At 42.1% G+C, this 115,343-nt stretch carries 108 protein-coding genes, 1 rRNA gene and 4 pseudogenes (1 of these 113 running past the window's edge); 57 read left to right on the forward strand and 56 right to left on the reverse strand.

What is annotated here, in order from left to right; all coding sequences use genetic code 11:
• Positions 1-4: 4 nt before the first annotated feature.
• Positions 5-119: ribosomal RNA gene (gene rrf / locus FTT78_RS02600) — 5S ribosomal RNA — on the forward strand.
• Positions 120-258: 139 nt separating this feature from the next.
• Here the strand turns inward: rrf and FTT78_RS02605 are convergent.
• The 5 genes from FTT78_RS02605 to rplM form a co-directional block, all read right to left on the reverse strand.
• Entirely contained in the window at positions 259-909 is a 651-nt protein-coding gene (locus tag FTT78_RS02605) for a hypothetical protein (protein ID WP_004972488.1), read from the reverse strand.
• A 16-nt stretch (positions 910-925) separates the two neighbouring features.
• Positions 926-1,354: a ClpXP protease specificity-enhancing factor gene (locus tag FTT78_RS02610; protein WP_180043543.1), complete on the reverse strand. Its 429-nt coding sequence runs from the start codon at positions 1,352-1,354 to the stop codon at positions 926-928.
• Positions 1,355-1,364: 10 nt separating this feature from the next.
• The gene (locus tag FTT78_RS02615; RefSeq protein ID WP_136144145.1) at positions 1,365-2,018 is read right to left on the reverse strand and encodes a glutathione S-transferase N-terminal domain-containing protein; all 654 of its coding nucleotides are present in this window, start codon (positions 2,016-2,018) and stop codon (positions 1,365-1,367) included.
• Between the two features lie 249 nt (positions 2,019-2,267).
• The gene (gene rpsI / locus FTT78_RS02620) at positions 2,268-2,654 is read right to left on the reverse strand and encodes a 30S ribosomal protein S9 (RefSeq protein WP_004972483.1); all 387 of its coding nucleotides are present in this window, start codon (positions 2,652-2,654) and stop codon (positions 2,268-2,270) included.
• 12 nt (positions 2,655-2,666) lie between these two features.
• On the reverse strand, positions 2,667-3,095 hold the full coding sequence (gene rplM / locus FTT78_RS02625) for a 50S ribosomal protein L13 (RefSeq protein ID WP_004909012.1): 429 nt from the start codon (positions 3,093-3,095) through the stop codon (positions 2,667-2,669).
• Between the two features lie 265 nt (positions 3,096-3,360).
• Between rplM and FTT78_RS02630 the strand changes: the two genes are divergently transcribed.
• The 4 genes from FTT78_RS02630 (at position 3,361) to FTT78_RS02645 (ending at position 6,482) form a co-directional block, all read left to right on the forward strand.
• Positions 3,361-3,771 (forward strand): hypothetical protein, encoded by a 411-nt coding sequence (locus tag FTT78_RS02630; protein ID WP_180043545.1) that lies wholly within the window; start codon positions 3,361-3,363, stop codon positions 3,769-3,771.
• A 62-nt stretch (positions 3,772-3,833) separates the two neighbouring features.
• The gene (pdxA, locus tag FTT78_RS02635) at positions 3,834-4,802 is read left to right on the forward strand and encodes a 4-hydroxythreonine-4-phosphate dehydrogenase PdxA (protein ID WP_096901579.1); all 969 of its coding nucleotides are present in this window, start codon (positions 3,834-3,836) and stop codon (positions 4,800-4,802) included.
• 19 nt (positions 4,803-4,821) lie between these two features.
• The gene (rsmA, locus tag FTT78_RS02640; RefSeq protein ID WP_004972477.1) at positions 4,822-5,634 is read left to right on the forward strand and encodes a 16S rRNA (adenine(1518)-N(6)/adenine(1519)-N(6))-dimethyltransferase RsmA; all 813 of its coding nucleotides are present in this window, start codon (positions 4,822-4,824) and stop codon (positions 5,632-5,634) included.
• Positions 5,634-6,482: a symmetrical bis(5'-nucleosyl)-tetraphosphatase gene (locus FTT78_RS02645; protein WP_096901578.1), complete on the forward strand. Its 849-nt coding sequence runs from the start codon at positions 5,634-5,636 to the stop codon at positions 6,480-6,482. The genes rsmA and FTT78_RS02645 overlap by 1 nt, the downstream gene beginning before the upstream one ends.
• Positions 6,483-6,565: 83 nt before the next feature.
• Here the strand turns inward: FTT78_RS02645 and FTT78_RS02650 are convergent, their stop codons facing one another.
• The 6 genes from FTT78_RS02650 to hflX all read right to left on the reverse strand — a co-directional run bounded on the left by FTT78_RS02650 (position 6,566) and on the right by hflX (position 10,735).
• The gene (locus FTT78_RS02650) at positions 6,566-7,018 is read right to left on the reverse strand and encodes a DUF2147 domain-containing protein (RefSeq protein WP_004972473.1); all 453 of its coding nucleotides are present in this window, start codon (positions 7,016-7,018) and stop codon (positions 6,566-6,568) included.
• A gap of 104 nt (positions 7,019-7,122) precedes the next feature.
• Entirely contained in the window at positions 7,123-7,569 is a 447-nt protein-coding gene (locus tag FTT78_RS02655; RefSeq protein ID WP_004972472.1) for a DUF2147 domain-containing protein, read from the reverse strand.
• Between the two features lie 201 nt (positions 7,570-7,770).
• Positions 7,771-8,217, reverse strand: a complete 447-nt coding sequence (locus FTT78_RS02660) for a DUF2147 domain-containing protein (RefSeq protein WP_104853073.1) — start codon at positions 8,215-8,217, stop codon at positions 7,771-7,773.
• A gap of 86 nt (positions 8,218-8,303) precedes the next feature.
• Positions 8,304-8,978, reverse strand: a complete 675-nt coding sequence (locus FTT78_RS02665; protein ID WP_004972468.1) for an LrgB family protein — start codon at positions 8,976-8,978, stop codon at positions 8,304-8,306.
• Positions 8,979-8,987: 9 nt separating this feature from the next.
• On the reverse strand, positions 8,988-9,359 hold the full coding sequence (locus FTT78_RS02670) for a hypothetical protein (RefSeq protein WP_004972466.1): 372 nt from the start codon (positions 9,357-9,359) through the stop codon (positions 8,988-8,990).
• A 35-nt stretch (positions 9,360-9,394) separates the two neighbouring features.
• Positions 9,395-10,735 carry a ribosome rescue GTPase HflX gene (gene hflX / locus FTT78_RS02675; protein WP_167845795.1) on the reverse strand — a complete coding sequence of 447 codons (1,341 nt, stop codon included), beginning with the start codon at positions 10,733-10,735 and terminating at the stop codon, positions 9,395-9,397.
• 292 nt (positions 10,736-11,027) lie between these two features.
• On the opposite strand from hflX, the gene FTT78_RS02680 reads away from it, so the two are divergent.
• Entirely contained in the window at positions 11,028-11,846 is an 819-nt protein-coding gene (locus FTT78_RS02680) for a 1-acyl-sn-glycerol-3-phosphate acyltransferase (protein ID WP_096901584.1), read from the forward strand.
• A 97-nt stretch (positions 11,847-11,943) separates the two neighbouring features.
• Here FTT78_RS02680 and FTT78_RS02685 read toward each other — a convergent pair whose 3' ends face one another.
• Positions 11,944-13,554, reverse strand: a complete 1,611-nt coding sequence (locus FTT78_RS02685) for a phospholipase D family protein (RefSeq protein ID WP_257221695.1) — start codon at positions 13,552-13,554, stop codon at positions 11,944-11,946.
• A 176-nt stretch (positions 13,555-13,730) separates the two neighbouring features.
• Between FTT78_RS02685 and FTT78_RS02690 the strand changes: the two genes are divergently transcribed.
• Complete coding sequence (locus FTT78_RS02690) at positions 13,731-14,741, forward strand: metallophosphoesterase (protein ID WP_131260738.1); 1,011 nt, start codon at positions 13,731-13,733, stop codon at positions 14,739-14,741.
• 66 nt (positions 14,742-14,807) lie between these two features.
• On the opposite strand, the gene FTT78_RS02695 is transcribed toward FTT78_RS02690, so the two are convergent.
• Together FTT78_RS02695 and FTT78_RS02700 are read right to left on the reverse strand one after the other, a co-directional pair.
• Positions 14,808-16,121: an MFS transporter gene (locus FTT78_RS02695; protein WP_131260737.1), complete on the reverse strand. Its 1,314-nt coding sequence runs from the start codon at positions 16,119-16,121 to the stop codon at positions 14,808-14,810.
• Between the two features lie 185 nt (positions 16,122-16,306).
• Positions 16,307-16,954 carry a hemolysin III family protein gene (locus FTT78_RS02700; protein ID WP_004972459.1) on the reverse strand — a complete coding sequence of 216 codons (648 nt, stop codon included), beginning with the start codon at positions 16,952-16,954 and terminating at the stop codon, positions 16,307-16,309.
• 107 nt (positions 16,955-17,061) lie between these two features.
• On the opposite strand from FTT78_RS02700, the pseudogene FTT78_RS02705 reads away from it, so the two are divergent.
• Both FTT78_RS02705 and FTT78_RS02710 read left to right on the forward strand, forming a co-directional pair.
• Positions 17,062-18,282, forward strand: a pseudogene (locus FTT78_RS02705) (SAM-dependent methyltransferase).
• A 23-nt stretch (positions 18,283-18,305) separates the two neighbouring features.
• Positions 18,306-18,728, forward strand: coding sequence for a GNAT family N-acetyltransferase (locus tag FTT78_RS02710; protein WP_004972455.1), 423 nt, complete (start codon positions 18,306-18,308; stop codon positions 18,726-18,728).
• A 112-nt stretch (positions 18,729-18,840) separates the two neighbouring features.
• On the opposite strand, the gene FTT78_RS02715 is transcribed toward FTT78_RS02710, so the two are convergent.
• The 4 genes from FTT78_RS02715 to FTT78_RS02730 form a co-directional block, all read right to left on the reverse strand.
• Positions 18,841-19,173, reverse strand: a complete 333-nt coding sequence (locus FTT78_RS02715) for a hypothetical protein (protein ID WP_004972453.1) — start codon at positions 19,171-19,173, stop codon at positions 18,841-18,843.
• Positions 19,174-19,344: 171 nt separating this feature from the next.
• Positions 19,345-21,480, reverse strand: a complete 2,136-nt coding sequence (locus FTT78_RS02720) for a 3-hydroxyacyl-CoA dehydrogenase NAD-binding domain-containing protein (protein ID WP_180043547.1) — start codon at positions 21,478-21,480, stop codon at positions 19,345-19,347.
• An 11-nt stretch (positions 21,481-21,491) separates the two neighbouring features.
• On the reverse strand, positions 21,492-22,697 hold the full coding sequence (locus tag FTT78_RS02725; RefSeq protein WP_180043549.1) for an acetyl-CoA C-acetyltransferase: 1,206 nt from the start codon (positions 22,695-22,697) through the stop codon (positions 21,492-21,494).
• 229 nt (positions 22,698-22,926) lie between these two features.
• Entirely contained in the window at positions 22,927-23,937 is a 1,011-nt protein-coding gene (locus FTT78_RS02730) for an AraC family transcriptional regulator (protein ID WP_004972448.1), read from the reverse strand.
• Positions 23,938-24,146: 209 nt separating this feature from the next.
• Here FTT78_RS02730 and FTT78_RS02735 point away from each other — a divergent pair, with 209 nt between their 5' ends.
• From FTT78_RS02735 to FTT78_RS02750, 4 genes are all read left to right on the forward strand, one after another.
• Positions 24,147-25,307, forward strand: coding sequence for a CaiB/BaiF CoA-transferase family protein (locus FTT78_RS02735; protein WP_180043551.1), 1,161 nt, complete (start codon positions 24,147-24,149; stop codon positions 25,305-25,307).
• A gap of 237 nt (positions 25,308-25,544) precedes the next feature.
• Positions 25,545-27,188, forward strand: a complete 1,644-nt coding sequence (locus tag FTT78_RS02740) for a nitrite/sulfite reductase (protein WP_004972445.1) — start codon at positions 25,545-25,547, stop codon at positions 27,186-27,188.
• Positions 27,181-27,666: a DUF934 domain-containing protein gene (locus tag FTT78_RS02745; RefSeq protein ID WP_179989191.1), complete on the forward strand. Its 486-nt coding sequence runs from the start codon at positions 27,181-27,183 to the stop codon at positions 27,664-27,666. The genes FTT78_RS02740 and FTT78_RS02745 overlap by 8 nt, the downstream gene beginning before the upstream one ends.
• Before the next feature lie 307 nt (positions 27,667-27,973).
• Complete coding sequence (locus FTT78_RS02750) at positions 27,974-28,960, forward strand: diaminopimelate dehydrogenase (RefSeq protein ID WP_180043553.1); 987 nt, start codon at positions 27,974-27,976, stop codon at positions 28,958-28,960.
• A gap of 129 nt (positions 28,961-29,089) precedes the next feature.
• Here FTT78_RS02750 and FTT78_RS02755 read toward each other — a convergent pair whose 3' ends face one another.
• Together FTT78_RS02755 and FTT78_RS02760 are read right to left on the reverse strand one after the other, a co-directional pair.
• The gene (locus FTT78_RS02755; protein WP_180043555.1) at positions 29,090-30,265 is read right to left on the reverse strand and encodes a thiolase family protein; all 1,176 of its coding nucleotides are present in this window, start codon (positions 30,263-30,265) and stop codon (positions 29,090-29,092) included.
• Between the two features lie 131 nt (positions 30,266-30,396).
• Complete coding sequence (locus tag FTT78_RS02760) at positions 30,397-30,915, reverse strand: GspH/FimT family pseudopilin (protein WP_180043557.1); 519 nt, start codon at positions 30,913-30,915, stop codon at positions 30,397-30,399.
• Positions 30,916-31,290: 375 nt separating this feature from the next.
• Between FTT78_RS02760 and omp38 the strand changes: the two genes are divergently transcribed.
• Entirely contained in the window at positions 31,291-32,331 is a 1,041-nt protein-coding gene (gene omp38 / locus FTT78_RS02765) for an outer membrane protein Omp38 (RefSeq protein WP_004972434.1), read from the forward strand.
• A 502-nt stretch (positions 32,332-32,833) separates the two neighbouring features.
• On the opposite strand, the gene FTT78_RS02770 is transcribed toward omp38, so the two are convergent.
• From FTT78_RS02770 to FTT78_RS02780, 3 genes are all read right to left on the reverse strand, one after another.
• Complete coding sequence (locus tag FTT78_RS02770; RefSeq protein WP_096901564.1) at positions 32,834-34,297, reverse strand: amino acid permease; 1,464 nt, start codon at positions 34,295-34,297, stop codon at positions 32,834-32,836.
• Positions 34,294-35,331: a methyltransferase gene (locus FTT78_RS02775; protein ID WP_131260729.1), complete on the reverse strand. Its 1,038-nt coding sequence runs from the start codon at positions 35,329-35,331 to the stop codon at positions 34,294-34,296. The genes FTT78_RS02770 and FTT78_RS02775 overlap by 4 nt, the downstream gene beginning before the upstream one ends.
• Positions 35,332-35,396: 65 nt before the next feature.
• Positions 35,397-36,767 (reverse strand): uracil-xanthine permease family protein, encoded by a 1,371-nt coding sequence (locus tag FTT78_RS02780; RefSeq protein ID WP_004972426.1) that lies wholly within the window; start codon positions 36,765-36,767, stop codon positions 35,397-35,399.
• 172 nt (positions 36,768-36,939) lie between these two features.
• Between FTT78_RS02780 and typA the strand changes: the two genes are divergently transcribed.
• Together typA and mscL are read left to right on the forward strand one after the other, a co-directional pair.
• Positions 36,940-38,778: a translational GTPase TypA gene (gene typA / locus FTT78_RS02785; RefSeq protein ID WP_180043559.1), complete on the forward strand. Its 1,839-nt coding sequence runs from the start codon at positions 36,940-36,942 to the stop codon at positions 38,776-38,778.
• Between the two features lie 199 nt (positions 38,779-38,977).
• Positions 38,978-39,412 (forward strand): large conductance mechanosensitive channel protein MscL, encoded by a 435-nt coding sequence (gene mscL, locus FTT78_RS02790; RefSeq protein ID WP_004972423.1) that lies wholly within the window; start codon positions 38,978-38,980, stop codon positions 39,410-39,412.
• Between the two features lie 91 nt (positions 39,413-39,503).
• Here mscL and FTT78_RS02795 read toward each other — a convergent pair whose 3' ends face one another.
• The gene (locus FTT78_RS02795; RefSeq protein ID WP_004972420.1) at positions 39,504-39,782 is read right to left on the reverse strand and encodes a peptidylprolyl isomerase; all 279 of its coding nucleotides are present in this window, start codon (positions 39,780-39,782) and stop codon (positions 39,504-39,506) included.
• The gene (gene mutM, locus FTT78_RS02800) at positions 39,779-40,639 is read right to left on the reverse strand and encodes a bifunctional DNA-formamidopyrimidine glycosylase/DNA-(apurinic or apyrimidinic site) lyase (protein WP_004972419.1); all 861 of its coding nucleotides are present in this window, start codon (positions 40,637-40,639) and stop codon (positions 39,779-39,781) included. The genes FTT78_RS02795 and mutM overlap by 4 nt, the downstream gene beginning before the upstream one ends.
• A 379-nt stretch (positions 40,640-41,018) precedes the next feature.
• On the opposite strand from mutM, the gene FTT78_RS02805 reads away from it, so the two are divergent.
• Positions 41,019-42,155, forward strand: a complete 1,137-nt coding sequence (locus FTT78_RS02805; protein WP_180043561.1) for an NADH:flavin oxidoreductase/NADH oxidase — start codon at positions 41,019-41,021, stop codon at positions 42,153-42,155.
• 124 nt (positions 42,156-42,279) lie between these two features.
• Positions 42,280-43,212, forward strand: a complete 933-nt coding sequence (locus tag FTT78_RS02810) for an AEC family transporter (protein ID WP_180043563.1) — start codon at positions 42,280-42,282, stop codon at positions 43,210-43,212.
• Between the two features lie 103 nt (positions 43,213-43,315).
• Here FTT78_RS02810 and FTT78_RS02815 read toward each other — a convergent pair whose 3' ends face one another.
• Positions 43,316-44,122 carry a tetratricopeptide repeat protein gene (locus tag FTT78_RS02815; protein WP_131260788.1) on the reverse strand — a complete coding sequence of 269 codons (807 nt, stop codon included), beginning with the start codon at positions 44,120-44,122 and terminating at the stop codon, positions 43,316-43,318.
• A gap of 186 nt (positions 44,123-44,308) precedes the next feature.
• Positions 44,309-45,031, reverse strand: coding sequence for a folate-binding protein YgfZ (locus tag FTT78_RS02820; RefSeq protein ID WP_004972410.1), 723 nt, complete (start codon positions 45,029-45,031; stop codon positions 44,309-44,311).
• Positions 45,032-45,287: 256 nt separating this feature from the next.
• On the opposite strand from FTT78_RS02820, the gene acnD reads away from it, so the two are divergent.
• The 14 genes and pseudogenes from acnD (at position 45,288) to FTT78_RS02890 (ending at position 56,744) form a co-directional block, all read left to right on the forward strand.
• Positions 45,288-47,894 (forward strand): Fe/S-dependent 2-methylisocitrate dehydratase AcnD, encoded by a 2,607-nt coding sequence (acnD, locus tag FTT78_RS02825; RefSeq protein WP_096901558.1) that lies wholly within the window; start codon positions 45,288-45,290, stop codon positions 47,892-47,894.
• A gap of 296 nt (positions 47,895-48,190) precedes the next feature.
• Positions 48,191-48,421: an antitoxin gene (locus tag FTT78_RS02830; protein ID WP_004972406.1), complete on the forward strand. Its 231-nt coding sequence runs from the start codon at positions 48,191-48,193 to the stop codon at positions 48,419-48,421.
• On the forward strand, positions 48,421-48,840 hold the full coding sequence (locus FTT78_RS02835; protein ID WP_136144745.1) for a type II toxin-antitoxin system VapC family toxin: 420 nt from the start codon (positions 48,421-48,423) through the stop codon (positions 48,838-48,840). The genes FTT78_RS02830 and FTT78_RS02835 overlap by 1 nt, the downstream gene beginning before the upstream one ends.
• 130 nt (positions 48,841-48,970) lie before the next feature.
• Positions 48,971-49,114, forward strand: coding sequence for a hypothetical protein (locus tag FTT78_RS02840; RefSeq protein WP_096901556.1), 144 nt, complete (start codon positions 48,971-48,973; stop codon positions 49,112-49,114).
• Positions 49,115-49,221: 107 nt separating this feature from the next.
• On the forward strand, positions 49,222-49,794 hold the full coding sequence (locus tag FTT78_RS02845; RefSeq protein WP_136144743.1) for a DUF4126 domain-containing protein: 573 nt from the start codon (positions 49,222-49,224) through the stop codon (positions 49,792-49,794).
• Positions 49,795-50,358: 564 nt separating this feature from the next.
• Positions 50,359-50,606, forward strand: a pseudogene (locus FTT78_RS02850) (DUF6868 family protein).
• A gap of 119 nt (positions 50,607-50,725) precedes the next feature.
• Positions 50,726-51,439 carry an SIMPL domain-containing protein gene (locus tag FTT78_RS02855; protein ID WP_004972399.1) on the forward strand — a complete coding sequence of 238 codons (714 nt, stop codon included), beginning with the start codon at positions 50,726-50,728 and terminating at the stop codon, positions 51,437-51,439.
• Positions 51,440-51,590: 151 nt separating this feature from the next.
• The gene (locus tag FTT78_RS02860; RefSeq protein WP_104853295.1) at positions 51,591-52,256 is read left to right on the forward strand and encodes an RluA family pseudouridine synthase; all 666 of its coding nucleotides are present in this window, start codon (positions 51,591-51,593) and stop codon (positions 52,254-52,256) included.
• Between the two features lie 281 nt (positions 52,257-52,537).
• A complete protein-coding gene (locus FTT78_RS02865) occupies positions 52,538-53,470 on the forward strand; it encodes a DUF5660 family protein (RefSeq protein ID WP_004972395.1) in 933 nt (310 codons plus the stop codon).
• Positions 53,471-53,655: 185 nt separating this feature from the next.
• A complete protein-coding gene (locus FTT78_RS02870) occupies positions 53,656-54,033 on the forward strand; it encodes a ribonuclease E inhibitor RraB (protein WP_004972392.1) in 378 nt (125 codons plus the stop codon).
• A 115-nt stretch (positions 54,034-54,148) separates the two neighbouring features.
• Positions 54,149-54,514, forward strand: coding sequence for a DUF488 domain-containing protein (locus tag FTT78_RS02875; protein WP_004972391.1), 366 nt, complete (start codon positions 54,149-54,151; stop codon positions 54,512-54,514).
• Between the two features lie 93 nt (positions 54,515-54,607).
• A complete protein-coding gene (locus FTT78_RS02880) occupies positions 54,608-54,949 on the forward strand; it encodes a zinc ribbon domain-containing protein YjdM (protein ID WP_004972388.1) in 342 nt (113 codons plus the stop codon).
• A gap of 239 nt (positions 54,950-55,188) precedes the next feature.
• Positions 55,189-55,530: a YegP family protein gene (locus FTT78_RS02885; RefSeq protein ID WP_004972386.1), complete on the forward strand. Its 342-nt coding sequence runs from the start codon at positions 55,189-55,191 to the stop codon at positions 55,528-55,530.
• A 146-nt stretch (positions 55,531-55,676) separates the two neighbouring features.
• Complete coding sequence (locus FTT78_RS02890; protein ID WP_180043565.1) at positions 55,677-56,744, forward strand: DUF1176 domain-containing protein; 1,068 nt, start codon at positions 55,677-55,679, stop codon at positions 56,742-56,744.
• A 121-nt stretch (positions 56,745-56,865) separates the two neighbouring features.
• Here FTT78_RS02890 and FTT78_RS02895 read toward each other — a convergent pair whose 3' ends face one another.
• Complete coding sequence (locus FTT78_RS02895; RefSeq protein WP_179989204.1) at positions 56,866-57,801, reverse strand: tRNA-dihydrouridine synthase; 936 nt, start codon at positions 57,799-57,801, stop codon at positions 56,866-56,868.
• Between the two features lie 316 nt (positions 57,802-58,117).
• A complete protein-coding gene (locus FTT78_RS02900) occupies positions 58,118-58,927 on the reverse strand; it encodes an inner membrane protein YpjD (protein WP_004972376.1) in 810 nt (269 codons plus the stop codon).
• 139 nt (positions 58,928-59,066) lie between these two features.
• Between FTT78_RS02900 and ffh the strand changes: the two genes are divergently transcribed.
• The gene (ffh, locus tag FTT78_RS02905) at positions 59,067-60,476 is read left to right on the forward strand and encodes a signal recognition particle protein (RefSeq protein ID WP_096902093.1); all 1,410 of its coding nucleotides are present in this window, start codon (positions 59,067-59,069) and stop codon (positions 60,474-60,476) included.
• Between the two features lie 136 nt (positions 60,477-60,612).
• Here the strand turns inward: ffh and FTT78_RS02910 are convergent, their stop codons facing one another.
• Positions 60,613-61,353, reverse strand: coding sequence for a type III pantothenate kinase (locus FTT78_RS02910; protein WP_004972372.1), 741 nt, complete (start codon positions 61,351-61,353; stop codon positions 60,613-60,615).
• Positions 61,350-62,117, reverse strand: coding sequence for a biotin--[acetyl-CoA-carboxylase] ligase (locus FTT78_RS02915; protein ID WP_004972369.1), 768 nt, complete (start codon positions 62,115-62,117; stop codon positions 61,350-61,352). Before FTT78_RS02915 ends, FTT78_RS02910 begins: the two co-directional genes overlap by 4 nt.
• A gap of 28 nt (positions 62,118-62,145) precedes the next feature.
• Here FTT78_RS02915 and FTT78_RS02920 point away from each other — a divergent pair, with 28 nt between their 5' ends.
• From FTT78_RS02920 to ligA, 5 genes are all read left to right on the forward strand, one after another.
• Complete coding sequence (locus tag FTT78_RS02920) at positions 62,146-62,955, forward strand: sulfite exporter TauE/SafE family protein (RefSeq protein WP_004972366.1); 810 nt, start codon at positions 62,146-62,148, stop codon at positions 62,953-62,955.
• A gap of 219 nt (positions 62,956-63,174) precedes the next feature.
• Positions 63,175-63,870, forward strand: a complete 696-nt coding sequence (locus FTT78_RS02925) for a GntR family transcriptional regulator (protein ID WP_004972365.1) — start codon at positions 63,175-63,177, stop codon at positions 63,868-63,870.
• A gap of 10 nt (positions 63,871-63,880) precedes the next feature.
• Positions 63,881-67,345, forward strand: a complete 3,465-nt coding sequence (smc, locus tag FTT78_RS02930) for a chromosome segregation protein SMC (protein ID WP_180043567.1) — start codon at positions 63,881-63,883, stop codon at positions 67,343-67,345.
• A 1-nt stretch (position 67,346) separates the two neighbouring features.
• A complete protein-coding gene (locus FTT78_RS02935) occupies positions 67,347-68,396 on the forward strand; it encodes a cell division protein ZipA C-terminal FtsZ-binding domain-containing protein (RefSeq protein ID WP_180043569.1) in 1,050 nt (349 codons plus the stop codon).
• 184 nt (positions 68,397-68,580) lie between these two features.
• Positions 68,581-70,617 carry an NAD-dependent DNA ligase LigA gene (gene ligA, locus FTT78_RS02940; protein WP_004972359.1) on the forward strand — a complete coding sequence of 679 codons (2,037 nt, stop codon included), beginning with the start codon at positions 68,581-68,583 and terminating at the stop codon, positions 70,615-70,617.
• Between the two features lie 86 nt (positions 70,618-70,703).
• Here the strand turns inward: ligA and FTT78_RS02945 are convergent, their stop codons facing one another.
• A complete protein-coding gene (locus FTT78_RS02945) occupies positions 70,704-71,765 on the reverse strand; it encodes an aldehyde reductase (protein ID WP_136144292.1) in 1,062 nt (353 codons plus the stop codon).
• A gap of 324 nt (positions 71,766-72,089) precedes the next feature.
• Between FTT78_RS02945 and bfr the strand changes: the two genes are divergently transcribed.
• From bfr to bioD, 6 genes are all read left to right on the forward strand, one after another.
• On the forward strand, positions 72,090-72,554 hold the full coding sequence (gene bfr, locus FTT78_RS02950; RefSeq protein WP_004972356.1) for a bacterioferritin: 465 nt from the start codon (positions 72,090-72,092) through the stop codon (positions 72,552-72,554).
• Positions 72,555-72,742: 188 nt separating this feature from the next.
• Positions 72,743-73,474, forward strand: coding sequence for a hydrolase (locus FTT78_RS02955; protein WP_179988530.1), 732 nt, complete (start codon positions 72,743-72,745; stop codon positions 73,472-73,474).
• A gap of 99 nt (positions 73,475-73,573) precedes the next feature.
• Complete coding sequence (gene bioA / locus FTT78_RS02960) at positions 73,574-74,857, forward strand: adenosylmethionine--8-amino-7-oxononanoate transaminase (RefSeq protein ID WP_179990564.1); 1,284 nt, start codon at positions 73,574-73,576, stop codon at positions 74,855-74,857.
• Positions 74,854-76,011 (forward strand): 8-amino-7-oxononanoate synthase, encoded by a 1,158-nt coding sequence (locus FTT78_RS02965; protein ID WP_180043571.1) that lies wholly within the window; start codon positions 74,854-74,856, stop codon positions 76,009-76,011. The genes bioA and FTT78_RS02965 overlap by 4 nt, the downstream gene beginning before the upstream one ends.
• A gap of 8 nt (positions 76,012-76,019) precedes the next feature.
• Positions 76,020-76,829 (forward strand): malonyl-ACP O-methyltransferase BioC, encoded by an 810-nt coding sequence (bioC, locus tag FTT78_RS02970; RefSeq protein WP_167845822.1) that lies wholly within the window; start codon positions 76,020-76,022, stop codon positions 76,827-76,829.
• Complete coding sequence (gene bioD, locus FTT78_RS02975; protein ID WP_096902081.1) at positions 76,826-77,476, forward strand: dethiobiotin synthase; 651 nt, start codon at positions 76,826-76,828, stop codon at positions 77,474-77,476. Before bioC ends, bioD begins: the two co-directional genes overlap by 4 nt.
• Positions 77,477-77,880: 404 nt before the next feature.
• Here bioD and rluB read toward each other — a convergent pair.
• From rluB to FTT78_RS03005, 6 genes and pseudogenes are all read right to left on the reverse strand, one after another.
• Positions 77,881-78,801: pseudogene (rluB, locus tag FTT78_RS02980) on the reverse strand (23S rRNA pseudouridine(2605) synthase RluB); the annotation flags it as partial.
• Between the two features lie 41 nt (positions 78,802-78,842).
• The gene (scpB, locus tag FTT78_RS02985) at positions 78,843-79,436 is read right to left on the reverse strand and encodes an SMC-Scp complex subunit ScpB (RefSeq protein ID WP_004972340.1); all 594 of its coding nucleotides are present in this window, start codon (positions 79,434-79,436) and stop codon (positions 78,843-78,845) included.
• On the reverse strand, positions 79,433-80,227 hold the full coding sequence (locus tag FTT78_RS02990) for a ScpA family protein (RefSeq protein ID WP_180043573.1): 795 nt from the start codon (positions 80,225-80,227) through the stop codon (positions 79,433-79,435). Before FTT78_RS02990 ends, scpB begins: the two co-directional genes overlap by 4 nt.
• A gap of 219 nt (positions 80,228-80,446) precedes the next feature.
• A complete protein-coding gene (locus FTT78_RS02995) occupies positions 80,447-80,728 on the reverse strand; it encodes a hypothetical protein (RefSeq protein ID WP_180043575.1) in 282 nt (93 codons plus the stop codon).
• A gap of 68 nt (positions 80,729-80,796) precedes the next feature.
• On the reverse strand, positions 80,797-81,414 hold the full coding sequence (locus tag FTT78_RS03000) for an L-threonylcarbamoyladenylate synthase (RefSeq protein WP_004972336.1): 618 nt from the start codon (positions 81,412-81,414) through the stop codon (positions 80,797-80,799).
• 91 nt (positions 81,415-81,505) lie between these two features.
• Positions 81,506-82,168, reverse strand: coding sequence for an elongation factor P hydroxylase (locus FTT78_RS03005; protein ID WP_096902070.1), 663 nt, complete (start codon positions 82,166-82,168; stop codon positions 81,506-81,508).
• Positions 82,169-82,266: 98 nt separating this feature from the next.
• Here FTT78_RS03005 and FTT78_RS03010 point away from each other — a divergent pair, with 98 nt between their 5' ends.
• From FTT78_RS03010 to lysM, 6 genes are all read left to right on the forward strand, one after another.
• On the forward strand, positions 82,267-82,824 hold the full coding sequence (locus FTT78_RS03010) for a DUF177 domain-containing protein (protein WP_131260705.1): 558 nt from the start codon (positions 82,267-82,269) through the stop codon (positions 82,822-82,824).
• 76 nt (positions 82,825-82,900) lie between these two features.
• Entirely contained in the window at positions 82,901-83,083 is a 183-nt protein-coding gene (gene rpmF, locus FTT78_RS03015) for a 50S ribosomal protein L32 (protein ID WP_004972331.1), read from the forward strand.
• Positions 83,084-83,287: 204 nt separating this feature from the next.
• Positions 83,288-84,274 (forward strand): ACP S-malonyltransferase, encoded by a 987-nt coding sequence (gene fabD / locus FTT78_RS03020; RefSeq protein WP_179988534.1) that lies wholly within the window; start codon positions 83,288-83,290, stop codon positions 84,272-84,274.
• Positions 84,271-85,005, forward strand: a complete 735-nt coding sequence (gene fabG, locus FTT78_RS03025) for a 3-oxoacyl-ACP reductase FabG (RefSeq protein WP_004972328.1) — start codon at positions 84,271-84,273, stop codon at positions 85,003-85,005. Before fabD ends, fabG begins: the two co-directional genes overlap by 4 nt.
• An 83-nt stretch (positions 85,006-85,088) precedes the next feature.
• Positions 85,089-85,325, forward strand: coding sequence for an acyl carrier protein (gene acpP, locus FTT78_RS03030; protein ID WP_001279871.1), 237 nt, complete (start codon positions 85,089-85,091; stop codon positions 85,323-85,325).
• A 251-nt stretch (positions 85,326-85,576) separates the two neighbouring features.
• Positions 85,577-86,050 (forward strand): peptidoglycan-binding protein LysM, encoded by a 474-nt coding sequence (gene lysM / locus FTT78_RS03035; protein WP_004972325.1) that lies wholly within the window; start codon positions 85,577-85,579, stop codon positions 86,048-86,050.
• A gap of 330 nt (positions 86,051-86,380) precedes the next feature.
• Here the strand turns inward: lysM and FTT78_RS13425 are convergent, their stop codons facing one another.
• The 5 genes from FTT78_RS13425 to FTT78_RS03055 all read right to left on the reverse strand — a co-directional run bounded on the left by FTT78_RS13425 (position 86,381) and on the right by FTT78_RS03055 (position 91,960).
• Complete coding sequence (locus FTT78_RS13425; RefSeq protein ID WP_257218278.1) at positions 86,381-86,506, reverse strand: hypothetical protein; 126 nt, start codon at positions 86,504-86,506, stop codon at positions 86,381-86,383.
• 102 nt (positions 86,507-86,608) lie between these two features.
• Positions 86,609-87,100, reverse strand: coding sequence for a pyridoxamine 5'-phosphate oxidase family protein (locus FTT78_RS03045; RefSeq protein ID WP_104853115.1), 492 nt, complete (start codon positions 87,098-87,100; stop codon positions 86,609-86,611).
• 283 nt (positions 87,101-87,383) lie between these two features.
• Positions 87,384-88,667 carry a ribonucleotide-diphosphate reductase subunit beta gene (locus tag FTT78_RS03050; RefSeq protein WP_178319240.1) on the reverse strand — a complete coding sequence of 428 codons (1,284 nt, stop codon included), beginning with the start codon at positions 88,665-88,667 and terminating at the stop codon, positions 87,384-87,386.
• A 139-nt stretch (positions 88,668-88,806) separates the two neighbouring features.
• Positions 88,807-88,941 (reverse strand): hypothetical protein, encoded by a 135-nt coding sequence (locus FTT78_RS13430; protein ID WP_004972322.1) that lies wholly within the window; start codon positions 88,939-88,941, stop codon positions 88,807-88,809.
• Between the two features lie 196 nt (positions 88,942-89,137).
• Positions 89,138-91,960 carry a ribonucleoside-diphosphate reductase subunit alpha gene (locus tag FTT78_RS03055; RefSeq protein WP_180043577.1) on the reverse strand — a complete coding sequence of 941 codons (2,823 nt, stop codon included), beginning with the start codon at positions 91,958-91,960 and terminating at the stop codon, positions 89,138-89,140.
• Positions 91,961-92,551: 591 nt separating this feature from the next.
• On the opposite strand from FTT78_RS03055, the gene bfmR reads away from it, so the two are divergent.
• Both bfmR and bfmS read left to right on the forward strand, forming a co-directional pair.
• Positions 92,552-93,268 carry a response regulator transcription factor BfmR gene (bfmR, locus tag FTT78_RS03060; RefSeq protein ID WP_180043578.1) on the forward strand — a complete coding sequence of 239 codons (717 nt, stop codon included), beginning with the start codon at positions 92,552-92,554 and terminating at the stop codon, positions 93,266-93,268.
• Between the two features lie 63 nt (positions 93,269-93,331).
• Complete coding sequence (gene bfmS / locus FTT78_RS03065; RefSeq protein WP_257234719.1) at positions 93,332-94,999, forward strand: sensor histidine kinase BfmS; 1,668 nt, start codon at positions 93,332-93,334, stop codon at positions 94,997-94,999.
• A 108-nt stretch (positions 95,000-95,107) separates the two neighbouring features.
• Here bfmS and putP read toward each other — a convergent pair whose 3' ends face one another.
• The 5 genes from putP to FTT78_RS03090 all read right to left on the reverse strand — a co-directional run bounded on the left by putP (position 95,108) and on the right by FTT78_RS03090 (position 99,928).
• Positions 95,108-96,598, reverse strand: a complete 1,491-nt coding sequence (gene putP / locus FTT78_RS03070) for a sodium/proline symporter PutP (RefSeq protein ID WP_179991155.1) — start codon at positions 96,596-96,598, stop codon at positions 95,108-95,110.
• A gap of 221 nt (positions 96,599-96,819) precedes the next feature.
• The gene (locus FTT78_RS03075) at positions 96,820-97,677 is read right to left on the reverse strand and encodes an SPFH domain-containing protein (protein WP_004972306.1); all 858 of its coding nucleotides are present in this window, start codon (positions 97,675-97,677) and stop codon (positions 96,820-96,822) included.
• 1 nt (position 97,678) lies between these two features.
• Complete coding sequence (locus FTT78_RS03080) at positions 97,679-98,164, reverse strand: NfeD family protein (protein ID WP_096902094.1); 486 nt, start codon at positions 98,162-98,164, stop codon at positions 97,679-97,681.
• Positions 98,165-98,294: 130 nt separating this feature from the next.
• Positions 98,295-99,212 carry a patatin-like phospholipase family protein gene (locus tag FTT78_RS03085; RefSeq protein WP_096902052.1) on the reverse strand — a complete coding sequence of 306 codons (918 nt, stop codon included), beginning with the start codon at positions 99,210-99,212 and terminating at the stop codon, positions 98,295-98,297.
• A gap of 62 nt (positions 99,213-99,274) precedes the next feature.
• Complete coding sequence (locus FTT78_RS03090) at positions 99,275-99,928, reverse strand: 1-acyl-sn-glycerol-3-phosphate acyltransferase (RefSeq protein WP_004972299.1); 654 nt, start codon at positions 99,926-99,928, stop codon at positions 99,275-99,277.
• Positions 99,929-100,155: 227 nt separating this feature from the next.
• Here FTT78_RS03090 and FTT78_RS03095 point away from each other — a divergent pair, with 227 nt between their 5' ends.
• Positions 100,156-101,439: an MFS transporter gene (locus FTT78_RS03095; RefSeq protein WP_180043580.1), complete on the forward strand. Its 1,284-nt coding sequence runs from the start codon at positions 100,156-100,158 to the stop codon at positions 101,437-101,439.
• Between the two features lie 271 nt (positions 101,440-101,710).
• On the opposite strand, the gene FTT78_RS03100 is transcribed toward FTT78_RS03095, so the two are convergent.
• Positions 101,711-102,388, reverse strand: coding sequence for a YetF domain-containing protein (locus FTT78_RS03100; RefSeq protein ID WP_178866190.1), 678 nt, complete (start codon positions 102,386-102,388; stop codon positions 101,711-101,713).
• Between the two features lie 149 nt (positions 102,389-102,537).
• On the opposite strand from FTT78_RS03100, the pseudogene FTT78_RS03105 reads away from it, so the two are divergent.
• Positions 102,538-102,926, forward strand: a pseudogene (locus tag FTT78_RS03105) (endonuclease domain-containing protein).
• Positions 102,927-103,074: 148 nt separating this feature from the next.
• Here FTT78_RS03105 and FTT78_RS03110 read toward each other — a convergent pair.
• Positions 103,075-103,650, reverse strand: coding sequence for a hypothetical protein (locus tag FTT78_RS03110; RefSeq protein WP_136144609.1), 576 nt, complete (start codon positions 103,648-103,650; stop codon positions 103,075-103,077).
• A gap of 64 nt (positions 103,651-103,714) precedes the next feature.
• Complete coding sequence (locus tag FTT78_RS03115; RefSeq protein WP_180043582.1) at positions 103,715-106,609, reverse strand: valine--tRNA ligase; 2,895 nt, start codon at positions 106,607-106,609, stop codon at positions 103,715-103,717.
• A 251-nt stretch (positions 106,610-106,860) separates the two neighbouring features.
• Between FTT78_RS03115 and FTT78_RS03120 the strand changes: the two genes are divergently transcribed.
• From FTT78_RS03120 to FTT78_RS03130, 3 genes are read left to right on the forward strand one after another with little or no spacing between them, the layout of a single operon-like run.
• The gene (locus FTT78_RS03120; protein ID WP_180043584.1) at positions 106,861-107,529 is read left to right on the forward strand and encodes a hypothetical protein; all 669 of its coding nucleotides are present in this window, start codon (positions 106,861-106,863) and stop codon (positions 107,527-107,529) included.
• 42 nt (positions 107,530-107,571) lie between these two features.
• Positions 107,572-108,378, forward strand: a complete 807-nt coding sequence (locus FTT78_RS03125) for an SDR family NAD(P)-dependent oxidoreductase (protein WP_004972288.1) — start codon at positions 107,572-107,574, stop codon at positions 108,376-108,378.
• Positions 108,379-108,434: 56 nt separating this feature from the next.
• On the forward strand, positions 108,435-109,133 hold the full coding sequence (locus FTT78_RS03130; RefSeq protein WP_180043586.1) for a hypothetical protein: 699 nt from the start codon (positions 108,435-108,437) through the stop codon (positions 109,131-109,133).
• A gap of 126 nt (positions 109,134-109,259) precedes the next feature.
• Here the strand turns inward: FTT78_RS03130 and FTT78_RS03135 are convergent, their stop codons facing one another.
• The 5 genes from FTT78_RS03135 to FTT78_RS03155 form a co-directional block, all read right to left on the reverse strand.
• Positions 109,260-109,721 (reverse strand): YbjQ family protein, encoded by a 462-nt coding sequence (locus FTT78_RS03135; RefSeq protein WP_004972286.1) that lies wholly within the window; start codon positions 109,719-109,721, stop codon positions 109,260-109,262.
• Positions 109,722-109,752: 31 nt separating this feature from the next.
• On the reverse strand, positions 109,753-110,109 hold the full coding sequence (locus FTT78_RS03140; protein ID WP_004972285.1) for a YbjQ family protein: 357 nt from the start codon (positions 110,107-110,109) through the stop codon (positions 109,753-109,755).
• A 141-nt stretch (positions 110,110-110,250) separates the two neighbouring features.
• A complete protein-coding gene (gene adeK / locus FTT78_RS03145; RefSeq protein WP_179988562.1) occupies positions 110,251-111,696 on the reverse strand; it encodes a multidrug efflux RND transporter AdeIJK outer membrane channel subunit AdeK in 1,446 nt (481 codons plus the stop codon).
• Positions 111,696-114,875 carry an efflux RND transporter permease subunit gene (locus tag FTT78_RS03150; RefSeq protein ID WP_004972283.1) on the reverse strand — a complete coding sequence of 1,060 codons (3,180 nt, stop codon included), beginning with the start codon at positions 114,873-114,875 and terminating at the stop codon, positions 111,696-111,698. Before FTT78_RS03150 ends, adeK begins: the two co-directional genes overlap by 1 nt.
• Positions 114,876-114,888: 13 nt before the next feature.
• On the reverse strand, positions 114,889-115,343 hold the 3' end of the coding sequence (locus FTT78_RS03155) for an efflux RND transporter periplasmic adaptor subunit (protein WP_167845836.1). The gene runs 790 nt beyond the window's last position; 455 of the gene's 1,245 nt are visible here — the last part of the coding sequence; the start codon falls outside the window, past its right edge; its stop codon occupies positions 114,889-114,891.

A 115,343-nucleotide genomic window follows, 5' to 3' on the forward strand; every position in this document is an offset into this window, starting at 1 on the left:
TTGTGCTGGCGACCATAGCAAGAGTGAACCACCTGATCCCTTCCCGAACTCAGAAGTGAAACCTCTTCGCGCTGATGGTAGTGTGGGGTTACCCATGTGAGAGTAAGTCATCGCCAGCTCATTATTCTAAACACCCTCAACTAGCGTTGAGGGTGTTTTTTTATGTAGAAAAGAAAATATTAAAAACTATAAAAAGTGAAGGCAAAATAAAACCATCAGATGATGATGGTTTTATTACGGCTTAGATAGAAGATTGATTTAAGCGAATAATTGAGTAACGGAACACCATAGAATTGCTAAAATCGCAATCGCAACGATAGGTTCTAGTACTTTAGACCAAGTGGGTACAATTGCTTCTACAGGCTCAATATTTTGATGATCATCGTGGGTATGTTGTTGTACCATTTGATTAAACTCCTTCATTGATGCCTCTAATGATAGCTCTTCTTGAGGAATTGGTTTAGAACCTTTTAACTCTATTAGATCGTTTGTTGACCAAACCCAATCATCCGCTTGACCAGATAAATGTTCAATTTGACCTAGCAATAATTCACCTAGACCTTTATTGCCAAAATTACCAGTTTGATCCAATTGCTTGAGCTCTGTGAGTTGTAAGGCTAAGACTTCACTAATATTCTGTTCAAGCTCAGTTTTGGAGAGAGGTGACTGATTGTGTGGAGATGTGGTGAGTCGACGTGCAATTTCCTGAATATATAATTCATCTTGATGATCAATTTCTTGATAAAGTTTTTGGTTGTCTTCTCGCCACAGACTGACCAGTTTGCCTAAGCTCAGCGCATTGATTTCTTGAATATATTGGTCGCGATCAACAGCATTATATTGTTTCAAAAGCGAGGGCTTTTGAAGTTTAATCTGCGCTGCAAAATATTGTACTAAATCAAAAGCCATTCACTACTCCATTGTTTTAATCTAATAATCTAAGGCTTGGTTTTTTCTTAGTTTGTTCGGTTTTTTCTTCAGTCTTTGATTCTAAAGCATCTTGATCATTTTGGATATGTGCATACTCACTTGGATCAAAGAATAAGCCTTGTCCATTCTCTCTTGCATAGATACCTAAGACGGCATTCATAGGTACATATAAGTCGCGTGATACGCCCCCAAAACGTGCAGAGAAGGTGATTGCATCATTGCTCATGTGTAAGGCATGCACTGCATGTGGAACGATATTTAGGACAATCTGACCATCCTGAATAAATTGTTCAGGAACAAGCGTATTCGGCTGTGTAGCATCGACCAATAAATGTGGTGTGAGTTGGTTATCACAAATCCATTCATAAATTGCACGGGCTAAATAAGGACGGGTTGGACTTAAATTGATTTCAGATTCAGACATAATATGCTCTTTAAGTATGAATTAAAAATTCTTGATAGCGATTTTTTTCTTGCAAAGTCATTGCTTGAGTGAAGGCAGGGCGTGAAAAAATCCGCTGACAATACAGGAAAATTGGACGACAGTGTTGTTGGGGTAATTCTATGCCCATGGCTTTTAGCCGTATAAATAAGGGTGCCAGCATGCAATCTAAAATACTGAAATTTTCTGACATGAAATAAGGATAATGCTGAAATAATGGTGTCAGTGAAATGAGTGTATCACGTAATTTTTTTTGTGCAGCGCGCTGTGTTGTGTACTCTAAGCTATCAGGATGACGTAGCATCTGATCGGCAAGTTTGAACCAGTCTTGTTCAAAGCGCCAAATATATTGTCTTTGTTCTGCACGTGGCATAGGTGCATCTGCATAGAGTTTATTTTGTCGATAACGATCATCCAGATATTCGGAAATAATCGCAGTATTAAAGAGTTTTAAATCGTTTTCTAGCAGCATTGGAAGTTGATTATACGGATTCAGGCTTGCAAGATCTTCATCTTCATAATCGACCAAAATCAGTTGATATTTGATTTGTTTTTCGGCCAGAACGTAACGAATCCAATGTGAGCGAAAGTCGTCCGCATGACTGTAGAGGGTAATGCCTTGTAAGGGTGCGTTCTCGACTGACATAATCCGAAATAAAACCAAATGAATAGAATAGGATACTAAACTTAGCCACTAAAATCACCCAGCAAAGCTGATAAAAGTGTATGAGATATTTGTTGATTGGTTTTCAATTTTTGGACTGTATTGAATTTTGATTTTTGGTGTATGTGAATCCGAATTGTTTATCTGGCTTAAAATGCTCAGCTCGTTGATTTGCATAAAAAAAGCCTTGGAAAATCCAAGGCTTTTTTTGTGTCCGATTCGGTAAACGAATTAACGTTTAGAGAATTGTGGACGTTTACGAGCTTTACGTAAACCAAGTTTCTTACGTTCAACTTCACGAGCATCACGAGTAACGAAACCAGCTTGACGAAGAGCAGGTTTTAAAGTGTCGTCAGATGCGATCAATGCACGAGTAATACCGTGACGGATTGCACCAGCTTGACCACCAATACCACCACCGGCAACAGTGATGTAAAGGTCATATTTTTCAGTAGCTTCAAGAAGCTCTAATGGTTGACGTACGATCATACGAGCAGTTTCACGACCGAAATATTGCTCAAGAGTACGGTTGTTAATTACGAGTTTACCTGTACCAGCTGATAAGAAAACACGTGCAGTTGCGGTCTTACGGCGACCTGTACCATAGTTAGTAGCCATGTGCTGTATCCCTTAGATGTCCAAAACTTGTGGCTGTTGAGCTGTGTGAGGATGCTCAGCACCAGCGTACACTTTCATTTTCTTGATCATAGCATAACCAAGAGGACCTTTTGGCAACATGCCTTTTACAGCGCGTTGGAAGATTTCTTCTGGTTTGTGAGCAACTAATTTCTCGAAATTAGTTTCACGGATACCACCAGGGAAACCAGTGTGGCGATAGTATTTCTTGTCAAGTGATTTGTTACCAGTCACTTGAACTTGCTCAGCATTGATGACAACGATGTAGTCGCCAGTGTCAACGTGAGGAGTATAAGAAGTTTTGTGCTTACCGCGTAAACGACGAGCGATTTCTGTCGCAAGGCGACCTAGAGTTTTGCCAGAAGCATCAACAACGTACCAGTCGTGTTGAACTTCAGCTGGCTTAGCGCTGAGAGTTTTCATTAAACCACTACCTATTATAGTTGGTTTGGACTATGGAAGCTGTCCAAACAAAAAGGAGTCCGAATTCTACCTGAGAATGGGTAGAACTACAATGGAAAAGTCACATTTTAAGCGCTATATTTTATCAAGTTTGGTTATAAAAGCAAAATCACCTCTAGCGACCATTTCACGACAGTAAAAATCAGGTATTGATCTTCTTTATCTAGTGCTGTTTTAGCTTTTTCTGTATGGTCGCAGCTAATAATAATGATGAGGACGGATCACTATGTCTGATGATTTAGAACGCATCGCTACAACGACAAAAGCATTAACGACAGAAGCATTAAAGCCGCAACCAAATAAACTGCTAAAATTTATAGCAGGTTTTTTCATCACATTAATTGCTCTGTATGAACTGGCATTTTTGTTGGTAGGTGCAGCTTATGGTACTGATGTATTTGATTTTATCTTAATCTATTCTGTATTTATGCACATCACCTTGCTCCCTTTTATGCTATATGGCATCGGTGGCTTCATCATGTTGAGTCTATCTGATCAAAACTATCGAGCAGTCACTCAACAAGCGCCCAAAATACTATTTATAGGTTTGTTGTTATGTATGGTCGTGATTGGCATTTCGGAATGGGCGCATCAGATGGGCATCTTAGATAGCCGATTTAGATTAGATTGGAGATAAAACAATTTTGCTCAGGATGGCGCTATAATTCAGCTACACCTAGCTATAGTGGATGAAGCTGCATGCGCCCTTTATATGTCACCAGTGGTGAACCTGCAGGTATTGGACCTGATATTTGTCTAAGTCTGGCAGCTCGACAAGATGAGCGTCCAATTGTGGTATTGGCAGATCATCAATTATTACAACAACGCACCGAAATTCTAAAGCAACAAGTCGAATTGATTGAATATTCAGGTCAGCAACAGCCTGCAGCGCTTGGGCAGTTATATGTTGAGCATGTGCCTTTGGCTGTAGATGTTGAGTTGGGGCATTTAAATGCACAAAATGCAACTTACGTTTTGGAGCAATTACGTCGCTCAGCTTCTTATGCAATGACAGGTAAGAGTGTGGGCGTGGCGACAGCACCCGTGCAAAAATCTATTATTAATGAAGCTGGTATTTCTTTTAGTGGGCACACTGAATATTATCAGGAGTTTGCAGGTGTTGCGCGTGTGGTGATGATGTTAGCCACCAAAACCTTACGCGTTGCCTTGGCGACCACGCATTTACCTTTACGTGCCGTGGCAGATGCCATTACCAAAACACGTTTAGAACAAGTAATTGATATTTTGCTGCACGATTTAAAAAGCAAGTTTAAAATTGAACATCCTAAAGTATTGGTCTGTGGTTTGAACCCACATGCGGGCGAAGATGGGTATTTAGGCATGGAAGAAATTGAGGTGATTAATCCTGTGCTGCAAAATTACCGTAATCGCGGTGAAAATCTCAGTTTAAGTTTACCTGCAGATACTTTATTTACCCCAGAAAATTTAAAAGATGCCGATGCAGTTTTAGCGATGTATCACGATCAGGGTTTACCTGTGTTAAAATCTCAGGGCTTTGGTGAAGCAATCAATATTACTTTAGGCTTACCGTTTATTCGCACTTCAGTCGATCACGGCACAGCGCTCTCCCTCGCAGGTACGGGACTTGCGAAAAGTTCTAGCTTGCATGTTGCTGTCGATTTAGCGCTGGATTTAGCACGTTCATAATTTCAGCTTGGAAATCTTTATGTATCAAATTAATGCCCTAAACCCAAAAGATGAAGGGCATCAGGCTCGTAAACGCTTTGGTCAAAACTTTTTGCATGATCAACGCGTGATTGCCAAAATTGTCCGCTCAGTGAACCCACGTCCAGGCGATAATATTGTCGAGATTGGACCGGGTTTAGCGGCATTGACCTCACCTTTAATTGGTGAGTGTGATGCTTTGACTGTAGTGGAATTAGACCGTGATTTGGCCGCAGGCTTACCGGGACGTGTGCCACATCCTGAGCGTTTAACTATTGTAGAAAGTGATGCGCTGAAATATGACTTTACCGAGTTATTTCAGGAAGGGCGCCCGCTACGTGTGGTTGGAAACTTGCCGTATAACATTTCGACGCCGCTTTTGTTTCATCTCTTAGAGTTTGGTGACAAAGTTAAAGACATGCACTTTATGCTGCAAAAAGAAGTGGTAGATCGTATCACGGCTGAACCGAATACCAAAGAATATGGGCGTTTATCGGTGATGATGCAGTATTACTGTAAGCCAACGTTCTTGTTTGAAGTACCGCCTGGCGCATTTAATCCACCGCCTAAAGTGACTTCTGCAGTATTCCGTTTAGAGCCTTATGTGACTAAACCGATTATTGCCAAAGATGAAAAAGCATTGGCACGTTTGGTGGCGCATGTATTTACCCAACGTCGTAAAACATTGCGCAATAGCTTAAAAGGCATGTTGGCTGAAGATGCGTTTGAACGTGCAGGGGTAGACCCAATGGCACGTCCTGAAACTTTAAGTTTGAGTGCATTTGTCGCATTGGCAGATCAGATGGTGAATTAATGGCAGCAATTCGATACAACTATGTCATTGGTGATGTGCAGGGCTGCTTTGAAGCCTTAAAACTGTTATTAAAAGAAATACAGTTCGATCCCGATCAAGATTTTATTTGGTTTGCAGGCGATTTAGTCGCGCGGGGTGAAAACTCGGTAGGTGCTTTGCGTTTTATTAAAAAACTGGTAGATCGTGGCGTTGCAGCAACGGTGTTAGGCAATCACGATTTAACCTTGTTGGCAGGCGCACGTGGCTTAAAGAAAATCAAAGCACAAGACAACACTCGTGATGTGATTGATGCAATTGACAGTGATGATTTGATTGATTGGTTGCGTAAACAACCATTGTGTCTTTTTCCTAATGAAAACACCATTTTAACTCATGCAGGTATTCCACATATTTGGAATGCGGAACAAACCGCAGCTTTGGCAAAAGAAGTTGAGGCGGTGATTGGGCATGAGGACTTTGAGGTAGTGGATGCATTCTTAAAGGAAATGTATGGGGCAGAACCTGCAGTTTGGTCGGATGATTTAGAGGGGCATGCGCGTTTACGTTGTATTACCAACTATTTGACCCGTATGCGTTTAGCCAATGCACAGGGTGGTTTGGAATTCAGCTTTAAAGATGCCTTAGATGATCCGATGCCAGAAGGTTTTAAACCGTGGTTTGAATATCCATCTTTAGCTGCGCAAACACATCAAATCGTATTTGGTCATTGGGCAGCATTGCAGGGACAAACGGTAGCCGACAATATTCAAAATGTGGATGGCGGTTGTGTGTGGGGCAATCAGCTTGTGGCTTATCGTTTGGAAGATCAGCAATTGTTTGCAGTGGATAATCCGCTGGCAGAATGGTAATAACATTCATCTTTAAAATTTAAAAATGTGATGATGAAATGAAAATAGCCACCTATTGAGGTGGCTATTTTTTATCTTGAATTTTATTGAATTCGAATCCAAGTTTGACTGCGACCTAGTGTAGATACACCCATATAAGCACGTAAAGTTAAACGTTTACCTGTTGAGTTGAGGCGAATTTTTGCATCGTAAATACGACCTGCCAATGGATCAATTACGCGTCCTTTTTCGTAATTGTTGCTGTTTTTGACTTGTTGTAAGCCTTTTAAAATATCCATCCCTAAAATAGGTTGGTCGGTATAAGGCGCAGGGCATTTATTACAAAGTTCACGTGGGGTATAACCCGGACGCGGGGTTACTTTCACAATTTTACCCGTATAGGTTTGATTGGCTTCTTTACGAATTTCGATGACAGCTTTGGGTGAGCCTGTTTTATCATCAATTTGTTGCCAAGTTCCTGCTAAATCTTGTGCCATCGCCAAAGTGCTTAGACTGCCGAAGATGACGGCTATTCCTAAAGCCAATTTCTGAATCATTTTATTTCCCTTACTCGGTCTTTGCGGCTAGTCTAATCTGTGAATTAACGGACACAAAGTCCCGAGTATCCAGAAAAAATGACCGATGAGACACAATTACTCGCTTATTGTTGGCGAATCCACGTTTGTGTCCGACCAATGGCTGAAATTCCGACGTAACCACGTAAAGTGAGACGTTTATTATTAGATGCTAAACGACCTTTCAGGCTATACATTTTGCCTGTAAGTGGATCTAAAATACGCCCATCGGCATAGTTGTTATTTTCCACATGCTTTAAGCCACTAATAATTTCCAAACCGACCAAAGGTTTGTTGGTATAAGGTGCAGGGCAATTCACACACATAGTTTTTGGGGTATAGCCCGGTCTTGGTGTGACTTTGATAATTTTACCAGTAAAGCTGCCATTTTCAGCTTGGGTAATTTCAATCAGGGCTTTGGGTGAACCTGTTTTGTCATCAATACTTTGCCAGATACCTGTTAGGTCTGCAGCAAATGCTGAACCACTGAAGATTAAGCTTGCAAATACACCCATCAATACATTTTTCTTCATATCAGTTCCTTTGATTGTCGAAAGTTATTACAGAGGTTAATTCAAGATATAAAGCGAGTTGTGGTAAGAGTCAATAGATTTGAGGAAATTTTTAATCTTAAACTTGCAGGGAAAATGCTGGAAAAGATGTGAAAAATGCCACGAACGTGTGGCATTTTAAGTGAAAAGTGAATTAATTAAGTTGATGGAATAACTTATAAATTAATCACTTTTAATCCAAGTTTGGCTGCGACCTAAAGCCGATACACCGACATAACCGCGCATGGTCAAACGCTTACCATTATTGCTCAATTTGGCTTTGGTGCTGTAAATATTGCCGCTTAAAGGGTCAATAATTTTCCCGCCTGTGAAATTGGAATTACCTGTATATTTTAAGCCAGTGAGTACATCCATACCTAAAATCGGTTGGTTGGTATAAGGCGCAGGGCAGTTGACACAGGTTTCTCTTGGTGTGTAACCTGGGCGTGGCGTCACTTTAACGATTTTAGCGGTATAGCTACCATTGCTTTCCTGACGAATTTCTAAAATGGCTTTAGATGAACCCGTTTTATCGTCAATGTTTTTCCAAGTTCCTGTAATATCTTGAGCCAGCGCAAAACTACCTAAGGCTGAGCAGATTAAGGCAACGGTGAGTTTCATCTTGACCATGTTCAATGTTCCTTCATTTCGCAAACTGGATATTTCATAATAAAAAGAAAGTGAAATGGTCACAATCTTTAAAAGTGATTGCTCAGTCACATTCTTTGTAAATACAGTATAAATGTTGGCAGCCAAACTGCGGTAAAGACTGCATTGACTGCCATGCCAAAGGCAGCATAACGTCCTGCAACACTGCCACGTTGCCATGCTTGAGCAGTACCAATGGCATGTGCAGCTAAGCCAAGTGCCAAACCTGAAGCACGTTCATCATTGATATGCCTTAAAATAAGTGGTGAAAAAGCAGCACCCACGACACCTGATAAAATCACAATTAATACTGCCAATTGAATCGGTGCTTCTAATAAGGTTGCGATATTAATCGCAATCGGCGTGGTCACTGCACGGGTGGCAAATGCCATAATATCGGCACTGGACATATGTAGCGCATAAGCAAGCCCCATCGGCAGCGCCACAGCACTAAGACTGGCAAAGAACAAAATACCTAAAATCGCTTTGAGGGGTAAATCGTCATAACGCATGGCTGCTAGAGGAATGGCGAGTGCAACTGTCACATAGCCCAATAATTGATTAAACAAAGGGTTGGTTTGTGCGACGTAAGTTTCGTATGGAATCCCGAAAAAATACAACAGTAGCAACACAAAACACATGCCAAAGACAATCACAGGGATTTGCGGGACTTTTTGGTTGCAAGGTTTTGCCAGTAAATATGCAACGAGAGTGATTAAAAAACCATATAGAATTGACAGCATTTTAATCTCCTAAAGCCAGCGTTTTGCCATTTTGGCATACAGCCAAAGCGGGATCAGCGTACTGATAAACAACACAATTAAGAAGATTGGAATTTGTTTGCCCATGTGCGTGAGCATAATTAATGAACCCGCGCTGATGGGTAAAAAGGCAAAGGCACTTTCTTTCATGATTTTGTTGTTGGTATCGACCAGACGAGCAGGAATTTTACTGAGTTTGCGCCATGTAAATAATACCGCCAGTAGGCTGAGCAAACCGACTAAATTGCCTAATTCTGGGTGATTAAATTGGGTCATGATCCATACAGAGGCTTCACGAAACACAATAATCAAAAGGAGTGTGCCGATCCATGCTGGCCAATCGATATGTTTTATCCTGCTCATTTTTGATCTTTCATTAAAATTTTACTTATCACGTTTTAACCGATCTGATCGTCAATTTCAAATGCTTCAAGCGGACGTTTAAATTGTTCTGCCTGTGCACCTAAAATTTCGTCTATCGGTAAATGTGCCTGTTTAATCAGTTGTTCCAGTTTATGTGGTGCCATGCTGACTTGTAGATGTAATTGACCTTCATCATCGTACTGTTCTGCCTGAATGACATTGAGCGCATACAGTTGATTGCGCAGTTTGCCATAAGCAGGTTGTAATTTAAGATCAAACTTTTGAATTTGCCCCATCAAACATTCATGTACGGCTTGTTTTAACAAGTCTAAACCTTGCCCTGAATGTGCCGATACATAGACACGGTCAGGTTGATGCGGTTTTTCATAGATAATTTTGGCTGTTTCGCCTGAGACATCAATTTTATTGTAAACCCGCAAAATAGGTACATCTGCGCCAATTTCTTTTAGCACACCTTCGACTGCTTCAATTTGTTCCAACACATCGGGGCTGCTTGAATCAATCACATGCAGCAATAAACTGGCTTCTAAGGTTTCTTCCAAAGTTGCTTTAAAAGATTCCACCAAAGAGTGAGATAGGTTTCTTACAAAGCCAACGGTGTCGGCCAATACCAGACGTCCGATGCCATCCCATTCTAAACGCCGTAAAGTAGGGTCAAGCGTAGCAAACAGTTGGTCAGCAGCATAGACATCACTTTGCGCCAAAATATTAAATAAGGTCGATTTGCCTGCGTTGGTATAACCGACCAATGAAACGGTAGGAATGGCGGCTTTTTGCCGAGCCACACGACCTTGTGCACGGGTTTGACGGACTTTATCGAGTTTGGTTTTTAGTTGTCCCATGCGAATACGCAATAAGCGTCGGTCAGTTTCAAGCAAGGTTTCCCCAGGACCACGTAAGCCGATACCGCCTTTTTGACTGTCTAAGTTGCTGCGACTACGCACCAAACGTGAAGATAAATGTTGTAATTGTGCCAATTCGACCTGTAATTTACCTTCGTAAGTGCGGGCGCGTTGAGCAAAAATATCTAAAATGAGTTCGGTACGGTCAACCACACGGCATTGCATCACTTTTTCTAAATTACGTGCCTGTGCAGGACTGAGTGCATGATCAAAAATGACCAAATTGGCGTCGTGTTCTTTGACCAATGCGGCAATTTCTTCGGCTTTGCCTGAGCCAATAAAGAGTTTGGCATCGGGTTTACTACGTTGAGTGTGGACGTGTTGTAAAACTTCTGCACCCGCAGATTCAGCCAAGAGCTGAAATTCTTCGGCATCTAGGTCTTCTAAAATTTGGACAGCGACACTGACCAGTACAACACGCTCGCCATCTTGAGGTGGCACAAAATTTTCCACTCAGCGCAATCTCCATGCTAAAGCTATATTCTAGTAGAAAAAATGTTTGTGCAGGGAAATAGATGATTGGATTTTTCCTGCGCCCTGATTTGATGCTATATCAACGTATGTAAACTCAATTATAAGGATGACCCCAATATAGAATTTATCTATTTAGATTTTGCCAAAAGTCGCATGTTTGCATGCAGGTTTCGGTTTTTATTATCAATGCAAGTTCAGATTGAACAGTATAGAATGAGCAAAATATAGACCTTTATACGTTGTTTTGCGTTTAACAATTAGTGATGACCCTATGAACCCAGCTGTTGAAACTCACACATCTCCAATTCATGGTTTTGCAAAGCTTGCTTTGTATAGCAAAAAAGTTCTGGCAACGGCTGGCGCGATTGGTGAAGGGTTTTATTTGGTCTATCGTCATCAATTGTATAAAGACACCAACAACCCGAACAATACGCGCTATGTGCAATATTTTTGCCGTCAATTGTGCAAAGTTTTTAATATTGAAGTGCAAATTCATGGTGAAATTCCGCATGACCCTGCGCTATGGGTCAGTAATCATATTTCGTGGTTAGATGTAGCGGTATTGGGTTCTAGTGCGCGGGTATTTTTTCTGGCCAAAGCTGAAATTGAAAAATGGCCGTTATTGGGTAAGTTAGCCAAAGGTGGGGGGACGCTATTTATTAAGCGTGGCTCTGGCGATTCAGTCAAAATTCGTGAACAAATCACGCAATTTTTAAAACAAGATATTCCTGTATTATTTTTTCCTGAAGCGACCACGTCAGATGGAAGCAAAATTAAAAAAGTGCATGGTCGTATTTTAGGGGCAGCAATTGAAGCCAAACGACCTGTGCAAATTTGTCTGATTTGTTATGTGAATCAGCAAGGTGAGTTAGATACTGTTGCGCCGTTTATTAATGACATGACCTTTGTTGATCATGTGAAAGATGTTTTGGAAATGCCGAAAGTGACAGCGCATTTAATGGCGTTACCTGCAATTGTGGTAGAAGGGCACGATATTGAATCTTTAACTGCTGTGGTACAGGAACGCATGACAGAAGGTTTGGCTGAGTTGCATCGTCAGGTATTAAAACCACAAGTGCTGACATCATAAAACATGCTTAGGCGCATCTTCATGTTAAAGATAGCCTAAGCACATCACATTTTTTTAAGAATAATGGTCATCATCCAACAGCTTCAATATTATGTTGCTACATAAAGCCTTCAATTGGCAGCCATGAGGTAATTTTCATTGCCGCACGTTGATACCATTTCATCCCTGGTTCTTTTTTTAGAATTTGAGTTTCGCCTTGTGGATTTTTCATCTGCCATTGAATGTTTTGTTGCGCATCTAAAACCAGTTTATAAGCATATTTGGATAAATTGACATCCATGGTCTGGTGAACTGCGCGAGCCAATGGTGGACTATTTAAAATTACTCCAATTTCAGTATTTAAATATGCCGAGCGTGGGTCAAAATTAAACGAACCAATAAATACCTGTTTTTCATCCAATGCCATGAGTTTGGCATGTAAACTAGAACGGCTTAAACCTTTCATACTGACTTTGGCTTTTTTGGAAATTTCGTGCGTATGTGTGTTTAGGTTTTCCATTTCAGGTCGCGCCAAAAACTCATACAGCTGCACGTTATTTGCCAATAAATCTTCTCGATATTTGGCGTAAAAAGCATGCACCACAGGAACATCGTTGGCTTTAAAGGAGTTGGTCAGTACGCGTACCTGAACGCCATCATCCGCCAAGTCTTTTAGTTTTTCTGCCCCCGATTGTTCAGGGACAAAATACGCAGAAATAATATCGACACTACTGCTTGGCTTCTCTAAATGCGTCAGCAATTGAAAGTTGAGATGTTCTTCTTTTGAGGCGCGGTCTTTAATTTTACTCGGCGCATCTTTGACCACTTCAGCACTGACCCAATCGAACTTAATACTACGCGTCATCCACTGTTCAATCGCTTTAGAACGAGTCACCAAATCTAAATAATTTTGTACGGTGGCTTCTTGATCGTGCTGTTCTAATTGCTGTTTTAAGCTTTCATAACGCAAGGTGTAATGTTGTGGATTGACCAATTGCTTGACTGAATAAGCATAGTCATCATTCCAGTATTCATCAAAAGAGTGAATAATTTCATCCGAAGCCGAGCCGACTAACATCACATCGACATCAGAAAATTGATAATTGTCGCTGACGTTATAGTATTGATTGCTCATATTGCGCCCACCAATCAGAGAAATTTGGTTATCGGCAATAAAGCTTTTGTTGTGCATACGACGGTTAATACGCTTCAAATCCAAAATCATGTCCATGGCACGATAATGTCGAAAGCGATATGGATTATACAGTTTGATGTCGATGTTGACGTGTTGATCGAGCGCGAGATAAATGCCTTCCATTTTTTTGGCATTGTTATCATCGACCAATAAGCGGACTTTCACCCCACGATCTGCCGCACGAATAATGGCGTGTAGTGCAAGCGCGCCAATTTTATCGTTATCCCAAATATAATATTGTAAATCTAAAGATTTTTCTGCTTTATTAATCAGATAGATACGTGCTGCTAGGGCTTCGAGCGGATCATACAGGACATGATAACCCGTAAGCTGCGGATATTTTTCGCGTAGCGGCAGTACAATTTTGGCCAAACTGGTTTGATCGGTTGGGGTTTCAAACGCCATCCGGATCGGATGTTCAATCTGTTTGGGCAGCGTGCTACAGCCTGAGAGTGTCAAAACGAAGGCGCAACTCAGCCACAAGACGTTGTGCCGAATATTTTGAAATGGAGCGGATGAGCTGCGGTTTGCCAAATTAAATTCCTTTTTAGCACGAGGAGCAAATAAGTTAAAAATAGGGTTTGAGTATAATTGTCAGCTATGAAAAGATAAATATGACAATACAGATATATGACGTGTGTGGGTTAAATGCGACATCTGGGTTTAGCGCAGCATTGAATAGCAGAAGTATGAAGTAATAGAGAATAAATATGTGGGATAACGATTCAGTCGTGTTGTATTTCTATATGGGTATGGCAATTTTGGCGCTGTGGGCAGTTTCGCAAGCATGGCGCAGTCAGGCCAATACAGAAACCATTCACCCGTTTAAGGCCTTTGTGCATTTGTTGGTATTTTATTTGTCTTACCTGTTGCCGCCTTTGGTTTTTTTTAGTGTCTATGCGGGTATTCAGGGCTATTACTCCATCCACGAAGCGATTTTTGTATTTTTAGTCAGTGCTGTGTTGAGCTATGCGCGTTTTATTGAACCGCATTTGATTCAAGTCAAAACTACCAAATATCAAATTCATGCAGATCGCCGTTTATTAAAGCCTGTCAAAATTGCTTTAATTGCAGATTTACATATTGGCTTGTTTTCTGGGCATGAGCGTCAATTGAAGCAAATTGTGAAAAAACTCAATTTGCAAAACCCCGATATTGTCGTTGTAGCAGGCGACTGGACTTATGAGCCTGAAAATAAATTGGTCGAAGAATTGGCGGTATTAAAAGAAATTTGTGCGCCTGTATATTCGGTAAATGGTAATCATGATGAGCAGTATCCTGGCCCGCCCATTCAAGAGCTGTTAAAAACGGCTTTAGAACAAAATAACGTGATTGATATTGAAGGTAGAATTGTCGAGTTTGATGAGTTTCGTTTGCTCGGTATTGGCGATTTATGGGCAGGTAAAACCGACATGCGCTATATGCCCGATTTACCTCAGGATAAGCCGTGGGTGTTGTTATCACATAACCCCGATACAGTGGATATGGTGCCAAAATTGCCGACACGTCCGTTGATGTTGGCAGGACATACCCATGGTGGGCAGGTTGAACTGCCGTGGCTGACCGATTATGTGATGAAAAAAGTATCTATTTTAGGGCATAAAAAGGGGTTATATCGCCATGATCATGCCGATGTATTTGTGACTGTAGGGACAGGAATGGTCGGTGTTCCTTTTCGTTTTGGTGTGCCGCCCACGATTGATATTATTGAATTATTGTAAGCACCGTCACCATCGCCTACATGAAAAAAACCAGCCGAGGCTGGTTTTTTGATGCAATTTTTGCGCTTAAATTTGATTGTTTACATCATCATGCTTGGTTTCTCGAATCATTAAAAATGCGATTAAAGACAAGATGGATGCTGCACTTAAATAATAACCAACTGCAGCCAAGCCATAAGTGGTGGCAAGTTTGGTGGCAATGAGTGGGGCAAACGATGCGCCAAAAATACCCGCCAAGTTAAAGGTGAGTGCGGAGCCTGTATAGCGTACAGATGTTGGGAAAATTTCAGACAATACTGTACCAATGGGCCCGTAAGTAAGTCCCATAATTGCCAAGCCAATACACAGGAAAATAAATACAATCCACGTGCTGCCTGAAGCAAGCATATCGGCAAAAAATAAGCCAAAAATTGCAGAGATGATGCACACTGCGATAGAGGTGGTTTTACGTCCAAATTTTTCGGCTAAAACGGCTGAGAGGGGAATAAAAGCAGCAAAACACAATGTGGCTAGTAGTTGAAGTTTTAAGAATTCTTCACGTGAATAACCCAGTTGTTTGGTGCCCCATTGCAAGGCAAATACCGTAGTCAGATAAAACACCACAAAGGTACAAATTGCAGCGATTGTACCGAGCACTAACATTTTAGCGTGTTTTTTAAAGACCTGAATAAATGGCACATTGACTTCTTTTTGTTTATTCAACACTTTTTGGAAGGCAGGCGTTTCATGCAGTTTTAAGCGAATCCATAAACCGACAATCACCAATAAGGCACTCGAAATAAACGGGATGCGCCAGCCCCATGTCATAAAGTCTTGCTCAGACATCAGCGCACCTAAAATAAGGAATGAACCTGTGGCAAGAATAAAACCAATCGGAGCGCCCAATTGTGGGAACATGCCATACCAAGCACGTTTACCTTCAGGGGCATTTTCTGTGGCTAACAGTACTGCTCCCGACCATTCACCGCCCAAGCCTAAACCTTGCCCTAAGCGACACAACGCCAACAGTAATGGCGCGATAATCCCAATTTGTGCATACGTCGGCAGTAAACCAATACAGACTGTAGAAATTCCCATGGTCAATAATGCCGCGACCAAAGTGGCTTTGCGTCCAATCCGATCTCCTAAATGTCCAAATAAAGCTGCGCCAATTGGACGGGCGATAAAGGCAATTGCAAAGGTGGCGAGAGATTGAATGGTTGCCGTCATTGGGTCAGTACTGATCGGAAAGAACAGATACGGGAAAATAATGACTGCCGCAGTGGCGTAGATATAAAAGTCAAAAAACTCGATGGTGGTACCGACCAAGCTTGCAGTCAGTACTCGAAATTTAGAATTTTGAGTCGGCTGTTCAGCGGCAGCAGTAGATGAAGATGCCATACAGGACCTTATGTAAAGTGAATTTTAAATGAAAGTGCAATTTGGCACAGACCGCACTGGCAGAAAAATAGTAGATACTTCTTGTAGTTATACTTTTTTGAACAAGAAGTCGGTTACAAAACTGCATCCATGAACACCATTCAAATCTGATCGTTTTATCTGTAAGACATGAGCGATATTCAGCGTTAAATCACATACAGATAAATTGCCAGAAAGTGTGCGCCTGCACCAATTAAGACAAATACATGCCAAATTGCGTGGGTATATCTTACGCGTTTTAAGGCATAAAACAATGCACCCACGGTGTAGGCAATGCCGCCAATTAGCAAAAAGGTCAGGGCTTGGCTGCTTAAATAGGCTTGCATATCGTCCATGACCAGAACGGCTAACCAACCCATCACCAAGTAGGCAATTAAAGAAATTTTATGAAAACGGTTGATAAATACCAGTTTAAATAGGGTGCCAATCAGGGCAATAATCCACAGGGCAATTAACAAATATTGTGCTTTTTGAGTAGGAATCGCGATGGATAAAAATGGGGTATAAGTCCCTGCAATTAAATAATAAATTGCGGTGTGATCTAACTTTTTATAAAAATAACGACGGTCTGCTGCGGTTGCCATGTGATACAGCATTGAAGCAGAAAAAAGCAGTACCATGCTTATTGCATAGGCCCACAAACCTAGCCATTGTCCCGTACTTAAATACGCACCTTTAATGATTAAAAGAATACCTGCAATAAATGCCAAAGCCGCACCAACACCATGGCTCAGATAGTTAATCCGTTCTTCTTGCAGGTCATAATCAGGCACTAAAGGGGCATTTAATTTCATGGCGAATCTGCTTTAATTTCTTTAATTATACAACTGTATCGTAATTCAATTTTGCTTTTAGGGTAATAACAATTAAACTTGAATTGTAATTTTTTCAGGTTTTTATTATGTCGACTTTGGCTTCTCCCTCTGTGCAGGAACAACAATTCTTAGAGGCTTTTCAGCAAGCCATTGATACACAAAAGCTTGATCGTGTGGTGCTGAGTCAATATAAAGGCGAACTGGAACAATTAGAAAAAATCACCTTACGGGTGATTCAGCTAAATCAAGACACCGTTTTAACTTGTTTGTATCGCCATAAAACGCAGGATATCACCAAAAACTATCCTTTGGCAGAAGCACAGATACAATTGAGTCACTTATTGGCAGATTGTAAACAGGCCAATTTATTTACGACAGATCAGGAAATTCAGCTAAAAAAGAACAAAAAGAAAGCCATGCTCAGCATTAGTAAAACAGCACCGACTATAGCGAAACCGAAAGAACCACAAGGACATGACCGAGAAAAGCAGCGTTATGTCGATCAATCCAGCCCATTTTTACAACACTTGGGGATTAGCGATGCCAAAGCGCAAATTATTCCGAGCATGGCGCGTAAATGGAAACAGATTAATAAATTTATTGAAATTTTTTCGGGTGCCTTGGCGCAAATCAAAATTTCGGAAAATACCTTGCGCGTGGTGGATTTTGGTTCAGGCAAAGGCTATTTAACTTTTGCGCTCTATGACTATTTGCAAAAGCAGCAATTTATTCCCTTTGTGACTGGGGTGGAACTAAACCCGAAAATGGTTGAGTTTTGTCAGTCGGTGGCGAGTGCTTCAGACTTTCAGCAGCTAGATTTTTTTCAGGGCGATGTGCGCACCTATCAGCCAGAACATTTAGATGTAATGATTGCTTTGCATGCCTGTGATGTCGCCACCGATTTTGCAATTCATACTGGTATTCGCCTGAATGCACAAATGATTATGTGCGCGCCGTGTTGCCATAAAGAGTTGCGTCCACAATTACAAAGCCCAAGCGTGTTGCAACCGATGCTGCAATTTGGCATTCATGCAGGGTAACAGGCGGAAATGTTAACCGATACCATCCGCGCTTTATTGCTCAAAGCCTATGGTTATGACACCAAAGTTTTTGAGTTTGTCGCTTTAGAACACACCAGTAAAAACAAAATGATTTTGGCAACCAAACGTCAAAATTGGAGTGAACCTGATCAAGCAGTTTTGGCACAAATTCGTGATTTAAAAACCATGTACGGTATTCAAAAACATTCTTTGGAGTTGTTGTTGAACGATCAGTGGGATCAACAGGGCATTGGTTCTAAGTGCTAAGCAAGATGGAACAGGATATAAAGATGCAAGATTATGAAATTCAATCGGGCACTTGGACACAATTTGCTGCAGAGGCCAAATCTATTCGTGAGCAAGTCTTTATTCAGGAACAGCGAATTGCGCCTGAAGATGAGTGGGATGCACAAGATGCAGTTGCCTTGCATTTTGTGGTCTATGCAACTGGACAGGCGATTGCAACAGCACGTTTACTGGAAAATCACAGTATTGGACGGGTCGCAGTGTTGAAATCACAGCGCGGTTTAGGTGTGGGACGTGTTTTAATGCAGCATATTATTCAGGTGGCAAAGCAGCAGCAACGTCCGTGGGTCAAGTTGTCTGCGCAGGAACACGCGATTCCGTTTTATCAAAGTTTGAGTTTTCAGGTTGAGGGTGAGTCGTATTTAGATTGTGGTATTCCGCATGTAGATATGCGATTGATATTTTAAATGAATTGTCGATAGTCCTGATTTTAATCGTGCAAAATAAAAATCGCCATGATGGAATGTGATCATGGCGATTTCTTTTTATAAACTGTATGAACAGAGCCGCTAGCGCATATTAATGTCCATGTGCGGGTGCTGGCTCATGGTTTTCAGGCATATTGGCATGTTCTGTTTCAGTCATACCGTGTGCATCTGCAGTTTCAGCAGCCAAAGCTTCACGTGCTTCACGATCTGCTTGTGCTTTTGCCAATGCTTCTTGTGACATAGCTGGCGCATTTTTAAAGGCGTGTTGCTGAGTATTCTGCTTTTGTTGCTGGCTAGGCATGTAGTCAGGTTCATTCGTGACCGCTAACCAGAAAATAAACATGAAAATTCCACCCAAAATACAGAAAATAAAGAGTGCTTTCCAACCCCAAGGTGATTTTTCAGGAGTAAGGCGTTCGGTCATGTGCATCTACCCAATTTGAATCTAAATCTTAAAATTATGTAACTTTATAACATAAAATGCATGAAAAACGGATTAAATTCTATTTATGCAGGGATATTCATTGTAATTTTGAGCAAATAAAAAGAGGGATGATGTATCCCTCTCAGATTGCTTTAAATTTAAAGTTTAGCTTTAAATGCTTTTAGCACCTGCAGCAACACGATCTTGCAAGATTTTAGGTGGGGTAAAACGCTCGCCATATTCAGCAGTAAGTTGCTGTGCTCGTGCCAAAGCCTGTGTTAAACCATATTGATTCAAAAATTGTAAAGCACCACCTGTCCATGCAGGGAAGCCAATGCCAAAAATTGAACCAACATTGGCATCAATGACAGATTCTAAAACACCTTCTTCCAAGCAACGTAAGCTGTCCAGTGCTTGTACAAATAAGAAACGGTTAATCATCTCTTGTTCAGCGATTTCGGTATTTTGATACCAATGACTTAATCCCGACCAAAGCTGTTTTTTACCCTGTTCAGGGTAGTCATAAAAGCCTGCACCTGCAGCTTTGCCTTTACGTGAGAATTGATGAATCATGGTTTGAATGACTTCATCTGCACTCGACAGTGGTCGGTCTTTTCCTTCGGCTTGCAGCGCCTTACGTGCTTCCTGTGCCACGTGTTCAGATAAGGTTAAAGATACTTCATCCTGAATAGCAAGTGGGCCAACAGGCATACCTGCTTTTAAAGCTGCCATTTCAATTTTGGCAGGATGTACGCCTTCTGCCAGTAAGCGCAAGCCTTCCTGCACAAAAGTGCCAAACACCCGACTGGTAAAAAAGCCACGTCTGTCATTGACTACAATCGGTGTTTTACCAATGTGTTGCACAAAGTCATATGCTTTTGCCAAAGTATCGGCAGAGGTGTTTTTTCCTTTAATGATTTCTACCAACGGCATTTTATCGACAGGACTAAAGAAATGCAGTCCAATAAAGCGCTGTTGATCTTGCGCAGCTTGGGCAAGCCCGCTTATTGGCAAAGTTGAGGTATTGGATGCCATCACACCTTGTTCTGCCAGAAAAACTTCGGCTTCTTGTGTGACTTGCGCCTTGAGTTGAGGATTTTCAAATACCGCCTCAATAATCAAATCACAGCCTTGTAAATCGGCAGCCTGTGCCGTTGGATGAATATTGGCTAAGACTTGTGCTGCTCGCTCTGCACTTATACGACCTTGCGATACTTGTTTATCCAATAGTTTTTGACTGTAAGCTTTGCCTTTTTCAGCTTGTTCGATGGATACATCTTTAAGAACAACCGCAATGCCTTTGCTTGCTGTGGCATAAGCAATGCCTGCGCCCATCATGCCTGCACCTAAAATGCCGACTTTTTGAGTTTGATGCGGTGCAATGCCTTGCGGACGGCCACTGCCCGATTTAATCGCATTCAGCCCATGCCAAAAGGTGCCAATCATATTTTTAGAAATTTGACCTGTTGCGAGCTGGGTAAAATAGCGAGATTCAATGCGTAAGGCTGTATCGACATCAACCTGCGCACCTTCTACTGCTGCACTCAAAATTGCTTCAGGCGCAGGGTAACAGCCTTTGGTTTTGTCGCGTAGCATGGCAGGAGCAGTGGAAAGCATTTGCGCGACAGCAGGTGTAGATGGTGTTCCCCCAGGGATTTTATAGTCTTTGACATCAAATACTTGTTGTGATTGAGGATGTGCAAGAATCCAGTCTTGGGCTTTGCTGAGTAATTCTGTTTCATTTTCAGCAAGATCATGGATTAAACCTAAACTTTGTGCTTTTTCCACACTCAGCTGTTTGCCTTCCATCAACAGCGGCAGGGCAGTTTGTAAACCCAATAAACGTACCATCCGCACAATACCACCGCCACCAGGCAATAAACCTAAAGTCACTTCGGGTAAACCAAACTTGGTTTTTGCATCACGAATTGCAATACGATGATGACAGCACAGAGCAAGTTCCCATCCGCCGCCGAGTGCCGTGCCATTTAAGGCAGCTACCACAGGAATACCACGGGTTTCAATATAACGCAGCTGTGCTTTTAGGTTTTCAATCATCTGAAAAAATGAGCTGGCATGCTCAGGCTGTACTTGAATCAACTCATCTAAGTCACCGCCTGCAAAAAAGGTTTTTTTCGCAGAGGCGAAAATGATTCCCGCCACTTGTTCGTCTGCTTTTAACTTTTGTACCACTTGCGCTAATGCATCTCTAAAGTCAGCATTCATGGTGTTGGCAGATTGATTTGGTGAGTCAAAGGTTAGAATGACAATGTTATCGGCATTTTTATAATAGTGAATGGCGCTCATTTTTATACTCCTTATACTCGCTCAATAATGGTGGCAATTCCCATCCCACCGCCTACACATAATGTAGCCATGCCGCGTTTTTTATCTTGTCGTTCTAGCTCGTCCAGTAAGGTGCCTAAAATCATGGCACCTGTAGCGCCAAGTGGATGACCCAAGGCAATAGCACCACCATTTACATTGACTTTGGCGGGATCAACCTGAAGTTCTGTAATAAAACGCAGAACCACGGCTGCAAAGGCTTCATTGACTTCAAACAGATCAATATCTTCAATGTTCAGTCCTGCTTTGGCTAAGGCTTTGCGTGCTGCAGGCGCGGGTCCTGTGAGCATAATGGCAGGGTCTGTGCCAACCAGTGCGGTAGCAAGCACTTTGGCGCGTGGTTTTAAGTTGTGTTGTTGTACCGCTTGTTCCGATGCAATCAAGACCAATGCCGCGCCATCAACAATACCTGATGAATTGCCTGCATGATGCACATGATTGACTTGTCCTGCTTCAGGATATTTTTGCAGGGCAATCGCATCAAAACCCATTTGTCCCATATTGGCAAAACTCGGCTTGAGCTGTGCCAAGTTTTCAGCCGTGGTCTGTGGTTTGATAAATTCATCTTGTGCCAAAATCACCACACCTGCCTGATCTTTGACAGGTACAATCGAGCGCTCGAAATGTCCCTGTGCTTGTGCTGCTGCGGCTTTGTGCTGTGATGCTGCTGCAAATTGATCGACTTCTGTACGGCTATAGCCATCGAGTGTGGCAATTAAGTCAGCGCCAATACCTTGTGGAATAAAGTCACAAGCCATATTGGTTTCAGGGTCGAATGCCCAAGCACCACCATCGGAACCCATTGCCACACGTGACATAGATTCCACACCACCTGCAACGATTAAATCTTCCCAACCCGAACGAACTTTTTGCGCTGCGAGGTTCACGGCTTCTAAACCTGAGGCACAAAAGCGGTTGATTTGTACCCCAGCAACATCATTGTCCCAACCTGCGGCAATCGCTGCGGTTTTGGCAATATCTGCACCCTGATCGCCAATTGGTGTGACACAACCCAAAACAATATCGTCTACTTGTGAGGTGTCTAGGTTGTGTCGTTGCTGTAATTCATTCAATAAGGTGGTGAGTAGGCGAATGGGTTTAACTTCGTGTAATGCGCCATCTTTTTTTCCTTTGCCGCGCGGAGTGCGAATGGCATCAATGATGTAGGCCTCGCTCATAATCAATCCTTTGTCGATAGTTTTCTTTATGATTGCTTTTGAGTGTAATCTGAAAATTTTGAAGTGCAATGATGAGAACGGTACAGGTCAGTGAGGTTTTTTGCTAATTGGGATGACGCAGTAATTTGGCAGAAAGATTGAAACTATAATAGAGCGATAAAAAAAGCCCTTGCGGTGTGCAAGGGCAATCGATTGGAATTACGAGTTATTGTGAATTGTCGATTCTAAATTAATGATAACCGTGCAACTGACGGTATAAACCAGGTGTGACGCCAGTCCACTTTTTGAAAGCACGGTGGAAAGTACTGGTTTCGCTAAAGCCAACTTGTTGTGCCACATCTTCAAGGGTCAGTTCAGGATTCAGCAATAGGTGAATCGCGGCATCACGGCGTAATGCATCTTTTACCCCTTGATAGCTTTTGCCTTCTGCTGCCAAACGACGACGCAAGGTTTGTGGCGATAGGTACAGCATGGATGCAACATCGTTCAAGGTTGGCATTTCTTCGCCAATTTGGCTCTTTAACACGTCACGAATACGCGAAGTTAAAGAATTGGTGTTTTTGAATTTCACCAACAATTGCGCAGGCGCGGTTTTTAAGAATTCGTCTAAGGTTTCTTGGGTTTGACGAATTGGTAAATCCAAGTAGTCGGCAGCAAAGGTAATTTCGGTACGTGGCATATCAAATTGCATGACAGGCGCAAAGAACAGCGCATCGTATTCATCTGCATGTGCAGGACGTGGATAGCCAAAATGTACGCGCTCCAAAGGCAGGCGACGTTCAATCAGCCAAGATGCCAAGCCGTGCCAAATCATCAACATACTTTCAGTAATAAAGTGATCAGGATCCATAGCTTGTGGAATAGATGGTACCAAACGTGCTTCGTGTTTATCACGTTCTAAGGTAACCGACCAATCATCACCAAACAGTTTGTAGAATTGCGAAGAGAGTTCTAAGGCATCGCCCAGTGTTTTGGCGTGAATTACCAATTGGCACATGATCGCGAATGTACCCAAACGACGTGGCTGAGAATCAAAACCCACGTGTTCGTCTTGGGTCACCATCCACAACATTTTAATAAAGCGAGTATATTGTTCAGGTGAAATACGTGCTTTCGGTTGGCGCAGAAGTTCTGCCTCAATACCGACATGAGATAATAAGGTTTCGACATCCATGCCGAGTCGCTTAACACCCGTGAGCGCTGCATTTACAAAATGGATACTAATGGTATCTCTGCTCATGTTAAATCCTTCAGTCTCTTTTGTATTCACGTAAGCTTGACCTAAATGACGCTAAAAATTGAAATTGGCAATTTACAATACCAATTTTACTTATTTTACATAATAAATTGCCGAAATGATCAAGGTAAATGGCTGAACATGACATTGTGTTACAGTTTTGCTGTTTATAAGATGAACGGAAAATCAGTAAAAATCGAGTAATCACAACAATGACACATGCACTGAGCGGTTTAAAAGTTTTAGATTTTTCTACCTTATTGCCCGGCCCTTTTGCCAGTTTGTATTTGGCGGATATGGGTGCAGAGGTGATTCATATTGAATCGGCAACCCGTCCTGACTTAATTCGTTTATTTCCGCCCTATGCCAATGGACAAGCGACTTCGCACAGTTATTTGAATCGGAATAAACAGTCAATTACTTTGGATTTAAAATCCCCCGAAAGTATTCAGCTTATTCACGATAAAATTGCCGAATTCGATATTGTATTGGAACAGTTTAGACCAGGCGTGATGCAGCGTTTAGGGCTGGACTATGCCAGCTTGGCAAAAATTAATCCGCGACTGATCTATTGTTCCATCACAGGTTATGGACAAACAGGCGATTATCAACAAAGGGCAGGACATGACATCAACTATTTAGCCTTGTCTGGCATTGCGGGGCATAGTGGACGGCAAGCGGGTGGGCCGCCACCGCTCGGGATTCAAGTGGCCGATGTAGCAGGTGGATCATTGCATGCTTTGGTGGCGATTTTAAGTGCAGTGATAGAACGTCAGCGCAGTGGTTTAGGGCAGTATATTGATATTTCGATGACCGATTGCGCTGCGACTTTAAACAATATGGCCGCTTCAGCAGTTTTGGCGGCACAGGTTCCTCAATATGCTGAGCAATCTTACTTAAATGGTGGCACCTATTATGACTATTATGAAACAGCAGATGGCCGTTATCTTTCAGTCGGTAGTTTAGAGCCGCAGTTTATGCAGGGTTTGGCACAGATTTTAAACTTACCGATACTTTTGGAAAAAGGGGCATCTTTAGATCCGCAAGAGCGCTTGCAAGTCAAACACGCTATTCAAGATAAAATTAAAACACAAAGTTTTGCCATATGGCAGCAGGTATTCGCGCAATATGATGTCTGCGTTGAACCTGTATTCACTTTAGATGAAGCCTTACATTCACCTTTGGCACAGCAACGCGGTTGGACAGTAGAAGTTCCTATTCAGCAGAATGCCGAAAAAACTGAAACTCAGTTGGCGTGTCCAATTAAATTTTCACGTTCTCAAATGCGTTACGATTATATCGGGCAGGCTTTGGGTGCAGGGCAGTGGTCATCTCAGATTAAAAATCAGGATGAAGATGAAGCCAAGTCGTAATTTCAGGTAATCAATAATAGATCGAATAGATGCTATAGCAGAAAAAGTGCTAAAGCATGCACTATTTTGTGATAGCTCTATAAAAAGCCTGTAAATTTTGGCAAAGGCTTACAGGCTGTGATGTTGCAATGGCTTATCAATAAAATCGCTAATAAATATGTAAAAAACACATTTTGTTGATAGATTGAATCTCGCTATGCTGTCAGCCGTGATAATAGAAATGACTAGCTGTACGCCATGTATTTATATACTGATTTCGATCAGCAACTGATTAATGAACGTGTTGCACAGTTCCGCGACCAAACGGAACGTTATTTAGCAGGCAAATTGACTGAGGATGAATATCGTCCATTGCGTCTGCAAAATGGTTTGTATGTACAACGCTATGCGCCAATGTTGCGTATTGCGGTGCCTTACGGTCTGATGAACTCTAAGCAATTGCGTAAAGTTGCGCAGCTTGCCAAAGACTATGACCGTGGCTATGCGCACGTATCAACACGTCAAAATATTCAGTTTAACTGGCCTGCACTGGAAAATGTGCCTGACATGTTGGCAGAGCTTGCAACCGTACAAATGCACGCAATTCAGACTTCGGGTAACTGTATTCGTAATACCACTACAGATCAATATGCAGGTGTCGTGGCGGGCGAAATTGCTGACCCACGTCCAACCTGTGAATTAATTCGTCAGTGGTCAACTTTCCACCCTGAATTTGCCTTCTTGCCACGTAAATTCAAAATTGCGGTGTCTGCACTGGAAGAAATTGACCGTGCTGCGACTGCATTTCATGACATTGGTGTCTATATTGTCAAAAATGAAGCAGGCGAAATTGGCTATAAAATTAAAGTTGGTGGCGGCTTAGGTCGTACTCCAATTATCGGTAGCTTTATTCGTGAGTTCTTGCCACGTGAAGACTTGATTGCTTATTTAGAAGCTATTTTACGTGTTTATAACTTGCATGGTCGTCGCGACAATAAATATAAAGCACGTATCAAAATTTTGGTAAAAGCCTTAACTCCAGCAGTATTTGCAGAAAAAGTTGAAGCTGAATTTGCACATACGGTGAAAACCTTAAAAATTGATGCAGAAACTTTGCAAAAAATGGATGAAAACTTCACGCCATTTGCTTATCAAAACTATGCCGATGAAGATTTTAGCGAGCTGTTTGCGCAGTATCCAAAATTCAAGCAATGGTTCAACATCAACACCAATGCGCACAAAGTACAAGGCTATCGTATTGTCACCATTTCATTGAAACGTGCAGGTGTTGCACCGGGTGACATGACGACAGAAGAAATGAATCTGATTGCAGATTTAGCCGATCAATATACCTTTGGTGAATTGCGCACCACGCATGAGCAAAATATTGCCTTGGTAGATGTGCCACAAAAAGACCTGTTTGCATTGTGGCAAGTGCTCGATGCCAATAACTTGGCGCGCGCGCATATTGGCTTTATTACCGATATTATTTGCTGTCCGGGTGGTGATTTCTGTTCACTTGCCAATGCCAAATCTATTCCAATTTCAGAAGCCATTTCACGCCGTTTTGATGATTTAGATACCATTTATAATCTTGGCAAACTGGATTTGAATATTTCAGGTTGTATGAACGCTTGTGGTCATCACCACGTTGGTAATATCGGGATTTTAGGTGTCGATAAAAAAGGCGCGGAATTCTACCAAATCACTTTGGGCGGGCATGCAGACCATGATGCGTCAATCGGTGATATTTTAGGGCCATCTTTTGCTGCTGAAGTGATTCCTGATGTGGTGGAAGAAATTTTAAATACCTACTTAGATTTGCGTAGTGAAGGTGAAGACTTCATCGACACTTATCGCCGTGTCGGCATTCAACCATTTAAGGAGCGCGCTTATGCTTAATACTGCACTACCTGTGCTCGCGAAAGATGGCACGATTACAGACAATACTTATCAAGTGATTGCTGAAGATGCAGCATTACCGCAAGGTGATGTGGTGCTCAGCGTTGAACAGCTTGATCAGTTGGCACAAATTTCAGGTAAAAAAGCCCTATATTTAACGGTAGATGCTTCGCCTGAAAACCATGAATTTCCATTGGCAGAACTGGATGCAATTTTTATTGAATTTTCAGGTTTTAACGATGGCCGTGGTTATTCTTTTGCGGCATTGTTACGCCGTCAAGGCTTTCAGGGTGAACTTCGCGCAGTCGGTGATGTCTTTAAAGACGTCTTAAATTATATGAAGCGTGCAGGTTTCGATACTTTCGTGATTAAAGAAGGTAAAGATGTGCAAGAAGCTGCAGCAGGTTTGGCGGACTTTACCCATCCTTATCAAGCTTCTACCGCAGTGCCAAAACCAAATTATCAAACAGGTGCGTAATATATTGATGATGGATTTCATCGAAATGTAGATAGATTTTATCGAAATATCGCGGTTCACACATTTACAAACAGCCTGCCATGTGCAGGCTTTTTGTTTGCCTTAAAATGATCAAACGGCTTGTTTTATCGCACTTCTTAATGATTTAATTTACCGCAAAGTGCTGTAGTATAAGCACGCTGATGTAGCATCGCAGTCTTATGTAGGCGTTATTTTTACATTATCAAAAATCAATCAAGACGATAATTTGATGTGATTATCCTCTGATTTATTTTTCAATTTTTTCATGATGAAGTGATTTGTCTTTATGCAAAATTCTATCCGTATTGGTATTGCTGGTTATGGCAACTTAGGTCGTGGTGTTGAAACGGCGATTCATAAAAACCCAGATTTACAATTGGTGGGTATTTTTACCCGTCGTGCGCCTGAAAGCGTTTCACCATGTTTTGCTGAAACAGCAGTGTTTCACATGGATTCATTGTCAGATTTTCAAGACAAAATTGATGTGCTGATTTTATGTGGTGGTTCAAAAGACGACTTGCCACAACAAGGTCCAGTACTGGCGAGCCAATTTAATATTGTCGATAGTTTCGATACGCATGCACGTATTCCTGAATATTATGCATCTGTAGATGCACCAGCTACAGCTAATCAGAAAACTGCCATGATTTCTATTGGTTGGGACCCAGGCATGTTCTCAATCAACCGCTTATTTGGTGAAGCATTGTTGCCCGATGGCGAAACGTATACCTTTTGGGGTAAGGGCTTAAGTCAGGGACACTCAGATGCAATTCGTCGTGTGGATGGCGTTAAAGCGGGTGTGCAATACACCATTCCTTCAACTGAAGCGATGGAAAAAGTACGCAGTGGTTCGCGCCCTGAATTAAGCACCAAAGACAAACATACCCGTGAGTGTTATGTGGTACTTGAAGATGGCGCAGATGCAGCAGCAGTGGAACAAGCAATTGTGACCATGCCAGATTATTTCGCTGACTACAACACAACCGTAAATTTCATTGATGAAGCGACTTTAGCCAAAGATCACCAACGCATGCCACATGGCGGTTTTGTCATTCGCAGTGGCAATACCAGCGATGAACAAAAACAAGTGCTTGAGTTCTCATTGAAGTTAGACAGCAATCCTGAGTTTACCGCGAGTATTTTGGTGGCTTACGCACGTGCTTGTTATCGTTTAAACCAAATGCAGCAATATGGTGCAAAAACTGCTTACGATGTTGCGCCAGGCTTATTGTCAATGAAATCGCCTGAACAGTTGCGTGCAGAATTGCTCTAAGACTTTTTCAAGCCGTAAGCAAAAAGACGAATCATTGATTCGTCTTTTTGCTTTTTGAATAAAGAGGGGTTAGGGAATGACTGTATCCCATCTGCCCTAATTCCGTTTTACAAATAGGGCTTCAAGGCATTAAAGCAATTCAATCGCAACTGCAGTTGCTTCACCACCACCAATACAGAGAGCAGCAACGCCACGTTTGCCACCTGTGCGTTTAAGCGCATGAATTAAAGTCAGGATAATACGTGAACCTGTAGAACCCACAGGATGCCCAAGTGCACATGCACCACCGTTGATATTCACTTTTTCAGGATCAAGCTTGAACTCATCCATTGGGCACATGGTGACCATAGCAAAAGCTTCATTAATTTCCCATAAATCTACATCTGCAACTTGCCAACCCGCTTTATCCAATACTTTTTGAATCGCACCAATTGGAGCAATGGTGAATTCTGAAGGATGTTGTGAGTTGGTTGCATAGCCCACAATTTTTGCCATAGGCTTTAACCCTTGGGCAGCAGCATGTTCAGCAGAAGTGAGTACGAGTGCCGATGCACCATCCGAAATAGAGCTGGCATTTGCAGCAGTAATACTACCATCTTTAGCGAAGGCTGGACGAAGTGTTGGAATTTTTTCAATATTGGCATTAAAAGGTTGTTCATCTTTATCTACAATGACATCGCCTTTACGTGTTGCAACTGTCACAGGGACAATTTCATCGGCAAAATAGCCTTCATTGACTGCAGTTTGTGCACGTTTGAGTGAGCGAATCGCAAAGTCATCCATTTGTTGGCGTGTGTAACCTTTGCTATTGGCCATATCTTGTGCGAATGAGCCCATTAAACGCCCTGTTTCTGCATCTTCTAAGCCATCTAAGAACATGTGATCTTTCACATCACCGTGTCCCATGCGGTAACCCGCACGTGCTTTAGTCAGAATATAAGGTGCATTACTCATTGACTCCATACCACCAGCGACAATGATTGAGGCAGAACCTGCTTTGATTGCATCGGCTGCTTGCATGACAGCTTTCATACCAGAACCACAGAGTTTGTTGATGGTGACCGCACCTGTAGAATCTGGTAAGCCTGCTTGACGCATCGCCTGACGAGCAGGGCCTTGCTTTAAGCCTGCAGGCAGGACGCAGCCCATAATGACTTCATCGATTTCTGTTGCTTGTACCCCCGCACGTTGAATGGCCGCTTGGATACTTGCCGCACCTAATTCTGGTGCAGTCACATTGGCTAAACTGCCTTGAAAGCCACCCATTGCAGTGCGTGCACCATTTACAATAACGATATCCGTCATTTTATTCTCCCAGTTTTTTTATATGTGCTTTTGTCTAGATTTAATTCCAAGCAGGAATAGATCACTTCAGCAGTATAGGCAAAAAAAGATGAGAATAAAGTGACAATATAAAGATCATTTAGACTGCTCAGTTAACATCCATTGATGTCTTCAGCTCGAGTTTGCCCCATTTTACTAAGCACCAGTCGTTTGCTCGCGACGTGAGTAGAGCAGTAAAAGAAACTACCATTCGAGCCGATCGGCAAACCTTGTTGAGCATTAAAAGTCACACTAGGAATGTTTAAAGTTCCACGCCAATCCAGAGTTCCGTATTTAAGTGCAGTTTTTTCTGTATAAAGAATGTATTCACTGTCGTCAATTTGGCGGTTTCGATTACGATCCATAAAGATCAAAAAACCAGTATCCCAGTTTTGCATACTACATTGAACAAAGTTTTGTGTAGGACAAATCACCACATTGCTATGATGGGTGAAGGCATGAGAACGTGCTATTTTCAGACTGGCCTGTAATGAATAATGAATTCGTTTGAGTTCTTGTTCTGCCATCAGTTGATGAAAATGGGGTAGGGCAATCATGACTAAAATCGCACTAATTGCTAAGGTGACGATCAATTCAAACAGCGTGAAGCCATTTTTTCTTACATTCGACATAAGTCTTTACCTGTTATTGTTATGTTTTTTTATGATTAATTTGAGTAATTTGTTGTTTTATAGCGCTTTATGTGTTGTATAATAATTTCTAAACAACTTTTCGTGAAAGTGTTAGAATAAACCGCAAGAAAGATAGGCTATTCGCACCAAATAATTGAGTAAAAAGTTACCGAATTACAACGGAAATTGTAAGTAATTTTGTCAATAATTTACTTGATTAAAATTATCAAGCACTTGGAAAAGTAAAAAAGTGTTTGTATGATTCAAAGTGACTAGCTTAAAAATAATACTGGGGTATAAGAAAGCCTATCTCAGGGTAGTCGAAAATTTAAGCTTGAGCTTGAACAACAATTGTTATCTCTGGAGGATAAATCCATGAAAATGAGTCGTATTGCATTAGCAATGCTCGTAGCTGCTCCTTTAGCTGCTGCAAACGCGGGCGTAACTGTTACCCCATTAATGCTTGGTTATACTATGTTTGATACACAGCATAACAATGGTGGTAATGATGGTAGTTTAACAAGTGGCGCAGAACTTGATGATGACTTGTTCGTGGGTGCAGCACTTGGTGTTGAGCTTACTCCTTGGTTAGGTTTTGAAGCTGAATATAGCCAAATCAAAGGTGATGTGAGTAACGGTGGTGAATACAAGGGTCAAAATATCGCAGGTAACTTCTATGCGACTTCTGATCTAATCACTAAAAACTATGACAGCAAAATCAAGCCATACGTACTTTTAGGTGCTGGTCACTATAAATATGACGTGGAAGGTGCTAATGGTGTCGGTTATATCCGTGATGGTGAAGAAGGTACTTTAGGTAATGCAGGTGTGGGTGCGTTCTTCCGTTTGAACGATGCTTTATCTCTTCGTACTGAAGCACGTGGTACTTACCACTTTGATGAGCAATTCTGGAACTACACAGCTTTAGCTGGTCTTAACGTAGTTCTTGGTGGTCACTTGAAGCCAGCTGCTCCTGTAGTAGAAGTTGCCCCAGTTGAAACCGTTGCTCCAGTTCAACCTGCTCCACAAGAGTTGACTGAAGACTTGAACATGGAACTTCGTGTGTTCTTTGATACAAACAAATCAAACATCAAAGATCAGTACAAGCCAGAAATCGCTAAAGTTGCTGAGAAGTTAGTTGAATATCCAAACGCTACTGCTCGCATCGAAGGTCACACTGACAACACTGGTCCACGTGCATTGAACGAACGTTTATCTTTAGCGCGTGCGAACTCTGTTAAATCTTCACTTGTAAATGAATACAATGTAGATCCAGCTCGTTTGTCTACTCAAGGTTTCGCTTGGGATCAACCGATTGCTGACAACAACACTAAAGAAGGTCGTGCTATGAACCGTCGTGTATTCGCGACGATCACTGGCAGCCGTACAGTGACTGTTGAACAACAAGCTCAATAATTTGAGTTAAGTTGAAAAAACGACTCTTCGGAGTCGTTTTTTTATACTTCTTTTTTATGAGGTGTTTGGATTAGAAAGTGCCTGAAATGATTTACATTCAATACGTTTAAAAAATATTGTAAAAGTATGATTTTTAGAATAATGAGTAAATAAGGTAGAGGCTGACGGTGCTTAATATTTCGGTTTGTTGAATTGTAAACTAAGCCGAATTTTTATATCAAGTTTATCGTCAATTCATTTAAAAACTCCAAAGCGGTGCCCCAGATCAAATTTTGAAACAAGATACATGGACTGGTTGTCCATCAGTCAATCAAGTCGTTGTTTAGCGACTATAAAATCAACATTGAGCAGTTTGTGGCGTGATCTCTCGCCGTAATATTGATAACAAAAATATTTTAAAAATAGAATTTGTCTTAAATTTACGCCATAAAAAAACAGCCAAATGTTGGCTGTTTTTAGAATCTTAGCTTCTCAAATGAAGCATAACAGAAGAAGATTTATTTTAGTCATGATCAGGGTGTAGTGGTTTCACATCCATATCCTGATATGCAATCAGTTTAGTTTTGTGTTTCCATTTATAGCCTAACCAAATGACCAAGAACAAAAGAATACCAATATAAGTCGATAAAACTGCGAGCCATTCACCTTCGAGAACTGCTTGGTAGTTTTGCCCTAACACGACAATTGCACACAAAATAAAGGCAAACCATGGCGCAAAAGGAAAAAATTTAGCGCGGTAATCTAAATCTTCAAGTTTGTAGCCTTGTGCCAAATAGCCTTTACGGAAGCGATAATGCGATACAGCAATTCCGAGCCAAACGATAAAACCACACATGCCTGACATATTCAGAAGCCAGTTAAATACTTGTTTTTCGCCGATAAATGTTGTTAAAAAACATAGTGCAGCGATTGCTGTTGTGGCATACAGTGCATTCATTGGGACGCCACGAGCATCCAAGCGGGCAAAAGCTTTTGGAGCACTGCCTTTACGTGCCATATCAAATAGCATACGGGTCGATGAATACATACCCGAGTTACCGGCAGAAAGAATCGCAGTTAAAATTACTGCATTCATGACACTTGCGGCAAAGGCAAAGCCTGCCTGTTCATACAATAAAGTAAACGGAGAGAGCGCAATGTTATCGGTGGCGGCTGCTTGAAGTAAACGTGGGTCATCATAGGCGATTAAGGTACCAATAATGAAAATACACACGATATAAAACAATAAAATACGCCAGAAGATTTGTTTGATTGCAATAGGAATGGTTTTCTTAGGATTTTTAGATTCACCCGCAGCAACCCCCACCATTTCTGTACCCTGAAATGAGAATCCTGCAATCATTGCTACCCCAATTAAGGCGGATAATCCACCTACAAATGGCGCTTCGCCTTTGCTCCAATTGGCAAATGTAGCAACATCAGGGTTGAGCATGATTTTGACAATCATAAAAATACCGATAATGATGAATGCCACAATCGCAAGTACTTTGACCAAAGAAAAGAAGAACTCAGACTCACCAAAACCTTTGACGGTTAATGCGTTAATTGCGAAAACCACCGCTAAAAATAATGCACTCCAGTAAAAGCCAGGAATATCAGGAAACCAAAATTTCATGATGAATTGCACCGCAACCAATTCAAATGCCACGGTAATAGCCCAGTTGTACCAATAGTTCCAACCTAGTGCAAAACCGAAACCACCTTCGACATATTTACTGCCATAGGTAAAGAAAGCCCCAGAGGTTGGATTGTGGGTGGCAAGTTCCCCTAAACTGGTCATCAAGAAATAAATCATCACACCAATGAGGGCATACGCAAGCAAGGCGCCACCAGGACCTGCATTGGCAATGGTCGCACCTGAAGCAAGGAATAAACCTGTACCAATTGAGCCACCAATGGCGATCATGTTTAAATGACGCGCACCGAGCTTACGCTGCAGTTTTCTACTGTTGTGTGAGTCGCTCATCCTACTTCCTTTGTATTTTTCTGCGTGCTAGCAAACAGCACTTTAAAGCCTTGTTGATCTGCCTTGATTGTGCATTGACCGAAACTTTGTTCAATTAAGAGTGGATAATTCAAAAAGCGATTGGCCACAATCCAAAGTTCACCACCCGATTTCAGATGACGACGTGAAGTTTTACACAGGTTTTCACTGGCATCGTAATGTGTTTGAATGCCTTGGTGGAATGGAGGATTACTCACGATGGCATGCAAAAATAGCGGTGCATCTTCAACGCCTGTCACGGCTTTAATTTCAAGTTGTTGTGGATTGAGCTGATTTTTTTCAAACGTCATTAGCGTTGACGCTAAAGCAAAGGCATCGACATCTAAAGCAAAAATACGATTTTCAGGGTTAAGTTTGGCTAAGTAAGCACTGATCACACCCGCGCCACAGCCAAAATCTGCAATTTTTCCAGCAGTAACCTGATTCAAGTAAGGCAGTAATACAGCCGTGCCAACATCCAAGTGTTTTTGGCTAAATACACCCGGCAAGGCACAAATCTGTAAATCGCCTTTAGGTGTAGCAACTGTATAGTTTTTCGCCCAATCTGCTAAGGTTTTAGTTTGAACCTTGCAGTCTAAAATCAGCTGCCATAGTTGGCAGTGGCGGGCGCTATCTAGTTTGAGTGTTTTGCCATAAGGTTGTAATTGCTTTGCAGCCCGTTCAATTCCTGCTTTCTTTTCACCGACTAAAAATACGCTGCTGCCTTGTGGGAGTTGTGCGGCAATGGTGTGAATCAGGTAATTGAGCAGTTCCTTAGATTTCGGTACAAAAATAACAGCCTGATCAAATTCACCGACAGGCAATTCTGCACCAAAATGCACTTGTGCCTGTTGATTTTGAAAGTATTGATAGTCGTTAAAATTCCATGTCCAAACAGAAGCTTGGATTGAGTCACCCAATTCTGCGAGGAGTTGATCGGTCGGGGCATTGATCAGTAGAACGCGACCAGACAAATAGTCGTATTGTCTGAGTAAAACTTCGCTTTGGGGGTTCATGGTTCTCTCTCCAATAGAAAAACACTGTCTAAGTTCAGCTCAGACAGTGTTTTTTGGACATGCAATTACTTTTTAGTTTCAGGAAGCACAATATTTAAAATGAGTGCTGCAATACCGCCTGTTGCAACGCCTGAACTGAAAATATTACGGAATAATTCAGGTAAGTGTTCCAGAATTTGTGGCACTTGTGCAACACCTAAACCTAAGCCCAATGAAATTGCAATAATCAGCAAGGCACGACGATCTAAAGCGACACCTGAAAGAATATTGATTCCCGAAGCGGCAACAGCACCAAACATCACCATCACAGCACCACCTAATACGGCTTGAGGCACAGCCTGAATCACACCTGCGACCGCAGGGAGCAGGCCTAAAATGATGAGGAGGGCTGCAATCCAGATGCCAACATAACGGCTAGCAACACCTGTGAGTTGAATCACGCCATTGTTTTGGGCAAATACTGAACTTGGAAAGGTGTTGAAAATCCCTGCCAAGAATGAGTTAGCGCCATTTACCAATACACCGCCTTTAATGCGTTGCATCCATTGTGGGCCATCGACAGGTTGATTGGAGAGTTTAGAGGTCGCGGTAATATCACCAATGGCTTCTAATGACGTCACCAAATAAATAAATGCCAATGGAATGAATAAGCTCCAAGAGAAATCCAGTCCAAAATGCATCGGAGTCGGCACTTGTACCAGAGGCGCATCTTTCAGACCTGAAAAGTCGAGATGACCCATCATGCCTGCCATTGCATAACCAATCACCAAGGCAATTAAAATGGCAGAGCTTTTAATCCACGTGATATTGATGCGGTTCAAAATAATAATAATTGCCAAGACGGTACACGACATAATCAGGTTGTCGGTATTGGCAAAGGTATTATTGCTCATGGCTTGGTAGCCACCGCCCATACTGATTAAACCTTCTTTAATTAAGGTCAAACCAATGAGAAGTACCACAATACCAGTGACCAATGGGGTAATCAGCTTTTTGACCCACGGTAAAATTTGCGATACGCCCATTTCAATAAACGAACCTGCAATGACCACGCCAAAAATTGCCGCCATGACCGATTCAACAGGTGTGCCTGCGGCGACCATAGCAGAGCCAATACCAATGATTGGGCCAATAAAGTTAAAACTGGTGCCTTGCACAATGAGCAAACCTGCACCAAAAGGGCCGACTTTTTTACATTGTAAAAAGGTTGCAATGCCTGAAATGACCAAAGACATTGACAAGATCATGTTGGTATCTTGTTTGGAAACACCTAAAGCCAAGCAAATTAAGAGACCTGGTGTGACAATTGGAACAATAATTGCCAGTAAATGCTGAAAAGCTGCTAAAAAAGCGATGAATGGTTTTGGACGGTCATTCAGACCATAGACCAAATCGAGCTGGTCTTTTGGGTGGGGAGAGTGGTTTAAATCAGACATGAGTCATAAAAAATTGCAAAAGTGGCGCTATTCTAATCGAGTTACACAGCTTTACAAAACCCAAAGCACGCCACTCATCAAAAAAAATTGTGTGTGTCAATAAAGTGTCACTATAAAACTTTAGTATTTTTCTGTATAATTTGCCCTCAAATTTATAGCGTATTGAATTTAAATGTCTGATATTAAAACTCTCCGCAACATCGCAATTATTGCGCACGTTGACCACGGAAAAACAACTCTTGTGGATAAACTTTTACAACAATCGGGCGCACTCGGTGAACGAGCGGGCGAGATTGAGCGTGTCATGGATTCAGGCGCTATTGAAAGTGAACGTGGTATTACCATTCTTGCAAAAAACACTGCAATCAAATGGTTAGACAAACGTACTGATACTGAATACCGCATTAACATTGTGGACACCCCGGGACACGCCGACTTCGGTGGCGAAGTTGAACGTGTAATGTCGATGGTGGATTGCGTACTTCTTTTGGTTGACTCACAAGAAGGTCCAATGCCACAAACACGTTTCGTAACGCAAAAAGCGTTCTCACGCGGTTTGAAGCCAATCGTGATCATCAACAAAGTAGACAAGCCAAACGCGCGTCCAGACTGGGTTATTGATCAAGTATTTGACTTGTTTGATAACTTGGGTGCAACCGATGACCAATTAGACTTCCCAATCGTATATGCATCAGGCTTACGTGGTGTTGCTGGTCCTGCGCCAGACGAATTAGCGGAAGATATGACACCGTTGTTCCAAACAATTGTAGATATCGTTGAGCCACCAGCAGTTGATGTTGATGGTCCATTCCAAATGCAAGTCTCTTCACTTGACTATAATAGTTTCGTGGGTGTGATTGGTGTGGGTCGTATTCAACGTGGTTCTGTGAAATTGAATACACCTGTAACCGTGATTGACCAAGAAGGCAAAACACGTAACGGTCGTATCTTAAAAATCATGGGTTACCACGGTTTAGAGCGTATCGACATCGAATCTGCATCTGCAGGTGACATCGTTTGTGTAACAGGCATGGACGAATTACATATTTCTGACACGATTTGTGATCCGAAAAATGTAGAAGCTTTACCGCCGCTTTCTGTAGACGAACCAACCGTATCGATGACATTCCAAGTCAACAACTCACCTTTTGCGGGTAAAGAAGGTAAGTTCGTGACTTCACGTAACATTCGTGAACGTCTAGACCGCGAATTAATTCACAACGTTGCACTTCGTGTAGAAGATACTGACAGTCCAGACCGTTTCAAAGTATCTGGTCGTGGTGAGCTTCACCTTTCTGTATTGATTGAAAACATGCGCCGTGAAGGCTTCGAAATGGGTGTATCTCGTCCGCAAGTCATCTTGAAAGAGATTGATGGCGAAATGCAAGAACCATACGAAAACGTGACTTTTGACGTAGAAGAACAGCACCAAGGCGCTGTGATGGAACAAATGGGTAACCGTAAAGGTGAGATGACCAATATGGAAGTAGACGGTAAAGGTCGTATCCGTATTGAAGCCACTGTGCCTTCACGTGGTTTAATTGGTTTCCGTTCTGAATTCATGACCATGACTTCTGGTACGGGTATCATGACGTCAAGCTTCTCACACTATGGCCCAATGAAAGCAGGTCAAGTTGCGAAACGTCAAAACGGTGTGTTGATTTCTATGGTTCAAGGTACTTGCCTTGGCTATGCATTGTTCACATTGCAGGACCGTGGTCGTCTATTTGCTAAACCTCAGTTAGAAGTTTACGAAGGTATGATCGTAGGGATTAACTCTCGTTCAGACGACATGACAGTTAACCCAACTAAAGCGAAACAGTTAACTAACGTACGTGCTTCTGGTACTGATGATGCGTTGACATTGGTACCTGCAATTGAATTCACGCTTGAACAAGCGCTTGAATTTATTGAAGATGATGAATTAGTTGAAGTAACACCTAAGTCAATCCGTATCCGTAAACGCTGGTTGACTGAAAACGAACGTAAACGTAACCGTTCTGGTAAATAAGTTTTAAAAATGATGTTGTCCTCATGCGGGGCAGCAAAATTTAAAAATGCCATCAATTTATTGATGGCATTTTTTGTTTAAAATTAGCAAACCAATATATAAAAGCAGATGATTTCCGAGTAAATTACGTGGAAATGAAGCTATAAAATTAATGTATACTTCGTCACATAAATTAAAGTCAAAAAAACTGGAGATTTAAATGAGTATTATTCAAGAGTTCCGCGAATTTGCGGTAAAAGGTAACATGATCGACTTGGCTGTCGGTGTGATTATTGGTGGGGCATTTGGTAAAATTGTTGACTCATTAGTGAAAGATATCATCATGCCATTGATTACTGTGATCACTGGCGGTGGTGTGGATTTCACACAAAAGTTCTTTGTTTTGGGCGATAACCCAAACAATTTACAGTCTTTAGATGAGTTAACCAAAGCAGGTGTAAATGTCCTGACCTATGGTAACTTCCTTACGATTTTAATTAACTTCATCATTTTGGCATGGGTGGTGTTCTTAATGGTGAAAATGATTAATCGTATGCGCCGTAAACAAGAAGAAGCAGCGCCAGAACCAGCAGCAACGCCAGAAGATATCGCGTTGCTACGTGAAATTCGTGATGAATTGAAAAAACGTCAATAATTTTTAATACGCAATCAAAACAAACGGCGCTTTATGCGCCGTTTGTTTGCACCCTATTCTCTAGGATGGAGAGGCGCTGAAGGCATAAAAATTACATCCGAAACTTTACTTCTACCAAATGAAAACCAAACTGACTTTTTACAGGGCCGTGTAGTACGCGTTCTGCTGCGGTAAACACTAATTTATCAATCACGGGTACCAATTGTCCTTTTTTGACCTCACCCAATTCCCCACCTTTTTTTCCTGAAGGGCAGGTCGAAAATTGTTTGGCAATTTTGGCAAAATCAGCACCTGATTGAATCCGCTTTTTCAGTTGTTCACAGGTTTCTTTATCTTTCACTAAAATATGACGCACAATAGCGGTTCTCATACTTTTTTACCTCGTTTGCTTGTTGCAGCTTTAGTCGAAGTGAGTACTTTTTTCAAAGGCTGACATTCAGGACAAAATACCGAGGCACGTTGGCCCAGTTTTAAATTTTCTAGTGTGGTTTCACAGTTCACACACATTTCACCTGCACGTCCATACGCCAACAAGGTTTGTTGGAAATAGCCATTTTCGCCCATCGCATTGCTGTAATCACGTAAGGTCGAACCGCCTAAATCAATCGCTTGTTTTAAAATGCGTTTGATTTCGAGCACTAGTTTTTCAATCTGTTTCAAACTGAGTGATGATGCAGGTTGTGCAGGGTGAATACCTAAATTAAACAGACTTTCCGTGGCATAAATATTGCCCACACCCACCACGACATGGTTATCCATAATTGCAACTTTGATGCCAACATTTTTGTTTTTGAGCTTCTGTGCAAGATAGTCGGGGTTAAAGGCATCACTCAACGGCTCAGGGCCAAGTGGATCTATCAGTTTGCGTTGAGAGCTTTCATTTAGCCATAAAATACAGCCAAAGCGACGTGGGTCGTGGTAGCGCAATTGTATATCTTCAAACTGAATAATCAAATGGTCGTGTTTGCGTAAATCTTCCTGCGCATCGCAAAGACGAAAACTGCCCGACATGCCTAAATGCCACAACATGCTGTCCTGTTCAAATTGCGCCAGAATGTATTTGGATCTGCGGGTCAATTGCAGTAATTTTTGTCCTGTGAGTTTATGTAGGTTTTCTGGAATGGGCCAGCGTAAATTGGCTTGACGTACTTCTACATTCAGGACTTTTTGATCAAGTAGCGGCAATAGACTAGTTTTGGTAGTTTCAACTTCTGGTAATTCTGGCATGGGACGCTTTTGATCAAAGAATAAGGTAATTGGGCGGAAGCATTAAAACTGATGCACTTAATATAGGGGATGATTGGCAGAATACAAGTCATTGCCAAGTACCGCAAAATTATTCTGTGTGCAGTAAAATGCTGTCTTTGCAAAAATGATACAACACGTTATAAATAAAATACTTTTTATGTTGAGTATCTTGCATCATTTGAGTTAGTTTTAATTCAAATTTTCAGAAAATAGATTCATCCCGCCATCTTAAAAATGTAGCCTGCTTTAAAGTGGATGATTGCTTTAAACAACAATGTTGGCATGGATGAATTAACTTCAAATTATCTTTGATCAGGTTACATTTTGAGTGTAATCGCACAATATGAGGGCGTGCAGCGTGACGTTACTTTTTCAGCCGATTCAATTTGGATCACTGCAACTTGCCAACAAAATTATTATCGCTCCGATGTGTCAATATTCTGCCAATGAACAAGGTGAATTGAGCTATTGGCATGAGCAGCAATGGGCCAATTATGCCTTGTCGGGCGCAGGGATGTGTATTGTAGAAGCCACGGCAGTGCAGGCAGCAGGACGTATTAGTTATGCAGATTTAGGCTTATGGAATGACATGCAGCGTGCGCAGATGAAAGCACTATTGCATAAAGTCAAAAGTATATCGCCTATGCCATTTGCTGTGCAGTTGGCACATGCGGGTCGTAAAGCTTCAACCGATAAACCGTGGCAGGGCATAGGACAGTTTGCACCGAATGAAGAACATGGTTGGCAGACGGTATCGGCCAGTGAGTTGCCATTTCAATCGCACGAACATCCACCGCATGCTTTAACGCAAGATGAAATTCAACAGGTCATTGCAGACTTTGCCAGCGCCGCAGTACGAGCGGTGGATGCAGGTTTTGACTTAATCGAAATTCATGCCGCACATGGCTATTTATTGCATCAATTTATGTCGCCATTGTCTAATCACCGCCAAGATGAATATGGCGGCAGTTTGGAAAATCGGATTCGCCTTACATTGGAAGTATTTCAAGCGATTCAAAATGCTGTTCCACAAGGCTATCCAATTGGGGTGCGAATTTCTGCAACAGACTGGATGGATGATGCAGAGGGTTGGAATGTGGAATCTTCAGTAGGTTTGGCAAAAGCACTGGAGCATTTAGGTGCGGCTTATATTCACGTGTCGAGCGGTGGTTTGCATGTCGATCAAAAAATTGATTTACATGCGGGTTATCAAACACCATTTGCACATGCCATTAAGCAAGCTGTAAAAATTCCTGTAATTGCGGTGGGTTTGATTACCGAAGCGATGCAGGCAGAAGGTATTTTGCAATATGAACAGGCCGATGCGATTGCGATCGCACGTGCGATTTTATATGACCCTCGTTGGCCATGGCATGCTGCGGCAGAATTGGGTGAAAAAATTGAGATTGCCCCGCAATATTTGCGCTGTCAGCCGCATGGGTTTCGTACTTTATTTGCGCCGTTTAAATCCACAGATACGGAAGTGGAATCCTAATATTTTATCTGCTTAAAATAAGTGAAACTTAAACTATTTTGCCGTGCTTTATAGGGAGATTCGGTGTAAGGTAAATCAGTAAAAACCATGTCGATCATGGGCAACACTGAAAAAGGATGTCAGGGTGTTACTGAGTATTTTATTTCCCATTTGTGCTGTGGTGCTGTTGGGATATTTTGCCGTCAGAAGCCAATTTATTGAAACCAGTGCGATTCAGTTTCTAGGTCAATTTGTCATGAAAGTGGCGTTGCCTGCATTTCTATTGCAGGCATTGGCCAGTAAAAGTTTGTCAGAAATCTGGCATCCTGCTTATTTCTTAGGTTACGGTGGCGGTTCTATTCTGCTGTTTATCTGTGCCTTTTTACTGTATCGGCATTATTTTAATTCAAATTTGACTCATGCCAGTGTATTGGCAATGGGTGCATCAATGTCAAATACAGGGTTTATTGGCACTGCTATTTTGACTTTATTGATTGGCAGTCAATCGGCAATTTATTTGTCTTTAACTTTAATTGTCGAAAATTTAATTATTGTAGCTTTGATGCTGATTTTGGCAGAACGAGGGCTACAATCTTCAGCGAAATCAGGTTGGCAGGTGTATGCCGAAACTGTGCAGCGTTTACTGAAAAATCCAGTAATTTTATCTATTTTATTGGGTATGCTGTGCGTATTGTTGAATTTCAAACTGCCGCAAGCTATTGCACAAGTGCTGGAAATGTTGGGCAAAACTGCTTCACCTTTGGCTTTATTTGTGATTGGTGGAAGTTTGGTCGGCATGCAAATCAAGTCGTTGAATTTGCAAAGTATTGTTTTGGTTGCATTCAAAGTATTGCTGATGCCACTCACGATTTTTGGAATTTTATGGGCATTAGATGTGAACCGAGAAATGCTATTTGTCGGGACTTTGCTTGCGGCTTTACCAATGCCAATTGCCTTTGGTATTTTCGGGCAGCACTATGGTTTACATGAAAAAGCCTTAGCCCCCTTGGTGTTGAGTACAGTTTTTGGTTTTGTGATGGTGGCGATTTTATTGACACAATCGGGTAAGTATTTATAGCAACGGTATCGAAGTGCTCAAATCATAAAAAAAAGTCTGTACCATGCTGATACAGACTTTTTTTAAAATTTCTCTGATTAATAGCCTTTATAAAGAAACTATCTTAACTTTTCTTAGCGGTTGCCTTGTTGGAAGCTTTGGCTTGATCTGCCATCATTTTTTCAACCACAGCCAATGATTCTTTGGCTTGCGCTACATTTTCCTGTGCCAGTGAGGCAAAAATCTTTTTCGCTTCAGGCAAGTTTTGCGGCACGATATTGCCATTCACAAACATATTGCCCACTGCCATGAGTGCAGGAATATAACCCTTTTGCGCCAAGTTTTGAATGCTTTGCAGCCCTTGCTTAATTGGTGCTTCATCTTTGTTTTTAAAGCCTGTGCTAATTTCGTACAAGGCTTTTGCATGTATGGCTTGATAATGATCTTTGGCAATTAAAGGTTGTAATAGTTTTAAACCTTTTTGGTCAGATGCTGCCGTATTTTCCGAGAAATATAAAACGGCTAAATCGACTGTGGCATCATTAAAACCCTGATTGGATGCCGTCTGTAAATATTGTTTGGCTTTAGCAGCATCCTGTTTTAAACCCAGTGCGCCAGTAAGATAGTTTTTGCCTAAAACATAACTCGCAACAGGGTAGCCTTTTTGGGCAGATTGCTCATACAACTGAATGGCTTTCTTTTCATTTTTTGCTGTGCCTTGTCCAGTTTGTGTCAAATAGCCTAAGTTATACATGGCTTGCGCATTGCCTGTTTTGGCAAGCTTTTCTAATTCCTGATAGGCATCTTTAACCTTGTTGGCTTGAATTAATTGTTCAATTTTGGCAAAAGCAGGATCGGTTGGAATGTTGCTATTTGCCATACTGATGCTGCTAGATAGGGCGATTGCACCCGCAATGAGTAGTTTTTTCATCATTTGAGTTGTACCTTGTTCTCTTTTACACATCATTCCGTTGATGTGCGTTTTGTTTTTACAGTGGTGCATTCATCATAAGTTGAAAAGTGTGAATGTAAATATAAAAAATGTGTACGAATGCTTTTTCATTGTCATTTGAAGGGAATCTTGCGACTCCCTTAACCTGAGCGGGTGGAATCTATTTTATTGCGGACGTGCAACATCGCCATTCAAATGTTCAGGCAAAGCCAATACTTGTACAGCTAACTCTTCCAAAGCACTTGGTTTGGCAACCACCAACGCTTTAAAACCTTCTGCAGTCGCTATGCTATTCACCACTTCCACATCATTATTCAGTTTGGCGGCAGGTGCAGGTGCTTCGCCTGAACCCTGAATTAAATGCAACCAATGTTTTGGTTTGGCTTTAAACCATAAACGTGCCACGACTTCCTGACCCAAATAACAGCCTTTGTCATAATGCACGCCATCTCGTTGATGCAAACGCAATTCCTGCGGTTGAAACACTTCTGCTGTTGAGGCTTGAATCCATGCCTGACCTGTTTCAATCGCTTGTAGTTGCCATGCGTTTAAATCAGTCACTTCAGCTGAAAATTCAGTTTGATTGCCCTGAATGGTTGGGTAAACCGTACCGATGGTTTCAAGCTGCATTTTTGAAAATGCACCAAACTTTTTAATGTGTTTGGCTAAATCTTCGGCTTGGTCGGCTGTGCTGATGATTTCAAAACATTCGGACGAGATTTTTTTAAGCCAGAAGCCAAACTGAACGCGTCCTTTTAAACTGCAAATTGCGGTATAACAGGTTGTATTTTCAGCTAATGTTTCGACATTGACTGTTACCTGACCTTGCAGGAATTTTTGTGCATCGACACCGTTTAAACTTAAAGCACTGAAAGCTAAATCGCGCATGAATAACCTTTCACATTGAAATCTAAGACTAAAGAATGAGGTCAATTTTGCGCTATTTTTCAAAAAAAAGCATTTTTAGGGCAAGAATTTTACTCAAAATGTAATTAAATGTTTCAAAAACCCCTGTTTTTATATTTAAGTGTATGAAATATATAGGATTTGGGAAATGGGTTTTTGGCAGCGTACAATGCTTTCGACGGGTGGAAACAATCATCCCATAAGATGTTGAGAACAATAGAGTAAGGGCGAATACCAGATGAATAACAACTACCGCAAACCACTGCAAGGCACTCAGCTCGATTTTTATGACGTGCGACAAGCCGTTGAAGATATCCAGCCAGGCGCTTATGCCAAACTTCCTTATACCTCAAAAGTACTTGCAGAACAGTTAGTGCGCCGTTGTGATCCTGCAATTTTAGAACAATCTTTAAAACAATTGATTGAGCGTAAACAAGAGCATGATTTTCCGTGGTATCCAGCGCGTGTGGTATGTCACGACATCTTGGGGCAAACTGCGCTCGTTGACTTAGCAGGTTTACGTGATGCAATTGCCGATCAAGGTGGCGATCCTTCTAAAGTGAATCCTGTCGTACCTACCCAGTTAATTGTCGATCACTCTTTAGCTGTGGAATATGGCGGTTTTGACCCAGATGCTTTCCGTAAAAACCGTGAAGTGGAAGATCGTCGTAATGAAGACCGTTTCCACTTTATTGAATGGACGAAAACTGCATTTGAAAATGTTGATGTGATTCCTGCAGGCAACGGCATCATGCACCAGATTAATCTGGAAAAAATGTCACCAGTCATTCAAAACCGTGAAGGCATTGCATTCCCAGATACTTGTGTGGGTACAGACTCACACACACCACATACCGATGCTTTGGGTGTCATTTCTGTAGGTGTAGGCGGTCTTGAAGCTGAAAACGTGATGTTGGGTCGTGCTTCTTGGATGCGTCTGCCAGACATTATTGGTGTGGAGTTGGTCGGTCAGCGTCAGGCTGGTATTACGGCAACGGACATCGTATTGGCTTTAACCGAGTTTTTGCGTAAAGAACGTGTGGTCGGTGCATATTTAGAATTCTTTGGTGAAGGTGCAGATAGCATGTCGGTGGGGGATCGTGCCACGATTTCCAACATGACACCTGAATATGGTGCAACTGCCGCTATGTTCTACATCGATCAAAACACCATCGACTATTTAACCTTAACAGGTCGTGAGGCAGATCAGGTCAAACTGGTTGAAACTTATGCTAAAGAAATTGGTCTTTGGGCATCTGAAATGACACAGGCAGAGTATCCACGTGTATTACGTTTTGACCTTTCAACAGTAACTCGTAACATTGCAGGCCCATCGAATCCGCATGCGCGTGTTTCAACTGCAGACTTAAAAGAAAAAGGCATTGCAGGTGTGGTTGAAAACCGTACTGATGGTTTAATGCCAGATGGTGCCATCATCATTGCTGCGATTACCTCTTGTACTAATACCTCAAACCCGCGTAATACTGTAGCAGCAGGTTTGTTGGCACGTAAAGCCAATGAGTTAGGTTTAGTGCGTAAGCCTTGGGTGAAATCATCATTTGCACCAGGTTCTAAAGCGGCTGCATTGTATTTGGAAGAAGCAGGCGTACTGAAAGACTTAGAAAAACTTGGTTTTGGTATTGTCGCTTATGCATGTACTACTTGTAACGGTATGTCTGGTGCATTAGACCCAGCGATTCAACAAGAAATTATTGACCGTGACTTGTATGCGACTGCTGTGCTGTCGGGTAACCGTAACTTTGATGGTCGTATCCATCCGTATGCGAAACAAGCATTTTTGGCATCGCCACCGTTGGTTGTGGCTTATGCGATTGCAGGAACGATTCGTTTTGACATCGAAAAAGATGCTTTGGGCACAGATCAAAATGGTAACCCGATTTATCTGAAAGATATTTGGCCATCTGATGCTGAAATTGATGCTTTGGTGAAAGAATCGGTTAAACCTGAACAATTCCGCCAAGTGTACATTCCAATGTTCGATTTGGGAGAGTCGGAAAAATCTGAAAGTCCACTCTACGACTGGCGTCCACAAAGTACTTATATCCGCCGTCCACCATATTGGGAAGGTGCATTGGCTGCGCCACGTACTTTAGCCAATATGCGTCCGTTGGCAATTTTGGGCGATAACATCACCACAGACCATTTATCTCCATCGAATGCGATTATTTTAGACTCGGCAGCAGGGGAATATTTGGCAAAAATGGGCTTGCCAGAAGAAGATTTCAACTCTTATGCAACGCATCGCGGTGATCATTTGACTGCACAGCGTGCAACTTTGGCGAATCCGAAATTGTTTAATGAAATGGTGGTACGTTCAGACGGCACAATTAAGCAAGGTTCTAAAGCGCGTGTTGAGCCAGAAGGCGAAGTAATGCGTATGTGGGAAGCGATTGAAACTTATATGAACCGTAAGCAGCCGTTAATTATTATTGCGGGTGCAGATTATGGTCAGGGTTCAAGCCGTGACTGGGCTGCAAAAGGCGTGCGTCTTGCGGGTGTGGAAGCGATTGTGGCTGAAGGTTTTGAGCGTATTCACCGTACCAACTTGGTGGGTATGGGCGTATTGCCACTTGAGTTTAAAGCGGGTGTTAACCGTAAAACTTTAGGTTTGGATGGTACGGAACTTTATAGCGTGATTGGTAATATTGCGCCACGTTCGACTTTGACTTTGGTGATTGAGCGTTCAACGGATGATGGTAAAAACCAAACAATTGAAGTGCCAGTAACTTGTCGTTTAGATACCGAAGAAGAAGTATCTGTGTATGAGGCGGGCGGTGTATTGCAACGCTTTGCGCAGGATTTCTTGGAAGGGAATGTGGCTTGATGATGTTTTAAGAATCTTCTTTAATTTTTCTTCTTTAAAGAAATGTTAGAGAATGATTATTGTTGAGAAAAGACCTCATTGTTAAGTGAGGTCTTTTTTTTTTGGAAGATGAATATATTGTGAATTAAACAGCAAACTCCTTGTAAACCTAACTTAATTTTCTAAAAAGTATCTTTCATTCAAAAAATCAGCAGTTATCAAAAACAATAAAATTTAAAAGTAGAAGTTTATTTGGTTGAAAAACACCCAATAAATACCTATCATAAGATATGTATCAAAAACGATGGAGTAGCCCAATGACTACCGCAAAAGTTTTTATGACAGGACGAAGTCAAGCCATTCGATTGCCTAAAGAATTTCGCTTTGAAGGCAAAGAAGTTGAAATCTTTCGTCGTGGTGATGAAGTGATTCTTCGTGAAAAACCAGTCACGGTAGATCGGTTATTTAAAGCGTTATCCCAAATGCCAAATGACTTTTATGCAGATGAAAGAGAAGATCTGCCGCCTCAAGAACGGGAAATGTTCTAATGCAAGTACAATATTTATTAGATACAAATATTTGTATTTACATTATTAAATACCAACCTGAAATTGTGCGTCAGTATTTTGAAAAACATCTTCCGCATCGAAATATATTAATTTCTGTCATTACGTTGGGAGAATTACGTTTTGGTGCAGAAAAAAGTCAACATAAAGAAAAGGCTTTAAAAGTCATAGATGAATTAACATCAATGATTCAAGTGGTTGAATTGGATGAAAATGTTGCACACCATTATGCAGAAATACGCCAGAACTTTGCATCTAAGGGGCAGATCATTGGCGCAAATGACTTATGGTTAGCAGCACATGCACGTGCAAATCATTGGGTCATGGTCACCAATAACGAAAAAGAATTTACTCGTGTCGATGGATTAAAAGTCGAAAACTGGGTATCTAATCCTTTGTAAGTGAGTTAGATTTTTTATAAAAATCATCCTTTGCCTAACTGCCCTCATCACCCGTCAAAATGGACAATAGACAATCATCACAGAATAGATATACTGGATTGACCATTTCTAAACCACACGGAGAACAAAGATGGTAACTGCAGGTGATAAACCAGGAACAGGCTTCTATTTTTGTGTCCAATGCGGGCATCGCGTTTACTTAGAAATTGGTACAGACCGTCTACCACCGTGTACCAAATGCCATGGCACCGAATATAACAACAAGGTTGCCTAAGCTACACGACTTAAAACAGCTGATCCTGTTTTTAATCTAAAGCCCTATCACCCGATGGGGCTTTTTGCTATTTTACCTAAAGAAAACCCAAGGCAATGAGGTACAACATGGAAACAATACTCGGTTTATGTGTCGGCATTGGGCTAAGTGCTGCCAGTGGTTTTCGGGTTTTCGTACCTATATTGGTTATGAGTGTTGCCGCGCTCATGGGTTGGTTTGAACCCTTAAAAGGTTTTGAATGGTTGGCGATGCCTGCTGTTTGTCTGGCTTTGACCGTGGCAACAATCAGTGAAATTGCTGCGTATTATGTACCGTGGGTTGATAACTTACTCGATACCGTTGCAACGCCTGCCGCCATGATTGCAGGTACACTCACCACAATGGCTGTAAGCAGTGGCGAAATGTCGCAATTTGCCAGTTGGGCTTCTGCCATTATTGTCGGTGGTGGAACAGCAGGTGTGGTGCAAATGAGTACAGTTGCGGCACGTGGTGTATCAACCGCAACCACAGGCGGTGTTGCAAATCCTGTGATTTCTACAGGAGAGTGGATTGGGGCTGCCGTACTTTCAGTGTTGTCCTTCATTGTGCCTGTATTGGTGGTTTTTGTGGTGCTCCTGACCTTAATTTGGGCAATTCGCTGGATTCGAGGAAAAAAGAAAGTTGTTGAATCCTCCACATAGGTTTGTGGTCAGTTTGAAAATATTTTAAAAATAAGTGTGGTAATAAATTTAATATTTGAGCTTTATTTGATGATTTAAGTGCATAAAAAATGTCTATTTGGAAAATTTTTTAAAATATGACTTAAAAAGTGATAAAAATTTTAAAAATTAATCAAAATAAAATCATTACGGGGAAACAATCCCATCCTCAAATCACTACTATATATCTCAAGGGTGTGATGGGGATCGAAAAGAGTAGATTGCTACCAGTTGCGTACAACGTGCGTGTAGTACTTACCCAAAAGGTCTCGATTCGGCTTAGGACGCTATAAACCAGAAGTTTATAGGCTATAAGATCATGGCTTATCCAGCATGATAGTTGAAGTAAACCACAGTTGTTTTCCCTAACACCCTAAAGAATATTGTTAAAAATATAAAAAACAAAACAAGATCAAGACAATAAAATCCAGACAAAATAAAAGCTTAAATGAATTTTAAACCATCTTTCTGCTACAAAACTCCCATCAAATTTTTCATTCAAATCTGTTAATTTGCAATAATCATCTACATCTAATTAGGTGTGATATGAGTGTTGATTACGATTTTTGGTGTCGTTTATTACTGACCTGCGCACTGATTAACTATGCCATTTTAATGCTGTGGTTTGTGGTGGTGATTTTCGCGCATGACTGGCTGCGACAGTTACATGGCAGATGGTTCAAATTGTCAGATGCAAGTTTTGATGCCATTCATTATGGCGGCATGGCAGTCTAATTGGGGTATTGCTATTGAATATTGCGCCACTCATTGCGCTGTATATGATGCGACCTTAATTTAAAACTCTATAAACAAGCATCGAAAAGCATAGAAACAACCACTTTAGACAGTACATTAAAAACACACGGTCATTGAAATAGAGGCGAAAAGCCCGCAATTTGAGGAGTTGGCAAACATGAATCAATTTAAACCTGCATTGATTTTAGGCGGTCTAATTTGTTTGGGAATGGTGCTCGCAGGTTGGATATTGGGCAATAGCGCACTCAAAATTAAACAATATGAGCGTGTGGTTTCAGTCAAAGGTTTGTCTGAACGTGAAGTAAAAGCCAATGTCGCGGTGTGGCCAATTCGTTTTAGTACCGCCAGTCAAGACTTGGCCGCGCTGTACGACACCATGCAAAGCCAAACATCCCAGATTCAAAACTTTTTAAAAAATGAAGGTTTTAGTCCTGAAGAAATCACCATTGCTGCTCCTGTAATTACCGATAAATACGCCCAGCAATATGGTGGCGATGGCAATGTTGCTTTGCGTTATACCGCACATCAAACCATTACGGTCTATACCAAAAATATTGATAAAGTGCGCAGCGCACAAAGCCGTTTGGTCGATTTAGGCAAAAATGGAATTGCCTTTGGTGGTGAAGATTACGGGCAACGTACCGAATATTTATATACACAACTAAATGACATTAAACCTGCCATGATTGAGCAAGCCACACAAAATGCCCGCAGTGTTGCAGAAAAATTTGCCGCAGATTCTGACAGTCGTCTAGGTAAAATTAAATCAGCCAATCAGGGTGTATTTAGTATTGAAGATCGTGACAGCAACACGCCATATTTGAAAAAAGTACGTGTGGTGTCTACGGTGGAATACTATTTAGCAGACTAAGTTTCGCAGACTAAGTTTGACAGATTAAGCTTGGCAGACTCAGCCAATTTAAAATCTAAATCTTTACACTAAAAAGTACATCGCCCGACTGAATTGACAGTTCGGGCTGTGCTTGATATTTTGCCCGCACCGCTTTGTATGCTGTATGTTCATGGCTTTAAACGACAACTTTATTTATGCACCTCCACAAGATCCCTTAGTAATTGTCTATGAAGATGACGATTTATTGGTGATTGATAAGCCCGCAGGTTTATTGTCGGTGCCTGGGCGTTTGCCCGAACATCAGGACAGCGCATATTTAAGAGTACTCGCAGATTATCCTCAGGCAAAAATTGCCCATCGTTTAGATATGGCGACCTCAGGCATTCTCATGTTCGCCAAGCATCGTGATGCAGAAGTCGCATTGAGTAAAATGTTTCAGGCGCGAACAGTAGAAAAAAACTACATTGCTTTAATTCAAGGCAAACTTGAAGGTGAGGGCAGTGTCGATGTGCCTTTAATTACCGATTGGGAAAACCGTCCACGCCAAATTGTGCATTTCGATTTAGGCAAGCCTGCGCAAACGCTGTATCAGGCTTTGGAATATTGTGCGGTTGAAGATATTACCCGTGTATTGCTCACCCCAATCACAGGGCGTTCGCATCAGTTACGAGTACACATGCAATATATTGGACATCCCATTACAGGCGATAAGTTATATCATCCTGAACCGAAAAAAAGCACTTTAGGTCGGATGGCGCTGCATGCTAGTTATTTGGCTTTTACGCAACCGTTAAGCCAAATTCCTGTTGCAATTCGGGCACAGCTTCCTTTTTAGAGATTTTTGGATTCAATTTTTCTAACAGGCGCATATTTTTCAATTTTTTTGTGAAAATACTCAAAAATTGGGATAGTCTTCGTGCCGCTAACTCGCTAACGTATCCTTAGAGCTGTCGTTATTCATTTGCCTTGGCATAAATAAAGGATGTGAATAACTCGCTGTTTTAAAACTTTGTGTTTTTGAGTGTGGTGGGCTGTCAAAGCGGGTTAGAAAGCGTCTTTAAAAACTGAAGATGGTTTTTCAAAATATGGCAGACCAATGCGGGTGGGAGAAGTTATATGCTGTATATATTGGGTGCAATCATTATTGTTTTGGTGGTGATTATTTTTTGGCAATCTCAGCGCCGCCGTGAGTTGTCTGCCAGCATTCAATCTTTACAAAGCAATTTAGACCGCACTCGCTCCAATTTGGCGTCCGATGAGTTAGAAAGTAATGAATTAGAGCATCAGCTCACCATGCTACGCATCGAAATAGGCAGTTTAAAAGGTCGTTTAGAAACCTTGCAGCACTATCAACATATTTTAGACGTTGAGCAATATGTATTAGAACGTCGTCAACAAGTAGAAATGTTTGTAGAAATGATTAAATCCGAAGCGGAAAATACGCGGGAGCAGTGCAAGCAACAAGTTGAAAAAGTTCGAGATTTTTTAGCCGAGCATGAGCAAAAAACCAAAGCCAAAACGCTTAAAACAGCACAAGATCAATTGGGTGCTTTTTATAACTTGGTTGAAGAACGTCAGCAACTCGAACAGATTATGACCGCGCTGTATCATAAAATTGAACATCATACGCCTGCTTTTCAGTTGCCTGCACAGCAGCTATTGGATGATCTGATTGAAGGTTATGGCTATAGTGATGCAGCACAACACCTGCAGCAAGTACGACACAAGATTCAAGATGCGGTCAAAAATCAAGAAGTTGCGCATTGTGCTTTTGTCGATGAGCAACGCCGTCTAGCGGCAGTGACTTTGCTGGCTCAAGCATTTAATAGTAAAGCAGATTTATATTTGGCGCAGCTGACTGAACATAATCTGGCTGAATCGCTTCAAGCTTTGCAGGATGATTTTACTTTGCTGAATCATTATGCGGCTGCATTTGGACACGCAAAAATTCTAGACTCTTACTTAACACTTCGACAAGAAGAATTAAAGTTTGCTGCTTTACTGTTGGCATTTAAACAGGAAAGCATCTTGTCAGATGCCACAAATTAAACTGGCTGCAAATGCTTAAAGCAATTGTAGTGTCATGTAAAAGCAAGCTTCTGGGTAATTCAGACTAAAGTCAGTGTAAAACGAGATGAAAATTGAGTCCTTCGGGCAAATTTGTGCTATGTTGAATTCACTATTTTGTCACTTGCCAGATATATATTGGCTAAAAAGATAACAAGGATATTCGCATGACACGTGACTATGAACAATTCCCTGATGATGATAATGGCAATGTACTTTGGCAAATGCATGAAGATGGGGATGACCTGACAGAGCCACATGAGATTGAGTACTCCATCGCTTTTACCACACAAGAACAAGCTGAAAAATGTGCTTTGTATTTGTTGGCCGAAGAACAAAAAATTTCATTATTCCAAGATGAAGAATCTGACGCAGTTGAATGGATCATTACCATTTATGTTTACATGGAACCAGAGTATTCAGACATTGTCGATTTAGAGCAATGGTTCAGCAAAATTGCTGAAGAACATGGCGGTGAATACGATGGCTGGGGCTGTATGGCTTACGTCTACGATGATGAAGACGAAGACGATTACGAAGATTAAATCGGGTATCTGAAAAGCATGTGTTGATCACATGCTTTTTTATTTGTGATACATAATCTGCTGCCTAAAACTTTGGCGCTGATGACGTCATCATAAAAGATGCAGAGGTGCAAATATGGATATTGCAATGAAACGCGCTTATCTTGAAGCGACTCAGGCAGATGGAACACGGGTGCTGGTTGATCGCTTATGGCCGCGTGGTGTGAGTAAAGAACGCGCTCGTATTGACTTATGGCCCAAAGAAATTACGCCTTCGACTGGGCTGCGTAAATGGTATCATCAAAACCCTGAACAACATTGGGATGAGTTTCAGCAGCGTTATATAGCTGAATTAGCAGAGCAAGAAGAGGCTTTACAGGCGTTGTGTGAACTGGCACAGCAGCAAAAAATCACTCTGGTCACAGCAGCTAAAGATGAGCAGCACAATCATGTAGTGGTATTAAAACGCGTGATGCTGCAACGCTTAGCACAGTCCAATTAAAGAGTTTTATTTGATTATCCTTGTGCTTTATAAGGATTTTAAGTTTATGAAAATTCAGTAAAAAATGCTATAATATAGTTTTTGAGGTTTTTTATGTCTTTGCCAAATTGCCCAAAATGCCAATCAGAATACACTTACCAAGATGGCGACCTACTGATTTGTCCTGAATGCTCACATGAGTGGAAAGAAGGGGAACAGCTAGAAGAAACTGCTGCTGTGATTAAAGATGCAAACGGCAACGTGTTGGCAGATGGCGACACGGTGACTGTGATTAAAGACCTGAAAATTAAAGGTTCTTCGGCTGCTGTAAAAGTGGGAACGAAAGTGAAAAATATTCGCTTAATTCCAGATGCTGCAGATGGTCATGACATTGATTGTAAGATTGATGGCATGGGGGCTATGAAATTAAAATCTGAATATGTGAAAAAAGCTTAAGTTTAAGCAGATTTCAACAGCGCAGGCGACTTGAGTTGCCTGCGCTTTTTTATGGAGTTTATAAAAGTATTTTAGTATTCAAATTGAGCAACAATAACTTTAAGAGTGTACAAAATTAATATTGTTTTCTTGTGCCTAAGCCCTTTATATTTTAAGTGAAAAGAATATTTTTAGGCAGTTTGAAAACCTATCATCATTCAAAACACACTTTACCACTCACAAGAAAACTGGGGGCAATTATGTCAGGATGGTTTGAGATTTCACAAGCAAGCAATGGTCAGTATCGCTTTGTACTTAAAGCAGGGAATGGCGAAATTATCTTAACCAGTGAACAGTATAAGGCGAAAGCATCGGCAAAAAATGGCATCGCTTCGGTACAAAAGAACAGTCAGGATGATGGGCGTTATGATCGACTGACATCTAAGAATGATAAGCCGTATTTTAATTTAAAAGCTGCCAACCATCAGATTATTGGTACGAGTCAGCTCTATACTTCTGAACAATCGCGTGACAAAGGAATTGAGTCAGTGAAAACCAATGGCGCAAGCACCACGGTCAAGGATTTAACACAGGAATCGTAATTTTTTACATTAAATCTTGATGTTCAATTGCATTAGGAAAGCATGCTGCGGCGTGCTTTTTTATTGAGCTAAATAGGCAAGGCGTTAAATTTCGCTTTGATTGAGCCATTGAATTATAGATGACCATTTCAGGAGTTGTGAAGATCATGAATTTCAGATGCAATCTAAAAATATTGCTGGCGATCAGTGGTTTGTTGGGTAGTGTTAATATTTTTGCAGTACCAATCACTACTGAAAAAACGATTGCTTCAAGCCAGCCGACTGCTTTGCAAGGACTGTATTTTCAGCATCAAGATTGGGAGTTGGCCTGTGATAATACAGGAACTTGCCGTGCTGCAGGCTACCAAGCCGATGATGATTTTGAACAACCGATCAGTATGTTATTGACCCGTCAAGCAGGTGCAAAGACTGCTGTACAAGGACAATTGCAAATTCAAGAAGATATTGCTCAAGCCACTTTATTTTTAAATGAACGCGCTTTGCAGCAATTAAACTTTCATGAAAGTATCGCCAATTTATCTGCTGCCAGTGTGCAAAAGCTGTTGGCACAGGCGCGTCAGCATGTCGTGATCGAGTTGAAACATGGTCAACAACGCTGGAAATTGTCTGATGCAGGCATGAGTGCAGTGTTGCTAAAAATGGATGAATTTCAAAAACGTGTGGGTACAGACTCCGCAATATTGGCAAAAGGCAATCAAGCATCCACGCAGGTCTTAAAAGCGCAAGCGATGCCTAAAATTAACATTCTCATGCAGCCTCAACACCGAACCGCCAAAGCACAGGTGCTTACCGCGGCCAGTGCAGAAAAGTTATATCCAATTTTACAAAAAACCGTAGATCGTGAAGATTGTTATATGCTGTTTGAACCTGAACAAGCAGAACAGCAGATTCATACTTATCTCTTAAATCAAGATAGCGTGTTGGTTGAGGCAAGCTGTTGGCGAGGGGCTTATAATTGGGGTGTGGCTTATTGGGTTATGGATAAAAAACTGCAAAAGATACAGCAATTTGTAACTGATTCTGCTTCAGAGTTTAGCAATGGACAGATTTTTGCCTATCAAAAAGGGCGTGGAATTGGCGATTGTTTCAGTCAAATTGAGTGGGCGTGGAATGGTCAGCAGTTTGTCAAAAGCTATCAATTCGATGCAAGACAATGCAAAGGTTTTGCAGGCAGTGCATGGGAAATGCCAAGCTTTGTCAGCAAGGTTGAATAGCCGATATTCACTAGGGGCTTTTGACATTTCATAAATGGCTTGCGCTGTAGGCTAAAACTGAGCAGACCCTAATAAAAGCTGAAATTTTTTAGATAAATCTGGAGCTCGCTGGATGCACTGTTTAAGTCGCGTGTGCGACTAATTTTTCAATGATTTCATCCAACTTTTTCAGACGCTTGATTTCATCCCATAAAGCTTTGGCTTCGGGGTAATGTTTCGACATCATACCGAGCCATTGTTTATAACGTCCTAGCATGCCAATTTCAGTTTTGGCAGGGCCGTGAATAAAGCGAATTTGCAGTTGCAGCAAATCTTGCCAACTCAGCAAAGGCAGGTCTGAATTTTGACGAATACATTGGGTCAAATCTGGAGTGGTGACTGCACCGCGGCCAATCATCAAATCTTCACAGCCCGATTCTAACTGGCATTGTTTGGCATCGGCATTGTTCCAAATTTCACCATTGGCAATGACATTAATCTTCAATGCTTCACGAATAGGGCGTAGCTGATCCCAAAATGCAGGAGGGGTATAGCCATCGGCTTTGGTACGTGCATGCACTGTAACCCATGCTGCGCCTGCATCTTCAATGGCATGCGCATTTTCTAGCATGAAGTTCCGATCCATATAGCCTAGACGCATTTTGGCGGAAACTGGAATATGAGCAGGAACGGCATCGCGCACCGCTTTAACCAGTTCATACACCACTTCGGGTTCATCGAGTAAAACTGAACCGCCACGATGCCGATTGACTGTTTTGGCAGGACAGCCAAAGTTCATATCAATTGCAGGTACGCCCATAGCCGCAACTTTGGCTGCATTGGCGGCTAACATTTCAGGATTATTCCCCAAAAACTGAACATGCACAGGCGTACCTGCAGCAGTTTTGCCGTTGGTAAGTAGTTCAGGGCAATAAGTGTGGTAGATATGGTCTGGCAGAATGCTGTCTGTGACCCGAATAAACTCTGTCACGCACCAGTCAAAACTGCCGACAGACGTGAGTACATCACGCATGATGGGGTCGGTTAAGCCTTCCATGGGTGCAAGAATCAGTTTCACAAGATGCTGCCAGTTCAAACAAAAGTGGAGTTATACGTTTTTTTCTGTGGGTTGTCTAGGAAAAGGGTTTTGAATTGAAGTGGTTGTAGCTAAGGTTCTGGTATTTAAGCTGTTTTATTTGACACAGTGATCTGTATCTCAAGTTTTATCTAGTCCATGCAGTTGATGTGCATCCTAGACTAGATCTTTTAATTGAGTTCTTACATCGTTAGAAATCATTTAAATGATTGGCTTAATTTAAACAGCCCATTCCCCCTCGACTATGCTATTAAATAATTGATCATCCTACACTTTGAATGAGCAAAATAAAAACACCTTACTTACTCAAAATCATTTCCAACACAAATTTAGAACCAATAAAACCGAGCGCCAATAAAAAGAAGCCAATAATGGTAAAGCGAATCGCTTTTTGTCCACGCCAGCCAAACTTATAACGCCCAAGTAACAACGACCCATAGACAAACCAAGAAATAATACTAAAGGCAGTTTTATGTGCTAAATGCTGTGCAAAGAAATGTTCTACCGTAAAGAAACCAAAACCTAGTGCGACTGTGAGTAAGGCAAAACCTGCAATCAACATATCAAACAGCAAAGATTCCATATCTTGCAAAGACGGCAGCAAATTTACCCAAACCCGACGTTTTTGTTTGTTTTTCAGTTCGCGGTTTTGAAACCACATGAGCACGGCATGAATGGTCGCCATCAACAATACGGCATAAGCAGACAGCGATAAAATAATATGAATATCTAAACCAATCGAGTTTTGGTTAATAAATAAATTATGTTGGCTGAATGAAAAACCTGCAATTAAACCCACTGCTGCTACAGGAATACCAATCAAATTTAGCGCAATTACAGGTCGGTAACTGCTGAACAGCAAGCTCAATAACAACATTAAACCCGCAGTAAATGACATTAGGTTAAACACGTTGTAGTTGACACCCATCGGCGTCCACATATCGTTATACAACACGGCAGCATGCAGCAATAAGCCCAAACTGAGCAGAGAACGAATAAACCAGTGATTTGGCGCACGTTTAGACATTAAATGTGAAAATAAATACCAAAAAGAACTGGTATAAGCGATTAATGCTAAAATCGTATAAACCAAGGGGAGACTGATCATGTCAAACCTTTTTCAGGATGATGAATATTCATTTATATAAATTCGATGCGAACTACAGTATCCTATAGCATCTTGTGCATAAATTTTCTATTTTAAAGAAACATTTTTTTGCTAATGGCTATTTTAAGCGGAATTTGCAATGTTTGATACCTTAACAGAACGACTCACGCAGAGTTTAAGAAATGTTACTGGCTCAGGGCAGCTAACCGAAGACAATATTAAAGATACGTTACGTGAAGTACGTATGGCACTTCTTGAAGCCGATGTGGCGTTACCTGTAACTCGTGAATTCATCGCGAAAGTTAAGGAAGAGGCATTGGGTCAGGAAGTGATGACTCAGTTATCCCCTGGTCAGGCGTTCGTCAAAATTGTCTATGACGAACTCACAAAAATGATGGGCGAGGCCAATGAAAGCCTTGACCTTGCTGCCAAGCCACCGGTTGTGGTGTTATTGGCAGGTTTGCAGGGTGCGGGTAAAACCACCACTGCAGCAAAATTGGCACGTTTCTTACAAGAACGTCAAAAGAAAAAAGTGGCGATGGTGTCTGCCGACGTTTACCGTCCTGCGGCAATTAAACAGCTACAAACGGTTGCAGGCGAAGTTGGCGCAATTTTCTTTGACTCAAATGCCAATGAAAACCCTGTCGATATTGCCAACCGTGCCATCGAACAGGCAAAAATTCAGTTTGCTGATGTGTTAATTGTCGATACTGCAGGTCGTTTGCACGTCGATGATGACATGATGGATGAAATCAAGGCATTACATTCAGCGATTAAACCGACTGAAACCTTGTTCGTGGTCGATGCCATGACGGGTCAGGATGCGGCAAATACAGCCAAAGCCTTTAATGATGCCTTGCCATTAACAGGTGTAATCCTTACTAAAACTGATGGTGATGCGCGCGGTGGTGCAGCACTTTCAGTTCGTGCGATTACGGGTAAACCAATTAAATTCTTGGGGATGGGTGAAAAACTCGATGCCCTAGAGCCATTCCACCCAGAACGTGTTGCACAACGTATTTTGGGCATGGGTGACGTGCTGTCTTTGGTCGAAGAAGTTGAACGTAAAATCGACAAAGAAAAAGCCGAAAAAATGGCGAAAAAACTGCAAAAAGGCGGCAGCTTCAACTTTGAAGATATGCTGATGCAGTTTGAACAAATGAATAAAATGGGCGGCATGATGGGCTTCTTAGATAAGTTGCCTGGCATGAGCAACTCAGGTATTCAAGATGCAATTGCGCAAGCCAATCCTGAAAAGCAAGTGAAAAAGATGGAAGCGATTATCCAGTCGATGACCATCAAAGAGCGTCGTAACCCAGACCTGATGAATCCAAGCCGTAAAAAACGTATTGCTGCGGGTTGTGGTATGGATGTGTCAGAAGTGAATAAGTTGATCAAGCAACATGCACAAATGGCAAAAATGATGAAAAAATTTGCCAATCCATCGGGCATGGCAAAAATGATGCGTTCACTGGGCGGTTTACAAAAGCAATTCAGTGGCGGCGGTATGGGGCCATTGTTTGGTGGCAACGACCCAACCAAGAAATAATTGTTAAAAACATCTTAGAATCAAAGTGTTAAAAAAGCAGGCGCATAAAAATGCGCCTGCTTTTTTGTTGTTCTTTATTCGTAGATGACAGCTACACCGAAAGATTTATCAGCGTAGATGGAGCAATGTTTGGTTTTTAGTGCACTTCATGGGTTGCATATTGAATATAACGCTGCAAACCTTTGAGCAATAAATCTTGCTCGACTTGCGGTTGATATTGCTGCAAGAATTTGGCAAACAGCGGTGCATCGCCACCCGTTAAAATCAGTTTACGTGGTGACTGTCGAATTACATGCTCAATGGTGCTGAGCAAGCCGAGTAAAATACCATGATGAACAGCATCAATGGTGCTGCGTCCTGGGGTGAGTTCATCAAATGCAGCATCGGGAATTTTAATGCCTTTGGTGTTTTGAATCAGTGCATCACGTTGCAAATATAAGTTCGGTAAAATATAGCCGCCTAAATGCGTCAGTCCATCCGCCAAATCAATAGTCAGCGCCGTACCACAACTAATGACACAATAATTTTCTTGTGGGTCATTTGCCACGGCAAGCACTTGCAGCCAGCGATCTATCCCCAGTTGTTGAATATCATATTCACAATGCAAACCTGCATAATCTGCATGCACTTTGGCATAAATCACAGGCACATTCAGGGTTTTTAAAATCAAGTGAATGCGTTGATTATTCTTCTGATCTTGTACCGATGACACGCCTACTTTATGCACATTCAGACTTTTAAAGTGTTGAATCAAACCCAGCAACAAATCGGCAGGAGATTGCAAATGCAATTCTGCTTCATGTTCGATGATGCGGTCTTGTTCTGTGACCCAATATTTCAGGCGGGTGTTACCAATATCTAGCCATAAATTTTTCATGAAGATGACTCGGCATGATCGATAGGGCGTAAACGTCCCTGATAAAAAACTTCAAGCCCTTGTGCCGTTTCAATTTGCACTGCGCCATCATCCTGAATGCCTAAAAAAGTACCCTGACAAGTACCTTTAAAATGTTCAAATTCAACTTGTTGTTGCATAAATGCGGCATGATGATTGAAGCGAGATGCCAAATTATAGCAATCGTGATTAAACCAGTCGCAGGCTTGTTGAATGGCAAGATAAAGCTCTGCGATCAGGCGCACACGATCAATAGATACCAAACCCAGTTCGGTTAAAGATGTGGTTTTTTGATCAATAACTGCTGAGCTGACAGGTGCAAGATTAAGCCCAACCCCAACAATGACTTGCTGTGCAGAAATTGGCTCAATTAAGATGCCGCCCCATTTGCCTTGCGGGCTGTATAAGTCATTTGGCCATTTTACTTGTAGATTCAGCGCCTGTAGACTCGGCATTTGCAAGATATTTAACGCAATTTCTAAAGCCAAACGCCCATTTACAGGTGTTCGTAAATTTAGCAATGTGCTTAAATAGATGTTCCCTTCGGGTGATACCCATTGCCGTTGACGTTGTCCTCGACCATGCGTTTGTCTGGTACTGCATACCAAGACACTCTGCACACCTTTTTGTGCAATTTCCCGTACATCATCATTGGTGGAAGTGGTAATCGGCTTCAGGATGAGTACTTCTGGAAGCTGTCCTGCTTCTGTGAGTTGTTGTTGCAGTTGTCGGGTTTCTACATCCATACGAATTTACAAATAGTGGAATATATTTATGGAGTTAATCATATATTTATTGATTGGTGCAATTGCTGGATTTGCAGCAGGGCTGTTTGGCGTGGGCGGCGGCTTAATTATTGTGCCAATTTTATATATTGTGTTCACTCAACTCAATTATGACCCATCGGTGTTAATGCACATGGCGGTGGGGACATCATTGGCAACCATTATTGTAACTTCGATCAGCTCAGTTACGGCACACCATAAAAAAGGTGCGGTGATGTGGCCTGTATTTCGTAATCTTGCGCCTGGTTTAATTGTGGGTGCATTTGTTGGTGCAGGTATTGCCGATTTCCTTTCGGGGCAAGGCTTACAATTATTAATTGGCGGTTTTGCACTGTGGGTGGCTTTTAAGATGTTTAGAGGCGCAAATATTGCGGTTGATCCTTCACATCATTTGCCTTCAACTGCAAAGCAAGTCATGGCGGGCGGTGGGATTGGCATTGCCTCTGCAATTTTTGGGATTGGCGGTGGCAGTTTAACAGTGCCGTACTTAAACCGTTACGGCGTGGTCATGCAAAAAGCGGTAGCAACCTCAGCCGCTTGTGGTTTGCCAATTGCGGTGGCGGGCGCATTAGGCTTTATGTGGTTTGGTAAGCAAGCCGAAGTTGCAGTACCCAATACCATTGGTTATATCCACATTTATGCATTTATAGGCATTAGTGTGATGAGCTTTATTACTGCCAAAGTTGGTGCGAAAGTGGCACATTTGTTATCGCCAGCGATGTTGAAAAAATGTTTTGCCTGCTTGCTGACCACCGTTGGCTGTTATTTTGTATATCAGGGTATGCGAGTATTTTTCTAAGTTGAGTCGCTATTTTCTTTGTTTTAAGCCATGTAAAATTGGCTCTAGCGCCATGAAATTGTCGGACAATGTCATGGCGTTGTGATCTGTTTCGCAGTAAAAAGAAAGATGCTTGTATCGGAGCTATGCTTGCAGTCGAAGGATGATCCTGAGATGTCTTAAATGAGAGTAGCTCCGAATTTTCATCACTGCATCTTATAAAAACAAGATAGGAACAGTATGCAACAACAAGAATCAGAAAGTTTATCGGAACAAATTGCCCGACACATCGCAGAACAGATTATTAGCGGTGATTTGGTTGAAGGTGAGCGTATTCAGGAATTGCGCATCGCCAAAGAACTGGACGTGAGTCGTGGTTCGGTACGTGAAGCGCTGTTGTTATTGCAACGTACTCATCTGATTGAAATTTTTCCACGTCGTGGTGCAATTGTGTCGGAAATGTCGGCACAGCAAGTCCGAGCTTTGTTTGACAGCAGCAGTTTGTTATTGGGTTATATTGTGCAGCGTATTGCGGACACGTGGCGAATGCATGAAGCCGAAGCCTTACAACAACTTTTGCTGCAACTGGCAGAGCAATGTCGCTTGGGCAATACTGAAAAGTTTTATGATTTAATTTTTCAATATCTGGCACGGCAGCCTGATATGGTGGGAAATTTATATTTAATGAAGTTCTATCAAGAGTTATTGCCATCGTTAAGACGCAGTTACTTTTTGACCTTAAATACTTCGCGTCGGGAGTTACAAGAATCTTTTGAATTATTTAAACTGGTGAGTGATGCAATTTTAAGCAGAAAATCACAACAAGCCACTTTATTTATGGAAGATTTTTGCCGACACTTGCGCAACTTGGTGTTGGAATCTCTGACCCGTATGAAACAGATCGAGCTTGCATGGGCAAGACGTTCACGCCGTTAATTGGGACATTATGCGTTTAAGCAGTTTAAAACTTTCTGGCTTCAAATCTTTTGCCGACAGTACGACCTTACATTTTAAAGCCAACCGTACCGCTGTGGTGGGGCCGAATGGTTGTGGTAAATCCAATGTGATTGACGCCATTCGTTGGGTGATGGGCGAATCTAGTGCGCGCCAGTTGCGTGGCGGCAGTATGCAGGATGTAATTTTCACAGGAACTGCCAAACGCAAACCTGTAGGTGTAGCCAGTGTTGAACTGCGTTTTGACAATACCTATGGCAAATTGGGCGGTGCTTATAACGCCTATAATGAACTGTCGGTACGTCGGCAGGTCAACCGTGATGGTAAGTCTGAATATTTTTTAAATGGAACCAAGTGTCGTCGTCGTGACATCACCGATATTTTTCTGGGTACAGGTTTAGGCCCGCGTTCTTATGCAATTATTGAACAGGGCATGATTAATCGTTTGGTTGATGCTAAACCTGAAGAAATGCGGGTGTTTATTGAAGAAGCGGCAGGCGTGTCACGTTATCAGGCGCGTCGTCGTGAAACCATGCTGCATTTGGATCACACCACGCAGAACTTGGCGCGTTTGGAAGATATTGCTTCAGAACTAAAATCGCAATTAAAAACCTTAAAACGTCAGTCAGAAACAGCAATTCAATACAAAGCGCTTGAGAGCGAAATTCGCACCATTAAAGTCGAAGTGTTGTCTTTTCAGTGTGAACAAAGTGCACGTTTACAGCAAGAATATACCCTGAGTATGAATGAGTTAGGGGAAAGTTTTAAATTGGTGCGCTCTGAGCTGACCACTTTGGAACATGACTTAACTGCGACCAGTGAGTTGTTTCAGCGTTTGATTCAGCAATCGACACCGCTACAGCAAGAATGGCAACAGGCAGAAAAGAAACTGGCTGAACTGAAAATGACTTTGGAACAAAAACAAAGTTTGTTTCAGCAAAATACCGCGACTTTATCGCAGCTTGAACAACAAAAAGCACAAACCAAAGAGCGTTTGCAGTTGATTGAATTGCAGCTAGAGAGTTTGGTCGATCAGCAAGAAAACCAACAGGAAAATCTACAGCAGCAAGATCATTTGGCGCAGCAGCAGAGCCAGCAATTTCAGGATTTAAAAGCACAGCAACAAACCCAAGCTGCACAATATGCCCAAGTCAAAGCGCAAGTAGAACAGCAACAACAAAAGCATGTGCACATGCAGGCGCAAAGTGAGCAGTTAGCCAAAAATATCAGCCGTATTGAACAGCAAAAACAAACCCTGACACAGCAGTTTGCACAAATTCAGCCGCAAGATCAGCAAGAGGGAATGCAACAACTGCAAGACGAAAAGACCCGCTTGCAGGCTGAAATGCTAACACTAGAACAGAATATTCAAGACAGCACTCAGCAACTCGCCACGTTGCAGACCAACTATAATGAGCACAAAGCACAGTGTGCGACCTTAAAATCTGAGATTCAGATTTTGCAGTCAGAACAGAAAAACCTCAATCAATTGCTCATTAAGCAAAGTCCAAAAGCCCAAACCGATGTGGTGCAGTTGATGCAAGTATTACAACTTGCAGATGTGGCGAAACCACATGCCAATTTAATTGAAAAGTTCTTGGCTAAATGGTTATCTGCGCAGGTGGTAGAAGCAGATATTGAATTTCAGGACAGCCGCGCACGTCAGCTAAAAATTCATTTGGCTGTAGATTCAAAAACATCAAAAATACAGCTTTCGGGGTGTGAGTCGCTCAGTGACTGGATTGCTTCACCGCAAAGTAGCTTGTGGCAAAGTGTCGCAATTACAGAAAGTTTATCGCAGGCTTTGGCATTGCAAGTGCAATTACAAGCAGGGCAGTCTATCCTTAGTTTAGATGGTTATCATGTGGGAGCAGACTGGGTAATCGGGCTGTTTTATGATGAAGCGGCACAGGCAGGGCAAGGGGCATTAAGCCATCGGATTCGCTTGGATGAAATTGAACAGGCGTTGGCGTTGCAACTGCCACAATATGAGCAAGCAGAACAGCAACTGCCTGAATTGCAGCAACAGGTAAAACAGTTGCAGCAGCAATTGCAGCAACAACAGCAACAGCTCAAACAGCAACAGCAAGCCTTGCAAACGCTAGATGTGCAAATGGCGAAAGCCGAAAGTGCGGCACAGGCTTTTGCAGTACAGCAACAGCAATTACAGCATCAATTGGCACAATTAGATGAGCAGCTTGAAGAAGATGCTATGCAAAAAGATGATCTGGAAATTGATTTGCATGCTTTGGCTTTTAAACTTGAGCAAGCCTTACCGCAGTATAAAACCTTGCAATTTCAGGTCGAGCAGCTGAATGAGCAGCTGGATAGTTCACAGCAACAGTTTCAGCAGCAGCAACAAGAAGTGGAGCTGTTACGTCGTCAAGCGGTAAAAACTCAGCAGCAAATTGAACTGTTAGAAAAAGATGCCACTTTCTTAAAAGCACAATATCAACAAATTGTGGCGCAAATGGAACAAGCCAAAAAGTTTGTCGATCCTGTTCAGTTGGAATTGCCTGCCTTAGAAACTCAGTTTTCAGAGCAGCAGCAGCAGACTGAAAAGCTGCAAAAAACTTGGCAGGAATGGCAAGTGGAATTGAACAGTGTGCAGTCCAAACAGCAGCAACTGACCGAGCAACGGCAGCAGCAACAGCAGCAAGATGAACAATTACGTGCCAAACTCGAAGAAAAGCGCTTGGCATGGCAATCGGCAAAGTCGGACTATCAGCATTATTCTGAACAGTTAAAAGATTTAAACAGCGAGATCATCACAGGTTTGCAGATTGATGTCGCTGCGCATCAACAAAAACTGGCGAAAGCGCAGCAACAGTTTGATAAATTGGGTGCGGTCAATTTGGCGGCTTCGGAAGAATATGAAGAAGTATCTGCCCGTTTTGCAGAATTAAGCCATCAAATTGAAGACTTGGAAAATACTGTTTCTCAGTTGCAGGCGGCAATGAAAAGTATTGATCAGGAAACTCGTAAACTGTTTATGAACACTTTTGATCAGGTGAATACCGAATTGCAGGAGTTGTTTCCTAAAGTCTTTAATGGCGGTGAAGCGAGTCTGAGCTTGGAAGATGACTGGCAATCTGGGGTGAAATTGATGGCGCGTCCACCAGGTAAGCGCAACAGTTCTTTGGCCTTACTTTCAGGGGGTGAAAAAGCGCTGACAGCTTTGGCTTTGGTTTTTGCAATCTTCCGTTTAAACCCAGCGCCATTTTGCGTACTCGATGAAGTTGATGCACCGTTAGATGATGCTAACGTGGGGCGCTTTTGTAATTTAGTAAAAGAACTTTCTGAACAAGTGCAATTCATTTACATTACACATAATAAACTTGCTATGACGATGGCAACCGACCTCTTAGGTGTTACCATGCCTGAACCGGGAACCTCAAAATTAGTAACCGTAAATTTAGAAGAAGCCGCAGAATACGGCCTAGTCGCGGAGGCATAATATGGAAATCACCACAATCGTTGGAATTGTCATCGCTATTGTGATCATGGCGTTTGGTTTGAAAATGATTCTAAAAAAACCTGTAGATTCAGCGCCATCCTTAGATTCGGAGCTGCAATTTAATGCAGAAAGCCAAAAACCGATTATTCCACGCCATGTACGTGACCAATTGCAAAGCGACGCTACGCCACCGCGTGTGGAGCCGACTTTAACGGTAGATGAAGTTACGCAAGATGCGCCTGCCAAGTTTGAACCACAGGCTTTAACGGATGATGTCGTGGCTTCTTCAAGCACAGAAACTGACAAAGTTGAACCGAGTTTGCAGGCAAATACAGAAAATTCTGAGCTTGATCCATCCACAACGATATCGAAGTCTGAAGTTGCACAAGACACGCCAAGCCCGACAGCGACAACTTCAGAATATTCATTATCGGATGAAATTCAGCAAGTGATTGTAGAAACTGAACCGAATGCGCAGACTGTCGAGCAAAACAAAGCTTCGACTGAATACAGCCTGAATCAACACATTGAAACTGCCGAAATTTCAGAATTTAATGAAGAAAGCAGCATTTTAGATTCGCATTTGCATGAACAAAAAATCATGGATGAAGAAAGTGCCTTGGCAACCGCTGAATCTTTTATCGCGCTGAATGTCTTCCCTGAACGTCGCATACTTTCGGGCGATAAAGCCTTAAAAGTCTTGATGAAATATGGTTTACGTTTCGGTGAAATGTCATGTTTCCATCGCTATAACGAAGATGGCACTAAATTATTATTTTCAGTTTTACAAATTAATGATGAAGGCGCAGATGGTTTTGATTTAGAAACTTTATCGAGCGAACAAGTTAAAGGTTTAGCGTTCTTCCTCGCTTTGCCGCACAGCGATGTGCAAAATGCCTTTGATACCATGGTCAGCATTTCAGGACTGATTGCACGTGAAATTGATGGAACGGTCTATGACCAAAACCATTTAGAGTTTACTCCACAATTACGTGAACACTGGCGTCATCAGGCGATAGATTATCGTGCTGGTCAGGCAAGTCATGTCTAGAATTGCGATCTCGTACTGGGTATAAGCTACGTCAAGTGTTTGGCAAATGAACTGAGTGCAGTAGGATAAATTGCAACTTTGCAGCCGCATTTTTATAATGTGCGCAGCAATACAAGCTGTAGCATGCGCTACATAGAAAAAATTGAAGGGCGGAACAAGACCGCCCTTTTTTATGGTGGAAAATATGTCTGTAGATTTAACCGTCGTGGCGCAAATGCGTCAATTGATTCAACTGCTTGCCAAGCACAATCATGCCTATTATGTGATGGATCAACCGACAATTGCAGACAGTGAATATGATCAGCTTTTCCATCAACTAAAAGCGTTGGAACAACAGTATCCAGATTTAGTTCAACCCGATACACCGACCAATAAAGTCGGTGGCACACCTTTGGCAAAGTTCACCACGGTTACACATGCTGTGCCAATGTTGTCTTTAGGCAATGTGTTTAATCAGGAAGAATTATTTGCCTTTGCAAGACGTGTCGAAGAGCGTTTGCCCAACCAAAATATTGAATACGATGTCGAACTCAAATTTGATGGTTTGGCGATTTCACTTTGGTATGAACATGGTGTTTTAGTGCGTGGTGTGACCCGTGGTGATGGGGAAACAGGGGAAGACATTACCCACAACGTCAAAACTATCCGCAATTTACCGAAAGTTTTGAGTGCGACAGAAACGGCTATTCCTGAATTTTTGGAAGTGCGTGGTGAAGTGTTGATGCCAAAACTTGGTTTTGAAAAACTCAATGCGGCCAATACAGCCAAAGGTGAAAAAACCTTTGCCAATCCACGCAATGCAGCAGCAGGCAGTTTGCGTCAGTTAGACCCGAATATTGCGGCTTCACGTCCTTTAGCATTCTATGCTTATGGCATTGCGCAATGTGTGCCGCCTCATGGACAAAGCACCATGTCCGACAGTTTGGCATGGTTGGGGCAGTTTGGTTTTGAAATTGGCGAACGTCATTTTGTCTGCAAGAGCATTCAAGATGTTCAGGCGGCCTATGAGCAAATTAACCTTGAGCGTCCGAATTTAAGCGTTGAAATTGATGGCATGGTGGTCAAGGTCAATGACTTGAAACAGCAACAGCAATTGGGCTTTTTAAGTCGTGAGCCGCGCTGGGCGACTGCCTATAAATTCCCTGCAGTTGCCGCTTTAACCACCATTGAAAATATTGATTGGCAAGTGGGGCGCACAGGTACGTTGACGCCTGTGGCACGTTTAAACCCCGTTGCGGTAGGTGGTGTGACGGTATCCAATGTTACTTTGCATAATATTGGTGAAATTCACCGTTTGGATGTGCGTTTAGGCGATACGGTCAGTGTTTACCGTAGTGGTGATGTGATTCCCAAAGTTGAAAAAGTCTGGCCTGAATTTCGCCTTGCCGATGCGCAAGAAGTGCATTTACCTGAACAATGCCCTGTGTGTGATTCGCCTGTGGTGATGCCTGAAGGTGAGGCTTTGGCGCGTTGTTCAGGCGGTTTGTATTGTGCGGCACAGCGTATTGAAGCGATTCGTCATTTTGTCTCACGTAAAGCCATGGATATTGAAGGTTTGGGTGATCGTTGGGTGGAGTCATTACTGCATCTGAACTTGCTACAAAATGTGGCTGATATTTATCATTTACACGAACACCGCGACACTTTGCTCGGCATTGAAAAAATGGGTGAGAAGTCGGTTCAAAACTTGATTGACTCGATTGAAAACAGCAAAAAAACTACTTTGGCTGCGTTTATTTATGCCTTGGGAATTCGTGGTGTGGGCGAAACCACCGCGCGGATGCTTGCCAATACTTTTCAGACTTTAGAGGCTTTGCGTGAAGCTGATTTAGAAGCGTTAAAGAAAACTCCAGATGTGGGAGATATTACGGCAGAATGGATTTTGGACTTTTTCCAAGCGCCGCATAATTTAGAAGTGTTGGATCGTTTATTAGCTGCAGGCATTCATTGGGATGCTCCGATTGCACCGACACGTCAGCCTTTGAATGGTGAAAGTTGGGTGATTACAGGGACGTTGAGCCAAATGGGACGCGATGAAGCGACTCAGTTGTTGCAGGCTTTGGGTGCACGGGTGAGTGGTAGTGTTTCGGGTAAAACCAAATGTGTCGTGGCGGGTGAGAAAGCTGGCTCAAAGCTGGAAAAAGCCGAGAAGTTGGGTGTGCAGGTCATGAATGAAGCTGAGTTTATTCAGCTGATGCAGGAATATGGTGTGCTTGAATAAGCATCATCCTACATTTTATCCACTAATAGGTACAAAGGCACTTCAACGATGAAGTGCCTTGGTTTTTACTGAGAGAAGTCGAAGGTTTAACGTTTCTTCACAATGCCATCATCAATGAGTTGCTGAAAATGTTCGACTAGACTGGTTTCAATATTGCGGTAGTGCATACCCAATTCACGCTGACTTTTTTCCGCATTAAAATAAATTGGGTAGCCCATATTCAGTTCCACAAATTTACGGGAAAAACCAAGTAGAGGGCCAAAGGCTTTAAAGGCAAATTTAGGTAACTGATTGCGTGGGAAAGGGTATTTACGTCCAAAGTGCTGCGCTAAAATTTTGCCCATTTCCAATAAGCTGAGTGTGCCACCGCTAATAATATAGCGACCTTCAGCAGCAGGGTTGAATGCGGCCTGAATGTGAGCATCGGCAACATCACGCACATCGACAATGCCATTCCACATAGCAGGGACACCTGCCAAGGTCATACCGTTGGCAAACTGCAATAACACTTCCACGCTGCCCGATTGGGTGTTTTTGGTCAACGATGGGCCAAGCACCAAAGCAGGGTTGATACAGACCAAATCCCAGCGGTTTTGTGCCTTTGCGATTTCCCAAGCTTTGCGTTCAGCTGCCACTTTTGAATAAGGATAAGGCTGATGCTCAGGGCTACTGCTAGTATTCCAGTGACTTTCATCAAAGCGATTATTGGCCGTATTTAAAATATCAATCGCATCGCCATAGGTTGCAGCAATACTTGAAGTCACCACTACACGCTTTACCGATGCAGTACGATTAACGCTGTTTAACACATTTTCAGTGCCTATGACGGCAGGCTCAATAATGTCTTTGATGGCATCTTTATAATTGGTGACCACAAAAGGCGAGGCCATGTGCAGCACGATTTCACAACCTTGCATGGCGGGATCAAAAGCACCTTCTTCAAGTAAGTTGGCTTGGAATAATTGTAAGTTGCCTGTGCTTTTTGCCGCGATATCAGTCAGATGTTGAAAACTGTGGGTTTTTTTCAGATCACGCACCGTCGCGTGTACGGTATGTCCTTGTTCAAGCAGGTTTTTAATGACCCAACTGGCAATATAGCCTGTTGCGCCTGTGACTAAAATGGGTGCAGATGTATTTAGATTTGTCATTATTTTAAGAAAGTGATGGAACTCGTGACTATCATAAAGCAGCTGGGTTTTAAAATCCGCTTTTTAGGCGTTTTTTACGATACTTGAGCGTCAAAGTATGGTTTCTTTCAATATTTACAAAATGATGCAAAATCATTGTATTGTCATTTTTAAAGCTAAGTTTTGCCAAGCAGTTGTTTTATATATGGGAATTTTTAAGTTATATTGCAAATGCGTATGTTTCTCATTTTAATTTTATAAAAATCATGGGCTTACAGTAATTAACTTTTGCAATTTTGCCTGAATGTGTCCATAATGACTGGATTAAGAAAGGGAGTACAGCAAATGCGTGGCAATCCAGAAGTCGTAGACTATTTAAATATGTTGATTGGTGGCGAACTGGCTGCTCGCGATCAATACCTGATTCATTCGCGTATGTATGAAGATTGGGGTTTAAGCAAAATTTTTGAGCGCATTGACCATGAAATGCAGGAAGAAGCGCAGCATGCCGATGCTTTAATTCGTCGTGTATTGTTCCTTGAAGGCACTCCAAATATGCAGCGCGATGACATCGACGTGGGTGAAGATGTGGTGTCTTGCTTAAAAGCCGATTTAAAACTGGAATACGAAGTACGTGAAAAATTGGCGCAAGGCGTAAAATTGTGTGAAGAAAAAGGCGATTATGTCAGCCGTGATATGTTGCGTCAGCAAATGACCGACACAGAAGAAGATCATACGTACTGGTTGGAAAAACAATTACGTTTAATTGAATTGATTGGTTTACAAAACTACATTCAATCGCAAATGTAATCTGATCAAAGCAAAATAGACCAAAACCCGATTTATGATAAGTCGGGTTTTTTTATAGATCGGTTTTTATAGATTGGCTTTTTTATATCAATTGGTTTTTTTAAGGATGTATCTTGGTGCTTTGCAGATGTCGATTGAGCCGATTCAGTATTATACTGAGGTGATTTTCTAACTTGAGAGCAAGCCACGTGCAACAACAGATTTTATTGATTACAGGCTGGGGCGGTGGTACTGCACTCTTAAATCCGTTACAGCAAGCCTTAACTGCACAAGGTTTTCGGGTTGAGCTCATCAATATTTTTAACGCTACTGATGCTCAAGTCATGCAGCAACAGGTTGAATTTGCACGTCAGTTTGATGTAATTATGGGCTGGTCACTGGGTGGGCAATTGGCAACGCTACTGGTCGATGCGATTGCCAGCCAATATGCAGGATATAAAACCTTAATTACCATTGCATCCAATCCGTGTTTTGTTGCACAAGCCGATTGGGATACCGCTATGCCACAAGCCACGTTTGCCCAGTTTAAACAATCTTTTGCACAAGACCCAATTCTGACCCTAAAGCGTTTTGGTTTTATGGTGTGTCAGGGTGTCACTAGTAGTAAAACCGACCTATTACAATTACAAAGTTTGGTTCAGCCACAGCCGCAATCTTTGCTTCAACACGGTTTGGATTTATTGGAAAACTTAAACTTGGTGACTAAGATTAAAAATTATACAGGTCTGCAGTATCATCTTTTTGCCGAGCAGGATGTTTTAGTTGATTGCAAAGTTGCAGCTAAACTGCAAAATTTAGCTGCAAAGTTTTTAAGCGTAGATGTTTTGCAAGGCTCGCATGGGCTGCCATTGTTCCATGCCGATGAGTTGACTAGCAAAATCTGCCAATATTTACAGAAAAACCCGCCAACAGGTCCATAAGTGACAAATCTCGCAATTTATTTTATCTGTAGACAGGTTTAAGATTTAGCACATCAAGTTTTTTACAAGATCAAGGATGATGGTGGGATGACAGAACAGATGGATTTGGCTTTTGATCGTGAACATCTTTGGCATCCTTACACCTCTATGACTCAGCCCTTAACAACCTTTAAGGTTAAGCGGGCATTTGGCAGCACCATTGAACTTGAAGATGGTCGCCAGTTGATTGATGGCATGTCATCGTGGTGGTGTGCGATTCATGGCTACAACCATCCTAAACTGAACCGTGCTGTGACCGAGCAACTCGACAGTATGGCGCATATCATGTTTGGTGGATTGACCCATCGTCCTGCTATTGAGTTAGGGCGTTTGCTGCTCGAAATTACCCCACCGAGTTTAGATAAAATTTTTTATGCAGATTCAGGTTCAGTTGCTGTTGAAGTGGCGCTGAAAATGGCGGTGCAATACTGGACAGCACAAGGCAAAACCGAGAAAACCAATTTTATTACCACCCGTTCTGGCTATCATGGCGATACATGGAATGCCATGTCGGTTTGTGATCCTGTCACAGGGATGCATCAGGTTTTTGGCTCAAGTTTGGCGCGTCGTTATTTTGTATCTGCACCGAAAACAGCCTTTGATCAAGAATGGAATCCTGCTGATATTGCAGAATTGGCGCAAAGTTTGGCAGAGCATCATCAGCAGGTTGCTGCCATGATTATTGAGCCGATTGTGCAAGGTGCAGGCGGCATGCGCTTTTATCATCCTGAATATTTGCGTCAAGCCAAATTGCTCTGTGAACAATATGATGTGTTGTTAATTTTTGATGAAATTGCCACAGGTTTTGGGCGTACAGGCAAGTTGTTTGCATGGGAACATGCACAGGTCGAACCCGATATTATGTGTATCGGCAAAGGGCTGACAGGCGGTTATATGACCTTGTCTGCCACATTGACCACGAAGCATGTTGCAGAAACGATTTCGCAAGGTGAGGCAGGTGTGTTTATGCATGGCCCGACCTTTATGGCAAATCCACTGGCCTGCGCGGTTGCAGTAAAAAGTACCCAATTATTATTAGAACAAGACTGGCAAGCCAATATTCAACGTATACAACAGCAACTTGAACAGCATTTAACACCATTGGCTAATTTGGCATGGGTGCAGGATGTGCGAGTTTTAGGTGCAATTGGTGTGGTAGAACTTAAACATGCTGTCGATATGCAAAGCCTGCAACAAGAATTTGTGCAACGCGGTATTTGGGTGCGTCCATTTGGTAAATTGGTTTATGTGATGCCGCCGTATGTGATTACAGCAGCAGAACTAAATACTTTATTGCAGCAATTGGCTGAGGTGGTGACAGGTATGCAAGGAGCGAGCGCATGAGTTTACTCGATCACTATGCAGAACAGCTTGATCAGCTTCGCCAACAGGGCAATTTTCGTCAATTTCGCAGCAATCAGCAGCAAGGTAAAACAATTGAAATTCAGCAACAGCAGATGCTGAATTTATCTTCCAATGATTATTTGGGTTTAGCCTCTGATTTGCGCTTACGTGAACAGTTTTTTGATGAAACGCCCAATGCACAGCGTTTAATGAGTGCATCTTCATCACGTTTGCTGACTGGAAATTTCCCTGCCTATGAACAGCTTGAAGCCACATTAACGCAATTATTTCATGGGCGAGCTGCCTTGCTGTTTAATAGCGGCTATCACATGAATATTGGTATTTTACCTGCATTGGCAGATGCGAAAACCCTAATTTTGGCCGATAAACTGGTACATGCCAGCATGATTGATGGCATTCGTTTGTCATCTGCAAAATATTTGCGTTATCGGCATAATGATTTGGCACATTTGCAGCAATTGCTGACGCAATATCATGCCGATGATAATTATGAACGCATTATTGTGGTGACTGAATCCATTTTTAGTATGGATGGTGATGAAACTGATTTAGCCGCATTGGTCGCGCTGAAACAGCATTTTGCCAAAGTCATGTTATATGTCGATGAAGCACATGCGATTGGCGTACGTGGGCAGCAAGGTTTAGGTTGTGCCGAACAATATGGCGTGATTGATGCCATTGATTTTCTGGTTGGGACGTTTGGCAAAGCCGTTGCTTCAGTTGGGGGATATTTGATCTGTGATCCGATTATCCGCGATTATCTGATTAATCGGATGCGCCCGCTAATTTTTAGTACCGCACAGCCACCTATTTGTATGGCGTGGACGCAGTTTATGCTGAATCAGATTGTGCACATGCAGACACAGCGTCAGCATTTGGCGGCCTTGAGCCAATTTATGCAGCAGGGGATTCAGGCCAAAGGTTTTACCTGCCCATCGACTTCGCAAATTGTACCTGTGATTATTGGCGACTCTACTGCAACTGTAAGCAAAGCCCAACAGTTACAGACTGCAGGTTTTTATGTGATGCCTGTACGTCCGCCGACTGTACCGCAAGGCAGCTCACGACTGCGGATTTGTTTAAATACGCAATTTGAAACGGCAGATTTAACACAGTTACTGGATTTGCTTTGAGTGTGCGTATGCGTATAGATAAGGCACAAGTGGCACAGCGTTTTGCCCGCGCTCATCAGAGTTATAAAACGCATGCCGTGGTACAGCAGCAAATTTGTCAGCAGTTAATGGCAAAAATGCAGCAATATATTGTACAGCAAAAGTTGTCAGATCAACCTCAGCCTTGCTTTGAAAACGTCTTGGAAATCGGCTGTGGTTCAGGGAATTTAACCGACTTGCTACTGCGTGAATTTCAAATTCAACAGCTGACTTTAAATGATTTATATGCCGAAGTGTTGCATGCGTATCTGCATCATCCTCAAACAACTAGTACGCAAATTCATGGCTTAATTGGCGATATAGAACAGCTCGATTTTCCGCAGTCTTTGGATTTAATTTGTTCGAGTTCGGCTTTGCAATGGGTGGAAGATTTTGGAGCATTATTGCGCAAGGCGAATCAAGCGTTACAGCCGCAAGGGTATTTGTGCTTTTCGACATTTGGCCCTCAAAACTTGACTGAAATTAAGCAATTAACAGGTCAAGGCTTACATTATTTGAGTATGGATGCGTTACAACAACAGCTTAAACAGCAGGGCTTTGAAGTATTACACTGTTCAGAGCAGCTTGAATCATTAAGTTTTGAACATCCTAAACAGATTTTGCAGCATTTAAAAGCCACAGGTGTCACGGGTACAGCACAAGGGCAGCGTTGGAACAAAACGACTTTAACCGAATTTTATCGGGGCTATGAACAGTTTAGTCAGCAGCATAGCTCACAGCAAAAAAGTTATACGCTCACGTATCATCCTATTTATTGTCTTGCACGGAGAATGCCATGACAGCTCAAGTCTATTTTGTGAGTGGTATTGATACAGGGATTGGCAAAACCTATGCCACGGGTTATTTAGCCAAGACCATGAATGAACAGGGTATTCAGACCATTACCCAAAAACTGATTCAAACGGGCAATCAAGACGTTTCAGAAGATATTGAGCAGCATCGTAAAATTATGGGCAGTGAATGGTTGCCTGAAGATGATGACAAACTCACCATGCCTGAAATTTTTAGCTATCCTGCTTCACCGCATTTGGCTACACAAATTGATGGTCGTGAGATTGACTTTGCTAAAATTGAGGCTGCGACTGCGCAACTGGCAGCAAAGTATGATGCAGTATTATTAGAAGGTGCGGGTGGACTCATGGTGCCGCTGACCACAGACCTACTCACCATCGACTATATTGAGCAAAAACAATATCCTGTTATTTTGGTGAGTTCTGGGCGTTTGGGCAGTATTAACCACACTTTGCTCAGTTTGGAAGCTTTAAAAACACGTGGTTTGAATTTACATGCATTGGCATATAATTTGAACGATGAATCACAAGACCCTTTAATTTCGCAGGATACTGCCAAATATTTAAAAAATTATTTGTCAAAAAGCTTTCCAAAAGCACAGTGGATTGAAATTCCTGTATTGCCAAATATTTAATTTTTATTATTTTTTGTCCAACCAATTTGCCCAATAAAAAAGCCACACATGAACGTGTGGCTTTTTATCAATTTGGCGTATTTCAGCTTTTAGAATTTTTTAAAGCTTTTATTGCCAAACGGTTTGCGTGGTGCATTTTCGTCACGACGTTCACGGTTGCCGTAGCTGTTGCCATCCTGACGTGGTTCACGGTTGCTGTAGCTGTTACCATCCTGACGTGGTTCGCGGTTGCCATAGCTGTTACCGTCTTGGCGACGCTCACGGTTGCCATAGCTATTGCCGTCTTGGCGACGTTCGCGGTTGCCATAGCTGTTACCATCTTGACGACGCTCACGGTTGCCGTAACTGTTACCGTCTTGGCGTGGTTCGCGGTTGCCGTAACTGTTACCGTCTTGGCGTGGTTCGCGGTTGCCGTAACTGTTACCGTCCTGACGACGTTCACGCGGTGCAAAACCTGTGTTTTGTGCAGCTTCTTCGGTGTCACGACGTTGCTGACGCAAGAAACCACCACGACGTGCTGCCAATGGTTTTTCTTGCATACGCTCATTGCGACGTTTTGCCATGCCGTACAAACCTGTGCCTTGACGTGGTTTTAATTCAACTGCTTTGGCAAGGTTATCGATGTCATTTTTATCCAATTCCATCCAGCGACCTGTACGTAATTCACGCGGTAAAATTACCGTGCCGTAACGGGTACGCAATAGACGGCTGACTTTCAGACCTTGTGATTCAAAAATACGACGAACTTCACGGTTACGACCTTCTTTTACCACCACTTGATACCAGCGGTTAATACCATCACCGCCAATTTCAGAGAAAGATTCAAACTTGGCAGGGCCATCATCTAGCACTACGCCGCGCAGCATGTTGTTTTTCAGTTGTGGTGTCACTTCACCCATCACACGAACTGCATATTCACGTTCAATTTCGTTCGATGGGTGCATTAAACGGTTGGCTAATTCACCATCGTTGGTGAATAGCAATAAACCTGTCGAGTTAATGTCCAGACGACCAACCATTACCCAACGATCATTGGCAATTGCAGGCAGGTTATCAAATACAGTTGGGCGCTGCTCTGGGTCGTTGCGTGAGCAAATTTCGCCTTCTGGTTTGTAGTAAATCAGAACGCGACGACGAATTTCATCTTCAATTTGGAACTGAACTTTACGACCATCGATGCGAAGCTCATCACCTGGTTCGATACGTTCACCCACTTGGGCAACTTGGCCGTTGACACTCACACGACCAGCGGCAATGACTTCTTCCATATAACGGCGAGAACCCAAGCCTACTCGTGCGAGTACCTTTTGCAACTTTTCACTCATGACAGCATAACCTTAGAAATGATCATCAACAGTTTACCTATTCAAGACACAGACGCAGATGCATCGAGTGCCATGAAAGCTTCCTTGGCATCCTGTAGGGGAGGCAATTGACTTAAGGAATTCAAGCCAAACGCATTTAAAAATTGAGGCGTTGTAACCAACAACGCAGGTCTTCCTGGGAGTTCTCGGAAACCTGATTCTTTAATCCAGTTCCAATCAAACAATGTGCGTAAAATTTGACTATTGTTTGATACTCCGCGAATTTGTTCAATATCTGCTCGGGTCACAGGTTGGTGGTAGGCAATCACCGCCAGTATTTCTAGCAGTGAGGGCGAAAGTCGGGTCGGACGTTCAGGCCACACCTGTGTAATAATTGTACGATACTTTGCCCGCACCTGAAAACGGAAACCTTGTGCGGTTTCGATCAGTTCAATCGAGCGACCATGTTGTAACATGGCCAATTGTTGTAAAAACTGGCGTAATTGCGCTTTGCTATATTTATCTTGAAAAGCTTCTTTCAGACGCGCTAAAGACACAGCACTGTCACTGGCAAAAATAATTGCTTCGAGTTGCATCAGCACTTCATGCTGTTGTTCGCCTTCAGACAAGCTCGAAATTATGGGTTCTGGATTCATGCCTGCGCCCCTTGAATGCTCAATGGTGCTTCAATCCCACTGCTGATAATGCACACTTTTTGCTGGCGAGTCAGTTCTAAAATCGCCATAAAGGTCACAACCATGCCCATGCGTCCCTGACTTGGTTTTAGCAACGCATCAAAACTCAGTACTTCACCCGATGCGAGTTTGGCTTCAATAAATGCAATCCGTTCTTCAAGTAAAACAGGTTCTTGCAAAATTTGATGGGTGACAGGTTCAGGACGATTAAAAATGCAGAACAAGGCATCACGTAATTGATCGGCTGCATAGCCGACATTATTGACTGCGGTATGCCCTAAGCTAACATTGGTAGCAAAAGTATCGCGTTCTAAAACAGGCATTTGCCCCAAGCGTTCAGCTGCTTGTTTGACTCTTAAATAGGTTTCTAAACGGTCAATCAGCTCTTGTTTTGGGTCTTTTTCAATGCTGCTGATACTGGCAGGTTTAGGCAACAATAGGCGGGATTTTAAATCGGCCAGTAATGCCGCCATCACCATATAATCGGCAGTCAGTTCAACATTTAGCGATTTCATGGCATCCATATACGACAGATATTGCGATGCAATCGGGGCAATATCTAACTGAAGTAAATCGAAGCCATTTTTTTGAATCAGGTAAATTAAAAAGTCGAGTGGTCCTTCGAAATGCTCTAACAGAATTTCAAATGCTGCAGGAGGAATATACAAATCCTCAGGAATCGACTCTTGCCACTCATCTAACACACGAATGTGTTGGGCAGGTTCCATCGCATTGTGGAGGGATTGATTCATTACAGTGTTGGGCCACGCGAATTTTCAAAAGCATGCAAATGCTATTTCCGCTTCAGATAAGAAGGAGATGGAGAAATAGCTCAGAATTAATAGCGGCTAGTCTAAAGGATATCGTGATTGAAATAAATCTGTTCTACGACCAAATATCAAAAAAAGCCTAAAATAAATCGGGATTGAGGGAGATTTAAGGCAAGTTGTAAAAATTAACTCATTCAATCTTTAAGTATTTATTTCTGTTTTATTCTGTAATGCGTATTCAATCATTGCCATGCAGCTGTCTTGTAAACACAGATTACGAGTTTGCGATTGCGCTAAAAGTGCTTTACATAGTGCTGCATCTAAAAAGTAAGTATAAGAATCGGGAGGTTCAGGTATTGTTGCTGTGAATGCAGTTTGGGAACACACGATTGCATCGGAATCTAGCGTCCACGGATGTTGCACATAAATGTGCATCTCATCCGAAAACTGCTGCAAATTTAACAATACCTGAAATAAAGTCATGGGTTTAATTCGTGCAAGTAAGGCTTTTAAACCGTAGTGCTGTCAATCACTTTGCAGGTAGTGAATGCTTATTCAAAAGCACTCACATCTCCCACACCACGACGCACAATTTGCGGGTTGTCGCCCGATAAATCAATAATACTGGTGGTGCTAAGTGTGCCTAAGCCACCATCAATCAGTACATCAATACGTTTGTTGAGTTGTAGATCAATCTCGTATGGATCATCTAAAGGGTCTTCTTGCCCCGGTAAAATCAGGGTGCTGGTCAGTAAAGGTTCGCCTAATTCTTTAAGCAGCATGCGACAAATGGGGTTGCTTGGAATACGCAAACCAATGGTTTTTTTATTGGGATGCATCAAGCGACGCGGAACTTCACTGGTCGCAGGTAAAATAAATGTGGTGACCGCAGGCGTATTGTTTTTCAGCAGACGATACATGGCATTGTCCACTTTGGCGTAGGTGGCAATATCCGATAAATCGGCACAAATAATGGCGTATTGGTGTTTTGCGCCTAAACCACGAATTTGTGAAATGCGCTCCATCGCGTTTTTATTACCAATTTGGCAACCAATCGCATAAGCAGCATCGGTTGGATAGACCACCACATCGCCTGCGCGTATGCGTTCAACCGCTTGGCTGATTAGACGCGGCTGTGGATTTTCAGGATGTACTCTTAAATGCAACATATGAATTCCTCAGTAGCGTAAATGTGACGTTAGGCTCATTATGAAAGGGGATTGATGTCACTTGCAATCATTGCCTTGTGCTTTATTACATTTAATCCAAATTTTTTCGTTCAAACTCTGCAATTTGTAATGTTTTGCCACCTCGGGTGCAGTAACAAATACATTCAATAAAGCGTTTTGCATCGCGTGGTAATTTGGCTTCTCCGTTAAAATAACGCTGCACTTGGGCAAAGACATTGTCTTTAAATGTGCGGCCATCTCCACCTTCACCGGTCAGGTTATCTAAAGATACACGGAATTTTCGTCCAAACGCTTGAGCAAACAGCCATTCAATGGCTTGAGGTTTAATTTCAACCTGTTCAAATAAGGCTTGTTGTTCCTGAGTACGACCATCGGGAGCATACCAATAGCCTAAGTCTGGCAGTAAACGTCGTTGTTCGCCTGCGATGCTCCAATGGCTAATTTCATGTAAAGCGCTATTAAAGAAACCATGTGCAAATTGAATACGTGCAGGCTGTGTTGCCGTGGCAGGAAAGTACTCAGGTTCAAAATCACCTTTGACCAAGTTCACATTTAGGTGGGAAAACCAGTGATTAAAGTGTAAGATGAGCCAGTCCACCTGTTCCGTTTCTGTATTGAGTTTTGCCCAGTCCGAGAGTTGCACTTGGGGGTGCGAAGTGTCAGAATTGGTGGTTGGAAGTGTGCTCACAAGTGATGAAAAATTCACTTCTGTTTGCGGCTGCAACAGATGCATGACTGTGTTACCCAAAATTGGTCTGTCTAAATAAGTACAAAATTGTATCTTAATCTTTGACAGAGTACTGATGAATTTGTAGAATTGCCGCCTTAATTATGTCAGCAAATACCTTTCCGGCACAGATTGAGCCGTTTAAATGGGCTGAACAGGGCTTTACATGGTCAGGTAACCTGCCATTGTCTCGCTTTGCTCGTATCGCCCGTGAAGCTGTTGGATCAATTGATGATCAATTGGTTAACATAGACTGTAAGCTATCAATGGATGCGTATCATCGCATTGTATGGCTAGATGGTCATATTGAAACGAGAGTTCCAATGGAATGCCAACGCTGCTTGGGTTCTGTAGAAATAGACCTCGTTTCAGATTTTCATCTAGCTCTTGTGGATGATGAGTCACTGATAGAGCGCTTGGATGAGGATGCTGATTTCATTGTATTAGGTGAAAGTGAAGCCACCACCAAAGGCGATTATGATTCGCCTGCGACGGCTAATTTACTGTCACTTATAGAAGATGAATTGTTATTGTTGTTGCCTTTATCTCCTAAGCATGACGCTTGCGAGCATAAGCATCAACCTGCCATTCAGAACATTGCCGAAGAAAAACGTGATAATCCGTTTGATGTTTTGGCAAGTTTGAAAGGTAAACTTAACTGAAAATTATGTTATAATTTTTAGTTAAGACAACTCAATTTGTTCTGATCCATTTTTTCGATCTTTGTAAGGAGCCATCATGGCCGTTCAGCAAAACCGTAAAAGTCGCTCTCGCCGTGACATGCGCCGTTCACATGACGCTTTAACCGAGAATGCATTAACTGTAGACCAAGCTACTGGTGAAACTCATCGTCGTCACCACGTAACTAAAGATGGTTTCTACCGTGGTCGTCAATTATTCGCTAAAGCAGATGCTGAATAATTGGTGATGTATTAAGCGTCAAGCTTAGTAGAAAAAATGGGAGCGTAAGCTCCCTTTTTTTGTGCCCGATTTTTGTTGTATTTGGCAATTACTAAAAACAAAATTAAGTGTTAAATTTCCGCTCCATAACTGAGCTTACATGAGAAGGTGTGGGTTGTAGCTGCAAAAAACTACAATTTGCGCATCTTAATTAAAGGATTTTTTATGTCTGCTAAACGACTCGAGCAAGCAGCTCAAGCCACTAAAACTGCATTTGTCTTTCCTGGTCAAGGCTCACAAAAAGCCGGTATGTTGGCTGAGCTTGCAGAACAGTTTAGCGGTGTGCGCGAAACATTTGCAGAAGCCTCTGAAGCGATTGGCTTTGACTTATGGCACATTGCACAAAGTGGTGAAGGTTTAGACCAAACAGAATTTACTCAGCCTGTATTACTCACTGCAAGTATCGCTTTATGGCATGTGTGGTTAGAGTTGGGTGGTGTTGCACCAAAATATTTGGCAGGACACTCATTGGGCGAATACAGCGCATTAGTAGCTGCAGGCAGCTTGAGCTTGGGCGATGCCGTTAAACTGGTAAACTTGCGCGGCAAATTAATGCAAAACGCTGTGCCACAAGGTCAGGGCGCAATGGCTGCCATTTTAGGCCTTGAAGATGCCAAAGTGCTTGAGCTATGTGAACAAGTGAATGTGCAAGGTCGTGGCTCGGTAGAAGCAGCCAACTACAATGCACAAGGGCAAGTGGTTATTGCAGGCGATAAAACTTTAGTCGAAGCAGTAATGGCATTGGCCAAAGAAAATGGCGGTAAAGCCATTGCCCTGCCTGTATCTGTACCTTCACACTGTTCATTGATGAAACCTGCTGCCGAACAGTTTGCACAAGCTTTGGAACAAACTGCCATTGAGCTACCGCGTATTCCTGTAATACAAAATGTCAACGCTGGAATCGCGGCAGATGTTGCGCAATTAGGTCAGGCACTCACTGCGCAATTGTACCAATCGGTGCAGTGGACACAAACCATGCAATACCTACAAGATCAGGGTATTGAATATATCGTGGAATGTGGCCCAGGCAACGTATTGGCGAATCTTGCGAAGCGTTTACCGAATATCGAAAAAGCATTCCCACTCGACACACAAAGTCGTATGGAAGATGCACTAAATGCCATTTTAGTGGCAGAAGGGAAAATTGCATGACACAAGAACGTAAAGTTGCATTAGTCACAGGTGCAAGCCGAGGGATTGGTGCAGCCATCGCTCAGCAACTCATTCAAGACGGTTTTTTTGTGGTAGGTACTGCCACTTCTGAAGCGGGCGCAGAAAAATTATCGGCAAGTTTTGCAGAAAACGGTGCAGGTAAAGTATTGGATGTCCGTGATGGTGCAGCCATTGATGCATTGGTTTCTGAAATTGAACAAAGCTATGGTTCAGTTTTGGTTTTAGTTAACAATGCGGGCATTACCAAAGATAATTTGTTACTGCGTATGTCAGAAGATGATTGGGATGACATTCTCAACATTCACTTAAAGGCAGTTTACCGTTTATCTAAACGTGTCTTGAAGGGCATGACCAAAGCACGTTTTGGACGCATTATTAATATTAGTTCTGTGGTAGCACATTTTGCGAACCCAGGACAAGCGAACTATTCTGCGGCAAAAGCCGGTATTGAAGCATTCAGCCGTAGCCTTGCCAAAGAAATGGGCAGTCGTCAAATTACAGTAAACTCGGTTGCTCCGGGCTTTATTGCAACTGAAATGACAGATCAGCTAAGTGAAGAAATTCGCAAAAAAATGAGTGAGCAAGTGGCATTAAACCGTTTAGGTGATCCACAAGATATCGCAAATGCAGTGAGTTTCTTGGCTTCTGACAAAGCTGGTTACATCACTGGTACAGTGTTACACGTAAATGGTGGTTTATACATGAGCTAAGCTCAAGTATAAACTTTCAAAATTTTATAGATTCAATTAAACTAACGGCATTAAAAACGCCACAAGCAATGAGGAGAATTCCTGTGAGCGATATCGAACAACGCGTTAAACAAGCGGTTGCAGAACAACTTGGTCTTAAAGCTGAAGAAATCAAAAACGAAGCATCTTTTATGGATGACTTAGGTGCTGACTCTTTAGACTTAGTAGAGCTTGTAATGTCTTTCGAAAACGATTTTGACATCACAATCCCAGACGAAGATTCTAACGAAATCACAACAGTTCAATCAGCAATCGACTACGTAACTAAAAAACTTGGTTAATTGTTGATTTCAGCTCTGCTGAAATGAAAGCCACCGCAAGGTGGCTTTTTTATGCGCTGTCGTTTTTACAATCGAATATGAAAAAGGCGCATTTTGTGAAATGTATGATGTAGCTTACATTTTGTTACCAGGCTAGTGTCTAATCACAACCGAAGTCGCTTATTTTTTTAGTTATAAATGAATGAGAACAGAAACGTGCTTATGTAAGTGAGCGACGCTTTATAAACAGCAGAAAAAAATAGGAGTACCTCATGGGTCTTTTTGATTTTGTAAAAGGGATTGGTAAGAAAAATACAGCACCTGCAGAGCCACAAGCTGCACCAAGCACACCTGCAGAACCATCAGCACAAGAAATTGCCAATAAACTTTTGGGGCATGTGAAAAGTTTAGGCTTACCTGTGACAGGTTTATCGGTGAGTTATAACGCAACTACTGACTTAGCGACAGTGCGTGGACAGGTCAACAGTCAGGCAGACCGTGAAAAAATTATTCTTGCAGTGGGTAATATTGACCATGTTGCACAAGTAGATGATCAACTCACAGTTGCAACCCCAGAACCAGAAAGCAAGTTCTATACAGTAAAATCAGGCGATACCTTATCTAAAATTTCCAAAGAGTTTTATGGGGATGCCAACCAATACAACAAAATCTTTGAAGCTAACCGTCCATTACTAAAAAATGCCGATGACATTTTCCCAGGACAGGTGTTGCGTATTCCTGCTTAAATTTAAGTGGTTTGAATAAAAAAAGGCGCGCGATGCGCCTTTCTTTATTTTGTTTATAGCATTGTTCTGTCTGTAGTTGTTCTGCTGCGGGATATTCAGGCGCAGTGGTTTGGTACTCCAATCCGTCTTCAGGCTGCATATATGACAACATGGCTTTATAAATTTGACGTCCAAACTGTAAGGCGGTGACTTGTATGGTGCTAAAACTTGGGCTGTCACGTAAAAGTTCTGTGTGATACAGAATAGGTGCGGTGGTATCGCCAGTATAGAGAAATAAGCATGCAGGCTATACAGAGACTTAGCTGTCAAGTTTGCTGCAGCCATAATACTTTACGCCAGTAATTGCCCGCCATATACACGCGTGCCAAAGTGCGTTTGGCTTTGTCCAATAAAGTAATGTTCACTTTTTTGTTCTAACTGTAATAAGGCCAGTAAATTTTGGGTGAGGGTGGTCATATTGAGTGGTGCTTTTTATAGATTAAAATTGGGTTTTAGGGTGTTGAGTGGCTTTTTAAGTTGCTGTTTTTATGCCAATATGTGGCTATATTGTGACCACTATTATGTTAAATGATCCATCATATTAGGGTAGCTAATCCATCTGTAGCTCTTAATTTTAAACTCTCTGACATTTGTAAAATCAGACCAAATTAATTTACTGCCCTTAGTCCATTTTAGCGATTGGATACGTCGATTAACTTTTAATTTTTCTTCTTGTGTTGCAGGTCTCAAGTCCCCAAGTTCCCCATAGAGCCTTACACCAGGATAAGAACTAAATTGACCTTGAATAAATGAAGACAACCAAAATAGCTTGCTTGAATTTACAGCACTGATGCAAATATTGTTATTTGTTTGGAGATTTTCTGCGAGTTGTTTAGAGAATGAATCGAATAGAAAGCCTGTTCCATCATCATTTAAGAAAACTGTTCCTATTGGGGTGATGTTAGGTATGCCCTCTATAGAAACACTCGCAATATTTACATGCATATTTGCTTTTTGTGCTTTAGAAAAAACATTTTTAACTAGACTCCATTTACTTAAGTCAAGATTCATTTTTATAACCCCTTATTCTATTTATTTTTAACTTACATCTAATTTTAGTTCATTGATCAATAGAACTAATTTTATATTTTATAGAGTTTTTAAATTTAACATAATACAGCTTTAACTCCAAAAGCTGTTGGATATTATCCTTTTTGATTTTTTAAAGTAAATAAAAAATAGAGCCATTAGGCTCTATTTTTTTATTTAGCATCATCTGTCATTCAAGTTTTGCTTTCGAGTGACACGGATGTGTTGCAAATGTCATTGGATGTGTCGTTTACCGCGGTAATTATTACCAGCTCAACGCACCGCCCGTCTGATAATCAGTCACACGCGTTTCAAAGAAGTTCTTCTCTTTACGCAAGTCCATCATTTCAGACATCCATTGGAACGGGTTGTTTACGCCAACAAACTGTTCAGGTAAACCGAGCTGACTTAAACGGCGGTTACAGATGAATTTCAAATATTCTTCCATCATACCTGCGTTCATGCCCAATACACCACGTGGCATAGTGTCACGCGCATATTCAATTTCAAGCATCGTGCCTTCAAGAATCATTTGAATCACTTCTTGCTGGAATTCTGCAGTCCATAAGTGCGGGTTCTCAATCTTGATTTGGTTAATCATGTCGATACCAAAGTTCAAGTGCATAGATTCATCACGTAAAATGTACTGGAATTGCTCTGCAACACCATTCATTTTGTTACGACGACCCATCGACAAGATTTGGCTGAAACCGCAGTAGAAGAAAATACCTTCAAGTACACAATAGAAGGCGATCAAGTTGCGTAGCAAAATTTGGTCGTTTTCAGGTGTACCTGTTTTGAAAGTAGGATCACTTAAAGATTGCGTGTACTTCAAGCCCCATGCTGCTTTACGCGCAACCGATGGTACTTCGCGGTACATATTGAAGACTTCACCTTCATCCATACCTAACGATTCGATGCAGTACTGGTAAGCGTGAGTGTGAATCGCTTCTTCAAAGGCTTGACGCAAAATGTACTGGCGGCATTCTGGGTTGGTAATGTGGCGATAAATTGCCAATACCAAGTTGTTAGCAACCAATGAGTCTGCAGTAGAGAAGAAACCAAGTGAACGCATAACAATGGTGCGCTCATCTTCAGTTAAGCCATTTTCAGACTTCCACAACGCGATGTCGTGGTTCATGTTGACTTCTTGCGGCATCCAGTGGTTTGCACAACCATCTAGATATTTTTGCCATGCCCATTCGTATTTGAACGGTACAAGCTGGTTTAAGTCTGCACGACAGTTGATCATGGCTTTATCATCAACCTGTACGCGCGATGCACCCATTTCCAGTTCTTCAAGACCAGGAGCAACGTCCAATTGATCTAGAGCGTTAGATGCTCTTGCCAACGGATCGGTTGAATCTGTTGTTCTACTTCTAGGGGCTGCAGCGGGTTGTGCAGCTGCCACAGTCGTCTGTGGTTGCTCTGCATGAGATACCATCTGCGTATCATGCGCTTTTTGCGGCTCGACGGGCGCAGACTTGTGTTCAGGAGCAGCCGGTTTTTGCGAATCATCTTCGAAATCGTCCCAACTTAGGATAGACATATCAATTCTCTCTTCGTTGCTTTATATCTTTTATGGACATCCAGCCACGCTGAGATGTCTTAATATACGCTTAATTTGTGAAAGCAAAATTAAGTTTTGCTCATCTTGGTCTGAAAAATGTACATTCCGACCAATGTGCTCACGACTTATTTTGCTTTCGCTGTTGTTTTGCCGCTTGTACCCAAAAGTAAGCAATTGGTGCGTAAAACAACACTACAAAGGAAACCAGCAAGACCGCGAGTCCTAACATATAGTTGTGGGTCATGTGTGGCATGTAGTGGTTTCCTTATTAATTTAACAATCCATTTTCTTGTACTAAATCCATGCATGATTAATCATGCATGGATAAAATATGTTTACTATTTCTCATCGCCTTTGATAGCAACTATTAAGGCGGTAAATACTGCCATGAATAATACTATCAATAATAAAATTACAATAAGTAGTACAAGAAAATATGGAATAGTCATTTATTGACAAGCCTCACAATCAGGGTTGTCAATTGAACATGCCATTGGCACTGGTGCAGCTTGAGCAAAATCTTCATCAACAGCTGCAGCCGCTTCTGGTGCAGGAGTTGCTACAGGCGCTGCCGTAACAGTTGCAGGTTTTACTGCGTTCAATGCGCCCGTGTTAATAGTCGATTTCTCTGCAGAAGTCGCACCTAATGCACGTAGGTAGTAGGTGGTTTTCAGACCACGTAACCATGCCATTTTGTAAGTCAGGTCAAGTTTCTTACCGTTTGCACCTGCAATATACAAGTTCAACGATTGCGCCTGATCAATCCATTTTTGACGACGTGATGCTGCATCAACAATCCATCGTGGCTCAACCTCAAACGCTGTCGCGAAAATTGCTTTCAATTCTTCAGGAATACGTGAAATTTTTTGTACTGAACCTTCAAAGTGTTTCAGGTCATTGACCATTACAGAATCCCACAAATCACGCGCTTTCAATGCACGAACGAGGTAAGGGTTGATTACTGTAAATTCACCAGACAAGTTCGATTTCACATACAAGTTTTGGAATGTCGGCTCAATAGACTGAGAAACGCCACAAATATTTGAAATGGTTGCAGTCGGAGCAATCGCCATCACGTTTGAGTTACGCATACCATCTTTTTGAACTTTGGCACGTAAGCTGTCCCAATCCAAACGCTGTGTACGGTCTACTTCAAACATACGTTCTGGACGTGATTTCGCCACAATGTCTAAAGAGTCAATTGGCAAGATGCCTTTATCCCACAATGAACCTTTAAATGTTTCGTAAGTACCACGCTCAACCGCCAAGTCGCTAGACGTTTGAATCGCGTAGTAGCTGATTACTTCCATAGATTCATCGGCAAATTCAACTGCAGCATCTGAACCATAAGCCAAGTTCATCTCATAAAGCGCATCTTGGAAGCCCATGATTCCCATACCTACAGGACGATGTTTCAAGTTTGAATTACGTGCTTGTGGTACAGCGTAGTAGTTAATGTCGATGACGTTGTCGAGCATACGCACTGCAGTTTTAATAGTACGTGCTAATTTTTCACGGTCTAACACACCACCTTGAACGTGTTGTACAAGGTTGATAGAACCCAAGTTACATACCGCGATTTCATCTTGGTTAGTATTGAGGGTAATTTCAGTACACAAGTTAGATGAGTGCACTACACCAACGTGTTGTTGCGGTGAACGTAAGTTACATACGTCTTTGAATGTGATCCACGGGTGACCTGTTTCAAACAACATTGACAACATTTTGCGCCATAAGTCCTTCGCACGAAGTTTTTTATGCAGCATGTTAGTTTCTTTAGCAATGCTTTCGTAGTACGCATAACGCTCAGCAAAAGCTTCGCCCGTCAAGTCGTGTAGGTCTGGTGTTTCAGATGGCGTAAACAATGTCCATTCTGCATCTTCAAAGACACGTTGCATGAACAAGTCAGGCACCCAGTTGGCTGTGTTCATATCATGGGTACGACGACGGTCATCCCCTGTGTTTTTACGCAGCTCTAGGAATTCTTCGATGTCTAAGTGCCAAGTTTCTAAGTACGCACATACCGCACCTTTACGCTTACCACCTTGGTTGACCGCAACAGCAGTATCGTTCGCTACTTTTAGGAACGGAACAACACCTTGAGATTTACCGTTTGTTCCTTTGATGTAGGAGTTCAAAGCACGTACTGGTGTCCAGTCATTGCCTAAACCACCTGCCCATTTAGACAGCATCGCATTGTCACGCATCGCGCCATAAATGTTGTAAAGGTCATCGGAAATTGTAGTTAAGTAACAGCTTGATAACTGTGGGCGTAGCGTACCTGAGTTAAACAGGGTAGGCGTAGATGCCATGTAGTCGAAGCTAGACAATAAGTTATAGAACTCGATTGCACGTGCTTCACGGTCATCTTCATTGAGCGCCAGACCCATTGACACACGCATAAAGAACAATTGTGGAAGTTCAAAGCGTACGCCATCTGAGTGAATGAAATAACGGTCAAATAAAGTTTGCAGACCTAAATAGGTAAACTGGTTTGAGCGTTCAGGCTGAATCGCTGCAGCAAGTTTGGCAAGGTCAAACTCAAGTAAGTCTGCAGAAAGCAAATCAAGTTCTACACCTTTTTTCAGGAAAGTTTCTAATGCTTCGCCTTCAGGTGTATCTGTTGCCAAACCTAAAAATTCTAAGCCTGTTGCTACCAAGTCATTACGCAATAAACGCGCAGTCACATAGGTATAGTTCGGCTCTTGCTCAATACGGGTACGAGTCGCCATCATCATGGTGGTTGAGATGTCAGACTCTTTTACACCGTTGTAGAGGTTTTTCACGGTTTCATCAATGATGGCATCTACATCAATGCCTTCTAAACCTTCTGCCGCTTTATTCACGGTTGCTTTTAACGCACCTAAATCTAGTGGTTTAAGCTGACCGTTTGCATCAGTGACTTGTAACGTCGGGTGATGGTTTTCACCTGCTTGCTTACGCGCTTCTGAGCGTTGTTCACGGTAGATGACATAAGCACGAGCAACTTTTTGCTCGCCTGTACGCATGAGCGCAAGTTCAACTTGGTCTTGAATTTCTTCAATGTGAATAGTTCCGCCAGACGGTAAACGGCGGTTGAATGTGTTCAACACCATTTCAGTCAGTTGTTCGATCCGATCATGAATGCGGCTTGAATCGGCGCTTTGTTGACCTTCTACAGCCAAAAACGCTTTGCCAATTGCAACTGCAATTTTTTCAGCATCAAAAGCGGCAACATCACCAGTGCGTTTAATCACTTGTAATTGACCAGGGGTTGAGGTGATTACGCTCATGTCAGCATAGCTCCATTGTCATCTATTGTTATGTTTATGGACCATTTAAACTGGGCAAAATTTAGGCCACAGTGTTTGAGGAATAAACACAAGACTTAGTGGTTTAAAATTGAATTGAACACAAGATACGGGAAAATTGAGGGTAGATCAATATTGACTTTTTCTTTTAAATTTTGACTTTTTCTGAATTAAAATTTATCTCAAAAATACCGAATTTTGTCCTATTGGCTATAAGCCTTATCAGACAAGGGCATAGCATAGCAAAGCTCGGAAAAACTGCTTATAGATAACCTTGTGGATAACTTGAAAAGTTAAGAGATAATTTTTCCAAATCAAGCAAGGGCTTGATCTAGTGCAAAAAATACCCATTTTGTAACTTAATATTTCTTAAAAGTGTCCAAAAATCACTAAAAATAGAAAAATACTATAAATTCAATGCTTAATAAAAATATAACAAAATAATACGCAGATGTATCAGTTTGGTGAACGGCATCTTGTTTACAATGTAAACGTGTGTATATTGCAAATTATACAAAGACCTATCTGTCAGATTTTAAAAGTGATAGGTCGAATCCAATAAAGGGACAGGTTATGAGTCAAGAAGAAAAGTTACCAAAAATTTTAATTGTTGAAGATGATGAACGCCTTGCACGTCTTACGCAGGAATACTTAATTCGCAATGGTTTGGAAGTTGGGGTAGAGCCAGATGGCAACCGTGCCATTCGTCGTATTATTGCAGAGCAACCCGACCTTGTGGTGCTAGATGTGATGTTACCTGGCGCAGATGGTTTAACCATTTGTCGTGAAGTTCGTCCACATTATCATCAACCGATTTTAATGCTTACGGCTCGTACCGAAGACATGGATCAGGTGCTTGGTCTGGAAATGGGTGCAGATGACTATGTCGCAAAACCTGTTCAACCGCGTGTGTTATTGGCGCGTATTCGTGCTTTATTACGTCGTACCGATAAAGTTACTGAAGATGAAGTGGTTCAGCGTATTGAGTTTGATGACTTAGTGATTGATAACGGTGGTCGTTCAGTCACACTGAATGGTGATTTGGTTGATTTCACCAGCGCAGAATATGACCTGTTATGGTTGTTGGCATCGAATGCAGGACGTATTTTGTCTCGTGAAGATATTTTCGAGCGTCTGCGTGGCATTGAATATGATGGTCAAGACCGTTCAATTGATGTGCGTATTTCACGTATTCGTCCAAAAATTGGCGATGATCCTGAAAATCCTAAACGTATTAAAACTGTACGCAGTAAAGGTTATTTATTTGTCAAAGAAACCAATGGCATGTAATTTACGTTTCACTGAGTCAAACCCTGACTCAGATATAAAAATAAGTCACATAGGACGGGTTTAGTGCTTAAACACAGTATATTCTTGCGTATTTATGCAGGGTTGGTAATTTTGGTCGCCATAGTCGCTATTCTGGGCTACTTATTGGTGCAAATTATCAACTATCAGCGTGCGCAAGAATATCGTGAATCTTTGACTGATGGTATGGCATATATCATCAGTGAAGGCATTGCACGGCAGCAAAATGAACAGCAAAAGAAAGACTGGATTTCTGATGCTTCCGATTTGCTGGAATTGCCCATTTACTATGTGCAGGCAGACAAAGTTGATTTGTCGCGCGCAGAGCTGAGACGAATAAAAGAACGTAAAGCCGCTGTGCGCTATGATGCCGAAAATATGATTGCCTATATTATTTTAGGCATGAAAGATGATCCTAATCATTATTTATACATCAAGGCAGATAAAATTACAGAACGGCAAATGAAAGCATTGCCTATTTTTGTTTTAGATTATTTGGTGTATTACCCAGGTCAAGAAAAAGAATATCTGGACAAGATTCAGCAGCATTTCTCTTACCCGATCAATATTAAAAATATTCAGGAATTACCGCTCGATTCTGAACAGATTGGGCGTTTAAGACTCGACCATAGCATTATTCTATATCGTGACAATGCCACAGTGCGTGGAACCACCATTTCAATTGTTTCGCCAATGCCGAACTCACCCTCAGAAGTGCTGGTTTTAGGGCCTGTACCGTTGTTTAACTGGATGCCATTCCAGTTGGCAGCAGGGATTACCTTACTGAGTATGTTTATGTTGAGTTTGGGTGTATATGGTCTGATCTTGCCTATGCAGCGTAAAATTCGTGAAGTGAACTATGCCTTAAACCGTACCAAATCGGGTGATTTAAACATGCGTTTACCCGTAGATGGTGCCGATGAAATGGCAAGTTTGGCATCTAGCTATAACAGCATGTCAGACCATATTCAGCGTTTGATTGAAGCGCAGCGTGAGCTGATGCGTGCGGTATCGCATGAACTGCGCACGCCTGTGGCACGTATTCGTTTTGGTATGGAAATGCTGGCAGAAGAAGATGATTACGAATATCGCTTACAGCAAGTCGAAATGATTGATAAAGATATTGAGGCTTTAAACACCTTGATTGATGAGATCATGACCTATGCCAAACTTGAACAGGGCATGCCATCTTTAGAAATTGAAAAGATCGTTTTGGTTGAAGTGCTAGAGCAGGTGGCTACGGAAACAGAAGCATTGAAAACCCAAAAAGATATTCAATTGCTTGCCCCACCTGTGACTTTGGAAGTGGAAGCTGAACGCCGTTACTTGCACCGTGTGGTACAGAACTTGGTGGGCAATGCAGTCCGTTACTGTGACCATAAAGTTTTGATCAGTGGCGGCATTAACGAGCAAGGCATGGCCTATGTTTGTGTGGAAGATGATGGGCCGGGGATTCCCGAACAAGACCGAGAACGTGTATTTGAAGCCTTTGCTCGTTTAGATGACAGCCGCACCCGTGCTTCAGGTGGTTATGGTTTAGGTTTGTCTATTGTAAGCCGCATTGCTTATTGGTTTGGTGGCAAAATTGAAGTCGATCAGAGTCCGAACTTGGGTGGTGCACGTTTTATGATGGTTTGGCCTGCCAAACGGTTTAGTAAGGCAAGAAAAAAAGCCGCAGCAGAGAAAGAAAAAACCACCGATTCATTGACTTGAATTGAGTGCACCAAAACTAATTTTAGACATAAAAAAACCAGTGCAATTCAAGGCACTGGTTTTATTTACAGTCTCGCTTTTTTATCTCTATGCAGATCAATCTACAGCTTAGTGCGATTCTTTATATTGCTGATCGGCCTGTTCAAAACGGTCTGTCACTTCATGACTTGGCGCTTTACCCAATAAACTCACTACGACAATCGCAATCCAAGAACAGACAAAGCCCGGAATAATTTCATAAATACCTGTATCTGCCCAAAGGTTTTTCCAAAGAATGACCATAAGTGCGCCGACAACCATCCCCGCCAATGCACCATTTAAAGTCATGCGTTTCCAGAACAAAGACAAAATGATTAGTGGACCAAATGCTGCACCGAAGCCTGCCCAAGCATAAGAAACCAATCCCAAGACTTTTGATTCAGGATTACCCGCCATCCAAATAGCAAGCAGCGCAATCATGAGTACCATGCCGCGTCCGACCCACACCAATTCATTTTGTGAGGCATTTTTGCGTAAGAATGATTTGTAAAAATCTTCGGTTAAAGTACTTGAGCAGACCAAAAGTTGACAGCTTAGGGTACTCATCACGGCAGCTAAAATTGCAGCCAATACCACACCTGCCACCCACGGATTAAACAGGATTTTGGTCAGTTCCATAAATACTGTTTCAGGGTTGGCATTGACCACACCTGCCAGTTCAGGATGTTGCTGGAAGTAGGCGATACCAAAAAAGCCCGCAGCCACCGCACCGCCTAAACATAGTGTCATCCATGTCATGCCAATACGACGTGCATTCGGAATAGACTTGACTGAATCAACTGCCATAAAACGCACTAAAATATGTGGCTGTCCAAAATAGCCTAAGCCCCATGCCATGAGGGAAATGATCGCGACCCAGCTTAAATCTCCGACTAAATTCAGCGCCTGCGGACGAGCCGCTTCTAAAGCAAGTGTGACTTGGCTTAGGTCAGAAAAGCTGAGTAGGGTAATGATAGGGGTCAGCAAGAGCGCAAAAATCATCAAGCCAGCCTGAATGGTGTCCGTCCAGCTGACTGCCAAGAAACCACCAATAAACACATAGCTGATGGTGGCAATAGCACTAATCCACAATGCAGTGCTATAAGGCAGATCAAACATACTTTCAAATAAGCGCGCACCTGCAACCATGCCCGAAGCACAATAAATCGCAAAGAAAATTAGAATTACGCAGGCAGATACAATCCTTAAAATTTTTCTTTGATCATTAAAACGGTTAGAAAAATAATCAGGCAAAGTCAGTGCATTGTGCTGTACTTCGGTGTGTACTCGTAAACGACCTGCCACCAAAAGCCAGTTTAGCCATGCGCCAATAATCAGACCAACGGCAATCCACATTTCAGACAAACCTGAAAGATAAATGGCACCGGGTAAGCCCATCAGCAACCAGCCACTCATATCGGATGCGCCTGCAGAAAGTGCAGTGACAAAACTGCCAAGACGACGACCACCTAAAATGTAGTCCGAGAAATTTCGAGTCGCGCGATAAGCCAATAAACCAATGACAATCATGGCGACAATATAAAACAGGAAAGTAATAATGGTGGGGTTGAGTGCGCTCATACAGTATCCATTTGGGTTTTGGACAGTCGACTAAAATACAGACCGCTGCTAGATGTGAGTCACTCAATTTGGTGAGTGCAGACATCTCATCTGCGGTGCTGATTTCATCAAGAAACGCGAAATTTAACCATACATTAAAAAATATTTCAGATTTTTTTCTGAATGGGCATAAAATAGGCAGCTTGAAAGCTGCCTATCATCTTGATGTTTATCTGATTTGCTTATGGATTATTGCGACCCATAACACCACGAATGGTATTCAGGACATCTGCAGGTAAGACCACAGTTTTGGCATTGTTGGATTTCGCCATATCTTGCATGGCTTTTACATATTGCTCACCCAATAAGTACGCCACAGGAATTTCTTTATCACCTACCGCAGAGCTGACCATTTCAATGGCACGTTGAGAAGATTCTGCCAATACAACTTGCGCTTCTGCATCACGACGTGAAGCTTCCAAACGACCATCGGCTTCTAAAATAGCCGCTTGTTTTTCACCATCGGCTTTGGTTACGGTAGCACGACGCTGACGTTCTGCTGCAGCTTGTTCTTCCATAGCTGCCTGCATGGTATGCGATGGTTTAATATCCTGAATTTCTACAGTTTTAAGGGTAATTCCCCAGTCTGAAATATCATCAGAAATGGCTGCTTTGAGTTTGGCTTTGATGTGATCGCGCGAAGACAAGGCATCATCCAAATCCATTTCACCCACAATAGAACGCAATGAGGTTTGAACAAGGTTTTGAATCGCCCAAGTATAGTTTTCAATGCCATACACTGCTTTTTCAGGAGTCGTGAGATTAATGTACGCTACCGCATTCATGAGCAGAACTGCGTTGTCACGGGTAATGACTTCCTGAGATGGAATATCTAATACAATATCTTTGGTGGTGACTTTATAGGCCACTTCATCGACATAAGGAATGACGAAGTTAAGTCCCGGTGCAAGTGTGGTGTGGTATTTACCCAGACGTTGCACAATCCACTTATAACCTTGCGGAACAATTCGCACGCCTTTAAAAATGGTAATTCCAACAAAGGCTAAAATCGCTAAAACAATAATAGATCCACCAGACATTTTAATTTCTCACTTTTTCGTTGTCATGTGCGCTGTGATGCGGCTGCACCACCAAATCATTACCCAAAATATCAATCACGCGAATACGATCTCCCACTTGCACAGGGCTTGTGGTGCGGCAGTTCCATTCGTCTGAACCAAGTACGGGCATCGGGAAACGGACTTTAATTTGATCATGTTCCAAGTTGGTTTGAATAACCATGCCAATTTGTCCAATAGTGGCTTCGCGTGACAAGCCTGCTTTGGTTTTATCGGTAGATAAGGGTTTGATAAATTTAAACCACGCCAAGGTACACAGTACCGACAAGATAATCCACATCACCAATTGGGTAGTGGTACCCATCATGGGGAACATCCAGTATAAAATACCGACCATGACTGCCCCAATGCCAAACCATAAAGCGGCAAACGCAGGCAAGACCAGTTCTGAAAGCATTAACAGAACGCCTAGTACAAACCAGTGCCAAGGTTCAAGAACGAATTCCATACATCTACTCGCGTATTTTTTACGATTGGTTAATTCTAATTGCTTAGAGAAACGCATCGACTTAAAAAGATGCGCTCTCATCACTTTAACAGATCAATAAGTTTATGAATATTAAAAAAATCACTGAATCCTAAAATTTCGGACGCGGTGCAGGTTTCAGCGCGGCAGGTGATTTTTTAAAGTTATTGATGGCTTGCAGAATTGCTTTGACCTGTAATTGTGCGGCTTTTTCACCTTCTAAAATGGTTTGGTTACTGGCTTTTAAATCTAGAGTACCAATATGTCCAACTTTAGGTTGAATCACGATATTGGCCTGCGCCAATTCCTGATTGATGCTTTGCTGCCCCATAATATTGAGGGTTTGATCGAGTAAGCCCCACATGCTGACAGGTTGATTGCCTGTTGGACGTGCAGAAATATCCACTGCAATGACTAAGTCGGCACCCATCGCTTTAGCCGTCTGTACGGGAATTGGGCTGACCAAGCCGCCATCCACATATTGTGTTCCGCCAATGGTGGCAGGTACAAAAACATTCGGAATACTGCAAGAGGCACGTACGGCTTGACCAGCATTGCCTTTAATAAAGTCGGCTTTACGTCCATTATCTAAACGTGTGGCAACGGCAGCAAAACGAATTGGAAATTTTTCAATCGGTTTATTGGCTACGTGTTGATTGACAAAGTCTTGTAACTTTTGACCTGCAATAAAACCCTGACGGTTTAAGGTTAAATCACGAATGTCGGATTCTTTAAAGGTTAGGGCAATATGTTGGAGCTGATAAGGACTTTTACCACTGGCGTATAAACTGCCGACAAAGCTGCCTGCACTGGTGCCTGTGACAATTTTTGGTTTAATCCCGTGAGACTCTAAAACTTTAATGACGCCAATATGTGCAAAACCTTTAGCACCACCGCCACCCAGCGCCAGTGCAATTACAGGTTCACGTGCTTGGATAGGTGTGGTGCTTGGCGGTGTTTTTGTTGTTTTGTCGCAGCCAGCCAAAGTTAGAGCTAGTACGCCCACTAAAGAATAACGAATCAGTTGCATATCAAATCTAAATTTAGATCAAAGAATATTGCGCCCATCTGAACAAAAAATAGAAACTTTGACTAGCCCTTTTTCAAAAGCTTTTGTAACGGTTTTGCCAACCAATGTGGATTTTTAGCCGAAAACTTGCCGTGATATTGCGTATAAATTGCATCTAAATCTTGAGCATAATCGCCCGTAGGATGAAACACGCCCAAAATATGAATGGTTTTGTGTGCATAATCAAAAGAGAACATCACAATTGGGATATTGGCGCCGTAGGCAATATGGTAAAAGCCACTGCGGATATTTTCGGCTTGTTTACGTGTGCCTTCGGGCGCCATACCAATCCAGATTTTTTCTTTTTTTCGTACAATCTCAATAATATCTTGGGTATGTCCTTGAGGAGAATGGCGCACCACAGGAATTACCCCAATCCAGTTTAAAAGTGGCTTGAGTGGGGTTTCAAATAAAGTATGCTTACCAAAAATAGTAATTTGAATACCTAAACCGAGTAGGGCGGTAAAACCATGCCACGCATCAATATTTGACGTATGCGGTGAGATAATAGCAACTGCTTTGGGCAAGTTGGGAAATTCGCCCACCATTTGCCAGCCTTGCGCCAAAAAAATATTTTTAAATAAAGCACGACTGCTGGCTGTTCCACGTTGTGGAACTTGGTCGGGTAACTGTGGAAATTGCCGTGCACTGCGTGCAAAAGGATTGGTGATTTTCATGAATGCGATGTCATCCTGACGTGCGTGATTAACAACAATAAATACCCAATATCATGACGCATGAATCTAAATCTATTCAAGATATTAGACTTTCGCTTTGTCTGATTCATTGGCAAAATAGTCGAAATCTGAATGTGAAAGTGATGAAAAATAACAATCCATTATTCAAAATTTTAGTGTAGTACTGCGTTTTTTTGATCTTTTGCCCATATCTAAATTGAGATGCTATGCCCAATTTGCGCCAAACTTATTTGTTGTTATTTTCTCTGTATTGGGCGCAGGGCTTGCCTGTTGGTTTTATGACCCATGCCTTGCCTGTGATTTTACGTGCGCAAGGTGTGTCTTTGGCACATATTGGCGGTTTCGGTTTGTTAATGCTGCCATGGTCAATCAAAGTGTTTTGGGCACCTTTGGTGGATCGCTTTGGACATTCATATTTTGGGCATTATCGTAGCTGGATTTTGCCGTGCCAGTGGCTGAGTGTTTTGGTGCTGATTGGGCTGTCCTTTTTACCGATTGAGTCCTTAAATCATCCTATATATTTGTGGGTGTTTTTTGTGGCTTTGCTCGGTATGAACTTGGTCGGTGCAACCCAAGATATTGCCACCGATGGTTTGGCGGTCAATATTTTACAAGCCAAACAGCAACATTGGGGTAATACCTTTCAGGTGGTTGGTTCACGACTGGGCTTTATTGTGGGTGGTGGTGCAATTCTGTGGGCATTGGATTGGCTAGATTGGCAAAAAACTTTCTTAATTTTAGCGGGATTGGTGTTTTTAAATACCTTGCCAATTTTAATGTTTAAAGAGCCACAACATGCTGCTAAACAAGTGCTTGTTCAAGCTCAAAGTAAAATGTCATTTCACGCACGTCTTGCTGCGATTCGTGAATATCTGCGCTATTTTGTGGAAACGCCTGTACTGTACGCATGGCTATGGGTGTTACTCAGCTTTAAAATTGCCGATGGTTTGGATGGCCCTTTATTAAAACCTTTAATGGTAGATTTAGGCTTAAGCTTTTCTCAAATTGGCATTTATGTGACCATGTTGGGAGCAATGGCCGCTTTGTTGGGTGCAGGCATCGCAGGGTTGATGCTGAAATGGTGGTCTAGAGCGCATGCCCTCATCATTTTTTCTGTGCTTAAAATTTTGAGTTTAGTGGCCTATGCTTATTTGGCTGAATTGTATGAACAGCAAGTTGATGTGGCACACTGGCTGATTTATAGCATTAATGCTGCGGAAGATTTTTGCTCTGCCATGTTACTTGTAGTGATGCTAACCTTGATTATGCAGTACAGTCGTAAACAATATGCAGGGACTGATTTTACATTTCAGGTTGCGATTATGGCGACTGTGAGCGGGGTACTTTATACCCTGAGTGGAATCTTAGGCGATGCTTTAGGCTACGCGAATTATTTACTGTTGATTTGTATTGTTGCGATTCTATGCTTTGTACTGATCTGGAAATGGGCAAAGCTTGCGAAAAGCGTTCAATCATCAGCACTTGAATAACAAGGTAGATCATCAAGACAGGATGACAGACCTAAACCACGTTAAAAAGTCATTGCGTGGAAAAAATAAAAGCGACCTTTAAAGAGTCGCTGGAGTATAAAAGGTATCCACATTGAAGTAGATACCGATCTCGTTTTTGTGATTTTCAAAAATTATTATTTGCGCTTTCAGTGCTTCACTTCGGCAGCGCAGGCAGTATAACTTTAAATTATGACAATCCTGCGACAGTTTAAGTCGCATAGAGATGTGTTGCAGGTAAAATCAGCATATTCTAGCTGCGGTATGGGGTATTGATTGCCTGTGTCCATTGTTGGTGATTACAACGCGGGCAGACTTCATTGGCATGTTTAAGTAAACGGACATGCCCGCAATACATGCAGGCATAATAAGTGTGTGGAACTATGCGGTACGCGAGTTGGCAAGCTTTAGGAAATAAGGGTAAACCATAGCGTGTGGCATCGCCATGAAAAAACAACATGCTGAATTTTCCATCACTTTCTAGTAAGCCAACACGTACTTGCCCTAAATGCTCCACGCCTTGTTGGCGCATTTCGGCAAAGAATTCATCATGCGACATTTTACCGTACTTAATTTTTTCTAAGACCAATTCACCATCTTCTACAATATATAGCGATTTACCTTCAATCAAATCTTCAAAGGGTTGGTATTTCATCATGAGCCATGTGGTCAGGCGATACATCCCAATCACCACTGTCATCACCACCAAGGCATGTACCAAGGGTAAATCTTCAGTGAACATAGGGTCGCCCGCAATAGAACCGAGCGATAAAATAATGGCCAATTCAAAAATAGAAAGCTGGCGTACTCCGCGTTTTCCTGTGAGGCGTAAAAATAGAATAATCATGCCAAACATGAGTGCAGCACGAATCATTAATTCTGCAACAAATGTCCATGTGGTGTCGTGAATGAAGATGGTGAACCAATCCATAGATTGTCTATTTTGTTATTTTGATGCTTGATACTATGCTTAAATTGAGTGGGTAAAATAGTGGTTTTGAGTAAAGAACTGCAATTATTTTAGTGGTTTAGAAACATAGAAATTTGTTATATTGCCTAAAAACTATAAATACAAAAATAATGAATCAGAAGATGAATTCACAACTATTACAATTTGCCAAATCTATGCGTCATGCTGCTACGGATGCTGAAAATTTGCTGTGGCAACTACTTAGTGCAAACGCTTTATGGTGCTCAAATTTAGACGTCCGTAGATGATTGAACCGTATATTGTAGATTTTTACTGTCATGAGATTGGCTTGGTCATTGAGTTGAATGGCGGTCAGCACAATACGGAAAATGGTCAGGCTTATGATGTCGAGCGCACTCAGTTTTTAGAGACTTTGGGCTTAACTGTCGTGCAGTATTGGAATTCTGATGTGTTGGGAAGGGTGGATGTGGTGTTGGAGGATTTGTGGCAGGTGTGTTCTGAATTGAAAAATACCTCTTTTATTAAAGAGGTATTTTGAAAATTATCGACGATTGCTTGATTCAAAATCTACACGGGGATCAGCACTTTCCGTAGTTACTCTGTAATTTGACGGTAAATTAACAGAATCTTTAACCCATGTAGGTCTAGGACGGCTAGAAGCTGTTAGGGTTGTTAAAGTATTTTGATTATTTCTTGATGTAGAGTTTTGAGAGTTCTGTGTATGTCTGGACATTGCATTCTCCCGTTAACCATAAAATTAATAGATATAGACATAATATGCTAAAAATAGCTGCTGCACAATTAATCTCTGAATAAGCTTTTTCTAAAGCAATAACTTTGTCTTCAAGCATTTGGGCATTTCGAGAAATTAAATCCTGATAAATTTCTCCCATATACCACAGGCATGTTCTTTCGTCATTATCCATAAAAGTGTTAATTAAATTGGTGTCATCCAACGGAACTTTTTCTAGTGCAGAAAGACTAAGTACTTTTGCAATTTTATACCAACAGCTTAGAATTGCTATAAACAAGATTACACATAAAATATATAAAATCCATTTAGTTAATGAAGTGCAAGCATAAGCAGTAAAAGTTTCTAACTTGGTTAGTGCTGCTGAGTAGGCAACTATCACAATACCAACCATTGTTGAATATTTAATTGCTTTATCATCCAGTGATTTACTTCTATCGATCTCTAGTTGATATTCATGCTTGGAAACTTCAAATAGAATTTTATATTTATTGATGTCATCTTGGCTCATATTGAAAAACAAAGGGCTGAATAATCAGCCCTTTATACACAAATTAGATCAAACTAACAACACATTAAAGCGCCGCAATTTGCTCCATATTCGCTTTAATTTTCGCTAACTGATCTGCAAATTCAGCAAGTTTCACTTTCTCGCCTTCAACCACAGCCGCAGGGGCTTTCGCCACAAAACCTTCATTGCTAAGTTTAGTTGCAATTTGGTCATGCTGCTTTTGAACCTTGTCTAAGTCTTTTTGCAAACGACCCAATTCTGCTTTCGGGTCAATTAAGCCCTTCATTGGAACGTAAACAGATACGTGACCCACTACAGAAGAAGAAGACAATGGCGGTTGTTCACCATCTGCCAAGAAGGTAATACTCTCAACTTTCGCCAATGCTTTAAACAACGGCTCAATACGAGAAATTTGTGCTTTTTCTGCTTCAGTCGTGTTCTGTAAAAGCACAGGTAATAAGCGTGCATTACCTAGACCCATCTCACCACGAATGTTACGCACCGCACCAATCAAACCTTGTAGCCATTGCATATCTGCTTCGGCTTGTTCGTTAATTTTGGCCTCATCTGCAACAGGGTAGTTTGCCAACATAATGGTTTCGCCACCCAAGCCAATCATTGGCGCAAGGGTTTGCCAAATTTCTTCTGTCAAGTACGGCATGATTGGGTGAGCAAGACGTAAAGAAGCTTCCATCACCGCAAGCAATACACGACGCACTTCGGCTTTACGCTCTTCAGAAACAGATTCATCATTCAGAACAGGTTTGGTCAGCTCTACATACCAGTCGCAGTATTCATTCCAGATAAAGTCATAAATCGCTTGGGCAGCCAAGTCTAAACGGTAAGTTGCAAATGCTTGATGAACAGCTTGCTCCGCCTTTTGTAAACGGCTCACAATCCACTGTTCAGGCAATTCCCAAAGGTCTTGACGTGCTTCTTGACCAACCGTTTGACCTTCAACATTCATCAATACAAAACGGGTAGCATTCCAAATTTTGTTGGCAAAGTTACGATAACCTTCCACACGTTTCATATCAAACTTGATGTCACGACCTGTGTTTGCCAATGCACAGAAAGTAAAACGAACCGCATCTGTACCATAAGCCTGAATTCCTTCTGGGAATTCTTTGCGGGTCGATTTTTCAATTTTCGCCGCTTGTTTCGGGTTCATCAAACCAGTTGTACGTTTCTGTACTAAAGTTTCAAGATCAACACCATCAATCAAGTCTAATGGGTCAAGCACGTTGCCCTTAGACTTCGACATTTTTTGACCTTCACTGTCACGTACCAAACCGTGAACGTAAACTGTTTTGAACGGTACTTGTGGCGTGCCATCTTCATTCTTCATGAAGTGCATGGTCATCATGATCATGCGGGCAACCCAGAAAAAGATGATGTCAAAACCAGTGACCAATACATCTGTTGGATGGAAGGTGTTTAAGAAGTAGTTGGCTTTGTCTTTTTCAGCATCGCCTGTCCAGCCTAAAGTTGAGAATGTCCAAAGTGCAGAGGAGAACCATGTATCTAGTACGTCTTCGTCTTGGTTTAATTGAACATCGGCAGGGATATTATTTTTCGTACGAACTTCTTCTTCGTTACGACCTACATAAACATTGCCTTCAGCATCGTACCAAGCAGGAATACGGTGACCCCACCACAATTGACGCGAGATACACCAGTCTTGAATGTTGTTCATCCACGCCATATACATATTGCTGTATTGCTCAGGCACGAACTTGATGCGACCATCTTTCACTGCTTCAATTGCAGGCTGCGCCAACGGTGCAATTTTGACATACCATTGGTCGGTCAATAATGGCTCAACAATTACGCCCGAACGGTCACCGCGAGGTGGTTTCAAGGTGTACGGTTGGATTTGATCTAACCAACCTTCGCTTTCCGCTTGTTCAACTAATTTTTTACGTGCTTCAAAACGCTCTAAACCAATGTAGTCTGCAGGTGCAGGAATGGTTTTAGAAATTTGTTCGCCTGCTTTCGCAATATATTCAAACTCAGCCAATACTTCAGCATTTTTGTTGAAGATATTGATGATTGGCAATTCGCAGCGTTTACCCACTTCATAGTCATTGAAGTCGTGTGCAGGGGTAATTTTTACACAACCTGTACCGAATTCTTTATCGACATACTCATCTTTTACGATTGGAACGGCACGACCTGTAATTGGGAGGATGATGTTTTGACCAACAAGGTGCGAGTAACGCTCATCATCAAGGGCAACCGCAACCGCAGTATCACCCAGCAATGTTTCAGGACGAGTGGTTGCCACTACAATGTGATCTTTACCATCGTGAGTGCGTAGTGATTTATCTTCAAAGAAATATTTGAAGTGCCACAATGAACCTTGTTCTTCTTTATCCGACTCAACTTCTAAGTCAGAAAGGGCAGTTTGTAATTTTGGATCCCAGTTTACAAGGCGTTTGCCGCGGTAAATTAAACCTTCTTCGTGTAGTTTCACGAAAACTTCTTTCACCGCATTCGATAAGCCTTCGTCCATAGTGAAGCGTTCACGTGACCAATCTACCGAAGAACCTAAACGGCGGATTTGACGGGTAATGTTACCGCCAGATTGTTCTTTCCATTCCCAGACTTTTTCGATGAATTTTTCACGACCTAAGTCATGGCGGCTGATATTTTGCGCGCCCAATTGACGCTCTACTACCATTTGTGTGGCAATACCCGCGTGGTCTGTACCCGGTTGCCATAAGGTATTTTTACCCGACATACGGTTAAAGCGCGTGAGGGCATCCATAATGGCGTTGTTAAAACCATGACCCATGTGCAAGCTACCTGTGACGTTTGGCGGCGGAATCATGATACAGAATGATTCGCCTTTTTCAGACGGCTTAAAGTAGCCGTTTTCTTCCCAAGTCTTGTACCATTTTTTCTCGATCTCGGTAGGATCGTAGGTTGTAGCAATATTTTGCGCTGAATCAGTCATAGTAAGAACAGGTTAAAAGTGAATAAAAAATTGCAACTATTGTAGCAAAAAAATTGCCCGCTAAGCGAGATTCAACTCAGCCAAACTTATCGCAATTGGCAGTTGGGCAAACTCATCGTATGATGGGCGACAAGTATGATAAAAACTTCAAGTTCTCCGTTGCCTGTAACACTGTTTTAAACTGGGTTTAAGCAATGGATTTTAAAATAGATGAAAACACATCAATACGGTCAAAATAGGCAAGTTCAGTTATGACTTATGCTGTATCTTTAAAATTAAAACCAGAAACATATCAAAGATTTCAACACATTCATCAACAACTCAATGCAGGTGAATCGGAAAGTTTATCTAAAGCTTTGGGGGCGGTACTGACCGATATTTCTTGTGAAATTATTGAGCAACTTTTTGGTGAATTGTCACGTTCTAGTCATTCACTGGATGGTGAATCTGAAAAAATTATTCAGCAAGTCATACAAACCATGCAAAAATATATGCCATGGTCGGTGTCGTTTTTTGGCAATGAACGCTTAACGCCTATGGTGAATTATCTGGCAAGCATGATGTATCAGCAGGAAGGGCAAGGTTTTGTGACTTATCCTGTCGATAGTATTGTTATGAAAGAAACGTTGGGTTGTATTGAGCAAATTCGGCAGGGCAACAGTGCATGTATTGCGCCTGCATTTAAAGGGTTTACTCAAATTATTGATCAGGGCGTGGGTTATTTAATTCGTGATCCGAAAAAAATGCTGAAATTTAATTTGGTGGTCGATAAAACTTTAAACGGCGTGATTCATTTGACTACGCAACGGGGGTATAAACGCCTAGAAAAAATGGGTGCGCAATTCGATTTGGAAAGTGCAGAGATATATTTAAACCATTTTCTTGGGTTTTTGCAGCATCCTGCAAAACCTAAGACTTAAATTTTGATGACTTAAATTTTTAAATAACGCGGACAAACGGTTATGGCAAAACGGGAAAACTTGGAACATAAAGTGGTGTGGATTACAGGTGCATCTTCTGGCATTGGTAAGGCATTGGCAAAAGAGTGTGCTTTACAAGGTGCACAAGTGATTTTAACCGCACGTCGTTATGAAGAACTTGAAAAAGTACGCGTGAGTTTGCTGAATCCTGAACGTCATCTTTCTGTATGTGCAGATATTACCAATGAAAGTCAGGTGTTACATGCGTATGAACAAGTTTTGGCACGTAAAGGACGCATTGACTGGCTAATTAATAATGCAGGTTTAAGTCAGCGCGCTTTAATTGCCGATACCACTATGCAGACTGAACGCACCATTATGGAAGTGGATTATTTTTCTCAGGTCTTTCTGACCAAAACTGTCTTGCCGACCTTTTTACAGCAAAAACATGGTCGCATTATTTTTGTATCTAGTGTTGCAGCATTATTGGGTACGCAATATCGCGCGTCATATTCTGCAGCGAAAAGTGCCATTCACATGTGGGCGAATAGTTTGCGTGCCGAAGTAGCGGAGCAGGGCGTACAGGTTTCAGTTGTTTTCCCAGGATTTGTGAATACCAATGTGTCTTTTAATGCGTTGAATGGTGAAGGCAAACCACAAGGACATCAAGATGAAGCCATTGAAAATGGTTTAGATGCTGATGTTTTTGCTAAAAATACAGTTAAAGCACTCATGGCAGGCGATGAATATATCGTGGTCGGGGGCGCTAAAGAAAAACTGGGCGTGTTGGTGTCGCGTTTATCGCCAAGTACTTTATATAAAATGATTCGTAAAACCAAAGTGAAGTAATTTTTAATCAAAGTGACTTCAAAATAAAATAATAAAAACAAAAAGAAGGATGAGCCATGCGTTTAATGATGAAAGGTATTTTTTTATTTATCAGCGCGTGGCTTTTCGCTTTCTTAGGGATGACTCAAACGACATTTGCCAAATTACAAACAAACGATGATTCGTTGTGTAAACAACCTGAATATATTGAAAAGATTTTACGACAGCACACAAATACAACCACAGTGAATGAGGACTTTTTGGCTTGTGCGGATTTCCCCAATGTTCCTGAACAAACTTTAATTGCTTATGCTGAAACTCAGACAAAAGATGATCAACCTGTAGATGATTATCAGCTGACTTTTTTAACCGTAAATAGTAAAACGCAAAAGCTTCATTCAATCTATCATGTGAAAGAGCTTTTGCCTTCAGATGCAATTGAACTGCGTTCTATCCAATTAGATTTGGCGCCGTATCAAGTTTCTGAAAGCTTAAGGGCAATTGGTTTAAGAAGGAATTATGCAGGACGTTCAAGTGCCAATCCATTTTCGGCGCAAGTACTCGATTTATATGATTTACAACATAACAAGAAAATTTTAAACGGCTTAATCGTAGCGCGCTATCAGGCAGAAACCGATACACGTTGTAATGCCAAAGTAATAGAAAGCAAAGCTATTTTAATGATCTTGCGAAATACAACTCGACAATATTTTGATATGCAATTACGTGATCGTATTCAACATTATGAAATGTCGGGCGATTTAGAAAATTGCTAAGAAACTAAACGCGTGTCTACTCAACAGCGTTTCACTTTAAAATTTGATGGTCGGCAATATCAAATTCCTCAGCCTTATCGAGATCAGTATTTATACTAAATTCTTTACAAACGCTGAAAGATGTACTCAGCGTTTTGCAGAGAATTGACTAACGCTATTTTGAACCGCCGTTCCATAAGCAAAGACTTCGACCATGCCGCCTTGCATCCCCAATTCTGTGGTGCTTAAACGCAGCCCCATAATATGATTTGCGCCCATTTTTTCAGCTTCTAATTTTAAACGGACGATGGCTTCACGACGCGCCCGCTCGACAATACTTTCATAACTGGTCAAGCGCCCGCCAAAGAAGTTCTGAATATTGGCAATCACAAACTTAAAATAATCATGAGAAATGACCACATTGCTGTGTATCAATTGCCCAAAATTGGGACTGGTCTGGAAGCGGTTATTATCAATCTGAATATAACTTAAACGCAGTTCTTGCTCGGCTAAATATTTGAAATGTTTGCGTTCGTTGTGTCGCCCAAAACCAAAGCCTACGGCAAATAAAATCGCAAAGACAACAATTTGCAGAATTAAATTATCCATGTGATGTTATTCCTGTTCAATAATCTTTGCTTTAGTGTGATGCTGGAAATGGGTCTGGAAGTTTAGGAATATCTGCCTCGACCACCACTGCTGTACCATAAACAAACAATTCCGAAGCACCTTGAGCGATATTTGAAGTAGAAAAGCGAATCCCAACAATAGCATTGGCACCTAAACCACGTGCTTTAGCAATCATACGATCCATCGCTTCTTGGCGTGATTCTTCTAGTAATTCGGTATAAGCCGTTAATTCACCACCGACAATATTTTTGAGTCCTGCCAAGAAGTCACGCCCCACATGCTTACTGCGTACGGTGCTGCCATAGACCACATCAATTTGCCGTGAAATACGATGACCTGGTACAGATTCAAGATTACTAAGCAACATAAGATTCTAATATTTAAAAACAAGACGTATTGAAGATATGAAATGTGCTTGCAAAAAGCAATAAAAAAGCCCACCGAAGTGAGCTGATTTAGTCTTTATATCTGAGCTGTTAAGCAGCAAATTTAAGGTAGACGCAAAGACTTATTGCGCTTTACGTTCTGCCGATGATGCAGGTTGTGATGTGGCATCTGAAGTATTGGCTTTCACACCGCCACCCAAAGATTTATACAACTCCACCTGATTGTTCAAATTGGCTTGTTCCAACAACAATAAACCTTGTTCTGCTGCATAAGACGTACGCTGTGCATCCAACACGGTTAAATAGTTGTCAATGCCTGCGCGGAAGCGTGCATTAGATAATTTATAAGTGGTATTGGTCGCATCAACCAAGCGTTTTTGTGCCGCTAAACGATCACCAATATTTTGACGAACTGCCAAAGCATCATTCACTTCACGGAATGCAGACTGAATTGATTTTTCATAGTCAGCCAAAGCAATTTGTTGATCCGTTTCTGAAATTTTGATGTTGGCTTGGCGTGTGCCCCAATCAAAAATTGGCAAGTCGATGCTCGGGCCCACTGCCCAAACAAAACTGCCTGATTTAAACAAATCACTCAAGTCAGTTGATGCATAGCCTGCATTGCCCGTGAGGCTAATGCTTGGGAATAAACGTGCTTTTGCTGCACCAATATTGGCACCCGCAGCCGATAGTCGATACTCTGCAGTACGAATATCAGGACGGTTATTCAGCAAGTCACTTGGTAAGCCAGCGCCAATTGCGGTAGTTTTGGTAATGCGCGTCACACGTTGCGTTGGCAATAACGCACTTGGAACTTGTTCGCCCACCAACAAGTTCAGCAAGTTTTGTGCTTGCGCGACTTGGGTTTTGTAGTTGGCGACATCATTACGTGCAGTTTCAACTGAAATTTGTGCCTGACGGACAGGTAATTCACTATCAATGCCGACATCAAAACGCTTTTTGTTGAGGTTATAAGACTCAAGCTGTGTTTTTAAGGTTTGGTCTGCCAGTTTTAAATTGGCATTGGCAAAAGAATAGTTGAGCCATGCTTGCGCCACCTGACCAATCAAGGCAATTTGTGTGGCATCACGCGAGCTTTGAGTTGCCAAGAAGTTATCTAATGCATTGTCTTTTAAGCTGCGTACACGACCCCAAAAATCTAGTTCGTAGGCAGTTACACCTAAACCAACGTTATAGCGTGTGTGTGTGCCTAAAGCAGTACCTTGGTCTTGACGCAGTACGCCACCGCTAGCACCAATGGTAGGTAACTGGTTGTTTTCGGTAATTTGATAGGCTTGTTGGGCACGTTGGATATTCAGCGTCGCTGTGCGTAAATCACGGTTATTGTTCAATGCCATATCCAAAACTTGTAATAAGCGTTGATCGGCAAAGAAATCTTTATAACCTTGTTCAGCCACTGAAGTACCCGATGCAGCAGCAGTATAGCTGCTTGGAATACTTGCCTGAGCGACGGGCTCTGGCCCACGCATACTTTGACAAGCTGTCAAAGCAAGCGCGAGGGCAGAAACCGCAATACCACGGCCTGTATGCGACCATAAGTTTTGCATCACGATACATGCTCCTGATTATTTTGTTGTTTTGGTTTGTATTTAAAGATACTTCTAATCCAGACATAGAATACAGGAATAAAGAAGATCCCTAACAAGGTTGAGCTAATCACACCACCTAACACACCATAACCTACTGAGTGTTGGCTACCTGCACCCGCACCTGATGAAAGTGCAAGCGGCAATACACCAAAACCAAAGGCCAAAGTGGTCATAATGATTGGGCGTAAACGCATTTTTGCAGCATGCAAGGTCGCTTCAAACAGGTCTTCACCTTTTTCTTGTAGCTCTTTGGCAAATTCCACAATCAAAATCGCGTTTTTGGCTGATAAACCAATCACGGCAATAATTGCCACTTGGAAGTAAATGTTGTTGGATAGGTTCGGGTTTTTGAACAAGATCATGCCCCCGAAGGTGAGCAATAATGCTCCGACAATACCCAACGGTACCACCAACAGCACCGAGAATGGAATAGACCAGCTTTCATACAAGGCTGCCAAACACAAGAATACAATCAGTAATGACAGTGCATAGAGGAATGGTGCCTGATCGCCCGATTCACGTTCTTCAAGTGATAAACCTGTCCATTCATAGTCAAAGCCGTTTAAGCCCATAGATGGAAGTTTTGCGACAATTTCTTCCATCGCTTGCATGGCTTCACCAGAGCTGACACCTGGCGCAGGTGCACCCTGAATGTTCTTGGCAGATACGCCGTTATAGCGTTCCAAACGAGGTGAACCATAAGTCCATTCGCCTGTTGCAAAGGCTGAGAATGGCACCATTTCACCACGGTTGTTGCGGACATACCACTTGTTCAGGTCTTCAGGCATCATGCGTGAATCAGATTCGGCTTGCACATAGACTTTTTTCACGCGACCACGGTCAATAAAGTCATTGATGTACGAACCACCCCAAGCCATGCCCATGGTGCTGTTGATTTCAGCAATGCTGACACCTGCCGCACCTGCTTGCGCTTGGTCAATAATAATACGGTACTGAGGTGTATCTTCTTGACCATTTGGACGTACGCCCATTAAGCGAGGGTCTTTAGACGCTTCACCCAACACAATATTACGTGCCATGGTGAGTTTTTCATGACCATTGCCCGCAGCATCTTTCAGTTGCAAGTTAAAGCCTGAGCTGACACCTAATTCTGGCATCGCAGGAAGCTGTAATGGCATGATGTAAGTGGCATCTTTCACAATCATGTTCAGTGCCATACCACGCTGGATAATTGCACCAACTTGAGATTCAGGGCTTGTACGCTCACTCCAGTCTTTTAACTTAATGAACGCCATACCTGCGTTTTGACCAACGCCTGAGAAAGAGAAGCCTGAAACACTAAATACCGACTGCACATGCTCTTTTTCATTTTCTCTGAAAAAGTTGGTCATGCTGGTCATGGTGGCGTCAGTACGTTCCAAAGTTGCATTTGGTGGGAGTTGTACCAATGTCATCACCACGCCCTGATCTTCATCAGGCAAGAATGATGATGGTAGTTTTTGGAACACTAACACAATAATGCCCAGTACCACTGCATATAAAACCCCCGAGAAGATTTTATGATGCGTCATGCGGTTAACACCACCTTGATATTTAACCGAGAGCTTATCGAAACTGCGGTTAAACCAGCGGAAGAAACGCGCAAAAATACCGTTGCTTTCAGGCTTGTTTGGATCGTGTTGTTTAAGAATCGTGGCACATAGGGCAGGGGTAAAGGTCAACGCTACGACCAGTGACAACACCATTGCAGTCACAAGCGTAATTGAGAATTGACGATAAATAACGCCTGTAGTCCCACCAAAGAATGCCATAGGTACGAATACCGCAGACAATACCGAGGTAATCCCGATCAGTGCGCCTGAAATCTGTTTCATCGACTTTTCAGTCGCCGCCACAGGGTCAAGATGTTCTTCGACCATGACACGTTCTACGTTTTCCACCACGACAATTGCGTCATCGACCAATAGACCAATCGCCAGTACCATGGCAAACATGGTCAGGGTGTTAATCGAGAAGCCAAACATGTTGATCACGGCAAAGGTACCCAGTACCACCACAGGTACGGCCATAGTTGGAATAATTGTGGCGCGCCAGTTCTGCAAGAACAGGAACATCACAATAAAGACCAAAATGATCGCTTCAATTAAGGTTTTAACAACACTCTTAATCGAAAGTTCAATAAATGGCGTGGTATCAAAAGCCAACTCATCCTTTAAACCCGCAGGGTAGTTAGGACGTAATTGCTTGAGGCGTTCTTCCACAGCAGCAGCAGTATCTAGGGCGTTAGCACCTGTAGATAATTTAATTGCGACACCGCCCGCAGGCTTGCCGTTGTATTTAGAAATAAACTGATAGTTGTCTGCACCAAGTTCAATTCGTGCCACATCACCCAAGCGCACTTGAGCGCCTGAAGCGGTATTTTTTAGAAAAATATTGCTGAATTGTTCAGGTGTTTGCAGCAAGCTTTGCGCAGTTACTGTAGCATTCAAAGCCTGACCTTGAATTGCAGGTGCGCCGCCCAATTGACCTACCGCAACCTGTGCGTTTTGGGTACGAATCGCTTGAGCAATATCACTTGGTGTGACTTGCAAGCTCGCCATTTTGGCAGGGTCCATCCAAATACGCATCGCGTATGAGCCACCAAAGACTTGTACTTCACCCACACCTGCAACACGGCTCAGCGGTTCAGAAATGTTAGAGTTAACATAGTCTTTAATATCATCGGCAGACAGGCTTTCATCAGGTGAATAAAAAGCGAGAACCTGTAAGAAGCTCGCTCCTGATTTGGTCACTTTCACGCCTTGACGTTGCACATCATCAGGCAAGAGCGCCGTAGCAGATTGCAATTTGTTCTGTACTTGAACCTGTGCAATATCTGGGTCGATACCTTGTTCAAAGTTTAACGTAATGGATGCAGAACCGTTCCCCGCACTGTTGGATGAAATATAGCGCAGACCATCCAAGCCGTTCATTTGTTGTTCAATAATTTGCGTTACTGTGTTTTCCACAGTTTCAGCAGATGCACCCGGATAGGTTGCAGCAATGGTGACCGTTGGCGGTGCAATGGTCGGATATTGGGCAATTGGCATATTGGTGAGGGTAATAATCCCCGCCAACATGATTACCAATGAAATCACCCATGCAAAAATGGGGCGATGAATAAAAAAGTGAGCCATTAACGTCTACTCCTTATGTATTTGAAGTAGCTTTTGATTCAGTTGCTTGGGCTTCTGAGGCTGGTTTGGCATCCCCCGATTTTGCTGGTGCAGCAGCGCCTTGCGGTTGATACGGCTTAGCGACCACTTGCTGTTCAGGTTTTACTTTGGCAATACCTTCGACAATCACTTTATCGCCAGTTTGCAAACCTTCAGTCACAATCCAGTTGCTGCCTTGCGTACCAACTGTGGTCACAGGACGCGGTTCAACAATACCTTTGGCATTCACAATCATTGCCATTGCCTGACCTGTTGGGGTACGGCTAATCGCAGCTTGTGGAATTAAGATTGCGTTAGGAATCACACCTTGCACAATTTGCGCAGTGGCAAACATACCCGGCAATAATAAATGATTTGAATTTGGGAACACGGCGCGTAAAGTCACGGTGCCTGTTTCTGGGTTCACGCTGGCATCAGAAAAAGCCAAAC

Source organism: Acinetobacter sp. YH01011 (genome assembly GCF_013420785.1).
GTDB lineage: Bacteria > Pseudomonadota > Gammaproteobacteria > Pseudomonadales > Moraxellaceae > Acinetobacter > Acinetobacter towneri.

What these genes read in the sequence shown, in the direction of transcription:
- FTT78_RS02725 (WP_180043549.1), bottom strand. Translation starts at nt 22,697, where the DNA reads ATGAGCGAGGCCTACATCATTGATGCCATTCGCACTCCGCGCGGCAAA.
- FTT78_RS02655 (WP_004972472.1), bottom strand. Translation starts at nt 7,569, where the DNA reads ATGAAGAAAAATGTATTGATGGGTGTATTTGCAAGCTTAATCTTCAGT.
- lysM (WP_004972325.1), top strand. Translation starts at nt 85,577, where the DNA reads ATGGGTCTTTTTGATTTTGTAAAAGGGATTGGTAAGAAAAATACAGCA.
- FTT78_RS02880 (WP_004972388.1), top strand. Translation starts at nt 54,608, where the DNA reads ATGTCTTTGCCAAATTGCCCAAAATGCCAATCAGAATACACTTACCAA.
- adeK (WP_179988562.1), bottom strand. Translation starts at nt 111,696, where the DNA reads ATGCAAAACTTATGGTCGCATACAGGCCGTGGTATTGCGGTTTCTGCC.
- FTT78_RS02745 (WP_179989191.1), top strand. Translation starts at nt 27,181, where the DNA reads ATGCTTAATACTGCACTACCTGTGCTCGCGAAAGATGGCACGATTACA.
- FTT78_RS02740 (WP_004972445.1), top strand. Translation starts at nt 25,545, where the DNA reads ATGTATTTATATACTGATTTCGATCAGCAACTGATTAATGAACGTGTT.
- FTT78_RS02715 (WP_004972453.1), bottom strand. Translation starts at nt 19,173, where the DNA reads ATGACCGAACGCCTTACTCCTGAAAAATCACCTTGGGGTTGGAAAGCA.
- FTT78_RS02710 (WP_004972455.1), top strand. Translation starts at nt 18,306, where the DNA reads ATGCAAGATTATGAAATTCAATCGGGCACTTGGACACAATTTGCTGCA.
- bioC (WP_167845822.1), top strand. Translation starts at nt 76,020, where the DNA reads ATGCGTATAGATAAGGCACAAGTGGCACAGCGTTTTGCCCGCGCTCAT.
- smc (WP_180043567.1), top strand. Translation starts at nt 63,881, where the DNA reads ATGCGTTTAAGCAGTTTAAAACTTTCTGGCTTCAAATCTTTTGCCGAC.
- FTT78_RS02670 (WP_004972466.1), bottom strand. Translation starts at nt 9,359, where the DNA reads ATGAGCAGGATAAAACATATCGATTGGCCAGCATGGATCGGCACACTC.
- FTT78_RS02650 (WP_004972473.1), bottom strand. Translation starts at nt 7,018, where the DNA reads ATGATTCAGAAATTGGCTTTAGGAATAGCCGTCATCTTCGGCAGTCTA.
- FTT78_RS02665 (WP_004972468.1), bottom strand. Translation starts at nt 8,978, where the DNA reads ATGCTGTCAATTCTATATGGTTTTTTAATCACTCTCGTTGCATATTTA.
- FTT78_RS02865 (WP_004972395.1), top strand. Translation starts at nt 52,538, where the DNA reads ATGCTGTATATATTGGGTGCAATCATTATTGTTTTGGTGGTGATTATT.
- FTT78_RS02795 (WP_004972420.1), bottom strand. Translation starts at nt 39,782, where the DNA reads ATGAGAACCGCTATTGTGCGTCATATTTTAGTGAAAGATAAAGAAACC.
- FTT78_RS03075 (WP_004972306.1), bottom strand. Translation starts at nt 97,677, where the DNA reads ATGTCTGGTGGATCTATTATTGTTTTAGCGATTTTAGCCTTTGTTGGA.
- scpB (WP_004972340.1), bottom strand. Translation starts at nt 79,436, where the DNA reads ATGAATCCAGAACCCATAATTTCGAGCTTGTCTGAAGGCGAACAACAG.
- FTT78_RS02920 (WP_004972366.1), top strand. Translation starts at nt 62,146, where the DNA reads ATGGAGTTAATCATATATTTATTGATTGGTGCAATTGCTGGATTTGCA.
- rpsI (WP_004972483.1), bottom strand. Translation starts at nt 2,654, where the DNA reads ATGGCTACTAACTATGGTACAGGTCGCCGTAAGACCGCAACTGCACGT.
- FTT78_RS02860 (WP_104853295.1), top strand. Translation starts at nt 51,591, where the DNA reads ATGGCTTTAAACGACAACTTTATTTATGCACCTCCACAAGATCCCTTA.
- FTT78_RS03130 (WP_180043586.1), top strand. Translation starts at nt 108,435, where the DNA reads ATGCGTTTAATGATGAAAGGTATTTTTTTATTTATCAGCGCGTGGCTT.
- FTT78_RS03110 (WP_136144609.1), bottom strand. Translation starts at nt 103,650, where the DNA reads ATGAGCCAAGATGACATCAATAAATATAAAATTCTATTTGAAGTTTCC.
- FTT78_RS02835 (WP_136144745.1), top strand. Translation starts at nt 48,421, where the DNA reads ATGCAAGTACAATATTTATTAGATACAAATATTTGTATTTACATTATT.
- FTT78_RS02925 (WP_004972365.1), top strand. Translation starts at nt 63,175, where the DNA reads ATGCAACAACAAGAATCAGAAAGTTTATCGGAACAAATTGCCCGACAC.
- FTT78_RS02660 (WP_104853073.1), bottom strand. Translation starts at nt 8,217, where the DNA reads ATGGTCAAGATGAAACTCACCGTTGCCTTAATCTGCTCAGCCTTAGGT.
- FTT78_RS02900 (WP_004972376.1), bottom strand. Translation starts at nt 58,927, where the DNA reads ATGATCAGTCTCCCCTTGGTTTATACGATTTTAGCATTAATCGCTTAT.
- acnD (WP_096901558.1), top strand. Translation starts at nt 45,288, where the DNA reads ATGAATAACAACTACCGCAAACCACTGCAAGGCACTCAGCTCGATTTT.
- FTT78_RS02945 (WP_136144292.1), bottom strand. Translation starts at nt 71,765, where the DNA reads ATGACAAATCTAAATACATCTGCACCCATTTTAGTCACAGGCGCAACA.
- FTT78_RS02775 (WP_131260729.1), bottom strand. Translation starts at nt 35,331, where the DNA reads ATGAACCCCCAAAGCGAAGTTTTACTCAGACAATACGACTATTTGTCT.
- FTT78_RS02680 (WP_096901584.1), top strand. Translation starts at nt 11,028, where the DNA reads ATGAACCCAGCTGTTGAAACTCACACATCTCCAATTCATGGTTTTGCA.
- FTT78_RS03050 (WP_178319240.1), bottom strand. Translation starts at nt 88,667, where the DNA reads ATGTCTATCCTAAGTTGGGACGATTTCGAAGATGATTCGCAAAAACCG.
- mutM (WP_004972419.1), bottom strand. Translation starts at nt 40,639, where the DNA reads ATGCCAGAATTACCAGAAGTTGAAACTACCAAAACTAGTCTATTGCCG.
- FTT78_RS03080 (WP_096902094.1), bottom strand. Translation starts at nt 98,164, where the DNA reads ATGGAATTCGTTCTTGAACCTTGGCACTGGTTTGTACTAGGCGTTCTG.
- FTT78_RS03055 (WP_180043577.1), bottom strand. Translation starts at nt 91,960, where the DNA reads ATGAGCGTAATCACCTCAACCCCTGGTCAATTACAAGTGATTAAACGC.
- FTT78_RS03005 (WP_096902070.1), bottom strand. Translation starts at nt 82,168, where the DNA reads ATGCATCTGTTGCAGCCGCAAACAGAAGTGAATTTTTCATCACTTGTG.
- FTT78_RS03095 (WP_180043580.1), top strand. Translation starts at nt 100,156, where the DNA reads ATGCCCAATTTGCGCCAAACTTATTTGTTGTTATTTTCTCTGTATTGG.
- FTT78_RS02995 (WP_180043575.1), bottom strand. Translation starts at nt 80,728, where the DNA reads ATGACTTTATTTCAGGTATTGTTAAATTTGCAGCAGTTTTCGGATGAG.
- FTT78_RS02870 (WP_004972392.1), top strand. Translation starts at nt 53,656, where the DNA reads ATGACACGTGACTATGAACAATTCCCTGATGATGATAATGGCAATGTA.
- FTT78_RS03120 (WP_180043584.1), top strand. Translation starts at nt 106,861, where the DNA reads ATGACTTATGCTGTATCTTTAAAATTAAAACCAGAAACATATCAAAGA.
- FTT78_RS02875 (WP_004972391.1), top strand. Translation starts at nt 54,149, where the DNA reads ATGGATATTGCAATGAAACGCGCTTATCTTGAAGCGACTCAGGCAGAT.
- FTT78_RS02990 (WP_180043573.1), bottom strand. Translation starts at nt 80,227, where the DNA reads ATGAATCAATCCCTCCACAATGCGATGGAACCTGCCCAACACATTCGT.
- FTT78_RS02845 (WP_136144743.1), top strand. Translation starts at nt 49,222, where the DNA reads ATGGAAACAATACTCGGTTTATGTGTCGGCATTGGGCTAAGTGCTGCC.
- FTT78_RS02915 (WP_004972369.1), bottom strand. Translation starts at nt 62,117, where the DNA reads ATGGATGTAGAAACCCGACAACTGCAACAACAACTCACAGAAGCAGGA.
- typA (WP_180043559.1), top strand. Translation starts at nt 36,940, where the DNA reads ATGTCTGATATTAAAACTCTCCGCAACATCGCAATTATTGCGCACGTT.
- bioD (WP_096902081.1), top strand. Translation starts at nt 76,826, where the DNA reads ATGACAGCTCAAGTCTATTTTGTGAGTGGTATTGATACAGGGATTGGC.
- ffh (WP_096902093.1), top strand. Translation starts at nt 59,067, where the DNA reads ATGTTTGATACCTTAACAGAACGACTCACGCAGAGTTTAAGAAATGTT.
- FTT78_RS02935 (WP_180043569.1), top strand. Translation starts at nt 67,347, where the DNA reads ATGGAAATCACCACAATCGTTGGAATTGTCATCGCTATTGTGATCATG.
- FTT78_RS03150 (WP_004972283.1), bottom strand. Translation starts at nt 114,875, where the DNA reads ATGGCTCACTTTTTTATTCATCGCCCCATTTTTGCATGGGTGATTTCA.
- bfmR (WP_180043578.1), top strand. Translation starts at nt 92,552, where the DNA reads ATGAGTCAAGAAGAAAAGTTACCAAAAATTTTAATTGTTGAAGATGAT.
- FTT78_RS03045 (WP_104853115.1), bottom strand. Translation starts at nt 87,100, where the DNA reads ATGAATCTTGACTTAAGTAAATGGAGTCTAGTTAAAAATGTTTTTTCT.
- FTT78_RS02855 (WP_004972399.1), top strand. Translation starts at nt 50,726, where the DNA reads ATGAATCAATTTAAACCTGCATTGATTTTAGGCGGTCTAATTTGTTTG.
- FTT78_RS02720 (WP_180043547.1), bottom strand. Translation starts at nt 21,480, where the DNA reads ATGAGCGCCATTCACTATTATAAAAATGCCGATAACATTGTCATTCTA.
- FTT78_RS02815 (WP_131260788.1), bottom strand. Translation starts at nt 44,122, where the DNA reads ATGAAAAAACTACTCATTGCGGGTGCAATCGCCCTATCTAGCAGCATC.
- FTT78_RS13430 (WP_004972322.1), bottom strand. Translation starts at nt 88,941, where the DNA reads ATGCCACACATGACCCACAACTATATGTTAGGACTCGCGGTCTTGCTG.
- FTT78_RS02645 (WP_096901578.1), top strand. Translation starts at nt 5,634, where the DNA reads ATGGCAGCAATTCGATACAACTATGTCATTGGTGATGTGCAGGGCTGC.
- ligA (WP_004972359.1), top strand. Translation starts at nt 68,581, where the DNA reads ATGTCTGTAGATTTAACCGTCGTGGCGCAAATGCGTCAATTGATTCAA.
- pdxA (WP_096901579.1), top strand. Translation starts at nt 3,834, where the DNA reads ATGCGCCCTTTATATGTCACCAGTGGTGAACCTGCAGGTATTGGACCT.
- fabG (WP_004972328.1), top strand. Translation starts at nt 84,271, where the DNA reads ATGACACAAGAACGTAAAGTTGCATTAGTCACAGGTGCAAGCCGAGGG.
- rplM (WP_004909012.1), bottom strand. Translation starts at nt 3,095, where the DNA reads ATGAAAACTCTCAGCGCTAAGCCAGCTGAAGTTCAACACGACTGGTAC.
- FTT78_RS02610 (WP_180043543.1), bottom strand. Translation starts at nt 1,354, where the DNA reads ATGTCTGAATCTGAAATCAATTTAAGTCCAACCCGTCCTTATTTAGCC.
- FTT78_RS03140 (WP_004972285.1), bottom strand. Translation starts at nt 110,109, where the DNA reads ATGTTGCTTAGTAATCTTGAATCTGTACCAGGTCATCGTATTTCACGG.
- FTT78_RS03010 (WP_131260705.1), top strand. Translation starts at nt 82,267, where the DNA reads ATGTCAGCAAATACCTTTCCGGCACAGATTGAGCCGTTTAAATGGGCT.
- FTT78_RS02695 (WP_131260737.1), bottom strand. Translation starts at nt 16,121, where the DNA reads ATGGCATCTTCATCTACTGCTGCCGCTGAACAGCCGACTCAAAATTCT.
- FTT78_RS03000 (WP_004972336.1), bottom strand. Translation starts at nt 81,414, where the DNA reads ATGTTGCATTTAAGAGTACATCCTGAAAATCCACAGCCGCGTCTAATC.
- FTT78_RS02755 (WP_180043555.1), bottom strand. Translation starts at nt 30,265, where the DNA reads ATGACGGATATCGTTATTGTAAATGGTGCACGCACTGCAATGGGTGGC.
- rsmA (WP_004972477.1), top strand. Translation starts at nt 4,822, where the DNA reads ATGTATCAAATTAATGCCCTAAACCCAAAAGATGAAGGGCATCAGGCT.
- FTT78_RS02820 (WP_004972410.1), bottom strand. Translation starts at nt 45,031, where the DNA reads ATGCGCGATTTAGCTTTCAGTGCTTTAAGTTTAAACGGTGTCGATGCA.
- FTT78_RS02910 (WP_004972372.1), bottom strand. Translation starts at nt 61,353, where the DNA reads ATGAAAAATTTATGGCTAGATATTGGTAACACCCGCCTGAAATATTGG.
- FTT78_RS02630 (WP_180043545.1), top strand. Translation starts at nt 3,361, where the DNA reads ATGTCTGATGATTTAGAACGCATCGCTACAACGACAAAAGCATTAACG.
- FTT78_RS02885 (WP_004972386.1), top strand. Translation starts at nt 55,189, where the DNA reads ATGTCAGGATGGTTTGAGATTTCACAAGCAAGCAATGGTCAGTATCGC.
- FTT78_RS02965 (WP_180043571.1), top strand. Translation starts at nt 74,854, where the DNA reads ATGAGTTTACTCGATCACTATGCAGAACAGCTTGATCAGCTTCGCCAA.
- FTT78_RS02760 (WP_180043557.1), bottom strand. Translation starts at nt 30,915, where the DNA reads ATGTCGAATGTAAGAAAAAATGGCTTCACGCTGTTTGAATTGATCGTC.
- FTT78_RS02605 (WP_004972488.1), bottom strand. Translation starts at nt 909, where the DNA reads ATGGCTTTTGATTTAGTACAATATTTTGCAGCGCAGATTAAACTTCAA.
- bfr (WP_004972356.1), top strand. Translation starts at nt 72,090, where the DNA reads ATGCGTGGCAATCCAGAAGTCGTAGACTATTTAAATATGTTGATTGGT.
- fabD (WP_179988534.1), top strand. Translation starts at nt 83,288, where the DNA reads ATGTCTGCTAAACGACTCGAGCAAGCAGCTCAAGCCACTAAAACTGCA.
- putP (WP_179991155.1), bottom strand. Translation starts at nt 96,598, where the DNA reads ATGAGCGCACTCAACCCCACCATTATTACTTTCCTGTTTTATATTGTC.
- FTT78_RS02750 (WP_180043553.1), top strand. Translation starts at nt 27,974, where the DNA reads ATGCAAAATTCTATCCGTATTGGTATTGCTGGTTATGGCAACTTAGGT.
- FTT78_RS02780 (WP_004972426.1), bottom strand. Translation starts at nt 36,767, where the DNA reads ATGTCTGATTTAAACCACTCTCCCCACCCAAAAGACCAGCTCGATTTG.
- FTT78_RS03100 (WP_178866190.1), bottom strand. Translation starts at nt 102,388, where the DNA reads ATGGATTGGTTCACCATCTTCATTCACGACACCACATGGACATTTGTT.
- FTT78_RS02830 (WP_004972406.1), top strand. Translation starts at nt 48,191, where the DNA reads ATGACTACCGCAAAAGTTTTTATGACAGGACGAAGTCAAGCCATTCGA.
- FTT78_RS02735 (WP_180043551.1), top strand. Translation starts at nt 24,147, where the DNA reads ATGACACATGCACTGAGCGGTTTAAAAGTTTTAGATTTTTCTACCTTA.
- FTT78_RS03125 (WP_004972288.1), top strand. Translation starts at nt 107,572, where the DNA reads ATGGCAAAACGGGAAAACTTGGAACATAAAGTGGTGTGGATTACAGGT.
- FTT78_RS02615 (WP_136144145.1), bottom strand. Translation starts at nt 2,018, where the DNA reads ATGTCAGTCGAGAACGCACCCTTACAAGGCATTACCCTCTACAGTCAT.
- FTT78_RS02890 (WP_180043565.1), top strand. Translation starts at nt 55,677, where the DNA reads ATGAATTTCAGATGCAATCTAAAAATATTGCTGGCGATCAGTGGTTTG.
- bioA (WP_179990564.1), top strand. Translation starts at nt 73,574, where the DNA reads ATGGATTTGGCTTTTGATCGTGAACATCTTTGGCATCCTTACACCTCT.
- mscL (WP_004972423.1), top strand. Translation starts at nt 38,978, where the DNA reads ATGAGTATTATTCAAGAGTTCCGCGAATTTGCGGTAAAAGGTAACATG.
- FTT78_RS13425 (WP_257218278.1), bottom strand. Translation starts at nt 86,506, where the DNA reads ATGACCACCCTCACCCAAAATTTACTGGCCTTATTACAGTTAGAACAA.
- FTT78_RS02840 (WP_096901556.1), top strand. Translation starts at nt 48,971, where the DNA reads ATGGTAACTGCAGGTGATAAACCAGGAACAGGCTTCTATTTTTGTGTC.
- FTT78_RS03115 (WP_180043582.1), bottom strand. Translation starts at nt 106,609, where the DNA reads ATGACTGATTCAGCGCAAAATATTGCTACAACCTACGATCCTACCGAG.
- FTT78_RS02700 (WP_004972459.1), bottom strand. Translation starts at nt 16,954, where the DNA reads ATGAAATTAAATGCCCCTTTAGTGCCTGATTATGACCTGCAAGAAGAA.
- FTT78_RS02690 (WP_131260738.1), top strand. Translation starts at nt 13,731, where the DNA reads ATGTGGGATAACGATTCAGTCGTGTTGTATTTCTATATGGGTATGGCA.
- FTT78_RS02770 (WP_096901564.1), bottom strand. Translation starts at nt 34,297, where the DNA reads ATGAGCGACTCACACAACAGTAGAAAACTGCAGCGTAAGCTCGGTGCG.
- FTT78_RS02730 (WP_004972448.1), bottom strand. Translation starts at nt 23,937, where the DNA reads ATGAGCAGAGATACCATTAGTATCCATTTTGTAAATGCAGCGCTCACG.
- FTT78_RS03090 (WP_004972299.1), bottom strand. Translation starts at nt 99,928, where the DNA reads ATGAAAATCACCAATCCTTTTGCACGCAGTGCACGGCAATTTCCACAG.
- rpmF (WP_004972331.1), top strand. Translation starts at nt 82,901, where the DNA reads ATGGCCGTTCAGCAAAACCGTAAAAGTCGCTCTCGCCGTGACATGCGC.
- FTT78_RS03085 (WP_096902052.1), bottom strand. Translation starts at nt 99,212, where the DNA reads ATGCAACTGATTCGTTATTCTTTAGTGGGCGTACTAGCTCTAACTTTG.
- FTT78_RS03135 (WP_004972286.1), bottom strand. Translation starts at nt 109,721, where the DNA reads ATGGATAATTTAATTCTGCAAATTGTTGTCTTTGCGATTTTATTTGCC.
- omp38 (WP_004972434.1), top strand. Translation starts at nt 31,291, where the DNA reads ATGAAAATGAGTCGTATTGCATTAGCAATGCTCGTAGCTGCTCCTTTA.